The organism is Bacillus cereus group sp. BfR-BA-01523 (assembly GCF_022662615.1).
Lineage (GTDB): Bacteria > Bacillota > Bacilli > Bacillales > Bacillaceae_G > Bacillus_A > Bacillus_A mycoides.
Genome location: NZ_JAKUDX010000014.1, coordinates 1 through 87,504 on the forward strand (window position 1 = coordinate 1; position 87,504 = coordinate 87,504).

Consider the following 87,504-nt stretch of genomic DNA (forward strand, 5'->3'; position numbering starts at 1 on the left):
CATCATATTTGGCATTTGGTTGTTATCCATTATTGGCATCATATTTGGCATTTGGTTGTTATCCATTATTGGCATCATATTTGGCATTTGGTTGTTATCCATTATTGGCATCATATTTGGCATTTGGTTGTTATCCATTATTGGCATCATATTTGGCATTTGGTTGTTATCCATTATTGGCATCATATTTGGCATTTGGTTGTTATCCATTATTGGCATCATATTTGGCATTTGGTTGTTATCCATTATTGGCATCATATTTGGCATTTGGTTGTTATCCATTATTGGCATCATATTTGGCATTTGGTTGTTATCCATTATTGGCATTATATTTGGTGGTTGATTGTTATCCATTATTGGCATTATATTCGGCACTTGAATATTAGGCGGTATTACTTGCGGGATAATAACACTTTCTTTTGATACGTTTGGTGAGACTATGCTTCCTATATTTTCTTTCTTCACTTGTGGCGAGACTATGCTTCCTACATTTTCTTTTTTCACTTGCGGCGACACTATATTCCCTACATTTTCTTTTTTCACTTGCGGCGACACTATATTCCCTACATTCTCTTTCTTCACTTGCGGCGACACTATATTCCCTACATTTTCTTTCTTCACTTGCGGCGACACTATATTCCCTACATTCTCTTTCTTCACTTGCGGTGACACTATGTTTCCTATATTGTCTTTTTTCACTTGCGGTGACACTATGTTTCCTATATTGTCTTTTTTCGTTTGCGGAGAAATGACATTGTTAGGTTTCATTTTATTAATTTGAGGAGCAATTAACTCGCTTCCCTTTTTTATTACGTCTGAAATTTTATATTCTTTTTTCGCTTTAATTGGTGGTTGCGGCGGCTGCGGTAATACATTGATAGAAAATTTAGTGTTTTCTTTCGTAGTAGGTTTTAGTTTTTCTACTTTCTCTACAACAGGTGGTTTTTGAATGACAGGTGGCTTTTCAACTGGCTTCTCTTTTTGAATCGGAATTTCTTTTTGCACTTCTTTTTGTGGCTTCACTTGCACTTCCTTTTGCGGCTTCACCTGTATTTCTTTTTGCGGTTTTATCTGCATTTCTTTTTGCGTTTGTTGCATAGCTGGTTGTTGTGTAATAGGTGTTGATTGATACGTGATCTCATCTTCATCTTCTATTGCAAGTGGCGTTGGTGTTGATGCAAACTCTTTTTGCTGCACCTCTTTTACATATTGTTTCGGGGGCGCTGAACCCGATCCAGTTTGTTGTTTCACATGAACGCTATGCGATGGCACTTTAATTTTCATCCCTGGCATAATTAGGTCTGGATTGCTAAGCTGTGTATTTGTTTTTTTTAGCGTTTCAAAATCCACTCCGTACTTTTTTGCAATTTTCCAAAGGGTCTCCCCTTTTTGCACGATATGAATTTTCAAATTTTCCCCCTCCTGTATAACTTATCTATAAGTAAAAACACTTTGAAGTAACACTTTCTAAACAACATTAACTTCTTTTACTTTTATCACTTCTTCTATTTTCAATATGATTCGAAGTGGAATAAGCATAGAAAAACCGCAATGATTTCCTCAACACAATGTATGCCTATTTCATCCTTGTTATGATTATATGTACGAAAAAAAGCAACGGAAATCCCGCTGCTTTAAACGCGCTCTAACATACGATTTAATGCAAGAACTGCCTCTTCTGTTACTTGTTTCTCTACACGAATAACGTTAATTTGTTCTCCTCTTTCTATGTTCTCAAGTGCCCATAACAGGTGAGGTAAGTCAATTCGGTTCATCGTTAAGCAAGGACACATAAACGGATTTAGCGAAATAATTTCTTTATCTGGATGTTGCTGAATAATTCGGTTCACTAAATTCATTTCTGTACCAATCGCCCACTTACTTCCCGCCGGAGCTGCTTCAATCATATCAATAATATATTTCGTTGATCCTGCATAATCAGAAGCAGCAACCACTTCATAACAACATTCAGGGTGAACAATAATATTCATATCCGGATGATTTTTTCGCACATTTTCAATATTTTTCACAGTGAAGTTTTGATGAACAGAACAATGGCCTTTCCATAAAATCACTTGAATTTCTTCTATATCTCCATCGTACTCTAATGAATCTGTATGCGGGTTCCACACTGCCATTTTTTCTAACGGAATACCTAAATCATACGCTGTATTTCTTCCTAAATGTTGGTCTGGTAAAAAGACGAGACGCTCTTTTTGTGTAAACGCCCAAGACACCATTTGTTTTGCATTAGAAGAGGTTACTGTTGCCCCTCCATTACGACCACAAAACGCTTTGATCGCAGCTGTTGAATTTACATACGTTAATGGAATCATCGTATCCCCAAATAATTTCGCGAGCTCTTTCCACGCTCTTTCTGTTTGTTCAATATCTGCCATATCTGCCATAGAACAGCCGGCACGCATATCTGGTAAGATGACAATTTGATCATCTGTCGTTAACATATCTGCCGTTTCTGCCATAAAGTGCACACCACAAAACACAATATATTTTGCCTCTTTATTACTCGCTGCAACTTGCGCGAGTTGCAGTGAGTCCCCCGCTGCATCTGAAAATTGCACCACTTCATCTTTTTGATAATGATGTCCTGGAATAAATAGTAATGCCCCCATTTTTTCTTTAATTTCACGGACACGCTCTTCCATCTCTAATGTAGACATCGTTTGATAACGCTCTGGTAACATTACTTCGATTGGCTGAACTTTCTCTAAAATACCCATTTATGATTCTCCCCCTCTAAACCACTCTCATTAGGCCTCAATATTAAAACTAATATCAAGTGCTTTCACTGAATGTGTTAACGCTCCAAGTGAAATATAATCTACCCCTGTTTTTCCGTATTTTGATAAATCTTCAATTGTAATACCACCTGAAGCCTCCGTAACGATGGCACTTGGTACAATTTTTGAAAACTCACGAATCTCTTCTGGCGTACGATTATCGAACATAATAACATCTGCGCCGGCCTCTACTGCTTCTCTTACTTGCGCCTCTGTCTCTGTTTCGACTTCTACTTTCACCATATGTCCCAATCTTTCTTTCACCGATGTAACAGCTTTTGTAATCGAGCCAGCAAAAGCAATATGATTGTCTTTAATCATGACACCATCATATAAACCGAATCTGTGGTTAAATCCGCCCCCGCATACTACAGCATATTTATCAAACATACGTAGTCCTGGCATCGTTTTTCTCGTATCACAAATGCGTGTATGACTGCTATCTAAAGCAAAAAACGCCTTACGTGTCATCGTCGCTATCCCGCTCATACGCTGAATAACGTTTAATATAACGCGCTCTGCCGTTAATAATGATGCGATTGGGCCTTGCACGGTTGCAATTATTTCGCCTTTTTCTACAAGATCCCCATCTTTTTTATGAAGTTCAACTTCAATTCTCTGATCAATTAATTTAAATCCTTCTTCAATTACTAAGCACCCTGCAAATACCCCTGTATCCTTTACAAGAAACGTTCCTTTCGCAAGTGCATTATCGGGAAAGATAAGCTGAGATGTTACATCTCTTTCTCCTATATCTTCTAGAAAAAATCGATTTAATGCTTCCTTAACTTTTAACGTATTCATAAAATCCCTCTTCCCCTTATTAAACAAGTTGTAGTTTTCTTCTCACTCGGATAATCTCTTTTTTCACGCTATTTCTTTCTGGATAATCAATGCGATAATGACCACCAACACTGTCTTCTCTTTGCAAAGCTGATACTGTTATAAGCTCACAAACTGTTAACATATTAATAAGCGTTATCTCTTCATTTGTAAGTGCACCATATTGTAAGATCATATTTCGCACACCGTACCTACTAAACCATCTCTGAGCATATGATAAATTTTTCTCAGTTCGCACAATCCCAACATATTTCATCATGCATTCTTGTATTTCTTCTTTCAACGGTAAATCATTAAGAGCTATAAAACTTTTCCCTCTCTCTTCCGGCACATTTTTTCTTTTCTCTGCTGGCTTAGCTAAAATGTGTTTTCCTATTCGTCTTCCAAACACAAGACCTTCTAATAATGAATTACTCGCCAATCTATTCGCACCATGAACTCCATTACAAGCCACTTCACCGACCGCATATAAGTTTGAAATGGACGTCTCTCCGTCACAATTCGTCTTCACGCCGCCCATATGAAAATGAGCGCCCGGTACGACCGGAATAGAATTTTCTTTTAAATCAATACCATTCTTTTTACATAATGATGAGACGGTCGGAAAACGTTGTTCAAAGTTTTGAATGGTTTCGATGTTTAAGTACACTTTTTCACCTGCAAGAAGTTGTTCATGAATTGCCCTTGCCACTACATCACGCGGTGCGAGATCTTTCCCGGGATGTATATCCATCATAAAACGCTGTCCTTTTCCATTTATAAGGACAGCTCCTTCACCACGGACTGCTTCAGAAACGAGACCACAACATCGCCCGTCCACGTATAACATCGTCGGATGAAATTGTACAAATTCTAAATCAACAAGTTCCCCCCCAGCTCGATATATCATCGCAAGTCCATCGCCTGTAATTGTCTCATCATTCGATGTAAAGGCGTACAAACCACCTATTCCTCCTGATGCTAACACCGTATTATCAGCATAGTAACGCTTCAGCTTCCCTTCACTATTTCGCGTTAAAGCTCCTATGCATTTATTATTTTCTATAATAAAATCGAGCACCATTTCATGCTCAACGACAGTAACGTTCGGAACTACTTCTTGTATTAAATGCTCTAACAGATTTTTACCAGTTGCATCTCCTCCGGCATGTAAAATGCGCCGTTTTCGATGCGCCCCTTCTTTACCAAGGTGGATCCCTTTTTCATCCCCATCAAATTTCATTCCATTCGTAATAAGCTTACTTATTTCTTTCGGTCCCTCTTCAACTAAATAACGAACTGCTTCTTCGTTGTTATAATGGCAACCTGCCACTAATGTATCTTCAAAATGCCCACTCGGATCGTCATATGTAGCAACTGCTGCTGCAATTCCTCCTTGAGCTAAATGTGTATTATTATTACGTCCTGTTTTTTTTGTGATAATTATCACATTCTTTTCGTGACAAAGCTCTTTCGCAACACGAAGCGCCGCAACGCCACTTCCAATAATCAAGACATCTGCACTTGGCATAATTGTTGCCTCCCACTTTACACTTTCCAACTGTCTTGACACCTATATTTACATAGTTTTAAAATAATGACAAGAGTTTTTTTACAATTCTTATTTTCACTACCATTCTAAAAACGAAAACAAATGTCACTCTTACTGAAGAGAGGAAATTACATGATGATATATCTAGATTATGCAGCGACAACACCTATGAGCGAAGAAGCTTTAGAAACATATGTAGAAGCAGCAAAGAAATATTTCGGAAATGAACAAAGTTTACACGATATCGGCGGAAGCGCATCATCTTTATTGCAAGTTTGTAGAGAAACATTTGCAGAAATGATTGGCGGTAAGGAACAAGGTGTATTCTTTACAAGCGGCGGTTCAGAATCTAACTACCTTGCGATTCAATCCCTTCTAAATGCTAGAAATGGAAAGCACATTATTACGACACCTATGGAACACGCATCGATTCGAAGTTATTTTCAATCCTTACAATCGCAAGGTTATACTATTACTGAGATTCCTGTTGATAAAAGTGGGATAATTCATTTAGTAGATTTAGAAGCAGCTATTACAGAAGATACTGCTCTAGCAAGTATACAGCACGGAAACTCTGAAATCGGGACCGTTCAAAACATTGCAGAGATCGGAGCACTTTTAAAAAAATATAATGTTTTATTTCATTCGGATTGTGTTCAAACGTTTGGTAAACTTCCAATAGACGTTAAAGCGATGGAGATTGATAGCCTCTCTGTTTCAGCCCATAAAATATACGGACCAAAAGGAGTTGGAGCTTGCTATATAAATCCCCAAGTTCGCTGGGAACAAGTATTTCCGGGAACTTCTCATGAAAAAGGCTTTCGCCCTGGTACAGTGAACGTTCCTGGAATCGCTGCTTTTTTAACAGCCGCAGAGCATATATTAAAGAATCAAAAGGAAGAGAGCTTTCGTTTTAAACAATTACGATCTTATTTTTTAGAGCAATTACAAACACTTCCTCTAGAAATTGAAGTGAAAGGACATTCTACTTCTTGTTTACCACATATTATTGGGGTTACAATAAAAGGAATAGAAGGTCAGTATACAATGTTAGAATGTAACCGTCATGGTATAGCCATTTCAACTGGAAGTGCTTGCCAAGTCGGTAAACAAGACCCTTCAAAAACAATGCTTGCAATTGGAAAAACGTATGAAGAGGCAAAACAATATGTCCGCTTTTCTTTCGGACATCACACAACGAAAGAACAAATTGATACAACTATTCATGCACTACACACAATTGGAAATCAATTTTATAGAGGTGTTAAATCATAATGAAACAAAATGATCAAAAAAAGATTTTAGGCGAAGAAAGACGACAACTCATCCTCGAGTGGCTTCTTGCTGCAAATGAACCGTTATCGGGGAATGAGCTATCTAAAAAGACAAACGTAAGTAGGCAAGTTATCGTTCAAGACATTTCCTTACTAAAAGCACGAAATGAACCAATTATTGCGACTGCACAAGGGTATTTATATTTAAAGCCACAAACAAGACAACAAGCTTTTGAACGCGTAATCGTATGCCAACATAAACCGGCAGAAGTACGTCAAGAACTTACTATGTTAGTTGACCACGGCGTTACAATTAAAGACGTAAAAGTTGAGCATCCTGTATATGGCGACTTAACAGCATCGATTATGGTAAGTAATCGCTTCGATGTAGAGCAATATTTACAAAAAATCGAAAACACAAACGCTTCCTATCTTTCGCAACTAACAGATGGTATTCACTTACATACAATTGAAGCAGATTCTAAAGAGAAATTAGATGCCGCTTGCGAGGCACTAGACCGCGCTGGATTTCTCGTTTATTAATGTAAAGCACAGAGTTTTTTATCATTCTCTGTGCTTTTTTAGTGATATAATATTGTAATCAATTGTAAAGGGGGTCAAATATGGGAATTGAACTCGTTCACTTTAGCACCGGTAAACCGAAACAAATGAAATATGGCGAAGATAAAGAAATGATAACAGGTATATGTAAAGATCCTACAGAAGAGGCCTTCCTCTCAAAAGACGGATTCCGTGGTGATGATGTAGCGGATTTAAAACACCACGGGGGACCTGATCGCGCAGTTTGCGTGTACCCGCACGAGCATTACGCACTATGGGAAGAGGAATTTCAAACTACACTTCCGGCTTCCACATTTGGCGAAAACATTACCGTAACAAATATGTTAGAGCGTGATGTATGCATCGGAGATACATATCAACTAGGCGAAGCAATCATTCAAGTTACACAAGCGAGAGTACCTTGTAGCACAATTTCAAAACGTCTCGGTATTCCTGGCATTTTGCCACGCATTGTAGCAACTGGATATACTGGCTACTTATGCCGCGTTCTTCAAGAAGGTACTGTGCGTAAAGATTCTAAAATTACATTACTAGAGCGTCCATCAAACAATGTATCTGTTTTGTTCTCTAACGAAATTTATTTTCATAATAGGAAAGATAAAGATGGCATTGAGAAGGTTCTTGCTGTTCCAGAACTAGCCGAGATTTGGCGTGGTCAGTTAGAGGATCGTCTTGCGAAGTTAAAATAAATAGAATCCCACCATTTATAGGTGGGATTCTATTTATCTATCATACGGTATACTAGTGACCGAAATTATATCGACTTAACTACAAAATACGACAAACACTCCCCTTACAACCAATAAGAAGAATAACTCCCCAGCACTGTAACAGAAAAACCGAGTGCTTCAAGTTCCATCATTACGCCTGGCAATAATACGTCATCATATGCTTTATCTACGTCGATTAAGAAAAAGTAATTTCCAAGACCTGTTTTCATCGGGCGCGATTCAATTTTTGATAAGTTTAATTTTCTCCATGCGAAAGCTGATAACACTTGATATAGTGCCCCTGCGTAATCAGCGGGTAACGTTATCATAAGCGTCGTTTTCTCTCCTCGGTTTTCTCCGTTATTTGGGAGTACTGCTTTCTTTTTCTTATGGAGAACAAGGAAACGTGTATGATTGTTTTTATGCGTATGAATATCACGCCTTACAATTGTTAATCCGTATTTTTCTGCCGCTGCTTCATTTGCAATAGCTGCAATTTTTTCTTCAGGATGTTCTTTCACATATTGTGCAGCAGCGCTTGTTGATGTCATATCGCGAACGGTTACCCCTTTTAATTCCTCATTTAAAAATTTATGGCACTGTGCAATGGCATGCGGATGAGAATGTACGGCGTATACTTCTTTCCACACTCCTTCGTACTGCGGGTGTACGAGTAAATGTTGCTGAATTGGCACTGTAATTTCTCCTACAATGGAAAGTGGCTGCTCATGTACGAGATAATCAACCGTTATATTAACTGAACCTTCTATGGCGTTCTCTAACGGTACAACTGCGAAATCTACGTTTTCATTTGCGGCTGCATCAATACAATCTGGAATCGTTCGATACGGTACATGCTCTGCTTCCGGAAAAAAACGACTCACCGCCATATTTGTAAATGTTGCCTCTGGTCCTAAATATCCTACTCGAATCATCGTCTTTTCCCTCTCTTTTTCGTTTTCTTACTGTTATACCATACTTTTTTATATTCTTCTATGTAAATTTCGAATATTTAAAAAAGACTAGCATTCGCTAGTCTAAATGTTTCTTGTATTCTCTTTGAGCGAAGAAGAAATAAATGATACATGCAGCGATATAAAACAGAATAAACAAACCTACTTTTCTTAATGAACCGTCCATAAAGAGAGTATTATGAAACGTATATAACGCAACTGCACTATGCATACTTCCTACTATAATTGGCGCAAAAAATAGCATACACAATTGCCAACGGGAAATCTTCCAAACTTCTTCCTTCGTCATCCCAAGTTTAGAGAGTGCCCCGTACTGCTTACGATCCGATGCAATATTATGAAACCATTTAAAATATACGATACTACATGAAGTAAGGAAGAATAATATACTAATGAATGAGCCTACAAATAGAGTAATATCGCCGCCTTCTTTCATATTCACATATAACTCCATATTACTTCGAAATGCATCATTTGCATCTTGTTTCATATGTTTCCGTAAAGCTTCGTTTAATTCTTTCGTATTTTCGATATTTGGTAATGTGTAACCTCTATATATCATTTTTTCAGAATCCGGAATTGTATTTGCTATACTGTTAAAATCTTCATCATTCATGACAAAAAACAGACCATTAATGTATGAACGGTGATAGTTAAATTGTATCCCTTCTTTCTGACCGTTAAATGCGAATGGATACGCTTGATTCATTACTTGCAATTGAATCTCTTTTTGATTATATACATTTGGATAATTGCGTTTATTATAATAGACAAGTGTAACTGTTCCTTTTTTAGGATAATACATTTTCTGTTTTTGTTTTCTTGCCTCTTGATTGTATTCACTTTCCTTTATAAGCGGTGCTACCTCTGTTTCTCCCTTATTGGACTGAAAGGATGCATACACTCCAACAAAACTCATATATTGAAAATTATCATATCCATATTGATGTAATAAGTTTTCAACCTTGTCTTTCTCGAAAACCTCATGAGCAGAAGTACCTTTTTCTATGTATGAAAATGAGTGTACTCCTCCGCCACGCCACATATCTTGCATGCTAGAAAAATATAAGAACACCGTACCTGTCGCCGTAACGACAAACGTTGTTGCCATAGACAACAGAAAGAAAAAGCGACTATTTTCCTTCATTCGATGTGACAATTGATTCACTATAAATAAATACGGATATGTATACATAATCTTTTTATTTCGTTTTATCACTTCTAACAATTGGCTAACACCATGTGTAAAAGAAAAATACGTTCCAAAAAAAATAAGTATAGACACAGGGAAAAAGTATAATGCTATCGTTGGCATCGTCACTTGTAGCGCTAGCGCATATCCCGTTCCTAAACAAACAAAGCCGAATAAACAAAGCCACTTTGATGTTTTCCTCTCTCGTTTATCTGTTCGAAATTCTTTTAATAACCGTATGATTTTTATATTCCATATACGTAAAGCACTTATAAAAGATAACAGAACAAAGACGAGCATATATATAACAAACGTTACACCAATCGCTCTCATGTCAAATATGACAGGGAGTTCTTTAGGAAGGCGAAGTAACATGCTAAACACCATAAAAAAGAGTTTTAAAAAAATCATGCCAAGCCCAATACCGAAAATATTAGCGAAAATTCCGATCAATATTTGCTCGGTCATAATCACTCCTATTACGTTAGACTTCGTCGCTCCCATTAACATATATAACCCTAATTCTTTCTTACGTGCTTCTATGAAAATAGAAGTAGAGTACAAAATAAATATGACGAAAAAAGAAATAATTATAACGTTACATATGATAAGTCCCCAGCGTACATTTTGATACCACATCGTCTCTTGCATATACGGATGTACAATGACAGACATGTATGCATAAGAAGCAAATATGGCAAAACAACTACTTAAGAAAAACACTTTATAATTACGCCAATTTCCCTTTATATTTTGTAGCGCCAGTTGCCGAATGTTCATCTATCGTCCTCCTGTACCTTACTACATAGGCAAAAAGCTAGAGGTTTCCCTAGCTTTTCACGTGTTTTAAATATCCTCTTTGCGCGATCATAAAGTAAATGGCAGAAGCTAAAATATAAGCCCCTATTACAATCGCACCTGATTTCCATAAATCGATATAAAGCATTTTCCCTAACGTATGAAGAGCAAACCCACTATGAATTGTACCGATTAAAATTGGGATAAAGAAGATAACACCCATTTGTCGAATTGCAATTTTACGAATTTCTTTATCTGTCATACCGATTCTCTTTAACGATTTAAATTGAATACGATCTTGTTCTTTATCGTTAAACCATTTAAAGTATGTCATACTACAAGCGAAGAAGAAGAACAGTACAGCTACAAAGAAACCGATAAACATCGTAATTGCTCCTGATTCTCTTATATTTTTATAAGCGAGCACCGAGTTATTTAATTCCTCTTGCTTATCTGGTGCAACTTCCTTTTTCAAATCTAACACAAGGTCTTCCGTACTTTTCCAGTCTTCTATATAATAACCGTAATATTTCGTCTTTTCTTCATCTGGTACGAGCTTTGCGTATTTCTCAAAATCTTGATCATTCACAATGAGATATTCACTATCATTAAAAACAGAAAATGGAGTTGGCTCATTTAATTGAACAGACTGCGTTTGTCCGTTAATTTTAAATTCATATGGTTTTGCAAGATCTATCTTCATCATATCTTTCGCCATATCCATTATGACCATCGTTGCACTACCTGGTGCATTATGAACTTCTCTAACTTGCTCCCTCTTTTGTTTACGTGCTTCAGCATTATATTCTTTTTCTGAAACAATCGCCATCGGTACTTCATGTTCACTGTTAAACATCGTGATTTTTTGAGTTCCAGGAAGTTTTACATACGTTACTTCTCGCGCTTCTTCAAATCCGTGTTTTTTTATTAATTCTTTTGTTTTCCCTTCTTTTATGACATTATGCGTATGAATGCCTTTTTCCTCATACGAAATAGCATGCGGGGTACTAGTTACTGCCTTATAACTCATATCCTCAAAAAATACGTACAGTGTACCAACTGCCGAAGATACAACCGCCGTAATGATAGAAATTACAAATAGAAAACGAGCATTATCTTTCATTTTATAAATAAGATTGCTAAGTACGAACATGTTTGGATATGTATAAAAAGATTGTTTTCTTTTTTGCAGTGCTTTTAATACGACTGTACTACCTTGTGTAAACAGTAAATACGTTCCGCCTATCGTCAGCCCTACAATCGGTAAAAACAGTATGATAAAATTCATAAATGTCACTTGGAAGCTAAGTACATATGCAACAATAATACATCCTATACCAACTACACCTAACCATGTAAATGCAAAAGGTTCTACTTTTTGTTTTCTTGCTTCTCTTAATAAATCAATAATTTGCAAGCGCCCTACTGTCCAAACACTAAACAATGATAGGATTAAAAATAGAATAAAGTATACACCAGCTGTAATAAGAATTGCTTTACTATTCCATACGAGTGGAAGTGTTTTATCTATTTTCAATATTACGCTTAATGCTTGGAAAAATAATTTTGAACAAAGCATGCCAAGCCCAATACCTACTACAATTGCAATACTACCTAACATAAGCTGTTCTAATATAATCATTCGGCCAAGTTGAGATTTTGTTCCGCCTATTAATGTTAATAGACCAAACTCTTTTTTTCTTGCTCGTAAAAATGTTGAATTCGCATATAAAATAAAGAGTGCTGAGAAGATGACTACAATATAATTCATCGATTCTAGCCCTTTTGAGATCATATCCCTCATACTAATATTACCGCTTACGACATCTGGATGATAAATGAAGGAAGCATACATGAAAAATACGACAATCGATAAACAGCTACTAATAAGAAACGCTTTATAATTACGCCAATTTCCTTTTACGTTATTAAGCGCGAGCTGGCGAAAGTTCATGATATTCTCCTCCTAGCATCGCAAGTACATCCAGAATTTCTTGGAAAAAGGCTTGTTTCGTTCTTCCCTTATGTATTTCTGAGAAAATTTCTCCGTCGCGAATGAAAAGAATACGTTCGCAATAACTCGCCGCTACTGGATCATGCGTTACCATCGCAATTGTCACTTTCTTTTGTTCATGTAAATCTTGCAACGCGCTCATTAATGATTTTGCTGACTTCGAATCTAAGTTTCCAGTTGGCTCATCCGCTAAAATTAGCGTAGGTTCATGAATGATTGCTCTCGCTGCTGCTGCACGTTGTTGTTGTCCGCCTGACACTTCATATACTTTTTTATTTAAAATTTCTTCGATGTTTAAAAACTTTGCAATCTCAAGCACTTTCGCATCGATTTCATTTACAGATTTCTTCGCCATTACAAGTGGTAAAATGATATTTTCTTTAATCGATAACGTATCAAGTAAGTTAAAATCCTGGAAGATGAATCCTAAATGTGTACGACGAAACTCCGCTAATTTTGCAGCACGCATTTGATTAATCTCTTCACCATTTACAAGCACATGGCCTGAAGTTTGCTTATCAATTGTTGCTAATAAATTTAAAAGCGTTGTTTTCCCGCTCCCTGAAGGCCCCATAATCCCTACAAACTCGCCTTCTTCAATTTTAAAATTTATATCATTTAAAGCAGTCGTCGCTACTGAACCTTTTGATTGGTACACCTTTGTTAACCCTTTTACTTCAAGAACACTCATTTCTAATCCCCCTACGTGTTTTCTTCTTACATTTACTATAAGAAAAATAAGAAAAAGAAACGAGTGATTTCCCTTACAAAACGTTTTGTTATCTTACAGTTTTGTCATTTTTCTCATTAATGTATGATATTCTTCATCTTTTGCAAATTGGAACGTAACTGTTGTTCCTTCCCCTTCAGTTGATTGTACATACACTCCATGATGTAAATTACCGCAGATTTCCTTCGTAATATATAAACCCATACCTGTCGCTTCCCTTGTTTTACGGCCGTTTATTCCCGTAAAGAACGGATCAAATATACGCTTTACATCTTGCTCTGGAATACCGATTCCATTGTCCTTAATATGTAATAGCACCTTTTGATCTTTCTCTTCAATTTGAAATTGAATTTCTTTTTTCTCTGCTTCTGAAATTTTTGTATACTTAATTGCATTCACAACAATTTGGCTCATCGCGATACTAAGCCACTTTCTATCAGACGCAATCATACAAGTCTCTTCTTCAAACATCATTTTCGGAAATACAGAAGATTGAATGAACGACTTTCGATTTTCATTAATAATATCTCGAATGACCTCTATAACATTTACTACTTCTACTTTATAATCTTTCGAAAACTGATCTAACCTTGCCATATGTAACGCTAAATCTAACCCATTTAAAATACGGTTATTTTCTTCACGAATACTTTCAATCGTTCCCCTTGCTTCACGGTGTTCCTTACCATATTTCTGTAACAATAATTCAATAACGGATACTGGTGTTTTCATTTGATGGATCCATTGATTCATGAAAATCATTTGCTGTTGCTCTTTTGCATGTTGTTTATGAACTTCATTCATATATTGCTGCCTTAATAGCGTAAACGCTTCAACAACCAGTTCTTGCTCTGACGTATAAGAAGTATCGATAAGTAAAGAGTCATGTAATGTATGTCCACCGGCAATATACTGTTCTATTCTCTTTAAAAACACACTTCGTTTTCGGTAATCGTAAATAAGGTATACACTAAACACAACTGTCCCTAATAACAGTCCGTATAGCCATGTACTCCAGTCCAGCGAACGCTTTTCTAAAAGGCTTTGCAACTGCAATACGAGCCCAAATAAACAAAGGCTAATAATATAAGAAAGAAGTAAAGAAAAACGGTCCATGAGGTAATTTTTAACCTTCATGCCCTTCGCCCCACTCTGTAAGAAGTGCATAACCATATCCGCGTTTCGTTACAATTGCATTTTTAATGCCTAACTCCTCAAGTTTCTTCCTTACACGCTTTACATTCACGGTTAATGTATTATCATCAACAAAAGCTACTTCATCCCATAAAGCCTCTAACAGCTCTTCACGTGTCACGTATTGATTTGCTTGTTTCATTAAACATTCTAATAAATAAAACTCATTTTTTGTAAGTTCCGTTTGTTGACCTTTCCACTCTACTGTGTGCTGTGATGGGAATAATAACAATCCATTAACACCTAAGCAGTCACTTTCCGCGGCCAAAGCATACTCACCATACCCGCGGCGGAGTGCACTTTTCACCTTTGCCATTACGATATCTAAATGGAATGGCTTTGTAATGTAATCATCTCCGCCATTTTCAATCGCCATTACTTGATCCATTTCCCCTGTTCTTGCAGAAACAAAAATAATCGGCGCATTCGATACAGTGCGGATTTGGCGGCACCAGTAGAAGCCATCAAAGTATGGTAAATTAATATCAAGTAACACAAGATGAGGACTTACTTTTACAAACTCATCTTTTATATGCCGTAAATCGCTCACTCTGAAAGATTGATATCCATACCTTTCTAAATGCTCCTCTAATATCTCTGCAATTTTTTCATCATCTTCTACAATTAATATTTTATACATATTCCTTTTCTCCCCATAAAATATTCTTCTAAAATCACTCCTTTTTCTATTATAAATTGAAACTTTAATCAATGGGGTTTTTTTCCTATATCGACTTATAGTTCACCTATATGAATTGGGTTTTCACTGGACTCAAATAACGAAAAAAAAGACCGCCATATTTCGGCAGTCTTAATCGATAAATTCAAATTGATATTCAAGAATTTTCACAATATCTCCGTCTGTTGCACCACGTGCACGAAGGGCTTCATCAATACCCATTCCACGCATTTGACGAGCAAATCGGCGTACAGATTCATCACGTGAGAAGTCTGTCATCTTGAATGTTTTCTCAATGTCATAACCAGAAATAACAAATGTGCCATCACTTTCGCGTGTAATTTCAAAATTAGATTCAGATTCAAATTTGTACATTACACTTGCTTCAGATTCTTCTACATCATCGTACATTGGGAATTCTGGTGTTGTTTCTAATAAGTTCGCTACTTCAAATAGTAAGTCACGAACACCTTGTTTCGTTACAGCTGAGATTGGGAAAATTTTCACTTCGTCTCCCAATTTCTCTTTAAATGCTTGTAAGTTTTCTTCTGCATCTGGCATATCCATTTTGTTTGCAACAACAACTTGTGGACGCTCAGTTAAACGCATATTGTATTCTTTTAGTTCATTATTGATTGTGACATAATCTTCATATGGCTCACGTCCTTCTAGACCAGACATATCGATAACGTGTACAATTACACGTGTACGTTCGATATGACGTAAGAATTGGTGTCCAAGTCCAACGCCGGAGTGTGCGCCTTCAATTAGTCCAGGAAGGTCAGCCATAACGAAGCTGCGGTTATCACCAGTTTCAACAACACCAAGATTCGGAACGATTGTTGTAAAGTGATATTCTGCAATTTTCGGACGCGCTGATGATACAACAGATAATAATGTAGATTTACCTACACTTGGGAAGCCAACAAGTCCAACATCTGCTAGCACTTTAAGTTCTAGCGTGACATCACGTTCTTGACCTGGTTCCCCGTTCTCAGCGATTTCTGGCGCTGGGTTCGTCGCTGTTGCGAAACGTGAATTACCACGGCCACCACGGCCACCTCTTGCGATTACAGCTGTTTGTTCATGCGTTACTAAATCGGCAAGAATTTCACCTGTTTTTTCATCTTTCACTATTGTTCCTGGTGGAACCTTTACGATTAAATCTTCAGATTTACGACCGTGCTGACCTTTACTCATTCCGTGCTGACCGCGATCAGCTTTGAAATGACGTTGGTAGCGGAAGTCCATTAATGTACGTAAGCCTTCCTCAACAACAAAAACAACATCTGCACCTTTACCACCGTCGCCACCTGCTGGGCCACCTTTAGGTACATACTTCTCACGACGATACGCAACCATTCCGTTACCACCGTCGCCGCCTTTTACATATATCTTGACCTGATCTACAAACATTATTTCACCACACTTTTTTCGATTAGTTGTAATATAACTGAGACTTCTTCGTCTCGTACTGTATAAGAAATGGAATACCATTTATTGTTTTCGTTCGCAAGCCACGTTTGTAGTTCTTCTACATTCGTTAGCTTTCCACGAAAATCAAAAAAGAAACGAGCATTCTCCGCGTCACTTTCAATTGTGATACAAACATAATTTTCAACATATACGTCTAAACTATGCTGAAGCATTAAGAAAAACTGATTCGTCCATGTACATACAGTCTCATCTAGATGAGATAAGTTATGTAATTTCCCTAATACTTCGTACTCCAATAAGCACGGTTGCTGTTTCCAATTATATGTTAAAATCCACTCTGAAAATAAAGGCATTGATAGCCCCATCAGATTGGATTCTTGTCTCGCTTCTTGGACAAAACGATCGATGAGCCTATGAATCTCTTCCACTTTTCCAAGGGAAAGATTTCCTTTAACCATCTGCAAACGATTGAGCCAATCATGTCTCGAGTGGCTCAACGCATCTATAATTGTCCATTTTTCATTCATTTAGATACCCCTTAATATAGAAAAACTCTAACCTGCACTCAGGTTAGAGTTTTCCGTGAGTTCTTATGCTTCTTGAGCAACAGGATATACGCTCACTTGTTTGCGGTCACGACCAAGACGCTCAAAGCGTACTACGCCGTCAACTTTCGCGTATAAAGTGTCATCGCCACCACGACCAACGTTAACACCTGGATAAATTTTTGTACCGCGTTGACGGTAAAGAATTGAACCACCTGAAACCGTTTGACCATCTGCGCGTTTAGCACCAAGACGTTTTGACTGAGAGTCACGACCGTTCTTTGTACTACCTACACCTTTCTTAGATGCGAAAAACTGAAGATCTAATCTTAACATACGTTACACCTCCTGCACTTTTTCTATTAAACGGATATACTTTCCGTAATCAAGTTCAATCGTCTTAAGTGAAACAACCAATCCTTCTAAAAGTATTTGTGCTTTTTCTGCTGTATGAACGTCTAAATCATTAGGCAATTCATACGTCAAGAATCCGCCATCACTTCCGAGTTCAATAGTTGCCTGCACATTACAAAGTTCTTCCACTGCATTTATAGAACCAAACACAACCGCTGTAGTTCCAGCACAAACAAGATCTTGTCCATGTGGCGCATAATTGGCATGTCCAGTCATTTTAAATGATCGGATACTTCCTAATTTCGTGCGACTTATCGTAATCTTAATCATCTTAACCAGAATTAAGCGTTGATAGCTTCAACTACTAGCTTAGTGTAAGGTTGACGATGACCTTGTTTCTTACGATTGTTCTTTTTCGCTTTGTATTTGAAAACGATGATTTTCTTAGCGCGACCTTGTTTTTCAACTTTCGCAGTAACTGTTGCACCCTCTACAACTGGGCTACCAACTTTCACGTTTTCGCCACCAACGAAAAGAACTTTGTCAAAAGTAACAGTTTCACCAGCTTCAACATCTAATTTTTCAATGTAGATTGCTTGACCAGCTTCAACTTTAATTTGTTTTCCACCTGTTTCGATAATTGCGTACATACTTGCACCTCCTCTTAATTACTAAGACTCGCCAAAAACGAGGTAGACATAAAATGTCTTTAGGGAACCTGTCTTGTGCGGTTGTAGCATATAGCAGTTTAGGTGCTATAAACTATAACATAAAAATATTACCATGACTCATTGACTGTTGTCAATGAATGTTCTGCTAACTATTTTTTCCGTTCTACAATTTCTTTCTTACTTCCAAAACGGATAATAGCGTACTTTTCGATAATATCATCTTTGAAATAAATTTCAAATGGAATATTTTTTTGTAATTCTTTTTGTGAAAAATGTTTTTGTACTTTTTTTGAAGCACCAATCAATACAGCTTCATCCTCTATATTACCATAAGTAATAAGCTCTCTCTCTAGCTCATACGCAATTGTTTCATTAGATATAACGTAACCTGTCGCTTTACAAGGCGCACACTCTTCTAATAATACGTCACGTAACGAATGTTTCTTGCGCTTACGCGTCATCTCTAAAATACCTAACTCTGTAAACCCAAGCACTCTTGTATATGTGCGATCATCTTGTAAAGCTATCATTAAACGCTCTCTTACCTTCTCTTTATCTTCCCGTCTTTTCATATTAATAAAATCAATTAATATCATCCCGCCAATATCACGAAGTCTTAATTGACGAGCAATCTCTTCAGCAGCCATTTCATTTGTGTGAAATACGGTATCTTGTAAATTTTGTTTTCCAGTAAATTTACCTGTATTCACATCAATTACAGTCATCGTCTCCATTTGTTCTACAATTAGATAGGCACCATTTGGTAGCCACACAATTTTTTGAAGTGCTTTCTCGATTTCACGATCTATTCCAAAATGGTTAAACATCGAAGATTTTTCATTATAAAAGGATACTCTTTCTTTCCCTACTTTTTCTTCTAATTCTTTTACTATACTTCTCGTATCTACAACTATTTTTTCAATTGTTTCAATTGGGTTCTCCTGAAATACACGATCTAAAAACGTCGCTGGTTGATGAAGTAGTAAGGGCGCCTTCCCTTGATCTTCTTTTCTTTTTAACTCTTCATATAACTGCTGCAACCCTTGCATTTCAGCTTGTATTTCATCGATTGTTCCTTTTTCAGAAGCAGAACGGAAAATGTATCCACCTGTTCCTTCTACTTCAATTCCCAGTAACTGTTGTCTTCTTTTATTATTTTTTATTTTTCGAGAAACAGCGCGCATGTCATCATAGGGCATGTAAACGACATATTTTCCGGTAAATTCTATCTTCGCCGTTAATTTTGGCCCCTTCGTATCAATTGCCTCTTTCACAACTTGTACAAGTATCGCCTGTCCTTCATGTATGCGATATGAAGATGGTACATCATCAAATGAAAGATATGCATGTTTTTCTAATCCGATATTTACAAAGGCTGCGTTCATTCCAGCAATTGTTCTTACGATACGCCCAACATAAATATGTCCGACAATCTCCTGCTCTTCATTCCGTTTCCATAAAAGCTCGACAACTTTTTGCTTCTCTTCTATCGCAACACGCTTTTCCGAACCAGTGTAGTTAATATATAACGTCTTCAAAATTCTTTCCTCACTTTTCATTTCTTTTCCTTACAATATAAAAGGTTAGTGTCGTCGTCAACACTAACCAATTAATTCTTCAACAGATGAGGTTGTTCGTTTTTCAGCAAAATACGCATACAACAATTCATTTTCGTCCAATGTATAATGCTCTTTATATTTTCCATGGACGATAATAGAGTGTTTATATCCTCTGCGAAATTTTGTGAAAATCGTATATAAATGATCTTCCGTTTTCACCTCAATAGGTGCTATTTTTTCAATATCTCTTTTATTCCCATAATAACGCTCTAATAAAAAACGCATAAATGCGTACCGTCTTTGTTTCCATTCTTGATATAAAGAAATCGCTAGAAAAACGAGTAATACCCACATCATAATGTTATTACTATTCCAAAGTAACTGCCATCCTAATATTACACTAAAAAAAACACATGACAATTTCATCATCTTTTCATGTGCTTGTAAATAGGGAAAACGATATGATAATACATTAAATAATACTTTTCCACCATCAAGTGGCCAAATAGGCAATAAATTAAACCCTAAAATAATGACATTATTCCATACAAAGAAATGGTACAAATCGTCAGTTACCCAGCCCGCTTTATACAAAATGTAAGCGACCGCAATCATCCATATATGCTGAATTGGCCCCGCCATAACGACAATTAATTCTTCTTTTAACGATTTGTTCCCATGTTCTTCTATCTCAACTACGCCACCAAACGGCAAAAGCTGAATTTGTTTAATACGCCAATTATAATATGCTGCGGCAAATGCATGCCCAAGTTCATGAACTAAAACGATACAAAATAGTAATAGTAACTCTTTAAAACGTGCTGTAAAAATACCAATGACAATAATAACCCAAAACAACGGATGCACAGAAATTTTCGTGAAAACATCCCTATATTTAATCAAATGAAATCACCTGAATTGGATCAATAAATTTTTCATTCTTTTTTATTGCAAAATAAAATTTTCCATTTTTATTATTTTCATCATTACTCACTATTCCAATTTTTTGTTTCTTTGAAACGTAATCATATAATTTTACTGACATATCATTTAAATTTGCATACCATGACTCCGTGCCATCAGCGTGCTGAATTTGAACTGTATTTCCAAGTTCCTCTTTCTTGCCCGCAAAAACAACTATACCTTCATTTACTGACTCCACCGTTGCATTTGTAGCCGTTTGAACAAATACACCCTGGCCGTTTTTTTGAAATCCTTGCATCACCTTTCCAGAGGCAGGAATCGCATAATCCTTTTGCTGAATAGCCTCTTCTTTTTTCTCATTTGGAGAAAAGAACACGAGAGGTTTTCCAAACTGATTTTCATACCATTTCGATATAGTAGCAAATTGAAATTCTTCTTGCATAACTTTTTCTGTAACAGCTCTAGTACCATCAAAAGAAGAAGGTGCGTTCTTAAATAAAATAGCAACCGAAAGAACTAATATTGCTGATAGCAAAACTTTGAAGAGAAAAACTTCTTTTCGAAATAGAGGATGAATTTCCTTCTCCCCCTCTTCAATAAAGACCGTTTCGCTATCAAAATCTCCCCCCGCAAAATACCGCTCTTCTTCTAGCAATTCTTGCTCTGCTTTCCTTTTCGCAATCCGCTTTTTAATTTCTTCCACACGTCTATTCTTCATACTGTCTCCTTTCTTTCGTTAGCCTTATTCAAATAGAAACAGTTATATACAGTTTGTACATATGTATGAGTTATAGAAGGAAGATATTCATGCGAAGAAAAAAGAAAGCACTCCGCATTTATGCGAAGTGCTTTTAACGGATTCCAAAGAAATTTTTCATCTTTGTAAATACCGATACTTTTTCTTGTTCAAATGCTTGTAATGGTACATTCTCACCTAACAAGCGTCTTGCAATATTACGATAAGCTATTGCTGCTTTCCCACTAGGTTGCAGCGCTACAGGTTCACCTGTATTCGTAGCACGAATAACTTCATCATCATCCTCGACAACTCCAAGAAGCTCGATTGACAGTGTACGTACGATTTCATCAACGTCTAACATATCCTGTTCATGAAGCATATGACTACGCACACGGTTAATGACAAGTTTCGGTGGTTCAATATCCTCTTTCTCTAAAAGCCCGATAATACGATCCGCATCACGCATTGAGGATACTTCTGGTGTTGTTACAACGATTGCTTTATCCGCACCTGCTACTGCATTTTTAAACCCCTGCTCAATCCCCGCAGGACAATCAATTAATATGTAATCATAATCTTGACGTAATACTTGTATTAATTCATCCATTTGTTCAGGTGTTACCGCCGATTTATCGCTCGTTTGTGCTGCAGGTAATAAATAAAGATCATCAAAACGCTTATCTTTAATAAGAGCCTGAGGTAAACGACAACGCCCTTCAACGACATCAACAAGATCAAATACAATACGATTTTCTAGCCCCATTACTACGTCTAAATTGCGTAAACCGATATCTGTATCAATTAAACACACTTTTTTTCCAGATAACGCAAGGGCTGTACCAATGTTCGCAGACGTTGTAGTTTTACCTACTCCGCCTTTTCCAGATGTAATTACTATTGCCTCTCCCACAGCTATACAATTCCCCTTTCTAACTTTGTTAAATTAGGTCTAAGATGAGTGAGAAGTTGCAGGCGATCGACAACAATGTGATTATTCTCATTAATGTACGCACATTCTGCCGCCTCTGCTCCGTCTTCTTTCTCTTCCGGAGCCCGCATTGTCACATCACTAATTCGGAGTTGCATAGGGTTCATAATAGATGCAGCAATAACAGCTTCTGAATCTCCATCATACCCCGCATGTGCAATTCCTCTTAATGATCCCAAGACAAAAATATTCCCCCCAGCGATAACCGTTCCGCCTGGATTAACATCTCCAATTAATAATAAATTGCCTTTTACATGTAACACTTGTCCAGAGCGAACAATTTTGGAAATAGGGACAATTTCTGTTTCTTCTTTCCAAGCTATTGCTTCTGCTTTTGTTATAACATCACTTTCGATTGATTCTACAACAAGGTTCTTCTTATTGCGAATTAACGTACGAATCTCTTCTTGTTGTACTTCTGTTAAATAGCGATTTCCTACTTTAACACGCACTTCAATTAAAGAACGTCCGTCACTCTCATAGTAATGTGTAGAAAGCTTTTCATCCAATTCTTTTAGTAGCTCAGAGAATGAACAGCAATCATCTAAATGAAGTGTTATTCCATCTTTTGTCCCTTTTATCGTTACATTTTGTTGCTTTTTTTCTTCCACTAAAGTTCACCCCACCGATTCAATTCGACATAAAATTAGAAAATCCTTTTTTCTTTTTCTTCTATCGCTTTTGAAAGACGCACTAAATATCGTCTCAGTGGGAAACAAACTATTAATAAGAAAATTCCATTTAGCAATAAAGTAGCAAGGAGACGATCTGTGAAAAAGACAGATGCTGACATGTGAGTACGTCCTAACAAAGTTAAAAATCCATACACATAATACTCTAATGCTGCAATGCCAGCCAGTACGATAGAAGCGACAATAAATAAATTCAATTGTAATACTTTCATCACACTATAAACTAAATAAGCTAAAATCGGATAAGCAAATATATATATACCGACAAGTTCCGTGTATACGGTATCAAATAAGAAACCAAATAATAGTCCGTAGTAAATCCCTTGAACCGGACTATAGTACACTGTAATAAAACATAACACAATTATAAAGAAATGCGGTGCTGCTATACTGCCTTTCCAAAAGACGTCTGTTGGAACAACAGTAGAGAACATATTTTCAAATAAAAAAACAAAAAGGAGCAAAAGAGGAAGAGCTGCTCTTTTTAAAATCGTCATCATCTCTTCTCTCCCTCCTATTCTAACGGCGCTGTAGGCATATCACGTTTTGCAACTATAATATGCTCTACATCATTCAAATCAGCGGATGGTTTTACATAAGCTGTTTTTGTTAAACCGTATGGATCTGGCTGAACATCAACAATTTTCCCAATCGCAAGACCTTTTGGGAAGATATCACCAAGTCCAGATGTTACAACTAGTTGATCTTTTTCTACTTTTGCATCAGAGCTAATCTTTGTGAAAAGAAGTAGTTGTTTTTCTTTATCGTAACCTTCAATTAATCCAAAGATATTTTCTTGTCCTTGTACAATAGCAGAAACACGGTTTGTTCGGCTCATCGAACTTAACAACTCTACTGAAGATGTAAACTGAGATACACTTTTTACGCGTCCAACTAAACCTTTCGGAGTTACAACAGCCATATCTTTTTTGATCCCTTGCTGTGCTCCTTTATCAATTCCAACTAAATCGTACCATTTATCGGGATTACGAGAAACCACACTAGCTTGTACTTCCGTATAATCACCACGGGACTTTTCTTTACCAGTTAATTCTCGTAGTTTTTTATTCTCATCGTCTAAATTTTTCACTACTGCAGATAAATCTGCGGTAGAATCTAATTTTGCTTTCAGCTTTTTATTCTCTTCATACGTGCGCTTTACATCTTCTACGTTCTCGAAGAATCCGGCAACATAATTCGCTGGCTTTTGGAATACACGTTCTACAACACCGACAGTATCTTTTATAAACTGCTCTGGCCATGATAAACTGTTCCGTTCTTTCAATGAGATTCCAATCAATGCCACGAGAAGAATAATACTAACTAACAAAACAATTAATCTTTTGTTTAAGAAAAACTGTGGCACGTTCACACCCTCTTAATTTCATTGATTTTTATTTTGCAATATTATCGAGCAGCAGTTTTGAAAAGGTCGATATTGTCTAATGCTTTACCCGTTCCAATTGCTACGCAATCTAATGGATCCTCTGCAACAAGAACTGGCATATTTGTTTCTTCACTAATAACTTTATCTAAGTTACGTAGTAATGCCCCGCCACCCGTTAATACGATACCGCGGTCCATAATATCCGCTGCTAATTCAGGTGGAGTTTTTTCTAACGTATTTTTAACTGATTCTACAATTGCATCTACTGTATCTTTTAATGCATCTGCAATTTCTTCTGGTTGAATTAGTACTGTTTTAGGTAAACCACTTACTAAATCACGACCGCGAATTTCCATAGGCTCAATACCTTCTGGCTCGCCTGCAGAACCGATTTCTAATTTTAGTGCTTCTGCTGTTCTTTCACCAATCATTAAGTTGTAGCTTTTCTTAATGTACTGAATGATTGAATCGTCCATATCATCACCAGCAACACGAACTGATTGACTTGTTACGATACCACCTAAAGAAATAATTGCAACTTCTGTTGTACCACCACCGATATCAACAACCATACTACCAGTCGGCTCCCAAACAGGTAAGTTTGCGCCAATTGCTGCTGCAAATGGCTCTTCGATTGGATAAGCATCACGAGCACCAGCTTGACGAGTCGCATCGATTACTGCACGTCTTTCTACAGCTGTAATACCAGATGGTACACATACCATTACATATGGTTTACGTGAGAAGAATCCATTTGATTTTTGAGCTTGTTGAATGTAGTATTTCATCATTATTGCTGTTGTTTCGTAATCAGCAATTACACCATCTTTCATAGGGCGAAGTGCCACTACATTTCCTGGTGTACGACCAATCATTTGTTTTGCATCGCTACCTACCGCAACGATTTGTTTCGTATCAGTTTGTAATGCTACTACTGAAGGTTCACGTAAAACTACACCTTTCCCTTTCACATATACAAGCGTGTTCGCCGTTCCTAAGTCTATTCCAAGATCGCGAGTAAATCCACCAAATCCAAACATATCATTTATCTTCCCTTCTTATTTTCACGGACTCATTTTTCTTACTTTATATTTATAAAAACAGTACGTTTTTTTATATCTGCATCCTTTTTGTAGATAATTTTCTACAAAAAACTCATAAATCACATTATAAAACAAAATAAGTAAAAAGAATAGTCTTAAATATGACCTTTTTCCTTTAAACTCACGAATTTATGGTCACCTATTATGATATGATCAAGTACTTCAATTCCGATAATTCGACCACATTCTACTAATCGTTTTGTAACTTCAATATCTTCACGGCTCGGCGCCGGATCTCCTGAGGGATGGTTATGAAGACATATAATAGAGGCTGCTGCCCGACGGAACGCTTCTTTAAAAACTTCCCTTGGGTGCACAATCGACGTATTTAAACTTCCAATAAAAATAGTTTGCCTATGTATAACTTGATTTTTCGTATTCAAATATAAACAAACAAAATGCTCCTGTTGCAAAAAACGCATCTCTTCCATCATATAACTCGCACAATCTTCTGGACTTCGAATACTATATCTATTTTGATATTCTAAACGTACCATTCTTCTACCTAATTCAAAAGCAGCCATAAGCTGCGACGCCTTTGCAATCCCAACACCATAAATGCTCATCATCTCTTCTAACGTTGCATCCTTTAACATTCGTAAGCCGTCAAAATGATGTAGAATATTATCTGATAACGTTAACACCGTTTCTTCTTTAGAACCCGTTCTGAGTAAAACTGCAAGAAGTTCTCGATTCGATAAACTTCCTGCTCCTTCTAACAATAAACGCTCCCGTGGCTGTTCTTCTCTCACAACATCACGAATACCGTTCATCTCTCCACCCCTTTTTTTACGATTTCTCCTAAAGAAAACCCCATGCAATTTTACACATGGGTTACATCGCTATCAAACTGTTTTAATTCACGGACAAGACGTGCAATTGGCAAGCCAACTACACTGTAGTAGTCCCCTTGAATATGTTGAACAAAAATAGACCCTTTACCTTGAATTCCATAGCTTCCTGCCTTATCAAGTGGTTCCTTCGATGCAACGTATACGTCTATTTCTTCTTCTGTTAATCCCCAAAATGTTACTTCTGTACGTTCATAAAAAGTTACAGTTTTTTCTTTCGATATAATTGCAACACCTGTGTATACTTCGTGTGTTTTCCCTGATAATAATTGTAGCATTTCTTTCGCCTCAGCCCCATTAGACGGCTTTCCAAGAATACGCGAATCATATGTAACAATTGTATCTGCACCTAGTACAACTTGATTACTATGGTTTTCTGCCACAGCAGATGCTTTTTGCAAAGCAAGCGACATGACAATATCAGAAGGTGATGAATATGCACCAATCTTCTCTTCTACTTCACTAACAACGATGTCAAATGGCACATCTGCTAATTCAAGCAGTTCCTTCCTCCTAGGTGACCCTGAAGCTAAAATAATTTTCCTCATATTTTCTCCTTCCCTTCTCACATGAAGCAGAATAATTCAAATCAATCGTATCAAAGGAATAGTTTCCCCACAAATTCTAGAAATATCATTTTCTCTAAACAAAATAATAGTTCTTTTTAAATACGATTATATGCTGCCCATACAGAAAGCACTTTGTTCTAAATTCAAAAGAAAAGAAAGAAGTATATGTACTTCTTTCTTCGTCATTTCATTATCCTATTATTTCACTTTTTGTGAAACCATTTTTTCATACGAAAGTATACCATCAATAATAACTTGATTTAATTTAGCTACAGATTCCTTATCGCTCTTCCCTTCCTTAATCGTTTGCACCGCTATTGACGTATACGTATAAAGCTTCTTCGCATCTTCACGCTTCATACTCTTCCCTTCCTTTTCCATAGCTTTCCACTCTTTTTGAATCGCTTCTATATCTTTTGGATTACTTTTCCCACTAGTTTGTACGCTGGACACATATTTTGCTAAATGAGTATATAATGGCTGCACTTTCGCTAAAAACATTCCTACTTCTTTATCATTTTTGAGCAATGCTTTATCTGTAATATCCCAATTTTTTTTCAAAACTGAAACACCATCTTGCTTATACTGATCTATTAATTGATTAACAGCCTGTTCATCGCTCGTAATAGCAACAACTAACGCATACTTATCACCACTCGGTTTCAAAGTAGCCACGCCCCCATTACTTTTCCACTCTTCAATAGCAGCCTGTCCTTTTTCTTCAGAGGAATAAAGCCCTCCTTGAACGAAAAATAGTTTCATTGGTTCTAATGACGTTCCTACCTGTTCTTTTGGTTTTTCCTCTTTCGGTGTTGGTGTTTGTTCTGCCGTTCCACCCACCTTTTGTTCCTCATTACCTGTCTGCTTCGAAGCCGTTACCTTACCTTCTCCTGTCGTCCCTTGTCCAGTTAATAAATGAATCATACCCATCCCAAATGCAGTACCGATAATTATTGCAGTTGCAACGATTGCGATTATTGTATTGCTCCACTTCTTTCGATATTTTTCCATAGATACTGATTTCGCTTTTTGAAACGGAACGACATTTTTCGGTCTCTCACTTTCTGCTATCATCCAGTCAAACTCATCCTTCTTTTTTTCCTCATACTTCGCTTCTGTTCCATTTACTTTCACCGAGATCGTTCGTGATTGCTTGTCCATACACTCACACCTCACCTCTTGTCATTGTCCGCATCATATCATATTCATTCCACAAAAAAACGAGATATTTGTCAGAGGAATTCGTCAAATAACCCTATATTATTATCTTATATGTATGCATTTGACTTCATTTGTAGAACAAAAAACTAGATAGCAAAGACTATCTAGTTTTTCTCGCGAATATATTTTCTAACTTCGGAAATGAAATACAAAGAACCTGTTATGATAAAAACATCATGTTCTCCTATCATGTCAGCCTTTGTATCAATTGCCTCTTTCCAATCTTCAAAAACTAATTTTGACTCTTGTTGCGAATACGATGCAAGCTTGTCAGCAGAAATGGCACGATCAAAGGCAAACGTCGTAAATATTATTTCATCAGCAACTTTTTCTAATTGCCCTACCATGTTATGTAACTGTTTGTCACCAAGAGCAGTAAATAAAACTATTACATTCTTCTTTTTATAATGTGCCTCTACTGTTTTTACAAGACTTTCAATGCCTTCTGGATTATGAGCACCATCTATTATAATATCTGGATTACTTTGTAACTTTTCAAATCGACCAATCCAGTAGGCTTCTTGTAAGCCAGCTTTCATCTCCTCTTCATTAATTAAAAATGATAAATATGTTTTTAAATACATTACTGCCATAAGCGCTAGCGCTGCATTGCCTACTTGATGAATACCTTTCATTGAAATTCGAACATTTTCAAACGAGGCAAATGGACAATCAAAATCAAAATGTTCCCCATCTTTATTAGAATGTTTATGTAGTATTGTAAACTGTTTTCCAAGTTCATATAAGCTTGCATGGTTTTCCTTAGCAACCTTTTGAATTACTTGCAATGCTTCTTCATTTTTCACACCAGTAATAACTGGAACACCAGACTTAATAATCCCTGCCTTTTCATATGCAATTTCTCCTAGTGTATTGCCTAAAATATGCATATGATCGTGGCCGATATTCGTAATAATCGTGAGAACCGGATGAATAACATTTGTAGAATCAAATCTTCCCCCAAGCCCCGTTTCAAATAAAACAACATCACAGAAATTAACTTTACCGAAATAATAAATTGCCATTACTGTAATGATTTCAAACTCAGTCGCTTCTCCTAAGTCCGTCTCATCTAATTTTTCAACGACTGGCTTTACCCTATTTACAAGTTCCGCAATCTCTTCATCTGCAATCGGTATTCCGTTTACACTAATACGTTCATTGAATGTTTCTATGTAAGGCGATGTAAACGATCCTACTTTATATTTCGCACCTTCTAACATGTAGCGCATGTATGTTAAAGTTGAACCTTTTCCATTTGTGCCGGCTAGATGAACACATTTTATATGACGCTCTGGATTTCCGAGTTCTTCTAACATCCATTGCATTCTTTCTAGCCCTGGTTTTATCCCAAATTTCAATCGGCTATGAATCCAGTTTATCGCTTCTTCGTATGTATGTATCACGTGTGTTATTCCCCTTTCAAAAGACAACCTTCATACTCCTATTATACGCAAAGAAAAGAGACTCACCAATATAGTGAGTCTCTGAAAAACATTTTTATTTCTCAAGATCAGCTAGACGTTGACGAACCGCTTCGCGTTTTTCTAGATAATCTTGCTCTTTCGCACGCTCTCCGTCAATAACTTCTGCAGGAGCTTTCGCTACGAATCCTTGGTTTGAAAGTTTCTTCTGTACACGTTCTACTTCTTTACCAAACTTCTCAAGTTCTTTTTCAAGACGCGCTTTCTCTTCATCAAGATTGATAAGATCAGCTAACGGTAAGAATAACTCTGCACCTGATACGATTGCAGTCATCGCTTTTTCTGGCGCTTGTAAATCAATCTTAATTGTTAGTTCACTTGGGTTACAGAAACGCTCAATGTAAGAGCTGTTTTTCGTAAGCTGGGCTAGTACTGCCTCGTCTTTTGCTTTAATTTGCATTTGAACTTTTTTGCTCATTGGCGTATTTACTTCCGCACGGATGTTACGAACAGAGCGAATGATATCAACTAGAAGGTGCATTTCTGCTGCCGCTTCTTTATCTTGTAAATCTTCGCGAACTGTTGGCCATGCTGCTACTGTAATAGACTCGCCTTCATGCGGTAAATGCTGCCAAATTTTCTCTGTTACAAATGGCATGAATGGATGTAATAGACGCATTGTTTGGTCTAATACGTAAGCTAAAATCGAACGAGTTGTTTTCTTAGCTGCTTCATCTTCACCGTATAGTGGAAGTTTCGCCATCTCAATGTACCAGTCACAGAAATCATCCCAAATGAAGTTGTATAATGAACGACCAGCTTCACCGAACTCATATTTATCCATGTTACGTGTTACACTTTCGATTGTTTCGTTTAAGCGAGTTAAAATCCACTTATCTGCAACTGATTTTTCACCAGTTAAATCGATTTCTTCATACTTCATGTCATCCATGTTCATTAATACGAAACGTGATGCGTTCCAAATTTTATTAATGAAGTTCCAAGTAGATTCTACTTTTTCCATGCTGAAACGTAAATCTTGACCTGGTGCACTTCCTGTTGATAAGAAGTAACGCATCGCATCTGCACCGTACTTCTCGATAACATCCATCGGATCAATACCGTTACCAAGAGATTTACTCATTTTACGTCCTTGCTCATCACGAACTAAACCGTGAATTAATACATCTTTAAATGGACGCTCTCCTGTAAACTCTAAACCTTGGAAAATCATACGAGATACCCAGAAAAAGATGATGTCATAACCAGTTACTAAAGCATCTGTTGAATAGAACTTTTTAAAGTCTGCTGCATCTTCATTCGGCCAGCCAAGTGTTGAGAATGGCCATAATGCTGAACTGAACCATGTATCAAGCACGTCATTATCTTGATTCCAGTTTTCAAGATCTGCTGGCGCTTCTGTACCTACGTATACTTCACCAGTTTCTTTATGATACCAAGCTGGAATGCGGTGTCCCCACCATAATTGACGAGAAATACACCAGTCATGAATGTTTTCCATCCAGCGTAAGTATGTGTTTTCAAAACGCTCTGGTACGAACGTTACTTTTTCTTCTTCTTTTTGTTGAAGTTCTACCGCTTTTTCTGCAAGTGGAGCCATTTTTACGAACCATTGTGTTGATAAATAAGGCTCAACAACTGCACCGCTACGCTCACTATGACCTACTGAGTGCATATGAGGCTCGATTTCTACTAATACGCCAGCTTCTTGTAAGTCTTTCACTAACTCTTTACGGCATTCGAAACGATCCATACCGTTATACTTACCAGCTTTTTCGTTCATCGTTCCATCTTCGTTCATTACTAAAATACGTGGTAAGTCATGACGGTTACCTACTTCAAAGTCATTCGGGTCATGAGCTGGTGTAATTTTCACAACGCCTGTTCCGAAGTCTTTTTCTACGTATTCATCAGCAATAATCGGAATCTCTCGGCCTACGATTGGAAGTGTAACTGTTTTTCCGATTAAATGTTTGTAGCGATCATCTTCTGGATGAACTGCTACCGCTGTATCACCAAGCATTGTTTCTGGACGAGTAGTTGCAAGGCGAATGTGACCAGAACCGTCTGTTAACGGATAGTTCATATGGTAGAATGCACCTTGAACTTCTTTATGAATTACTTCAATATCAGAAAGAGCTGTGCGTGTTGCTGGATCCCAGTTGATGATATACTCACCGCGGTAAATTAAGCCTTTTTCATATAATTGAACGAATACTTTATTAACAGCGTTAGATAAACCTTCGTCTAATGTGAAGCGTTCACGAGAATAGTCTAGTCCTAAACCAACTTTCCCCCATTGTTGACGAATGTGAGAAGCGTATTCTTCTTTCCATTCCCAAGCTTTTTCAAGGAATTTCTCACGACCAAGATCGTAACGTGAAATACCTTCTTCACGAAGTTTCCCTTCTACTTTCGCTTGCGTTGCGATACCAGCATGGTCCATTCCTGGAAGCCATAATACATCGTAACCTTGCATACGCTTTGTACGAGTTAAAATATCTTGAAGCGTCGTATCCCAAGCGTGACCTAAGTGTAACTTACCAGTTACGTTCGGAGGTGGAATTACAATTGTATATGGTTGTTTCTTCTCATCTCCTGTTGCTTCGAAATATTTGCCTTCAAGCCACCACTTGTAAAGGCCTTCTTCAACGGACATATGATCATATTTAGTTGGTAAATTATTTTCCGTGTTTGACATTATTTTCCCTCCTTAAAATAAAAAATGCCCCTCATCCAAAAAAGGACGAGGGACATCGCGGTACCACCTTTATTTACAAACAAATTCAGAATTTGCTTATACTCTTAATTTGATAACGGACAAATCCGTCTTTTCCTAATAAGAATCATTCCGTTCAGAAAAGATGCTCCAGGGCTACCTTCTAACATAACTATCTAGAGAACCTCCCAGCCAATGGTTCCCCTCTCTGAAGACGTTTCATGTTATACTCTTCCCCTTCAATGCATTTATGTGATTGTTAATTATTATATACAATAGTGTAAAAAACGAAACCTTATTCGTCAAGATAAATTTGAAACTACGGCTTTTATCTCTTTATGGAACTAATAAAAAAAAGATAAGCAGGGTTCTCCCTACTTATTTTCTTTATCCGTTCCCTTGCTGGGCAGCTTGTAATTGCGAAAGGAAATATTCTGTATTACTAATCAGCCAATGCGATTGCTGCAGAATTTTCACCCCGCGAAGCTCATTTTCTTCATTACGACTCTTTCTTCTTTTCGTATACGACTGAATTTGCCGAATAAAATGCGACGGGTACGTCATATACGCAAACATAAGAAGCTGCTCCTCTTTCGTAAATGGGAAATTTTTTTGATACATTTGATACCATTCAAAGCGGTCGCTCCGCGCAATTGGATATGTGTTCAAAGACCTTGAATAAAAGCCGACGATATCCTGTACCGGTGTAGCAAACTGAGACTTTTCTAAACTAATAAAATAACCGTTTCGTTCATAATCAAATAAAAAGTGATTAAGTGATACATTTCCATGAACGAAAGTAGTACGTGTTTTTTCCTTTTCTTTCATTGCATCATGCCATTCACTTAATTGTTTCGTTGCGAACTCACGTGCTCTCATAACGTGGTGATAATACGTACAATATTGTAATTCAAATGGAGACATATACCACTTCGCTTCAGATTCTATGAGAAACTCTTCTAATATCTCGCCATCATTTTCCCAACGGTCGGATATATTTGTATAATGTTTTTCTAAATCTTCTTCTGTATAAGTCTCCTCTTTCACCGTTTTTTGATGCAACGTCCCGAGCGTTTGAAACATCTTATGGTATTGATCATTATCTTCGCCGTTTCCTTCCGCACGTTCTAACCAAGGCATTAAATAATAGCTATACGCCCCATCACTTAAAACATAATTCCCGTCCGTCGTGTGATAGATAGGTACATAATTCGAAAAACCTTTCTCCTTCAAATATTGAATATGGTGTAAAAAATTATTCCGCTCTAATTTTCTATCTTGTATTTTCTTTAACGCATACGGACCTTGATTCGTATAAATTTTCATTACACTTCCGTGCTCTTCCATATGCTGAGTGTCCAATCTATATTGCCTCACAATGGGTTCATAGCGATTTCGTAATTCAATATCCATACGAATAACCCTTTCTTATTCAAAACATAGCTTCTAGGAAAAGAAAAGAGGTGAGTGAAAAAACTCACTCACTTATTTCACTGTTGCTTTTGAAACAGGAATATATATAATTTGCCCTGTAGTTAAATATATATCTTCTGATTGATTTACACGATATAAGCTTTGTACAGTCGTTTCATAACGTTCTGCAACCGATTCAATTGTATCTCCTTCTTGTACGAAGTACATTCTTAACTTCGTAAATTCTTCTTCTGGTTCTTTCGTAAATAATTTCGTTAAATAAAGTGCATTTTCATCTCGCTGTGAATATGCTTCTTCCTCTGGCTCTTCCTGCTTTTTCGCTTTTTCTTTCTTGAAATTTTTCCGCCCGAATAATTCAAATTGTGGCGTCTTTTCTTGCTCCTCTTCACGCTCCACAAGTTCATGTTCTTCTAATTCCTCTTCTTCTATTTCTTGCTCTTTTCTTTCTTCTAACTGAAACGGCTCAAATGCATAATCTTCCCATCCATCTGATTCTTTATAGGCTGGTACCTCTTCGTGCGGCGCAGGTCTACTTTCATCCTCTTCAGCTGAATCAGCTTCCAACTCGGCATACACCGTCTCTTCCTCTTCATCCTCGGTTCTTTCTTCGTCACATAAACCTGTAATAGATATATCCGCTAATAGTTGTAAGCAACCATTTTCCTTTAATTCATAATCAAATTCCTCGATTGATACATATAATTCTTCAATTACTTTCACTCGATTTCTTGGAATTGATATTTCGAGCGGAAAGGAATGGACAAGCTCATTAACCCCGTCTGCCCTTGTTTCTACATAATCAATTGCCTTTGCTGGTGATAGCTCTCTTAATGAATAAGCTGAATCATCTTGCCTTGCAACGTACTCTCCCGTTAAATCTAATTGCCCCCTCACGATAACTTCATGATCGAGCTCCTCTATCTCAACGTCTGGATCTAACGAAATTGACAAAAGTTCTTCGACTTCCTGTCCCTTCTGGAACCAAACAGATTCTTTTAATGAAAATCGTAATGAATGATCTGTTGCCACTTCTTTTCCCCCTCCCAAACTATATGTCATTACAGATTTATGTTCCCTAAGGCTACTTTATGAATAAAAAAAATCGCTCCCCTAATGGAAAGCGATTTTCTCTAAGAAATTATGCTTTTAATTTTGACATTGCAATTTCGGCCGCCGCAATTGTCGCCTCAATATCTGCATCACTATGTGCTGTCGATAAGAATAAACCTTCAAATTGAGAAGGTGGTAAAAATACACCTTGTTCTACCATTTCACGATAGTAAGCTGCAAAGAATTCTAAGTTTGAAGATTTTGCTGCATCATAATTAATAACGTGCTCATCTGTAAAGAAAATACCAATCATAGAACCTGCACGATTAATATGATGCGGTATATTATGCTTTTCAGCTGCCTTACGTAGTCCAGCCTCTAACATTTCTGCTTTACGCTCAAATTCCAAATATGATTCTGGCGTTAACTGCACTAACGTTTCATAACCTGCTGTCATTGCAAGTGGATTACCCGATAATGTTCCAGCTTGGTAAATCGGTCCGCTTGGCGCAACTTGACGCATAATCTCTGCCTTCCCACCGTATGCTCCTACCGGCAAGCCACCACCGATTACTTTACCTAAACAAGTTAAGTCAGGAGTTACACCGTAGTAACCTTGTCCACAATTATAAGCAACACGGAATCCTGTCATTACTTCATCAAAAATAAGTAGTGCACCGTTTTGCTCTGTCACTTCACGAAGTCCTTCTAAAAACCCTGGTTGAGGGGGAACAACACCCATATTCCCTGCCACTGGTTCTACAATTATACAAGCGATGTCATCACCGAATTGTTCGAAAGCATATTTTACACTTTCTAAATCGTTATACGCTACTGTAATCGTATTTTTCGCTACACCTTCTGGTACACCAGGGCTATCTGGTAAACCTAGCGTTGCTACACCCGAACCTGCTTTAATCAATAAAGAATCACCATGACCGTGATAACAACCAATGAATTTCAAAATTTTGTTACGTCCAGTGTAACCACGAGCTAAACGTAGTGCACTCATTGTCGCCTCTGTTCCAGAGTTAACCATACGCACAACCTCAATTGATGGTACACGCTCGATAACAAGCTGCGCTAATTTATTTTCAATTTCTGTTGGTGCACCAAAGCTTGTTCCTTTTTCAGCAACAGCTTTTAAAGCCTCAACAACACGATCATTCGCATGACCATGAATTAAAGGTCCCCACGATAATACGTAATCGATGTATTCATTCCCATCGATATCATATACTTTAGAGCCTTTTCCGCGCTCCATAAACAGCGGATTCATACCAACAGACTTAAAAGCACGAACAGGGCTGTTTACGCCTCCAGGCATTAAATTTTGAGCCTCTTCAAACGCCGCAATCGACTTATCAAATTTTTTCATTATTTAGCGCCTCCTTCTTGTAACCATCTTGCTGCATCTTTTGCATGATACGTAATAATCAAGTCTGCTCCTGCGCGTTTCATGCTAATTAATTTCTCAAGTACAACTTCTTTTTCATTAATCCAACCATTTTGTGCTGCTGCTTTAATCATCGAATATTCACCACTTACGTTATAAGCAACGACTGGTAAGTTAAAGTTATTTTTCACATCACGAACGATATCTAGATAAGAAAGAGCTGGCTTTACAATTAAGAAGTCGGCCCCTTCCATTACATCTGATTCTGCTTCACGGAATGCTTCCATACGGTTCGCTGGGTCCATTTGATATGTTTTACGGTCACCAAACTGCGGTGCACCATGTGCTGCATCACGGAACGGTCCGTAAAATGCTGATGAATATTTCACAGCGTACGACATAACTGGTACGTGCGCGAAACCATTTTCATCTAATGCATGGCGAATTGCTGTTACAAATCCGTCCATCATGTTAGATGGTGCAATAATGTCTGCCCCTGCTTTCGCTTGACTTACAGCTGTTTTTGCAAGAGCTGCAAGAGACTCATCATTTAAAATAACGCCATCTTCAATAACACCGCAATGACCATGGCTTGTGAATTGACATAAACATGTATCTGCAACTACTACTAGCTCTGGGAACTCATCTTTAATTTGCTTAATTGCACGCTGTACAATTCCATGCTCACAATATGCCGATGATCCAACTTCGTCCTTTTCAGCAGGTAAACCAAATACAATAACAGAACGAATACCTAAATCAACGACCTCTTGCATTTCAGCTTGCAATAAATCTAAAGACATTTGATATACGCCTGGCATAGAAGGAACTTCATTACGAGTATTTTCTCCTTCTAATACAAAAATAGGGTAAATAAAATCTTCTGTATGTAAAAATGTTTCACGTACAAGCGCACGCATGCCCCCGCTTTGTCTTAAACGACGATGACGATTAAATTGTAAAGAATTCATAGATTTCTATCCCCATTCTTTTATTTTATAGATTCACAAATGCATTGTAGTAATGCTTCTACAGTGTACTCTTTTGGCACAATAACATGTGGAAAATAGAGGTTCGCCTCTTTTTCCGTAATAGGCCCTATACAAGCAATTGTACATTTTTTCGTCCATTCTCTCCAGTTTGTACCCTCAAGTAAACGAACAAAACTATCAACAGTTGAAGGGCTCGTAAATGTAATAATATTTACTTCCCCTAATTTCAATGCTGTTATAAGTTCTTGTTTTTTCTCTACATTCACCTTCGTACCATATACAATTAACTCATCTAGAAAAACACCAAACTCCCTAAGTTTAACCGGGATTACATCTCTTGCTAAATTCCCTTTCGGAAATAAAATACGCTCGTTTCCACTTAATTCTTTTAGAAACTCTTCGGCAAATGTTTCTGCAACAAATGCAGTGGGAACAAACTCTACTTGATAGCCCCTTTTTTCTAACTCTAACTTTGTTTTCACGCCTACTGCAGCAATTTTAATCGGTCCGGGGAGCTTCTTTCTCAAACTATCTAGAAAGAAAGCTACACCATTTTTACTCGTAAAAATAACCCAGTCATACGAATGTAGCTGCCCTGCTATATGTTGAATTTGCCTATGAGACGTACCTTCCATACGCAAAAGCGGAATTTCCAATGGAATTCCGCTCCTTTCTTTCACTGCTACACTCATTTGTTTCGCTTGGTGCTGGGCACGTGTAATCAATACTGTTTTGCCAGCGAGAGCGTTCATATTTATTGTTGCTCCTTATTTGCAGCAAGGATGAGCTCTTTTGCTCCTTGTTTAATTAAACGGTCCGCAGCCTCTAATCCAACTTGCTTCGGATCATTACCTACTACTATCTCTTTCAATAAAACAGAACCGTCCATAGAACCGACAAGCGCTGTTAATTCGATTGCATCATTTTCTTTAAGAGTTGCATATCCAGCGATTGGAACTTGGCATCCACCTTCAAGTTTATGAAGAAATACTCGTTCAGCAGCCACTGTTCTTTCTGTTACTGCATCATTAATATGCGCTAACAACTGAAGTAAATCCGTATCATCCTCACGACATTCAATCGCTAATGCACCTTGTCCTACGGCTGGTACACATAACGTTTCATCTAAATGTTCTGTAATAACTTCTCCGTCCCAGCCCATTCTCTGTAATCCAGCTGTCGCTAAAATAATTGCATCGTAATCTTCATCTTTTAACTTACGTAAGCGTGTATCGATATTCCCGCGAATCCATTTCACTTGTAAATCTGGTCTCGCAGCTAGTAGTTGTGCACTGCGTCTCAAACTACTCGTTCCTAAGATCGCGCCTTCTGCTAAGTCTTTAAACGATTCTCCGTTTTTAGAAATAAAAGCATCACGAGGGTCAACGCGCTTTGGCGTACAACCAATCGTTAATCCATCTGGAAGTACAGCTGGCATATCTTTCATACTATGTACAGCCATATCAATTTCTTTCGTAAGTAACGCATGTTCAATTTCCTTTACAAATAAACCTTTTCCGCCTACTTTTGAAAGAGTAACATCTAAAATAACATCACCTTTTGTGACGATTTCTTTCACTTCAAATTCATATGGTAAACCAAGCGCTTTTAATTGATCAATAAACCAATTAGTTTGTGTTAATGCTAGTTTACTCTTTCGTGAACCTACAATAATTTTGCGCATAATTCTCTCTCCTCATTATAAATACCAAAAGTGGAAATTAGATAAACTGCTTAATAGAAAAATGTTAACTAGCATTACGAGAAATGCCCCGATATTCCACTGCACAATTTTCTTACCTTGCAACACATCTGCTGCTCGTAAATATAAGCCCACGCAATATACAAATAGAACGACAAAAGACCCAATTACTTTCGTATCATACCAATGGAAATTATCCAATTTTGTATATCCCCATATGCATCCTAATATAATTGCTAATAAGAAAAACGGAACAGAAAATAAATTTAATCCGTAAGACATAGATTCAAGCTTCGGCAAATTTCCTAATCTTCTTAATCTCGCATTCCACTTTTTCTTTTTTAATAGTCGGTATTGCAATAAATACATAATAGAAAAAATAAACGATACAGTAAACGTTGCATAAGAAATAATCGCCATACCGACATGCACGTATACAAGTTCTGAAACTAATTGCTCTGCAAGTACTGGCGACATCTTCCCGAGCGGTGTAAAAATAGAAAAAGCGCTTACGCCAAATGCTACAACATTTGTAAAAAAGACTAAAAAGTCAATACGCATAAATCGATTAATGACTAATGACATCGTAATCAATAACCAAACATAAAAATAAATCCCTGATAATAAAGTTAAAATAGGATTCGTTTCTGAATCTGTAGCCCTAAGCAACATAAAGATAGACTGCAGAACCCATACAATCGAAAGTAACCAAAAAGCAAAGCGGTTCGCCTTTCGGTTACTTTGGAAATAATCTATAAAATATAAACTAATGCTACAAGCATATAAAATAATTGCAATATGATAAATAATACTGTTATTTAAAAAACTCATCCGATCATCCTTCCAAGTTATAAAGATGGAACGGATGGTGTCCACGCTCTTTTATGTTCTACTTCTTCCGTATTTCCCGCTTCTTCCACTTCTAAATCAAAAATCTTCGCAAATAAAGCTAATTTTTCGCCAGCTCCCTCTTCAACAGCTAATTCTTTAGCTACTAAAATTGGGTCTTTTAACAATTGGTTAATAATACTTTTCGTATGTTTACTAATTACTTTTTTCTCACGATCACTAAGGTTTGGTATTTTTCGCTCAAGACTTTCCATCGTATCACTTTGAATTGCTAGCGCTTTATCACGAAGAGCTGATATTAACGGTACAACACCTAGCGTACTTAACCACGTTTTAAATAAAACCATTTCTTCTTCAATCATAAATTGAATTTTCTCTGCTTCTTTTAAACGTTCAGCACGGTTTGCTTCAACTACACCTTGCAGATCGTCGATATCATATAAGAAAGAGCCTTCTAATTCATCAATCGCCGGATCAATATCACGTGGTACTGCAATATCAACCATAAATAACGGACGACCAGAGCGCATTCTCTCTACTTTTGTCATCATTTCTTTCGTAATGACATATTCTGATGCACCCGTTGAACTAATTAAAATATCCGCTTCTAATAATGCACATTGCAATTCACTTAAAGGCTTTGCATGTCCCATATATTTCTCAGCCATCACTTCCGCTTTCGTAAGCGTCCTATTCATAACCGTTACTTTACGAGCTCCACTTCCGTATAAGTTTTGCAGTGCAAGTTCACCCATCTTACCCGCACCAAGAATAAGTACATGACAATCTGTTAAATCGCCAAATATTTTCTTTCCGAGCTCAACAGCAGCATAACTAACAGACATCGCACTTTCACCAATCGTTGTTTCTGAGTGCGCACGTTTTGCTAACGTAACCACTTGCTTAAACAACTCATTAAAAATTGTACCTGTCGCTTTTACTTGTTGTGCTTCTAAAAAGCTATCTTTTATTTGACCTAAAATTTGCGTCTCTCCAACAACCATAGAATCCAAACCGCATGTTACGCGGAATAAATGATCTATTGCGCCATCTTGTTCAAAAATAGACAAGTATGGTGCGACTTCTTCTATTTCAAGCTGAAACCAATCAGCTAAAAACTTCTTAATGTAATACCGTCCCGTGTGTAATTGATCGACAACAGCGTAAATCTCAGTGCGATTACAAGTTGATACAATGACATTTTCTAGCACGCTCTTTTGGTTTTGTAATATAGTCATTGCTTGCTCTAGCTCTGCTGCCTGAAATGTGAGTTTCTCACGAAATTCTACAGGGGCTGTTCGATAATTTACACTAACAACAAGAATATGCACGCAGCATGTCCCCCTTCACCCGTTTTATCACTTTATATACTATCATAATACAACTTTCCTCTTATGAATCTGACAATCGTGTGAACAACTGATTATTTTTTATTTATTCTCCATATGTAATAAAGGAGCTTCAGTAAGATTAATAAAGAACTTTCTACTTTATAATAATTATAAAATAATAACTCTATTTGTACGTTACCAAAAAAAGTCCTCATAATCAAGTGATGGAAACTATTCCATATTAATTATAACATCATCTTTTCTATCTTCTTTCATCATGAAGGAAAATATGTATGATTGTTCCAAAATATAGTACTCACTTTCTCGATGCAATGCATTTGACATTGTATTTCTTTTTCGTTATATTGATTTTACAAAATTAAATTGTGCACAATTTAAAAATACAAGGAGTTGCCTATGAAAGAAAATCCTTTGCATCTAGATAACCAACTTTGTTTTTCTATTTACGCTTGTTCTAGAGAGGTTACCCGTTTTTACCGCCCCTATTTAGAAGAAATGGGCATTACGTATCCCCAGTACATTACTTTACTCGTACTCTGGGAACAAGACGGACTAACAGTAAAAGAAATTGGAGAACGTCTATTTTTAGATTCTGGTACTTTAACACCTATGTTAAAACGTATGGAATCATTAAAACTTGTACAACGTGTTCGTTCAAAAGAAGACGAGCGAAAAGTTTGTATTGAATTAACAAAACAAGGTAAAGATTTAAAAGAAATAGCTTGTTCATTACCAACAACGATGGCTACAAATTTAGGCATTACAGAGCAAGAATATCATTCTTTATTAATCCAATTAAACACATTAATTGAAACAATGAAAAAAATTAATGACAGAAAAGGGGAATAAACATGGATAAATTATATACTGCTTTAGTAACAGCAACAGGTGGAAGAAACGGTAAGGTAGTTTCAGATGATGGCATATTAAATCTTGATGTAAAAATGCCAAAAGCACTAGGTGGCGCAGGCGGAGAAGCAACAAATCCAGAACAATTATTTGCAGCTGGTTATGCAGCTTGCTTTGATAGTGCATTACAACTTGTAATTCGTACAAAACGTATGAAGGTGGAAAGTACAGAAGTGACTGCACACGTTTCTATCGGTAAAGATACAGATGGTGGTTTCGGACTATCTGCTGTACTTGACGTACATGTTGCTGGTGTTTCTCATGCCGAAGCACAAGAACTTGTAGAAGCCGCTCACGGTGTATGTCCTTACTCTAAAGCAACAAGAGGAAATATTGAAGTTACATTAAACGTACGCTAAAAGTTTAGTAAATAAAAAAAAACGCGCGACATTCGTCACGCGTTTTTTGTTTTTGTCATTTTATGAATTGCTTTCCATGCTTCTTCTTTTCCAAGTCCTGTTTCAGAAGAGAATAGAACGATTTCATCGCCAATTTCAACAGCAAGCGTTTCTTTTACAACTTTTAAATGCTTTTGCCATTTCCCTTTCGGAATTTTATCGGCTTTCGTTGCAATAATAATTGTTGGGATTTCATAATGCTTTAAGAAATCATACATCATAATGTCATCTTTTGTTGGTTGGTGACGTAAATCAACTACTAATACAGCTGCGTCTAATTGCGTACGTGTTGTAAAGTAAGTCTCAATCATTCTGCCCCATGCCGCGCGCTCTGTTTTAGATACTTTCGCATATCCATAACCTGGAACGTCAACAAAATGCATCATTTCATTGATTAAGAAAAAGTTCAGCGTTTGCGTTTTTCCTGGTTTAGAAGAAATACGTACTAACTTTTTACGATTTAAAATTTTATTAATAAAGGAAGACTTCCCGACATTAGAACGACCTGCTAAGGCAATTTCTGGTAAATCACTGTCTGGATATTGTTCCGGTTTAACGGCACTAATTACAATATCTGCTTTTGTTACTTTCATTGTTTCACTCCTACTAATGCGTGCTCCAATACTTCGTCTAAATGAGATGCAAGCACAAACGTAAGGTTTTCTTTTACGCTCTCTGGAATATCATCTAAATCTTTCTCATTTTCCGCCGGTAAAATAATTTTTGTTAATCCCGCGCGGTGAGCACTTAATGTTTTTTCTTTCAAACCACCAATCGGTAATACACGACCACGAAGTGTAATTTCACCTGTCATACCAACTTCTTTACTTACAGGAATACCTGTTAGTGCAGAAATAAGTGCCGTTGCCATCGTAATACCTGCTGACGGTCCATCTTTTGGAACTGCTCCTTCTGGAACATGAATATGAATATCGTTTTTCTCATGGAAATCCGGATCAATATGAAGTTCTTCTGCACGAGAACGAATATAGCTAAACGCGGCTTGTGCGGATTCTTTCATAACATCCCCAAGTTTCCCTGTTAAAATTAATTTCCCTTTTCCTGGCGCTACAGACACTTCAATTGCAAGTGTATCGCCGCCCGCTGCTGTGTAAGCTAAACCTGTTGCCATACCAACTTGGTCTGTTTTTTCAGCTTGACCATAACGGAATATATGCTTACCAAGTAAATCAACAATATTTTTCTCTGTTACAACAATGCGCTTGCGTTCTGCTGTAACGATAATTTTTGCTGCTTTACGGCAAACTTTTGCAATTTGACGCTCTAACGTACGAACACCAGCCTCGCGTGTATAATAACGAATAATTTCAAGAAGCGCTTCATCACGTACTTGCAAATTACCTTTTCGCAAACCGTGCTCTTTTAATTGTTTCAGCAATAAATGCTCACGAGCAATGTGCACCTTTTCAAGTTCTGTATAACCAGCAATTGAAATGATTTCCATACGGTCAAGCAATGGGCCCGGAACACTTGCAAGTGTATTAGCAGTTGCAACGAACATAACTTTCGATAAATCATATGGCTCTTCAATGTAATGATCACTGAAGTTATGGTTTTGTTCTGGATCTAACACTTCAAGTAACGCCGCTGATGGGTCTCCCCTGAAATCGTTAGACATTTTATCAATCTCATCTAATAAGAAGACTGGATTAACTGTTTTCGCCTTTTTCATACCTTGAATAATACGTCCTGGCATCGCTCCTACATATGTACGACGGTGACCACGAATTTCAGATTCATCACGCACACCACCAAGAGAAACACGTACAAAATTACGGTTTAACGATGTTGCGATAGAACGTGCTAACGAAGTTTTCCCAACCCCAGGAGGTCCTACTAGACAAAGAATTGGGCCTTTTAATGAATTCGTTAACTTCTGTACAGCTAAATATTCAAGTACTCGCTCTTTCACTTTTTCAAGACCGTAATGATCTTTATTTAAAATTTCTTCCGAATGAGTGAGGTCAATCATATCCTCTGTTGCTGTTGTCCATGGGAGAGCTAATAACCAATCAATATAATTATGAATGACACCACTCTCAGCAGAACTTACAGGTAATTTTTCATAACGATCTAATTCTTTCAGTGCAGCCTTCATTGTTTCTTCAGGCATTCCCGACTGTTCAATTTTCTCACGAAGTTCTTCAACTTCCCCGCCCTTGCCTTCTTTATCACCAAGTTCAGTTTGAATCGCCTTCATTTGCTCACGTAAGAAATATTCTTTTTGCGTGCGCTCCATTGAACGTTTCACTTTTTGTCCAATTTTCTTTTCTAGGCTAAGTAACTCTTGTTCATCTTGAATAATTGAAATAAGTGTATGTAGTCGCTCTTTCACAGATACAATCTCTAAAATCTCTTGTTTCTGCTTCGTTTTAATCGGTAAGTGAGAAGCAATTAAATCAGCTAGTCTTCCCGGTTCTTCTACATCAGCTACCGTTGCAAATGTTTCATTTGAAACTTTTTTCGAAACTTTAATATATTGTTCGAAATGCTCCAGTAACGTACGCATAAGAGCCTTCTCTTCTAAATCATCTTCTACTTCTTCCGTTACCGTTTTAATAGAAACTTGCACTATATTTTCTTCTTCGATAAACTCTACTACTTCTGCTCTATGTAAACCTTCTACAAGGACACGAAGCGTACCGTTCGGCAATTTTAACATTTGCTTCACTTTCGCCACTGTACCTACACTATATATGTCATCTTCTTTCGGATCGTCGATATTCATTTCTTTTTGCATTGCTAAAAAGATGATATTTTCATCCATTGCCGCCTGCTCTAGTGCTTGTATCGATTTATCACGTCCTACATCAAGATGCAGAACCATCGTTGGATATACGAGAATGCCTCTTAATGGTAGGAGGGGCACAATTCTTTCATTCGTATTCATACTAGACATAGCACCTCCATAATAAATTAAACTCCTGTTCAACTATTTTATATTACAATACATCTAGATGCAATTGCAGAGATTCTTCGCAATTGTTAATCCCCTGTTTTTTGTGCCTCACGAAAAGAAAAAAGACTCCGCTTAAGCATACAAACTTAAACGAAGTCTGGCAAATTTTTATTATTGTATATTCTCACATTGATTGTGCATCTGTTTCGTCCAAATCATTATGTGCATCAAGCTCACGATGCATATTTTCCTGCATAAATGTTAATTCAAATACTTCTTTTAATTTGCGAACAGGAATGATCTCAATTCCCTTTATTGTATACAAAAATGGTTGCATGTTTTCAGCCGGAATGATGACTTTCTTAGCTCCCGCTTTTTTCGCAGCTTTTATTTTTGCGTACACACCACCAATAGGCTTCACTTCTCCGTGGATACTTATCTCACCTGTCATCGCTACTTCATTATTCACATACGTACGATGCACTGCTGAATAGACACCTGTTGCCATAGCAATACCTGCTGAAGGACCATCAATCGGGATACCACCAGGAAAATTAATATGTATATCATACCCTTCTGGCAACACATCTAGAGAACGAAGTACTGTTAACACATTATCAACAGAACCTTTCGCCATACTTTTACGGCGGATTGATTTCGTTTGATTTCCAATACTTTCCTCTTCTACAATTCCAGTGACATTTACTGATCCTTTATCTTTCGCAGGAATAGCTGTTACCTCAATTTCTAATAACGCACCTGTATTCGGCCCATATACAGCAAGCCCGTTCACAAGACCGATTCTCGGAATTGGATAAATACGTTTTTCGTACTTTGGTGTAAGCTGACTAGAATGAACAACCCATTCAATATCTTCATCTTTAATGAAAGGTCGTTCTTCATTTATCGCCATACCAGCAGAAATTTGCACGAGATTAATTGCTTCTCGCCCATTTCTTGCATACATTCCAATCATTTCGATACCGTTCTCACCTACTTGCATCTCCACTTTGTCAGCTGCATTTTTCGCTACTTTTTGAATTTCTTCTGTATCTAACTCACGGAAGAACACTTCTAAACAACGCGACCTAATTGCAGGAGGAATTTCCTCTGGTGAACGTGTCGTTGCACCAACTAAGCGAAAATCTGCAGGTAAACCTTTTTGAAAAATATCATGTATATACGTTGGAATCATCGAATTTTCTTCACTATAATACGCACTTTCCAAAAACACTTTCCGATCTTCTAACACCTTTAGCATTTTATTCATTTGAATTGGATGTAATTCACCAATCTCATCAATGAACAAAATACCACCATGCGCATCTGTTACAGCCCCTTTTTTCGGTTGCGGGATACCCGCTTGTCCCATTGCACCTGCTCCTTGATAAATAGGATCATGCACTGAACCAATTAATGGATCCGCAATACCACGCTCATCAAACCTAGCTGTCGTCGCATCAAGTTCGATAAATGTTGCATTTGTACGAAATGGAGATTTCGGATTTCGTTTCGCTTCTTCTAATACAAGGCGTGCTGCCGCTGTCTTTCCGACACCTGGCGGACCGTATATGATCACATGTTGCGGATTAGGACCACAAAGAGCCGCTTTTAACGACTTAATCCCGTCTTCTTGCCCTACAATGTCTATAAAGGATGTAGGACGTACCTTTTCCGCAAGCGGCTCTGTTAAAGAAACCTCACGCATTTTACGAAGCTGCTCTAATTCTTTTTTCGATTCTCGATCAATTGAAACTTTTTGTGTTCGCTGATTTCGAAGTAAATGCCAAAAATACAATCCGACAATTACGCCAAAAACAAGTTGAACAAGTAAAAATATATTTGTCCAGCTCATAATTCATTTCCTCCCGCTATGTTTTACCTTTTAGTATTTCCTGGGAGGAATAGTGCTAAACATAAAGAAAAACAGCAATTATAAAAATTGCTGTTTCTTCTTCGCATTATGCAGATGTTTTTGTATCAAGTACAGTACCGTCTTGTAACACCAATTTCGGCGGTTCATTATCAGCTACTGTTTCTTTCGTAAGAATACACTTCTCGATATCTTTGCGAGATGGAAGTTCGAACATTACATCAAGCATCAAGCCTTCAATAATAGAACGAAGTCCACGAGCACCTGTTTTACGTTCAATTGCTTTTTTCGCAATCTCAACTAGTGCACCTTCTTCAAACTCTAACTCAACATCGTCAAGCTCCAATAATTTTTGGAATTGCTTAACAAGTGCATTTTTCGGTTTAGTTAAAATATCTACAAGAGCATCTTCATCAAGCGGCTCTAGGTTCGCAATAACTGGAAGACGACCGATAAACTCCGGAATTAAACCGAATCTTAAAAGATCCTCTGGTAAAACGTGAGATAAAACATGCTTCTCATTTACATCAGCATTTTTCTTCTCAGCACCAAATCCAATTACTTTCTCACCAAGGCGACGTTTAATAATAGGCTCGATGCCATCAAACGCTCCACCACAAATGAATAGGATGTTCGTTGTATCAATTTGAATAAACTCTTGATGCGGGTGCTTACGACCACCTTGAGGTGGAACGCTCGCTACAGTACCTTCTAAAATTTTCAGAAGTGCCTGCTGTACACCTTCACCAGATACATCACGTGTAATTGATGGATTTTCGGACTTACGTGCCACTTTATCAATCTCATCAATATAAATAATTCCTTTTTCCGCTTTTTCTACATCGTAATCAGCCGCTTGAATTAGTTTTAGTAAGATGTTTTCTACATCTTCCCCAACGTATCCAGCTTCTGTTAAAGATGTTGCGTCCGCGATTGCAAATGGAACATTTAAAATACGCGCTAATGTTTGTGCCAATAATGTTTTACCACTACCAGTTGGCCCAATAAGTGAAATATTACTCTTCGCTAATTCTACATCATCAATTTTGCTGTTAGAATTAATGCGTTTGTAATGGTTATATACCGCTACCGCTAGTGCTTTTTTCGCGTTATCTTGTCCGATGACATACTCATCTAAGATTTCACGAATTTCTACCGGTTTCGGTACATCTTTGAATTCTACTTCTTCGTCCTTCGCAAGCTCCTCTTGTACAATTTCAGTACAAAGCTCGATACACTCGTCACAAATGTAAACACCTGGACCTGCAACTAACTTTCGAACTTGCGTTTGTGTTTTACCACAGAAAGAACATTTTAATTGACCTTTTTCATCATTAAATTTAAACATATTTTCACACCCCTTACAAAGTGCTAACCTCTTGCCTTCGTATGTACACGATAAATGTATCGTATGTAAATACATATTATGTCACTACGTAGCGAGAAATACAAATAATATGACTAGTTATGTACAAATAAAAAAATTTTAAAACTTTTGAAATATGTATATTCGACTTACAAAGGCACTTTTCCTTCTTCATCGAAAAGTTTTATAAATATATTTCTATATTTATAAAACAAGGCACGATTAAAATCGCGCCTTGTTATTTTATTATGCAGCGTTGTCTACTAAGAAGTCTACAGCTTTACGCACTTTAAGATCTTCAGATAAAGCGTCTACGCTTCCAAGAGCTTGCTTGATAGCGTCTACTGGCATACCGTACATTTCAGCCATTTTTTCAACTTCTGCAGTTACTTCTTCTTCAGTAACTTCGATGTTTTCAGCTTCAATGATAGCTTCAAGAACAAGATTGATTCTTACACGTTTTTGTGCATCCTCTTTCATTTGCTCTTTTAATTTGTCAGCGTCAGTACCTGTGAATTGGTAGTAAAGCTCAAGGTTCATACCTTGTTGGCTTAAACGTTGCTCGAATTCACGAACCATACGATCTAACTCAGTGTCGATCATAGCTTCTGGAATGTCGATTTCAGCGTTAGCAGCAGCTAATTCTACTACTTCGTCACGTACTTTGTGCTCAGCTTCGTGCTTTTTGCCTTCTTCTAAGTTTGTACGAAGTTTTGTTTTTAATTCATCAAGAGTTGCAACTTCTTCGTCAGCATCTTTAGCGAACTCGTCGTTTAACTCAGGAAGTTCTTTTGTTTTGATTTCGTGAATTGTTACTTTGAATGTTGCTGGTTTACCAGCTAATTCAGCAGCATGGTACTCTTCTGGGAATGATACTTCAACTTCTTTAGAATCACCAGATTTAAGACCAATTACTTGCTCTTCGAAACCTGGGATGAAAGTACCAGAACCGATTGCAAGAGAATAGTTTTCGCCTTTTCCGCCTTCAAATGCTTCGCCATCAACGAAACCTTCGAAGTCGATTACAGCTGTATCACCATCTGCAGCAGTTCCTTCTTCTTTAACAACTAGTTCAGCTTGACGCTCTTGTAAAGCTTTTACTTCGTTCTCTACATCCTCGTCAGTTACAGTTGTTTCAACTTTTTCTACTGCTAAACCTTTGTAATCACCTAATTTAACTTCAGGTTTTACAGTAACTTTTGCAGTGAAAATTAAGTTTTGGCCTTTTTCGAATTTCTCGATGTCAATCTCAGGATGAGCAACTGGGAAGATACCAGCTTCATCGATTGCTTCACCGTATGCTTTTGGTAAGATGATATCTAAAGCATCTTGGTATAAAGATTCAATACCAAAGCGTTGTTCGAATAATGGACGAGGCATTTTTCCTTTACGGAAACCTGGTACATTAATTGTTTTTACTACTTTTTTGAATGCAGCGTCGATAGAGTTATTTACTTCTTTAGCATCAACTTCGATTGTTAAAACGCCAACGTTACCTTCTAATTTTTCCCATTTTGTAGACATTTATTCTTTCCCTCCAACTATAATAATGTATGCACATACCTCTATAGATCAAAATTTTTATTATCTCTTTCTTGAAATAACAAATGTACAAATAACCCTCTAGCAAAAAGCTTTCAGATACAATGTTCCAATCTACTAATTGTCTAAAAGACAACTACGGTATATTTTGTTCGAGACTAATATGAAACATATTAAGTAAGAGAATTATACTCCTCTTCTCTTACAAACAGGCAGATTTCTGCCTTTTGCAACCCTTACATTATAACATAGAATGTGCTCGTTTCAATAACTGAACGATTCTTTTTCATAATTATACGGGCAAATACCCTTCTCTTTCAATGCGCAGTAACCATTGATAGGCAATATGAAATTCCTCAAACTCAATATTGTATGCTGTCATAAGTTCTTCTTCATCAATAGCCAATCCGAAACGCTTTCTTCCAATTCTCTCTAAGACAGCAGCCCAAATTTCTACTTTATCCATTAATAGAGGGAACGGAAAAATGCTAATTTGTAATTCTTTCCAGTATGTAACCATCGTACTAAATATATCTGGATAATTTTGCTCTAATCGGTTTGAGAATTTATGTATAATTTTATCGGATTGCTCCTCATTATGACCTGTAAATGCTGGAATCACCTTTATCGTATTTCCAAACTTCTCTACTTCTATCTCTTCTTCTATTTGATTTTCTACCATTTTATACAAAATAGAAGTTTTTAAATACGGGTGCTGATCTTCGTCTATTAAAAATTTCTTTAAAGTAGGAAGTGCGAGATCCAGGTCTTTTAACGCAAGTTTCTGGATCACTCTTAGCTTTTGACCAAAGTTTTCTCCAAAAAGCCCATCGGTAAATTCTTCTAATTCAAAATTCGAATCCACTAGCGGTTTATCTTCTTCATTCAGCATCCCTTGCGCAAACAAAGCAAGCTGCGCCAATTTTTCCTTTTGCTCAGGAATTATATCTTTCGTTTGCAAAACTTCCTCAACAGTTTCAATGACACCTTCATAATCATTTGTTTGAACTAAAATAGTTACATACGTTTCAAGAATATCACCAAATAATACAGCTCCTGTTTCAAGCAACTGCTCACATTTTTCTTTCGCTTCTTCCATACGTTTTAATTCTAGCAAACAAATAACGGAAGCTAATTCTGTTTGTTCCGTTTCTGCATTATACTGACGTAATATTTCAAAGCAGCGCAATGCATCTTCGAATTCCCGCTCTTTCAACGCTAAAAAACCTTTATCAATATAGCGTTCTGATAGTTGCGGAAACAATACGACCGTATTTTCTTTTTTATCCATACGTCCGCCTCTTTTTCTAGATTTTAATGATCTTCAAAGTAAATATATCAAATGCGTAATGAGAACACAACATTCCAAAATTATTTATTTGAAATATAGGAATATTCTATTTTCATAACAAAAAAGCAACAAACTTCTAAATGAAATTCATTTTTCACAAACAAAAACCCTCAGCAACAGACGGCAGAGGGTTCATCATTAATGGAAAGCTTTTATAATTGTGGGGTATATAACAAGGGTAATAATTTGGAGAACAATAATTGCCATAACAATCATGCTAAAATAGAAGATTGGTTTACTTCGCTTCATTAAAAACATAATAATAAGCATCGTACAAGCAAACAAACTTAAAAAGAACAAACTCGTTGTCGAACTAAGTATACCACTCGGGACAAAGAACAATAAAACTACACTACAAGTACCTATAATTCCAAATAACCATTCCATTCATTCACTCATTCCCTTTCCCTCTCATGGCAGTTTTTTCTACGCTACTAAATGTTTTACAACATCAATTACATATGTTAACTTTTCATACGCCACAAACCCAAAAGCTACTGTTAAACCCGTTACGATTAATCCTTTCATCATCTCTTCCTCCTCATTTATCGTTGTTATCTTCATTATATAGGATTAGTAATTTGTTACCATCGAACTTCCTTACACTTACCTTACAGAGTTGTAAGATTTCAAAAATAGATTTAAAATCATGTTAATATATTTTTGTACAATTAAGAATTTAATTTACAAGGGGGATTATATATGTTCAAAAAAATGGCAGCTGACGTTTTAGGATTAAGCGATGTAGGTTCCGTTATCACACCAAAAGATTACGATAAGGTCGATGCTGATGATTACGTAATGCATGAAGATGGGGAGAAAATTTACTTTCTTATTAAATCAAAATCAGATGAATATTGTTTCACAAACAAAGGATTAATTCACCTAGATGGTACAAGTGCCACAAGCAAAAAACGTACATTACGCCGCTTTAGCTATAGTAAATATCAAATTAAAAACGTAGCACTTGAAACTGCAGGAACGATTGATTTAGATGTAGAAATTAAATTTCAAATGGGAGATGAGCATTACTCAATTGATATTCATAAAAAACATATTGAAGAATTAAAAGATTTATATAAGGCTCTTCTTAAAATCGAAGAAATTTCATACGACAACGACATTACATTGCAATATGCACATAAAAGTTTAGATATGGCATCTAACGCTTTCAGCCGTATTTCAAATGCACAAGTAAATTTAGCAGAACAGTTTAAAGAGATGAACGAGATCGCCTTTAACTGGCTCGTTGATACGAAAAAGCAATATAACGTGAAAGATTACGGTTTTGTCTTTGAAAAATTTATTAATAACTAATTTAAAACAAACAAAAAACCTTGTTATCAAAAGATAACAAGGTTTTGTTAGCGTCCCAGGAGAGATTCGAACTCCCGACCGTACGCTTAGAAGGCGTATGCTCTATCCGGCTGAGCTACTGGGACATGGAGCGGGTGAAGAGAATCGAACTCTCGACCAGAGCTTGGAAGGCTCTTGTTTTACCACTAAACTACACCCGCATATGTTATTTTATTTTTCTTCGTTAGCGCTGTTGCCCTATCGACAATATTTATTATATTCATAACTACTTATAAAGTCAATACTTTTTTAAAAGAGGATAATTTTCCTTATCCTCTTTTAAAAATTGCTTGTTCCACCAGCTGTCCATCTAATGTTTCAAAACGAACTTCTATATGATTTTCATCCATTCCTAATAAAGCGAATGTTTTTTCCACACGAGAGCGTGGGAGCAAAATACTTCCTGGATTAATAAATAAAATCCCATCAATTAATTCTGCCCCTAATATATGAGAATGTCCAAAGCATGCTACTTGTGCTCCTACTTCTTCTGCATGATACGCTAACGTTTGTAACGTCATTTTCACATTATGACGATGACCGTGTACAACTAAGAAACGAATTCCATCTACATCAGTTACAATTTCATCTTGAAAGTTAGCATAATCACAATTCCCTTTTACAACTTGGAAACCTTGTAGCTCTTCGTGAGCAGGCGTTAGCTCTGAATCACCACAATGAATCATGACATCTACTTTCCCTTCGTAATTCTCTTTTAACTGCTGTAATTCCTTCACAGAGCTATGACTATCGCTTACGATTAAAGCTTTCATCAATCTCTCTCCCTTATTCTTCTAAAAACCATTCTGGGATTTTTTTTTCTAATTTACGAAGAGCGCGTCCGCGGTGACTAATCGCATTTTTCTCATCCGAATTTAGCTCAGCCATCGCTTTTTTATATTCTTCTACATAAAAAATCGGATCGTATCCGAAACCATTTTCCCCGCGACGCTGTTCTAGAATTTTCCCTTCGCACGTTCCGTTTACAATAACCGGCTCTTTATCCACTTCAGGGAAAGCAACTGCTAGCGCACAGTAAAAACGAGCTGTACGTTTTTCTAAATCGACGTCAGTTAACCCTTGTAACACCTTATCTATATTCGCCTGATCATCTTTCGGCTCTCCAGCAAAACGAGCTGAATACACACCTGGTTTCCCGTTTAAGGCATCTACAATAAGACCAGAGTCATCCGCAATTACGATGGAATTCAACTGTCTACTAAGACTGTCCGCCTTTAAAATTGCATTTTCTTCAAATGTTTCACCAGTTTCTTCGACTTCTTCAATATGAGGAAAATCGTGTAAAGATTTCACTTCTAAGTCAAATCTCTCAAATAACTCAGCAAACTCACATACTTTCCCAAGATTTTTCGTCGCTACAACAACTTGCTTCATATTTTCCACCTCTACTCTATATGAGATACGATGTCACCTAACGCTTCTTTTTGCTTTTCAACAAGTTGGAAAATCCCTTGTTCAGCAGCATCAAGTAATTCATTTAATTCAGCTCTGCTAAACGTCGCTTCTTCTCCAGTTCCTTGCACTTCAACAAACTGACCTTTTCCAGTCATAATAACGTTCATATCAACGTCTGCTTTAGAATCTTCAGCATAATTTAAATCTAAAACAACACCTTGTTCTTCAACAACACCTACTGACGTTGCCGCTAAATAATCTTTCACCGGAATTTTAGATACTTTTTCTGCTCGCAATAATTTTTCAAAAGCTAATACCATCGCTACATAAGCACCTGTAATAGAAGCTGTTCTCGTTCCGCCATCCGCTTGAATTACATCACAGTCAATCCAAACCGTTCTTTCGCCAAGCGCTTCTAGATCAACAACCGCACGTAATGCTCGTCCAATTAAACGCTGGATTTCCATTGTGCGCCCTGTTACTTTCCCTTTACTTGACTCTCTGATTGTACGTTGCTCTGTCGCACGTGGAATCATTGAGTATTCTGCTGTTACCCAGCCTTTTCCTTCTCCGCGCATAAACGGCGGTACACGCTCTTCAATTGTCGCTGAACAAATTACCTTTGTATCTCCAACTTCAATTAGTACTGATCCCTCTGGATGTTTTAAATAATTTGTATGAATATGTATATGGCGTAGCTCTGCTTTTCCTCTACCATCTACTCGCATAAAAATAACCCCCTCATAAATACTCTCATTAGTATAGCCAAATTTAAATGTACGCTATGTATAACAATAAAAGAAGGGGAACTCAAAAAGCAATTCCCCTTTCTTACATAAGTATATCAAATTATTCGCGATTAAAAACTACCTGTATTCACGTTTTGTGGACGATCAACAGGTTTTATTAACTTTTCACCTTTCTCATCCATAAGATTTGCTTTCCCATTCACTTCAATAGAAACATTTTTCACACCTTGTTTTTCCGTTAAAGATAAGACTAACGATTTCAACACATAATTTGAAATCATGTTTTTGTCTGGGTTCACAAATATATTTTCATTAAAGTTTAATGTAATATTTCCGTTCTCCACTTTTGGATTCGTAATAAGCTTAGCTCCTGGATTAAAATCATTTAGTAGCGATCCTTGAATCGGACCTTTTACAAGCTCATCCACAATTGCCGAGTAATCATTTTCTTTTCCTTCTGCAACGCGCCTTGTTACCGGTACGTAATATTGCTGCTTATTATTATTTTGCGCCATAAAGTAAAGTGTAACCGGTTTTGTATGCGTCACATCTGCTACTTGTTCATCATCAAAGTTAATTCCATTCGCACGACTTACACCTTCACCAAGCGGTGTACCCGCAACAGGCATCTTCGCTAATTTTTCACCATTTATTTGGAACTGCACTTGTTTTATTTCTGTAAATTGAGTCAAAGTCCACGCTACTGATTCAACAATTTGACGTTCTTCTTCTTTTGAATAATTTTTCATTTCTTTAGAGAAATCAATTACTGCCGTCCCGCCTTTTTTCAAATTCAAGGTCATCGTCGTATTCGCTGGAAGGACTGCTCGAAATCCATTTGGCAATAAATTTGTGACTGGTCCATCTTTCACAAGATACTCTAACGTTTGCTGTACAACTTCATTCGCTTTCGGAGTAGGCATTGCAATAGTTTGCGGTACGACATATCCATTTTTATCAACGAGGTATAACTCTCTATTTACTGTTTGCCCTTGTTTATCTTTTTTAGCAGTTTCTTTCTTTTCACCTTCTGTATACGTAACTTTTTTTGGCGGATCAATTTGTTCTGTCGCTTTCTCTTGATTTAACAAGCCACACCCTGATAATAAAATCGCACTCACAGTAGCACCAACAACCCATTTAAAAGTGGATTTAGGCATGCCATTCCCCCCTAAAATCTAAGTTTGTACTATTATGTATACGAGCTGTTTCATGTTTTAGAACAAGCTATGGCTACTTATACAGAAAAAACCCCTGATTTCTCAGGAGTTCTCTTATATGAATCTACTATTATTCTGTTTCTAAATTGATATGCTTCACATTTTCAATCGGCTGACCGAACCACTTTGATGCAATTTCTTTAAACAAGCCTATTTTACCAGTCGTTAAGAAGAGATGATCACTTTGTTCTTCTCCCTCATTTAGCATCTTACTATGGTATAAAATCGTGCTTACCTCACGCGCTGTTTCATCACCCGAACTAATTAATTGTACTTGATCCCCCATTACCTTTTTAATAACAGGACCTAAAATCGGATAATGTGTACATCCTAGAATAAGCGTATCAATGTCAGTACTTTTCAACGGTTGCAATGTTTCTCTTACAACTTCATACGCCATTTCACTTTCGAAATTCCCACTCTCTACAAGCTCAACGAAAGGTGGGCACGCTAAACTTTCTACCATAACACGGTTATTAATAGACTTTAGCGCCTCTTCATAGGCGCCACTTTTTACTGTTCCAATCGTTCCAATAATCCCAACATGATACGTATTTGTCACTTTTAAAGCTGTACGTGATCCTGGATGAATAACTCCAACTACTGGAATTGGTAATTGTTTCTGCATTTCTTCTAATACAACCGCAGTTGCTGTATTACACGCAATAACTAACATTTTGATATTTAAATCTAATAAATGCTCCGTCATTTCCCACGTAAATTGACGCACTTCTTCACGAGAACGCGGACCATAAGGGCAACGTGCTGTATCCCCTAAATATATAATACGCTCTTTCGGCAACTGACGAATTAATTCCTTCGCTACTGTTAAACCGCCCACTCCTGAATCAATAACACCGATCGCTCTATTCAACTTAATCACCCGTTTTCTCATTCATCATCTTTTATGTTTATCAGTATATTTTACACACTTTAAGTTCGCTAACTTAAAGTGCCCCTGTATAAAAATTTTCATTTGTACCTATATAGATCAGGACATTTTTTATTTTGCTCCTTTTTTTCATAATTTGCAAGACAGAAAAATAACCGACCTTCTATATGAAAGTCGGTTTCTTCTATATAAAATACGCATTTACCCCTCTCTTTGCCGGACAGTAAGACCCCCACCTCAAAATTCAGCGAAAGCAAAGAAGTTATATCGGGGATCGGGCTGCCCGTAAAAGCCCGAATGGTGGGGGCTAATAATTAGCAGGGGATGCCCCCCCCACTAATTAAAGTTTCACTTTATTGCTCCATCTTTTTTTGGAAAGAAGACATTCCTATTAATAAGAAGAAATGAGCAGAAATTAAAATGATGATTAAAATAAAATTCAAACGATAACTATTTGTAGATTCCATAACCTTGCTCGCTACAGCTGGCCCAAATGCCATACCGAAAAAGTTAATTAAATTATATAAACCAAGACCGACTCCAACTTTAGCTGGATGTAATGTTTTCGGTATAAATGTGTTTAATGATACTTGAATAGCTGAATAACTCATAAATGTTAAAATAACCGCCACTAAAATAATGATTAAGTTCCCGTTCGGAATAAGCCCTAAAATTAAAAAGCCAACGATCATAACTACAGACGCTACATAAATCATATTCACATTTCCAAACGAAGGGACAATCTTTCCCGTAATAAAACTAGATACAATACCAAAGAGTGATGCAACAAACAATGCAATTCCGATAACGAATGGCGACAATCCGTGCACTCTTCCTAGCAGTGATGGCAATAATAATAGACTAGCACATAACGCCACATTAATTATAAACCCGACCGCTATTAAACGAAGAAATGGCTTGTTCGAAAATAACTCAATATCAATAAAGGGATGCTCCGCGTTCTTCATACGAACCGTGAATAAAAATAAGAAAGCTACCGATAACACAAATAGCCAACTATTAATATTGACACCTAATAAAACAGTCGTAATGAATGCAAATAATAACACCGCTCCAATGTAATCAAAATGAAACGCTTCATCCGTATGCTGCGCTTCTTCTGGCATAAATTTTATAAGCAAGAAAATCCCAACTACTGAAATAACCATAAATAAAAATAAATATGGCCACCCTAATGTATTTGTAATAGCCCCGCCAACTAAAGGACCAATGCCTATTGCTAATGCAATAGAAGAACTAATCATCGCTAATGCACCAGGCTTCTTAGCAGGAGCAACTAATTTTGCCACTGCAATCATACTAAGCGCAATAAACGCCGCACCCCCACTCGCCTGCACTAATCTTGTAAGAATGGTAATCGCATAAGATTGATTCATAAATCCAATAATAGAACCCGCTACAAATATGATAATTGAAATAATCAATAGTTTTTTTACGCTATAACGATCCGCCAACTTCCCATATATCATCGAACCAATACCGACAACTAAGGAATAACCTACTACAACCCAACTTACTTTCGATTGACTAATAGATAAATCATTAGCAATATCCTCTAACGCTACATTAAATAACACCGCATTCATCGGTCCTAATAAAACGATAAAACACAATGTGAAAACAAACCATTTTGAATGGTTACTTATATCTTTTCCCATGCGTAACACCTCTTCTGATTGTAGTAACTGTAAATGAAAAATAAAGTTGTTTAGCTCCTCTATCACTACTAAACAACTTCATCAAATGTATAAATTTATCGCGCGACAAATTGAATTCGAAACGTAACATTATGTTGTTCGATATTCATGGAACTATCATAGTTTCAGCATTACAGTTTGTCAACGAAAAATATACAAAGTAAACTAATTTAGTGTTTTTAGTTTACTTTGTCCAAAAATTGTTATACACTAATTTCGAATCCGGTATAAGGGGGACTGACATGGTTATTCAAATTTGCAATTTCTAACTTAATACAATCAAGTAAATAAAGAACTTTTATATAGAAGAAACATTACAGGAGGATTATGATGAAGAAAAAAATGTTAGTTGTATTAACGAGCGTAGAAAAATACCCAAATTTAAATAGAGCTACCGGGCTTTGGCTTGGCGAAGCTGTCCATTTCGTTAAAAAAGTAGAAGAAGCTGGTTACGAAGTAGATTATGTCAGTCCACAAGGCGGCTATACACCGATTGATCCGCATAGTTTAGCGATGGCGGAGAGCATTGATTGGGAATGGTATCAAAAGAAAGAATTTATGAATCGTCTCGGTTCTACAATGAAACCGAGTGAAGTGAATCAAGAAGACTACGCTGTTATTTATTACGCGGGTGGTCACGGAGTTATTTGGGACTTCCCAGAAAACAAAGAACTTCAAACTATTAGCCGCAACATTTATGAAAATGGCGGAATTGTTTCCTCTGTTTGTCACGGAGCTGCTGGTTTATTCCATATCACATTAAGTAACGGGGATCGTTTAATTAACGATAAAAAAGTAACAGGATTCTCAAATGAAGAAGAGAAACTAGCTGAATTAGATCAATTCGTTCCATTTTTAACAGAAGATGAACTCGTTAAATATGGGGGACTTTACGAAAAAGCTGCGCAACCTTGGGTAGCTTACGCTGTAGAAGATAATCGTGTAATTACTGGTCAAAACCCTGCTTCAGGTGGTCCAGTAGCTGAATTAGTATTAAAACAGTTGCAAAAATAATATGTACTAAAAAAGCAGATTTCCCTCTAGTAAGGGAAATCTGCTTTTTTTACGAAATCATTTGTAAATTAGCTATAATTTCTTTTTCAATTTCAGAATCATCAACTACATCTAAAAATTCCGGTTTAAACAGTTGGTATTTCTTCAAATTGTAGAAATCAAGTATCGCTTGCTTTAACGTAATATCGTACTGAATGCAAAAAGTATGATCTATAATGCGTCTTAACATCACATCATCTTGCACCATAAATAGTTGCGCATTCATTTTATTAAAGTACCCTTGTTCCATACCCGACTCAAAAAACATTTGCAAATTACGATTGCGATTTTGTTGTGCAGCGACTAATTGATCCGACAAATGCGGATACGCTTCTTTCAAATCTTGTAAAAAGACATCCGAAATATACGTCACACATTTTAAAGAATGGATAAACGTCTTTTGGAAACGTTCTGCAAACGACATACTTTCATCTTGATTATCCGCATCTCCTTCAAGAAGATAGTTTATAAAATCCTCTACTACTGCCTCAATAATCTCATCTTTCGAAGAAAAACGTTTATATAAAGTAGCTTTACTAATATCCATATATTTCGCAATTTCATCTATTTTTAATTGGCTAAAACTCGTCTTTCGAATAACGGGCTTTATTTTATTAATATAAGTATTTGCACACGCTACTTTTCTCATTTAAAAGAGCCTCCCCTTTTGTTCATACAAAATAGTATAGCAAATTCATGAATGTTTATAAATGAAGTTATTATACTCATTACGTCTTTTTAGTTTATTACAATTTCAATCTACGCTATACATAAAAAGTACCCGCTACCTTTGTTAGTAGCGGGCACCTTTTCTATAATTTATTTACAACTCTTTTTATAGCCTTACCTATTCCCACACTAGACTGCGGATTCTGCCCTGTAATCAAACGCCCATCTACTACAACATGCGGCGTGAAATTAGGTGCTACATAAAATAATGCCCCTTCTTCTTTCAACTTACTTTCTAGCAAAAACGGAACTCGATTTTCTAAATGTACAGCTTTTTCTTCATCGTTTGTATAACCTGTTATACGCTTACCGGCAACAAAAAACGAGCCATCTTTATTTTTCACACCAACTAAAGAACTTACCCCGTGACAAACAGCCGCTACGATCCGGTTATTATTGTACATATTCTCAATTAAATTTGCGACATATGGATTACCTGGAAAATCTACAATCGCCCCGTGCCCACCACCAAATAATACCGCATCATACTCTGAAGAATGAACAGTTGAAATCGCCCTCGTATTTTGCAATAAAGAAGCGACATGCTTAAATTCACGAGGTATGCCATTCGGAATAGACACTCTATCAATTGGTACTCTCCCACCTTTTATCGACACAATATCAACATCGAACTTAGCTTTTTTAAATAAATGATAAGGAGCTGCGAGCTCTTCCAGCCACAAACCAGTCGGGTGTCCATTTAAATCATGAGCGCTTGTTGAAACTAATAATACCCTTTTCAACATATCCCCTCCTTACTACCTATTTATGTATGAAACATTCTTATCATTCACATGGAGCATGAAACAAACAGAAAAATAGCCGACCTTTTGTATAAAAGTCGGCTGCTTTCTTATAGTTCTAGCTCTCCCATACGAAGAAGCTCAACAACTGCTTGTGAACGTCCTTTAACCCCTAGCTTTTGCATTGCGTTTGAGATGTGATTACGTACTGTTTTTTCACTTATAAACAGTTCACCTGCAATTTCCTTCGTCGTTTTATCTTGAACCAGTAATTCAAATACTTCTCTTTCTCTCTTTGTGAGTAACGGTTTAGATTGATACGCTTTTTCCTTCAACTGGTATAACCCTCCTTGCTTAAGCCAGAGCTGTATATGTGTAAGTTGGGTGTTTATTTAGTCAAGATATTGTATGAACGAAATGTGCAGGTGGTGAATGAAAATGGGCTTTATTTCTTATGTTATTTTAGACTTTTATACAGTGCGTACACTCTTTTTATCCACTTACTTTTCAGTACGCCATATTTGTTCTAGTAATATGCTGACAACTGTACCTACGAACAAACCATTTCCGAATATATATTGCATCACAGACGGCAAGGATTGGAGTGCTCCAGACGGTAAAAACATAACACCACTTCCAAATAATATAGCAACTCCTAAAATCGTTACATTCCTTTCGCTAAGTGGTACTTGTTTTATATTATGAAATCCAATTCCAATAAGCTGCACGAACGAAGCCATTAAAACCGCAGATGCGACCGCGGATGGCAGAGAGGCTAAGTAGCGGATAATACTTGGAAACAGCGACATACCGACTAATAGTACACATGCAAATAAGAATGAACGCATGTACTTTTGATTTGTTAAACGTATGAAACCTGCCGTTGCTGGTAGTGGAACGACACCTACAGTTGAAAATACAGAGGAAATGATATGTGAAATCCCTCCAACCCACGTTCCATCCTCCAACTGTTTTTGTTCAATAGTCGCTTTATGAATGGTAGCTTGATTGATTGCTATAATAGCTGCCACTGTATTTGAAACTAAAATACATACCATAACGAAACTTGATACAGCCATACCTGTATTCCATTTTGGAATTCCCCACGCGAATATATGTGGAAGTTGCACAAAATGAGTTACTTGAGATGGGATCGTCACTTTTCCTGCAATGAGAAAAATAATCCAGCCACTAATTAACCCTATTAAAACCGCATAACTTTTAACAAACCCTTTTCCGAAGTTGGAGAGTATGACTACGAATAAAAATATGCCAAAAGCAATTAATGCTGTAAATCCATCAATTTGAGAAACAGTAGCTGTAATTCCTAGCATTCCTTTTAAAAATACACCACTTAATTGTAAACATAATAAAAGTAAGAACGTCCCTGTCACGAGCGGCGTAAATAAAAATAAAATACGCCCGATAACTCCCGTTACTCCTAGCCCTATTAAAACAACTCCCGCAACCATCATTCCTAATTCTAAAATTTGCAACGTACTATGTAATTGATCCTGCCCTACAGTTGCATAAGCAAGCACGGTAAATACACCAACCCAAGATCCAGCTGGTCCATCCGCAATCGGAAGCTTATGTCCAAGCCATCCTTGTAAAAAAGAAGATATACCAACTACGAAAAACGTACGCTGCATTAAATAAAATACTTCTTCCGTCGTAAGATGAAATAATCCGCCAACGACAATTGGTAGCGCGATTGAGTTTGCTAATAAAAAAATAAACCATTGCAAAGTTCCCATAATATGATTTTGATTATGTTGATTGTCCAAACTTTTCATCCCTTCTTGCTTCCTTATAAGGAAGTATAGTACTTCCCTGTTTCTACTAAATAAAAAAGAAGGGTTCTATTTTCACAATTAGAACCCTTCTCAAAACATCTAAACGATTCCTCTATACAAGATTATCAGATTTCACTTGATCTAAATCCCCTATAACAACATTCCCTTTATACATAACTACACGCTTCTCTGTTTGACGAGCCACTGCTTCCGCGGCGCATGTTGCATTCGTCAAGACAAAACTTGCCTCATCTCCTACATTTGGCCATAATCTCTTGCCTTCATCATTTAGCGTAGCTTTCCCTCCTGTAATAAAACGAAGAGCTTTTCCTAAAGATTTTTCATCACTCCAACCAAATCGTTCTGCCAATCGATTTGCCTTTTGAAGCATATCACCTGTGCCAAACGGAGACCAATGATCTGTAATACTATCATTTCCTAATGAAACTTTAACTCCTTTTCGATCTAGTAACGGAATTGGGATTACTTGTTTACCGATTGGAACGGTTGAAGTGATATCAATCTTTAATGCTGCTAGTCTTTCTGCCACTTCTTCAGCTTCTTTATTAGTAACACCACCAAGTCCAAGCGCATGACTAATTGTTACACGACCTTGCCATCCTGCTTCTTCCGTTAGACTTGCCAATCTCTTCATTGTAAACGTTCCAAGGTTATTCGCATCGTGCAAATGAATATCAACATCCGCATTAAACTCTACCGCAATGTCCATAATCGTATGTAATGATTTTTCAATATCATTATCTACTGTAGCTGGGTCCACTCCGCCAACTAATTGTGCGCCCATACGCATCGCATCTTTCACAAGTTGCATAGAATTACTTCGCAATAATCCATGTTGCGGAAATGCAACTATTCTACCAGACAACCGATCTTTATATGTTCCTAAAGCCGCTAACGTTGCCTCTAAATTACGAAGTCCAATAACCGGATCCACATTACAATGCGTTCTAATATTTGTTGCGCCATTTCGAAGCAATAACTCTAGCATATTTTCCGCCCTGTCTTGAGCAGTTGCTAATTGCTTTGGTAAAATCGTTTTTTCTTCATTAAAACGTGTAAAAATATTTTCTGCTGGCATACAAGCTTTCCAAGGCCCACTATAATATGTTTTATCAATATGAATATGCATCTCTTCAAAAGCTGGTAAAACTAATAAACGATTAGCATCAAAAGTTAACGTTCCTTCCTCTTGGGCGATTCCCGATATAATTCTTTTAATTCGCCCATCTTCAATAAGAAGACTGCATATCTCAGTTTCCGTTTGTGAAATTTTCGCTTCTTCATATGTATAACCTGTTTCAAGCTTTACATTAGTCAACCAATATAATGTCATTACCATTTCCCCACCTTATATTAGAAAATACGTCACACCCTCATTTTCATTTTAATACCAACTGAAAATTAAGACAATTAATCCACTGTATTGTCCTTTCACAAAAAAATGTAATATAACCTAATGGTCTTCTCATAAAGTGAAACTATAATCAGTGGGGGTTCATCCCCCACTGATTATTAGTTGAACCAATCGGGCGTTTACGGGCAGTTGATCTCCCACCTAACTTCTTTGCTTCAGCCGAATTTTGAGGTGGGAGTTTTACTGCCCGTTAATGCGGGATAAATTTCCATATAGAATAAAAGTACACTGTATCACTCATACATAACAGCAGTGATATAAAAAGGAGAGGATCATAATATGTCGAAGAGGTTATATAAATCCGAAACTGATAAAATGTTATTTGGTATATGCGGTGGTTTAGGAGAATATTTTGATATTAGCTCTACTCTCATTCGCATACTTTGGGTCATTGCTATTTTATGTTTTGGGACGGGGTTTTTAGTTTATTTTATTTGTTTATTACTTATGCCACGCTCTTACTAATAACATTCTTTCATATATTTGAGCATAGCGTATAAAAAATCCCCTATAGATTTTTCTATAGGGGATTTTTTCATGAAGAATATTTCATCGTTAAATGTAATACCGCTACTTCATCCTCTTCATTTTTATAACTATGTTTCTTATTAGCTTCAAACTGAATGGAGTCAAACTCATTTAGCACATATACGTCATTCTCAACTTGAATAGAAACTTTCCCTTTCATTACTGTTACAAGCTCAATTGCTCCTTCATGATGAGCTTCCGGTTCATATATACTATTCGCTCTTAAACAAGCACGGTGCATTTCCATCCCTGTTTCTTTCGTGTAACGGAACATCGTTTCTAAATGCCATGCTTGTCCTACATCTACTGCAAATCCTTCTCCGCAGCGCGCAACAGCTACAGGTTCTCCAACAACCATTAATCTCGATAAAGGAATCGATAACCCTTTCGTTATTTTCCAAATGACAGCTAACGTTGGATTCGTTTCGCCTCTCTCAATTTTCCCTAATGTTAATTTACTAACCCCTGTTTTTTGGGCTAATTCTTCTAAACTTAATTTTTGTTCATTTCGAATTTGTCTTAATAGCTGACCTACTTGCTGAATTACTTCTTTCGTTTGCATATCTTCATTTTCTTTCATATATAAAAACCACCTTAAAATATAAAATAGTTTACTTTTATTATCTTTAAGTATATTATACTATACATAAATACTCAATTCCGAAAGGAGTGCCATACTTCATGCGCGCAATATTACTAGGTCTTTTATCATCGGCCTTTTTTTCTGCAACCTTTATTATTAACAGAGCAATGAATGTATCTGGAACAAGCTGGGCTTGGACTGCTTCCTTCCGTTTTCTATTTGCTCTCCCTATTTTATTCCTTATCGTTTTATTTCGCAAAAACTTAGGAGCTTTATGGGCAGAATTAAAAAAACATCCATTTGTATGGATCGGGTGGGGTTCGGTCGCTGGCATCGGCTTCTATTCTTTATTAAGTTTCGCAGCTGTTTTTTCTCCAGCTTGGCTCGTTGCTGGAACTTGGCAAGTTACGATATTAGCAGGGTTACTACTATCACCATTATTTTTCGTTAAAATAGAAACAAAATCAGGTACAAAACTTGTACGTGGAAAAATTCCACTTCGCAGTTTATATGTAGCATTATTTATTTTACTTGGTGTAATTTGTATGCAAGCGACTGCAGCGGGTCATATTACAATGACTCAGTTCATCTCGGGATTTTTACCTGTCGTATTAGCGGCTTTCTTATATCCGTTCGGTAACCGAAAAATGATGGAACTTGTTGGCGGGCGTCTTGATACATTCCAACGTGTATTAGGAATGGCAATCGGAAGTCTCCCTATTACAATCCTACTTGGTATATACGGATTTTCCACTACCGGTATTCCATCATCAAGTCAAATGATGCAAGGATTTTTGTTAGCATTATGTTCCGGAGTTATTGCGACGATGACATTTTTCTTTGCTACTGACTTAGCAAAAGACAATCTTGCTTTACTTGGAGCTGTTGAAGCAACACAAGCTGGAACGATGGTCTTCACTGTGCTTGGTGAGATTATTTTCTTAAATGGTTCATTCCCTAGCGGGCTGTCACTGATTGGGATGATTATTATCATGCTAGGAATGATCGTAAATAGTGTTTTAAACCGTTCTGTTCCAGTCATTAAACAAAAAAAATCAGCATAAAAATAGATATGGTTCTTCTTCATAGAACCATATCTATTTTTATTATCTCCCTATTTCGCCTTATCAGAATAGTATTTTATTAGCTGTTTATACTAAAACCTATGTTATAATACGTTTCATGTGCATTAATAGGAGGTAAATTATGTTAAAAAAAGCAATTGCTGAATTTATTGGTACATTTGTACTTGTATTATTCGGAACTGGAGTAGCTGTCATTGGTGGCGGAATTGAAGGAATTGGAACATTAAGTATCGCTATGGCTTTCGGATTATCTATCGTGGCTATGGCATATAGCATTGGAACAATTTCTGGATGTCATATTAACCCAGCAGTATCAATCGCTATGTTCATCAACAAAAGAATGAACGCTATGGAACTTAGCTATTATTTATTAGCTCAAATTTTAGGTGGTTTATTAGGAACTGCAACGTTAGTAACAATTTTACGATCTGCTAAATTACCTTTAGATAATTTAGGACAAAATAGTTTTGGAACTCTTGGTTTATCTGGAGCATTTTTAGTTGAATTCATTTTAACTTTCGTATTTGTTTTAGTTATCGTTGCTGTAACAGGTAAAAAGGGAAGTTCTTCTTTAGCTGGACTAGTAATTGGTTTCACATTAGTATTAATTCACTTATTAGGTATTCCATTAACTGGAACATCTGTTAACCCAGCTCGTAGTATCGCACCAGCTCTATTCGCTGGCGGAGAAGCAATTTCTCAACTATGGGTGTTCATCGTTGCCCCAATTTTTGGTGGTATCGTAGCAGCTGTTGTAGGAAAGTTTATTTTAAATACGGAAAAATAGAACTTCCAATATTTCCGAATAAAAAAAAGCGAGCCCTCATCATGAGGAAGCTCGCTTTTTTTTATTCTTTAATTTTCGACTTTAAATTTGTAACTAATTGCTGCACCGTTACATTTGCAAGTACGTTTTCCATCGCTTCTTGCGATTGTATTAAAATAATCTCTAATACCGATTGAATATTAGCTCCTACTGGACATTCAATGTTGGGATTTTCATGGAAAGAAAATAGATGTCCTTCTTCTACAACTTCCACAGCTTTATATACATCAAGTAATGTAATTTCATCTAAATCACGAGCAAGTGTCGTACCACCTTTACCAGCTTGTACATCAACAAGTCCTGCTCTCTTCAACATTCCTGTAATGCGACGAATCACAACTGGATTTGTATTCACACTACCAGCAATCCATTCAGAGGTACAGCGAGAGTTTCGATCTATTGCAAGTAACGTTAACATATGAACACCTACTGTAAAACGACTACTAATTCCCATCTGCACACCCTCCTTTTTATTCATTCTATTAAAAGACAACTCTTATCATTATATACTATTTTTAATTTATACATAAAGTGAAACTTTAATCAGTGGGGGTTTTGTTCATCCCCCACTGATTATTTGCCTTCACCAATCGGGCGTTTACGGGCAGCCCGACTCCCATCTAACTTCTTTGCTCCAGCTGAATTTTGAGATGGGAGTTTTACTGCCCACAAATAGCGGGGTAAAGAAAAAGCATGATTCCATTAGAAAATCATGCTTTCCCTCTATTATTGACGCTTTATAAATTTCGCCAAATCTTTAAACTTCACTTTATCAGAGTAATTCATTACACCGTTTACATAGATACGGCTTGTAATCGCATTTAATATACCAATCGTCGCCAATAAAACTACTAATGTTATCGTAATCTCTAACATACCTGCTTCACCAGCTACAATCCGCGAGAAGGTAACCATTGGTGTGAAAAACGGAACATACGAACTTACAACAACAATAGTACTATTTGGATCACTTAATGATTTAATACTAATGAAGAATGCAGCCATGATCAAAATCATTATCGGGAAAGATACAGCTTGTAAATCCTCTGTCTTAGACACAACAGCTCCAGCCGCAGCGTACATCATCGCATAAAGTAAATACCCCGTAATGAAATAAACAAGAAACATACTTATAACCTTTGCATCTAATTTTGTAAAGTCAATTGGAACACCAAGTAATGAAGCACTTTCTAAATCGACCCAACCTAACAAATAAGGAATAAGATAACCACACGCCAATATTACAAGTTGTAATAACGCCGTTGAAACAACCGCCAAAATTTTCGCATACATCATCGTAAGAGGCTTTACTTTCGGAAGCATTACTTCCATTACACGTGACGCCTTTTCAGATGCAATATTCATTGCGATTGTATTTCCGAAAGCTACAATAAACATATACAAAGCAAATGTAAAGAAATATGCAATTCCGAAAGAAGATGTACGATCTTTTATCGCTTCTTGCTTCACTTGAATTTCTGCTTGTAATTGCTGCGCAATTTCTGGTGAAACATTATTTTTTACAATCGTCACCTTCGTATATTGTTGTTTTAAATAACCCGCCATAATCGCAGAAGTTGCTTGGCTTGGAAATCCATTATACATATATGTAACTGCTGGAGTCCCATCCTTTTCCGTCACATGGAATAGACCATCTAAATCGCCTTCTTCTACTTGCTTATGCAGTTTATCAAAATCATCCTTTGAACCAACCGTTATTTTTGCTGATGGCAATAGCTTATTTAGCTCTTCTTTTTGTACTTTGTATGTGGAGCTCTCTACTACAACTGCAATTTTATCTTTATCCTTATTTTTATCATCGCCTGAAGTAAAATGATTAAATGCAAAAATCCCAAACACAACCAAAAATAAAATCGCACTCGTAATTAATGATTTTTTAGATAAAAATGCTTCTTTAAAATAAAATGAAAATACATGAGAAAATTTACGCATCTTTATTTCGCCCTCTCTACAAAGATTTCGTTTAACGTCGGCTCTAACATTTTAAATTGTCGTAAACCAACACCTTGTTCTTGCAATTGTTGCAAAATCTTTAGAGCTTCTGCATCATCTTGTACTTTCACATAAAGAAGGCCTTGTTGTTTTTCATATGAAACATGTATAGCTTCTAATCCTTTTTCATTCTCTTTTGTATCTTCGATTGTTAAATTACGAAAACCGTATTCTTTCTTAATATCACTTAATTGTCCTTCTACGACTGCTTCACCTTTTTTCAAAATACATACATGTTGGCAAAAAGCCTCCACTTGCTCCATACGGTGACTAGATAAAATAATTGTCTTTCCGCTCTGTACTTGTTCTCCAATAATACTAGCCAACATTCCAGCATTAACTGGATCAAGTCCGCTAAATGGTTCATCCAAAATAAGAAGTTCTGGATCATGAAGAAGAGCAGCAATCAATTGAATTTTTTGCTGGTTCCCTTTCGAAAGTTCTCCTGCTGTTTTGAATTTATATTCTGGGATTGCTAAGCGCTCTAACCAGTAATCAATTGCAAGATCCACTTCTTTTTTCGTCATTCCTTCTAATCTGCCAAAATATCGCAACTGATCTATTACTCTACTTTTTGTATATAATCCTCTTTCTTCTGGTAAATATCCAATTGTTACCCCGCTATCACCAAATGATTTTCCATCCCACGTAATAGAACCTTCATTTGGCGTTAATAAACCTAGTAACATTTTAATTGTCGTTGTTTTCCCTGCACCATTTCGGCCAAGTAACCCTAACACTTCACCTTTCGGTAACGAGATTTGCAAATCATTAACCGCTTTAGATTCTCCGAATATTTTTGTTAAGTTTTGAATTTGTAAACTCAATGTATAAAGCCTCCCCTTTAGTATCATTCGTACTCTCTATTAAAGACTATGATTGTTCGAAATAAAATATAGTACTATATTTCAATCTTTTATACGTATCATGATCCCCCATCCACCATTTGTTTTATTTAGTTAAAATTGTAAATAACAAAGATATATTTGTCAATTATAATTGTCATTTCGACAATAAAACACGTCAAATCACTTTTTGTTATTTTTCCCATCTTTCTAATATAGGACATACTACTATATATACAAAAGACAATATGCAAATGTTCATAAAAAAAATTTTATATTTTAATATATAATATAAGATGATTTTCTAACATCAAGGAGGATACATATGAAGATGAAAAGGGGCATTACCACTTTATTATCTGTGGCCGTTCTTTCCACATCGCTTGTAGCATGTTCAGGAACAGCTGAGAAAACAGTGGCAAAAGAAGAGAAAGTACAATTAACAGACCAGCAATTGATGGCCGATTTATGGTATCAAACAGCTGGTGAAACGAAAGCACTTTACTACCAAGGCTACAATATTGGTCAATTAAAGCTTGATGCAGCTCTTGCAAAAGGGACAGAAAAAAAACCTGCTATCGTACTTGATCTAGATGAAACTGTTTTAGATAACAGTCCCCATCAAGCAATGAGCGTAAAAACAGGAAAAGGCTATCCTTATAAATGGGACGATTGGATTAATAAGGCTGAAGCTGAAGCTCTTCCAGGCGCTATTGATTTCTTAAAATATACAGAGTCCAAAGGTGTAGATATTTACTACATCTCAAATCGTAAAACAAATCAACTAGATGCAACAATTAAAAACCTTGAGCGCGTAGGTGCTCCTCAAGCGACGAAAGAACATATATTACTACAGGACCCGAAAGAAAAAGGGAAAGAAAAGCGTCGTGAACTTGTTTCTCAAACACATGACATCGTCCTATTCTTCGGTGACAACTTATCTGATTTCACTGGTTTTGATGGAAAATCTGTAAAAGATCGCAATGAAACAGTAGCAGAATCAAAAGCACAATTTGGTGAGAAATTCATCATTTTCCCTAATCCAATGTACGGTGATTGGGAAGGTGCTCTATATGACTATAATTTCAAAAAATCAGATGCAGAAAAAGACAAAATCCGTCGTGACAATTTAAAATCATTTGATGCAAAATAACAAAGAGGATGGCCTTCGCCATCCTCTTTTATTGCATATTTCTTGTTAAAGGTAAAATAAATACTTCTACACGTCTATTTTTCGCTTTTCCTTCTGGCGTATCATTTGGTGCAATTGAACGGTATTCTCCATAACCAACTGCACTAAATTTTTCTGGTTGCAATTCTTTATTTTGGAGTAACACCTGCATAAAATTAACTGCACGCTGTGTACTTAACTCCCAGTTTGATGCAAACTGAGCATTTGCGATAGGAACCGTATCTGTATGACCCGACACTGTAATTTCACGAGGTGATGCTGAAACAAGTAGGTTAGACATCTCTTTTGCAATCCCTAACGATTCCAACTTCACATCTGCTTTCCCTGAATCAAATAGTACATTTTCTAATATCGTTAACATTAATCCTTTTTCAGTTAACTTAGTTTGAAAAGAAGAGGATAGTTGTTTCTCATTAATATATTGATCAATCTTTTTTTGTAATGCTTTCAACTCATCCATTTCTTTTTTTTCTTTAGCTCTATCTTCCGCTTGTTTTTTTGCTTGTTCTGCCTCAAGGCTATTTGCTGATAATTCTTTTTCCTCATTTGGTTTTTGATCGCTTAAAAATTCTTTATTTCCTGTTCCACCGGCTAACTCACTTCGAAAAGCAACTGCCATCTGTTTAAACTTCGCAGCATCTATACTACTCATTGCGAATAATACGATGAACAATGCAAATAACAACGTTAACATATCAGAATATGGAATTAACCAAGTTTCATCGATATGCTCATCATGTTTTTTCTTTTTACCTCTTCTATTTTTCTTACTCCGCATTTTTTTCTGCTCCTTTTTCTAGCTTTTTACGCTCAGTTGCAGAAAGTGCACCTAAAATGCGGTTCTTCATAATAAACGGATATGTACCTTCTTGTAACATTAATAAACAATCAATAATTAAACGTTTCTTCTCTAATTCAGCAGCAGACTTTTGCTTTAATTTATTTGCAAACGGATGCCATAATACGTAACCTGAAAAAATACCGAAAATCGTTGCAATAAACGCACCTGAAATAGCATGCCCTAGCTTTTCAATATCAGTTAAATTTCCAAGTGCAGCTACAAGACCAATAACAGCACCTAAAACCCCTAGTGTAGGTGCATATGTACCAGCTTGCGAGAAAATAGCAGCCCCTTTTGCATGTCTCTCTTCAATCGCTTCTAATTCGGCTTCTAAAATTTGTTCTAAATCCTCTGCAGATACACCATCAATAACAAATTTCATACCACGCAAAAGAAATTCATCTTCAATTTCATCTAATTGTTGCTCTAAAGACAAAATACCGTATTTTCTACTCTCAGATGTCCAATGAACAAATAATTCTAGCAATTGTTCATAACTTAAATCTTTTTTATTTGAACCAAAAAGAACTTTAAATAATTTTGGAACTTTTTTTAGTTGATTCATCGGAAAGGCAATACACACTGCAGCAAATGTACCGACGAAAATAATTAGTGCTGCGGCAGGATTTAGTAAGGCTGTTATGTCAGCGCCCTTGACGACCATCCCTACGACTACCGCTAATACTCCTAAAATGATTCCAATAATTGTTGCAAAATCCATTCCCATTCACTCCTAGTCTATACCAGAGATCTTTTATTCTCGATAATCGCTACATCTTCTTATATACATATATTACATAAAAAATGAACTTCATGAAAGATAAGAAATGAATTATATGAAAAAATACTACAATTTCACACATTTTCTGACATTTTCTTTGCGTTTTTATTACGTTATGACTCTTATATTTCTTTCTCAATAAACTAGACTTATAATAAAAGCGATACATATTTTATTAAGAAAGGACAGTGATTACAAGGTATCATGAAAAAGATAATAATTATTTCTGCCATTACTATTGTAATCGGTATCACATCTTTCGCTTACTTTGCTTCTAAATCACCACTGCAAAATGAGGCGAAAGCTGTCGAAAGTCAAAAACATAGTAACCATCCAAAAGAAGAGATTCCTGCTTTTCCAAAAGCTGATCATAACGCAAAGAAACTAGATAATAATTTTTCCGTTGTAACAAATCCAGATTCTGCTCTTGTATTAGTCAATAAACATCGTAAATTACCAGATGGATACATTCCAGAAGATTTAACGAAACCGAACGTACCATTTACTAGTCCAAAAGATAAAGAGAAAACATTACTTCGCAAAGATGCTGCAGACGCTCTTGAAAAAATGTTCCAAGCAGCGAAAGAAGAAGGTTTAGAACTTACAGCAGTTTCAGGTTACCGTTCTTACAAACGCCAACAGTCATTACATAATACATATATTAAACGCCAAGGAAAAGCTGAGGCTGATTCGGTAAGTGCAATTCCTGGAACAAGTGAGCATCAAACTGGTCTAGCAATGGATATTAGCTCAAAATCTGCCAAATTCCAATTAGAACCAATTTTCGGAGAGACAGCAGAAGGAAAATGGGTTGCAGAACATGCCCATGAGTTTGGTTTTGTCATTCGTTATTTAGAGGATAAAACAGAGACAACAGAATATTCATATGAACCGTGGCACTTACGCTACGTTGGCAATCCATATGCCGCATACATATATAAGCACCACCTAACATTAGAGGAGGCAACGAAGGACAAAAAATAAGAGAGCGAATCGCTCTCTTATTTTTCTTTTATTCTATTATTGTAATAATTCCTTCCATTCCTCAGTCCACGGTTCGCCTCTTCCAGTTTTTTTCGATGCTTGGACCATCATACCGCGTCCAACTAAACAAACTTCTCCTTCTGCATTTTTGACCATATAGTGTAAATCTAAAGAGGAATTCCCAACCGCTCCCGCCTTTACATATACTTTCAACTGCTCATCAAAATAAATTTGTTTAATAAAATTGCATTGTAGATCTGCGACGACTATCATCGTTTCTGATGATTCATGTGTCCATTCTTGCATAAATCCGAGTTCTTTAAACAATGCGATACGCGCTTCTTCAAAATATGTAAAAGCAACGACATTATTTACATGTCCAAACATATCTACTTCACCAAAACGAACTTTGACAGGATTATAAAATGAAAAACCACTTTCCCATTGCTCAAAGTCTTCAATATAAGAAATTCTCTTCATCGTTCCCTCTCCTTTTCGCCCTTAAAATAAAGTGAAATTTTAATCAGTGGGGGTTTTGTTCATCCCCCACTGATTTTTACGGGCAGTTGATCTCCCACCTAGCTTCTTTGCTCCACCTGAATTTTGAGGTGGGAGTTTTACTGCCCGTTAATGCGGGATAAACAGAATAAACAGAAATATAAAGTTATAAATATTGCCTCTTCAACATGAAGAGGCAATATTTATTAATAGTTATTATCGCTACCAAAGAAATCTTTGAACGATTGAATTGTTGTATCACGGTTTAATGCTGCAATTGAAGTTGTTAATGGAATACCTTTCGGACATGATTGCACACAGTTTTGAGAGTTACCACAGTTTGCAAGTCCTCCATCACCCATAATTGCACGTAAGCGATCTGCTTTATGCATTTCACCAGTTGGATGCGAGTTAAATAAACGCGCTTGTGAAAGCGGTGCTGGTCCAATAAAGTCAGACTTACTGTTTACGTTCGGACATGACTCTAAGCAAACACCACATGTCATACATTTCGAAAGTTCATATGTCCATTGACGCTTTTTCTCTGGCATTCTTGGACCTGGCCCTAGGTCGTACGTACCGTCGATTGGAATCCAAGCTTTAACCCGTTTTAACGCGTTAAACATACGGCTACGGTCAACTTGTAAATCACGTACAATCGGGAATGTCTTCATCGGCTTTAAGCGAATTGGTTGCTCTAACTGGTCAATAAGAGCTGTACATGATTGACGTGGTTTTCCGTTAATCACCATCGAACAAGCACCACATACTTCTTCTAAACAGTTCATATCCCATGCAATCGGAGTCGTCTGGTTTCCTTTTGAATCAACAGGATTACGACGAATTTCCATCAGTGCCGAAATAATGTTCATATTTGGACGATATGGAATTTCAAACTCTTGATCAAACTCTTGTGCATCTGGTCCATCTTGTCTCGTAATGATGAGGCGGATTGTTTTCTCAGACATGTTGCTTATCCCCCTTCTCTTCACCCTTAGCAGCTACATCATGTTTTGAGGAATAGTCACGTTTACGTGGTTTAATTAATGAAACATCCACTTCTTCGTAATGGAATGCTGGTGCCTTTCCTTCTCCCTCAAATTTCGCCATCGTAGTTTTTAAGAAGTTTGCATCATCACGATTTGGGAATTCTGGTTTGTAATGCGCTCCGCGGCTTTCATTACGGTTATATGCGCCGATTGTAATAACACGTGCTAACTCGAACATATTTGCAAGTTGGCGTGTAAATGAAGCACCCTGGTTACTCCATCTTGCTGTATCGTTAATGTTAATGCGTTTGTAACGCGCCATTAACTCTTCAATTTTCGCATCAGTTTCTAGTAACTTTTTATTTTCACGAACTACTGTAACGTTATCTGTCATCCATTCTCCAAGCTCTTTATGAAGAACATATGCATTTTCGTTACCATCAAGCATTAAAATATTGTTAAATTTCTCTGTTTCGATTAATTCATTTTGCTCATATACAGTAGATGAAACAGCATCAGATGATTTAGAAAGACCTTTCATATACTCAATTGCGTTCGGTCCTGCTACCATACCACCGTAAATTGCTGATAATAATGAGTTCGCACCAAGGCGGTTACCACCGTGCATAGAATAATCACACTCACCTGCTGCAAATAAACCTGGAATACTTGTCATTTGCTTATAATCAACCCATAATCCGCCCATTGAATAGTGAACTGCTGGGAAGATTTTCATTGGTAGTTTACGAGGATCATCACCTGTAAATTTCTCATAGATTTCAATAATTCCACCAAGTTTAATATCTAGTTCTTTCGGATCTTTATGAGAAAGATCTAAGTACACCATGTTTTCACCGTTAATACCTAGTTTTTGCTCTACGCAAACATCAAAGATTTCACGCGTTGCAATATCACGAGGTACAAGGTTTCCGTAAGCTGGATATTTTTCTTCTAAGAAGTACCATGGCTTACCATCTTTATACGTCCAAACACGTCCACCTTCACCACGTGCAGATTCACTCATAAGACGTAACTTATCGTCTCCAGGAATTGCCGTTGGATGAATTTGAATGAACTCACCGTTCGCATAAGATGCACCTTGTTGATATACAGCAGACGCTGCTGTACCTGTATTAATAATAGAGTTTGTTGATTTTCCAAAGATGATACCAGGGCCCCCTGTTGCCATAATCACGGCATCAGCTTGGAAACTTTTTATCTCCATAGTTTGTAAGTCTTGCGCGACGATTCCTCGGCACACACCTTCATCATCTACAACAGCTCGTAAGAAATCCCAACCTTCATATTTCGTTACAAGTCCTGCTACTTCATGACGACGTACTTGCTCATCTAATGCATATAGTAATTGTTGACCAGTTGTTGCGCCAGCAAATGCTGTACGGTGATGTTGTGTTCCACCGAAACGACGGAAATCCAGAAGTCCTTCTTCCGTACGGTTGAACATAACACCCATGCGATCCATTAAATGAATAATACCAGGTGCTGCATCACACATCGCTTTAACTGGTGGTTGGTTCGCTAAGAAGTCCCCACCATAAATTGTATCGTCAAAGTGGATCCATGGAGAATCCCCTTCACCTTTTGTATTTACGGCACCGTTAATTCCACCTTGGGCACATACAGAATGTGAACGTTTTACTGGTACTAAAGAAAATAGTTCAACATTTACTCCTGCTTCTGCCGCTTTAATCGTTGCCATTAAGCCGGCCAAGCCACCGCCGACTACTATAAGTTTCCCTTTCATGCTCTCCCACTCCTTACTGGTTTGCTAGCTGTGGATCGATGAACGCTAATAATGCACTCACACCTACATAAGATAGACCTAAGAAAATAGCTAATGTTACATAAGTAGAGATTCTTTGTGAACGTGGAGATACTGTAATTCCCCAGCTTATACAGAATGTCCATAGTCCATTTGCAAAGTGGAAAATTGTTGAAACAACACCAACTAAATAGAAACCAAACATAAATGGGTTGTTTAAAATATCTGCCATCATATCATAGTTTACCTCTTTACCTAACAATGCTTGAATACGAGTTTCCCAGACGTGCCAAGAAATGAAGATCAGCGTAACGATACCTGAAATTCGTTGGAAGACGAACATCCAGTTACGGAAATAGCCGTAAGATACCGCATTGTTCTTAGCTGTAAATGCAATATATAAGCCATATATAGCATGGTACAGTATAGGTAAAAAGATGATGAAAATTTCTAGCGCATACCGGAATGGAAGGAGCTCCATAAAGCCTGCAGCTTTGTTAAAAGCCTCTGCTCCCCTTGTTGCAAAGTTGTTTACAATTAAATGTTGCGTCAAAAAGACACCAACCGGAATGACCCCCATTAATGAGTGCCACTTACGAAACGTATACTCGCGGCCTTTCATGTCCCCATTACCCCCTTGAATGTTTGACTGCTGTTTTCAGATTAATTTACAACAATAATGTTTTTTCACTATTGGCATAAGAAAAACTGAAAAAATTATTCGAAATATTTCAGCATAATTTGATAACAAGTTCATTTTACCCCTATTTTTGTCGAAGCGTCAAGAAAACGTATACATAATTTGTACATAATTTGCATATAATTTGCCAATTCTTTTTTTTTCTTATATATTCAGATTTCCCCAAAGAAAAATCTATTTTTATAAATGAAAAATGTTATATAATAATCCCTATAGAAAGAGGGGAATATTGTGAGCAAAAATACAATCGATATAACATCTTTAGAAGATGTTTCATTGAACGCCTTCGCTTATGAATTGCTACGTGAAGAATTACTACCTGATTTAATTGGTAACGATTTAGATGGTATTTTATACTGGGCTGGTAGAAACCTTGCGAGAAAATATCCGCTAGAAACAATTGAAGAAGTCATTCAGTTTTTTGAAAAAGCTGGTTGGGGCACTTTAAGTATCATTGAACATAAACGTCGTGAAATGCAGTTTCAACTTAAAGGTACACTTATTACTGAGCGTCAAAAACAAAAAAGACATTCATCTTATCAATTAGAAGCTGGATTTATCGCCGAGCAAGTTCAAAGACAAAGAAACGTCGTTGCAGAGTCCTATGAGGAACAGAAAAAGCGTTCAGACTCTATTACATTTCTTGTTAAATGGGATATAAAAGATCTCATTGAAGTGTAGCATCTACTTACAGTCAACTAGACATATAAGTTTAGTTGACTTTTTTGTATATTCATTTAGGTGTGTTTATTTTAAATCTTCAGAAATTATACCAAAAAACAGAAGACGTTGTAAACTACAACGTCTTCTTATCTGTTAAATAAGTATAAATCATCTCTGCAACATTTTTCGGCATACCTGCTTCGACAAATTCCGATATGGAAGCTTCTTTCATCTTTTTTAATGAACCAAAATGTTTTAGCAATACCTTTTTTCGTTTATCGCCGATTCCTGGAATATCATCCAATGCTGATTGAATGACCGATTTCCCGTGCAACTGGCGATGGAATGTAATTGCAAATCTATGCACTTCATCTTGAATGCGTTGCAATAAATAAAATTCTTGGCTATTCCTCTCAAGCATCACAGGTTCAGGCGGAGCTCCAATAATTAAATGTGATGTTTTATGTTTGTCATCTTTTACAAGCCCTGCCATCGGAATATATAATCCGAGTTCATTCTCCAGAACATCACTTGTAGCGGCCAGATGGCCTTTTCCACCATCAATAATGATTAAATCTGGTAAAGGTAAATTCTCTTTAAGCGCCCTCGTATAACGGCGTCTTACAACTTCCCTCATAGATTCGTAATCATCAGGACCTTGAACCGTTTTAATTTTATATTTCCGATATTCTTTCTTCGCTGGTTTCCCATCGATAAAAGCAATCATTGCTGAAACAGGATTTGTTCCTTGAATATTTGAATTATCAAACGCTTCAATACGATATGGTGTTTCAATCCCTAGTTGCTTCCCTAGATTATCAACAGCTTTAATCGTCCGTTCTTCATCACGTTCAATTAAGTGAAATTTCTCTTCTAGTGCAATTTTCGCATTTTTATTTGCTAATTCCACAAGATCTTTTTTCTTCCCACGCTTCGGCTGTGTCGCTTCAACTTCTAAAAAGCGCTCTACTAATTCTGAATCTATACTTCCTGGAACAACAATTTCCTTCGGCTTGAAATGACTACTGTTTTCATAAAATTGACCGATAAAAGTTAAAAATCCCTCTTCTGGTTCATCATAAATCGGAAACATAGAAACATCACGTTCAATTAGCTTTCCTTTTCGAACGAAGAAAACTTGAACACACATCCACCCTTTATCAACTGCATATCCAAACACATCGCGATCCACTAAATCACTCATAATCATCTTTTGCTTTTCCATAATTGCATCAATATGAGCAATTTGATCTCGCAACTCTTTCGCCCGTTCAAATTCTAGCTTTTCTGAAGCCTCATACATCTTCGTTTCTAATTCTGAACGAATTTCTTTATGCCCACCGTTTAAGAATTTAATAATTTCATCAACAATTTCTTTGTTTTGCTCATCCGTTACTTCTTTCACACAAGGTGCTAAACATTGGCCCATATGATAATACAAGCAAACTTTATCTGGCATATTTGAACATTTACGAAGTGGATACATACGATCTAATAATTTCTTTGTTTCATGTGCCGATTGCGCATTTGGATAAGGCCCAAAGTACTTTCCTTTATCCTTTTTTACATTCCGCGTAATGAGTAAGCGCGGCTGTTTTTCAGCTGTAATTTTAATGAAAGGATATGTTTTATCATCTTTTAATTGAATATTATATTTTGGATCATATTTTTTTATTAAATTTAACTCTAAAATAAGAGCCTCCAAATTTGAGGAAGTCACAATATATTCAAAATCAACAATTTCTCCAACAAGCCGCAGTGTTTTCCCATCATGCGAACCAGTAAAGTACGAGCGCACACGATTTTTGAGTACCTTTGCTTTTCCGACATATATAACCGTTCCCTGCTTATCCTTCATTAAATAACAACCAGGTTGATCGGGCAAAATTGCTAACTTCTCTTTTAAATGCTCGTGCACTCGTCTCCCTCCATTTCTACATGCTTATCATTTTTATTTTCACATAAAAACATACTATGCCAAAACACCCAACATACGTTCTTTTATTGTAACGGAAAGGTTGTAAAAAAGAAAATAAAAAAAGCTACCAAATGGTAGCTTCTTTATTTTAGAAGTGTTTAGAAACTAATTCTACTAACGCTTCTTTCGGTTTATATCCTAACGCTTGATCAACCACTTTACCGTCTTTTAATACGAAAAGAGCTGGAATGCTCATTACTTCGAATTGACGAGCAGTTTCTTGGTTTTCATCAACGTCCACTTTTACTACTTTTACTTTCTCGCCTAACTCTGAATCGATTTCCTCTAATACAGGAGCGATCATTTTACAAGGTCCGCACCAAGGCGCCCAGAAATCTAATAGTACAACACCTTCGCTAGTTTCAGCTGCGAAGCTTTGGTCATTTGCATTTATAATTGCCATTTTATTTCCTCCTTCAAGTATATTCTACCAAGAGTATATCATTAACTTTTATACGTGGCGAATATTATGTATCGTTATGTATTGTAACAAAAAAATGTTCCTTTATACTATATAAAAATATGGATGAAATACTAAAAAGATGAGAGACAGGGGATCTCTCACCTTTTTCTATATATAGGGGTACTTCACTTGGAACTCAAGGGTACTCAAATCATGAATGTACTTTTAACTTTTTAAACTCTTCTGTTAAAAGAGGTAATACTTCAAACAGATCACCGACAATACCATAGTCAGCTACTTTGAAGATACTAGCTTCTGGATCTTTATTAATCGCAACGATTATTTTTGAATTAGACATACCAGCTAAATGCTGAATTGCACCAGAAATCCCGCATGCAATGTATAGGTCTGGTGTAACAACTTTACCTGTTTGACCAATTTGTAATGAATAATCACAGTACTCAGCATCACAAGCACCACGAGATGCTCCAACAGCGCCGCCTAGTACGTCAGCTAATTCTTTTAAAGGTTTAAATCCTTCTTCACTCTTCACACCACGTCCACCAGCTATAATAACTTTCGCTTCAGAAAGATCAACACCTTCTGCAGTTTTACGGACAACATCTTGAATGATTGTACGTAAATCTTTCACATCAACTGTAATAGAAGACACGTCAGCTGTGCGAGACTCGTCTTTTTCAAGAGTTGCAATGTTATTTGGACGCACTGTCGCAAATAATATACCATCTGTTACGATCTTCTTCTCAAATGCTTTACCAGAGTAAATCGGACGAGTGAAGATAACATTTCCACCTTCAACTTCTAAAGCCGTTACGTCAGAAATTAAACCAGCTTCTAATTTCGCTGCTAATTTTGGTGATAAATCTTTACCAAGTGCCGTATGTCCAAATACAATGCCTTCTGGCTTTTCTTCAGCATATACAGCTAAAAACGCTTGTGCATATCCATCAGATGTATATGATTTTAATTTATCATTTTCAACTGTCACAACGCGATCTGCACCGTAATGAATCAATTCATTTGCAAAAGAGGCAACGCTGTCTCCAACTAGAAGACCTACCACTTCACCGCCTTCTGCAATTGTTTTTGCTGCTGCTACCGCTTCAAACGAAACGTTACGTAGCGATCCATCACGAACTTCACCCATTACTAATACTTTACGAGCCATAGATTTTCCCTCCTGCATATATAATTTCGTATTTTATTAGATTACTTTCGCTTCTGTATGGAGCAACGATACAAGTTCTTTTACTTGATCTTGCAGCTCGCCTTGTAACACTTTTCCTGCATCTTTCTTAGGAGGCAAATAGATTTCAATTGTTTTTGTTTTTGCTTCCACATCATCTTCTTCTAAATCTAAATCATCTAATTCTACTTCTTCTAGTGGCTTCTTCTTCGCTTTCATAATACCTGGAAGTGATGGATAACGCGGTTCATTTAAACCTTGTTGCGCTGTTACTAGAAGAGGTAATGATGATTCAATTACTTCTGTATCCCCTTCAACATCACGCTCAATCTTCACATTTGTACCATCAATTTCAAGCTTCGTAATCGTCGTTACGTATGGGATATTTAACGCTTCAGCTACTCGTGGACCAACTTGTCCAGATGCACCGTCAATCGCAACGTTCCCGCCTAAAATTAAATCGATTTCTTTATCTTTTAAATATTCAGCGAGCACTTTTGCTGTTGTAAATTGGTCACCATTCTCAACATCATCTTCAATGTTAATTAGTACCGCTTTATCGCAGCCCATCGCTAATGCTGTGCGAAGCTCTTTTTCACTATCCTCGCCACCAACTGTTATAACAGTAACTTCTCCACCTTGTGCATCTCTTACTTGAATCGCTTCTTCAATCGCATATTCATCGTAAGGGTTGATGATGAATTCCGCTTCGCCATCGTAAATTGCACCGTTTTTAATTACGATTTTTTCTTCTGTGTCAAATGTTCGTTTCATGAGTACGTAGATGTTCATTCCATTTACCCCCTTATTTTTCAGAAAGATTCTATCAATTTTAAAATTCTGTTAATTTTTATAAAAAAAAATAATTGGACTACCTACCACTAAATGAAGGCTTACGTTTTTCTAAAAACGCTGCTACGCCTTCTCTTCCATCTTCACTCGTAAATACTTCACCAAAAATCTGTGATTCACGCTGTACACCTTCATAATAATGAGACGATTTTGTCGTTTGTAATAACTCTAGCACAGCACGAGTTGTTGCTGGGCTTTTTCCAGCAATCTGTTTTGCAATTTTAAGCGTATCTTCTAAAATGGATTCTTCAGAAAACACTCCGTTAACAAGTCCCCATTGTAATGCTTCTGCACCAGTAATTGGTGTACTTGTTAACATCATTTCACAAGCTTTCGCTTTACCAACATAACGTGGTAAGCGCTGTGTACCTGCAAAACCAGGAATTAATCCAAGTGTTAATTCAGGTAAACCAAGCTTTGTACTTTCAGTTACAAAGCGCATGTGGCAAGACATAGCAAACTCAAGGCCGCCGCCAAGTGCCGCTCCATGAATTGCCGCAATAACTGGTTTTGAGCATTTTTCAACACGCTCAAACGTAACTTGTCCAAGCTGTGCTAACTCTGTTGCTTGCTTCGCTTCAGTAACAGATGTAAATTCTTTAATATCTGCCCCTGCTGAGAAGAAGCGTCCTTCACCATGTAAAACAACAACACGAATGTTATCATCCTTTTCCACTTGATCGATTAATTCAGTAACGTCATGCATAACTTGTGAAGACATCGCATTAGCTGGCGCATGATTTAACGTCGCCACCGCGATATGATCTTCAACTTTTACAGATAGGAATTTCAACATGATCCCTCCCATTATTGACGATAACCACAAGCTGCAATAAGTAGCCCATGTACCGTTTTTGAAAGTGCGACCAGATCATACTTATGATCGCTCATTACCCAATTGGTCACAACTTCATCTACTGTTCCAAAGATCATTTGTCTTGCCACGCGAACGTTTAAATCCGCCTGAAATTCACCTTGCTTTATACCTGTCTCTAAAATCTCATCCATAACTTGTAAGTAGCCTTTTAATACTTCATTTATTTTAAGGCGCAAGTCTTGATTGGACTGCCTTAGCTCTAATTGCGTAACGATAGCAAGAGGATCATTTTGTGACAACAGCAAGAAGTGCGTTTCTACCAACATGAATAACTTCGCTACAGCGCTTTCAATTCCTGCTATTTTTTGACGAATTGTTTCAACAAATTCTCCCATCTTCTCTTGGAATAAGGATATTAATATATCTTCTTTATTTTTAAAATATAAATAAATCGTGCCATCAGCTACCCCAGCTTGCTTTGCAATTTTAGAAACTTGCGCTTGATGGTATCCATTCTCCGCAATCACAATGACTGCAGCATCAATAATCTGATTGTATTTCGGTCTATTTTTCTTCACTTTACTGTCCCCTTCAAGAAGATGACTGAATGAATAGTCATTCATATTCTTATAATACTGACTATTTAGAAAAGTGTCAATCCTATTTTTTCAAAAAGAAAGGGCCTTAGCCCGTTTGCTCATCCTCATTCTTTCTCTTCTCTTCATCTATTAGGACACGACGTAAAATTTTTCCGACTGTCGTCTTCGGCAACTCACTTCTAAACTCATATACCTTCGGAACTTTGTAAGCTGCTAAATATTTACGTGCAAACTGATCTAATTCTTCTTCAGAACACTCAGCGCCTTCTTTCAAAACAACAAACGCTTTTACAGTTTCCCCTCGATACGGATCAGGAACACCGATTGTTACCACTTCTTGCACCTTTTCGTGTTCATATAACACTTCTTCTACTTCCCGAGGATATACGTTAAAACCGCTAGCAACAATCATATCTTTCTTACGATCTTTCACATAGAAAAAGCCATCCTCATCCATGTATCCTACATCACCTGTATGAAGCCAGCCATCTTGCAATACAGCCGCCGTTTCTTCTGGCTTATTCCAATACCCTTTCATAATTTGTGGGCCCTTTACAACAATTTCACCAATTTCACCTGGAGGTAATGACTCTCCTGTTTCAAGTGACATGATGATTGCCTCTGTATCCGGCCACGGTACCCCAATACTTCCCGGCACACGCTTTTCCCACAAAAAATTCCCATGTGTAACTGGTGATGACTCCGTTAATCCATAACCCTCTACTAATTTACCACCTGTAACTCTCTCAAACTCCTCCTGCACTTCTACAGGAAGCGGTGCAGAACCACTAATACAAGCCTGAATTGAAGAAATATCATATTCTTTTAAAAGAGGACTATTTAATAGAGCAATATAAATGGTTGGTGCTCCTGGAAATAGTGTAACTTTATGTTTTTTAATTGCTTCAAAAACCATTTTCATATCAAACTTCGGAATAAGCACCATTTTATACCCTTGCATAATACTTAAATTCATTACAGCTGTCATTCCGTACACATGAAAAAATGGAAGGACACCAAGGATTACTTCTTCTCCTTCTTTGCAATTATATAACCAATGCGCTCCCATTAAAGTGTTCGAAACGAGGTTTTTATGCGTTAACATAACCCCTTTCGGAAACCCTGTCGTTCCCCCTGTATACTGCAAAAGGGCTAGATCATTTTCGGGATCACATGGAACTTCAACATCAGCATTACTTTCTCTTTCTACCGATTTCCAAAGATGAATCGTTTCGCTTTCCGACACATTCACAACAAGATTTGCCTGCTTTTTTTGTACAAATGGATAAAGTAAATTTTTAGGGAATGGTAAAAAATCTGCAATACGGGTTACGATAATATGCTCAAGCTTTGTGGCAGTTTGAACATTAGTAACTCTCGGAAACACTAAATCCAGGCAAAGAATAGCTTTTGCCCCTGAGTCATGAAGTTGGTACTCAAGCTCTCTTTCTGTATAAAGAGGATTCGTTTGTACAACAATCCCCCCCGCAAGCAAAGTACCATAATAACCAATTACAGATTGCGGACAATTCGGTAACATAATCGCAACTCTATCGCCTTTTTCAATACCAAGCCTTTGAAGGTAATTCGCAAATTTCTTTACCTTGTCATGGAAATCTGAAAATGTAACATCTTTACCTAAAAAGTGAAGCGCTTTCTTTTCTGGATAACGAGCAGCCATTTTCTCTAAATATCCATGAAGTGGCTGAATATCATATGAAATCGTACCTGGGATTTCCTCTGGATAACTCTGCAACCAAGGTTTTTCCACTCTCATTCCCCCTTCCAATACTTGTGAAAATAAATGAATGTTCATTCATGATGGTTGTTTTCATTATATTATAGTCGTAACATCGTTACAATCATAATATTCTGACTTTTTTATAACTATGCTTTACTTCCTTAACTTCTTATTATATGTAGAAACTCTCCTAATTTTAAAAGAATAAGAGAGTTCACGTTACTTAGCTTAATCTTATAATCGTTAAAACTGCACCAGGTGTAGTCGTTGATAACGTGGCAACAGCTAACAATCCAAACAACTGCAAACTAATTGCACTCCCCGCTGCAAGAGTCGTAATAATTGTCGCACTAAATGAAGTCGTTGCTAATGCAGGGGAATTGATAGTTCCAGCAAGCGGTGCACCATTAATTGTAATTCGCGAACTAACTAATAATGAAGCCGTTATATTAATTGTATATGAAATATAATAATTCCCCGCATTTGCGGCCGTAAATACTGTGTTCCCCCCCGACACTGTAATTCCGGGACCGATATTCTGATTATTTGGAAGTGGGACATTTGTCCCACCAAGTAATACTGATATTGCCGTACCCGATGTATTATTCGCAAATGCATACGTCGCAGTTATACTTGTACCTGTTACTCCCGTTGCTCCTGTATCTCCTGTCGCTCCTGTTGCTCCCGTTGCTCCCGTTACTCCCGTTGCTCCTGTTGCTCCCGTTGCTCCTGTTGCTCCCGTTGCTCCTGTTGCTCCCGTTGCTCCCGTTGCTCCTGTTTCTCCCGTTGCTCCTGTTACTCCTGTTACTCCCGTTGCTCCCGTTGAACC

85 protein-coding genes, 2 tRNA genes and 2 other annotated features are annotated in these 87,504 nt (G+C 36.9%); of the genes, 13 read left to right on the plus strand and 74 right to left on the minus strand.

Annotated elements, in window-relative coordinates; translation table 11 throughout:
* The 4 genes from exsA to nadB all read right to left on the minus strand — a co-directional run.
* Positions 1–1,410 (minus strand): spore coat assembly protein ExsA (exsA, locus tag MR066_RS23285; protein ID WP_242248668.1); only part of this gene is annotated, 1,410 nt, incomplete at its 3' end.
* A gap of 224 nt (positions 1,411–1,634) precedes the next feature.
* Positions 1,635–2,741, minus strand: a complete 1,107-nt coding sequence (gene nadA / locus MR066_RS23290) for a quinolinate synthase NadA (RefSeq protein ID WP_242248670.1) — start codon at positions 2,739–2,741, stop codon at positions 1,635–1,637.
* 30 nt (positions 2,742–2,771) lie between these two features.
* Complete coding sequence (nadC, locus tag MR066_RS23295; protein WP_242248673.1) at positions 2,772–3,605, minus strand: carboxylating nicotinate-nucleotide diphosphorylase; 834 nt, start codon at positions 3,603–3,605, stop codon at positions 2,772–2,774.
* 19 nt (positions 3,606–3,624) lie between these two features.
* Positions 3,625–5,154 carry an L-aspartate oxidase gene (gene nadB / locus MR066_RS23300; protein ID WP_242248676.1) on the minus strand — a complete coding sequence of 510 codons (1,530 nt, stop codon included), beginning with the start codon at positions 5,152–5,154 and terminating at the stop codon, positions 3,625–3,627.
* Positions 5,155–5,307: 153 nt separating this feature from the next.
* Here nadB and MR066_RS23305 point away from each other — a divergent pair, with 153 nt between their 5' ends.
* The 3 genes from MR066_RS23305 (at position 5,308) to MR066_RS23315 (ending at position 7,720) form a co-directional block, all read left to right on the plus strand.
* Positions 5,308–6,450, plus strand: a complete 1,143-nt coding sequence (locus MR066_RS23305; RefSeq protein WP_002190770.1) for an IscS subfamily cysteine desulfurase — start codon at positions 5,308–5,310, stop codon at positions 6,448–6,450.
* Entirely contained in the window at positions 6,450–6,992 is a 543-nt protein-coding gene (locus MR066_RS23310) for a transcription repressor NadR (RefSeq protein ID WP_002034157.1), read from the plus strand. The genes MR066_RS23305 and MR066_RS23310 overlap by 1 nt, the downstream gene beginning before the upstream one ends.
* A gap of 80 nt (positions 6,993–7,072) precedes the next feature.
* Entirely contained in the window at positions 7,073–7,720 is a 648-nt protein-coding gene (locus MR066_RS23315) for an MOSC domain-containing protein (protein WP_215551648.1), read from the plus strand.
* A 104-nt stretch (positions 7,721–7,824) separates the two neighbouring features.
* Here MR066_RS23315 and pheA read toward each other — a convergent pair whose 3' ends face one another.
* The 32 genes from pheA to hemA all read right to left on the minus strand — a co-directional run bounded on the left by pheA (position 7,825) and on the right by hemA (position 41,280).
* Positions 7,825–8,676 (minus strand): prephenate dehydratase, encoded by an 852-nt coding sequence (pheA, locus tag MR066_RS23320; protein WP_002192473.1) that lies wholly within the window; start codon positions 8,674–8,676, stop codon positions 7,825–7,827.
* 97 nt (positions 8,677–8,773) lie between these two features.
* A complete protein-coding gene (locus MR066_RS23325; protein ID WP_215590215.1) occupies positions 8,774–10,687 on the minus strand; it encodes an ABC transporter permease in 1,914 nt (637 codons plus the stop codon).
* Positions 10,688–10,736: 49 nt separating this feature from the next.
* Positions 10,737–12,659, minus strand: a complete 1,923-nt coding sequence (locus tag MR066_RS23330) for an ABC transporter permease (protein ID WP_012261758.1) — start codon at positions 12,657–12,659, stop codon at positions 10,737–10,739.
* Positions 12,634–13,410: an ABC transporter ATP-binding protein gene (locus MR066_RS23335; RefSeq protein ID WP_000114530.1), complete on the minus strand. Its 777-nt coding sequence runs from the start codon at positions 13,408–13,410 to the stop codon at positions 12,634–12,636. The genes MR066_RS23330 and MR066_RS23335 overlap by 26 nt, the downstream gene beginning before the upstream one ends.
* A 93-nt stretch (positions 13,411–13,503) precedes the next feature.
* Positions 13,504–14,586 (minus strand): HAMP domain-containing histidine kinase, encoded by a 1,083-nt coding sequence (locus tag MR066_RS23340; RefSeq protein WP_242248679.1) that lies wholly within the window; start codon positions 14,584–14,586, stop codon positions 13,504–13,506.
* A complete protein-coding gene (locus MR066_RS23345; protein ID WP_002034150.1) occupies positions 14,576–15,283 on the minus strand; it encodes a response regulator transcription factor in 708 nt (235 codons plus the stop codon). Before MR066_RS23345 ends, MR066_RS23340 begins: the two co-directional genes overlap by 11 nt.
* 171 nt (positions 15,284–15,454) lie before the next feature.
* On the minus strand, positions 15,455–16,738 hold the full coding sequence (gene obgE, locus MR066_RS23350; RefSeq protein WP_002015378.1) for a GTPase ObgE: 1,284 nt from the start codon (positions 16,736–16,738) through the stop codon (positions 15,455–15,457).
* A complete protein-coding gene (locus tag MR066_RS23355) occupies positions 16,738–17,286 on the minus strand; it encodes a sporulation initiation phosphotransferase B (protein WP_002015377.1) in 549 nt (182 codons plus the stop codon). The genes obgE and MR066_RS23355 overlap by 1 nt, the downstream gene beginning before the upstream one ends.
* Before the next feature lie 63 nt (positions 17,287–17,349).
* Positions 17,350–17,640 (minus strand): 50S ribosomal protein L27, encoded by a 291-nt coding sequence (gene rpmA / locus MR066_RS23360; RefSeq protein ID WP_000944957.1) that lies wholly within the window; start codon positions 17,638–17,640, stop codon positions 17,350–17,352.
* A gap of 3 nt (positions 17,641–17,643) precedes the next feature.
* A complete protein-coding gene (locus tag MR066_RS23365) occupies positions 17,644–17,988 on the minus strand; it encodes a ribosomal-processing cysteine protease Prp (RefSeq protein ID WP_002138477.1) in 345 nt (114 codons plus the stop codon).
* Positions 17,989–17,999: 11 nt separating this feature from the next.
* Complete coding sequence (gene rplU / locus MR066_RS23370; protein WP_000270907.1) at positions 18,000–18,308, minus strand: 50S ribosomal protein L21; 309 nt, start codon at positions 18,306–18,308, stop codon at positions 18,000–18,002.
* Positions 18,309–18,322: 14 nt separating this feature from the next.
* Positions 18,323–18,401: a sequence feature (ribosomal protein L21 leader region), on the minus strand.
* A 77-nt stretch (positions 18,402–18,478) separates the two neighbouring features.
* A complete protein-coding gene (locus MR066_RS23375; RefSeq protein ID WP_242248681.1) occupies positions 18,479–19,888 on the minus strand; it encodes an Rne/Rng family ribonuclease in 1,410 nt (469 codons plus the stop codon).
* A gap of 42 nt (positions 19,889–19,930) precedes the next feature.
* Positions 19,931–20,791: a M50 family metallopeptidase gene (locus MR066_RS23380; protein WP_242248683.1), complete on the minus strand. Its 861-nt coding sequence runs from the start codon at positions 20,789–20,791 to the stop codon at positions 19,931–19,933.
* Positions 20,784–21,530 carry a M23 family metallopeptidase gene (locus tag MR066_RS23385; protein WP_002143261.1) on the minus strand — a complete coding sequence of 249 codons (747 nt, stop codon included), beginning with the start codon at positions 21,528–21,530 and terminating at the stop codon, positions 20,784–20,786. Before MR066_RS23385 ends, MR066_RS23380 begins: the two co-directional genes overlap by 8 nt.
* 133 nt (positions 21,531–21,663) lie before the next feature.
* Positions 21,664–22,461, minus strand: a complete 798-nt coding sequence (minD, locus tag MR066_RS23390; protein ID WP_000503308.1) for a septum site-determining protein MinD — start codon at positions 22,459–22,461, stop codon at positions 21,664–21,666.
* A gap of 2 nt (positions 22,462–22,463) precedes the next feature.
* Positions 22,464–23,150, minus strand: a complete 687-nt coding sequence (gene minC, locus MR066_RS23395; RefSeq protein ID WP_002015372.1) for a septum site-determining protein MinC — start codon at positions 23,148–23,150, stop codon at positions 22,464–22,466.
* Positions 23,151–23,185: 35 nt separating this feature from the next.
* Positions 23,186–23,731, minus strand: a complete 546-nt coding sequence (mreD, locus tag MR066_RS23400; RefSeq protein WP_002015371.1) for a rod shape-determining protein MreD — start codon at positions 23,729–23,731, stop codon at positions 23,186–23,188.
* A 14-nt stretch (positions 23,732–23,745) separates the two neighbouring features.
* Entirely contained in the window at positions 23,746–24,597 is an 852-nt protein-coding gene (mreC, locus tag MR066_RS23405) for a rod shape-determining protein MreC (protein WP_002138478.1), read from the minus strand.
* Positions 24,598–24,638: 41 nt separating this feature from the next.
* Positions 24,639–25,658, minus strand: coding sequence for a cell shape-determining protein MreB (gene mreB, locus MR066_RS23410; protein WP_002015369.1), 1,020 nt, complete (start codon positions 25,656–25,658; stop codon positions 24,639–24,641).
* 158 nt (positions 25,659–25,816) lie between these two features.
* The gene (gene radC / locus MR066_RS23415) at positions 25,817–26,494 is read right to left on the minus strand and encodes a DNA repair protein RadC (protein WP_242248685.1); all 678 of its coding nucleotides are present in this window, start codon (positions 26,492–26,494) and stop codon (positions 25,817–25,819) included.
* A gap of 50 nt (positions 26,495–26,544) precedes the next feature.
* A complete protein-coding gene (locus MR066_RS23420) occupies positions 26,545–27,120 on the minus strand; it encodes a Maf family protein (RefSeq protein ID WP_002143262.1) in 576 nt (191 codons plus the stop codon).
* Between the two features lie 219 nt (positions 27,121–27,339).
* Complete coding sequence (locus MR066_RS23425; protein ID WP_242248686.1) at positions 27,340–28,302, minus strand: stage II sporulation protein B; 963 nt, start codon at positions 28,300–28,302, stop codon at positions 27,340–27,342.
* A 164-nt stretch (positions 28,303–28,466) separates the two neighbouring features.
* A complete protein-coding gene (locus MR066_RS23430; protein ID WP_242248688.1) occupies positions 28,467–29,768 on the minus strand; it encodes a bifunctional folylpolyglutamate synthase/dihydrofolate synthase in 1,302 nt (433 codons plus the stop codon).
* Positions 29,769–29,862: 94 nt separating this feature from the next.
* Positions 29,863–32,508 carry a valine--tRNA ligase gene (locus tag MR066_RS23435; protein WP_002143265.1) on the minus strand — a complete coding sequence of 882 codons (2,646 nt, stop codon included), beginning with the start codon at positions 32,506–32,508 and terminating at the stop codon, positions 29,863–29,865.
* Between the two features lie 38 nt (positions 32,509–32,546).
* Positions 32,547–32,778 (minus strand) — a binding site (T-box leader).
* Between the two features lie 135 nt (positions 32,779–32,913).
* Positions 32,914–33,939, minus strand: a complete 1,026-nt coding sequence (ysxE, locus tag MR066_RS23440) for a spore coat protein YsxE (RefSeq protein WP_219303597.1) — start codon at positions 33,937–33,939, stop codon at positions 32,914–32,916.
* 72 nt (positions 33,940–34,011) lie between these two features.
* Complete coding sequence (spoVID, locus tag MR066_RS23445; protein ID WP_002015360.1) at positions 34,012–35,019, minus strand: stage VI sporulation protein D; 1,008 nt, start codon at positions 35,017–35,019, stop codon at positions 34,012–34,014.
* Between the two features lie 79 nt (positions 35,020–35,098).
* On the minus strand, positions 35,099–36,388 hold the full coding sequence (gene hemL / locus MR066_RS23450; protein WP_242248690.1) for a glutamate-1-semialdehyde 2,1-aminomutase: 1,290 nt from the start codon (positions 36,386–36,388) through the stop codon (positions 35,099–35,101).
* On the minus strand, positions 36,388–37,377 hold the full coding sequence (gene hemB / locus MR066_RS23455) for a porphobilinogen synthase (RefSeq protein WP_002015358.1): 990 nt from the start codon (positions 37,375–37,377) through the stop codon (positions 36,388–36,390). Before hemB ends, hemL begins: the two co-directional genes overlap by 1 nt.
* A 20-nt stretch (positions 37,378–37,397) precedes the next feature.
* Positions 37,398–38,150, minus strand: coding sequence for a uroporphyrinogen-III synthase (gene hemD / locus MR066_RS23460; RefSeq protein ID WP_002015357.1), 753 nt, complete (start codon positions 38,148–38,150; stop codon positions 37,398–37,400).
* A 2-nt stretch (positions 38,151–38,152) separates the two neighbouring features.
* Positions 38,153–39,082 carry a hydroxymethylbilane synthase gene (gene hemC / locus MR066_RS23465; RefSeq protein WP_002034194.1) on the minus strand — a complete coding sequence of 310 codons (930 nt, stop codon included), beginning with the start codon at positions 39,080–39,082 and terminating at the stop codon, positions 38,153–38,155.
* 15 nt (positions 39,083–39,097) lie between these two features.
* Positions 39,098–39,931, minus strand: coding sequence for a cytochrome c biogenesis protein (locus tag MR066_RS23470; RefSeq protein ID WP_002015354.1), 834 nt, complete (start codon positions 39,929–39,931; stop codon positions 39,098–39,100).
* A 17-nt stretch (positions 39,932–39,948) separates the two neighbouring features.
* Positions 39,949–41,280, minus strand: coding sequence for a glutamyl-tRNA reductase (hemA, locus tag MR066_RS23475; protein ID WP_002015353.1), 1,332 nt, complete (start codon positions 41,278–41,280; stop codon positions 39,949–39,951).
* A 417-nt stretch (positions 41,281–41,697) separates the two neighbouring features.
* Here hemA and MR066_RS23480 point away from each other — a divergent pair, with 417 nt between their 5' ends.
* Together MR066_RS23480 and MR066_RS23485 are read left to right on the plus strand one after the other, a co-directional pair.
* Positions 41,698–42,150, plus strand: coding sequence for a MarR family winged helix-turn-helix transcriptional regulator (locus tag MR066_RS23480; protein WP_002034199.1), 453 nt, complete (start codon positions 41,698–41,700; stop codon positions 42,148–42,150).
* A gap of 2 nt (positions 42,151–42,152) precedes the next feature.
* Positions 42,153–42,569, plus strand: a complete 417-nt coding sequence (locus MR066_RS23485) for an organic hydroperoxide resistance protein (protein ID WP_219303601.1) — start codon at positions 42,153–42,155, stop codon at positions 42,567–42,569.
* Between the two features lie 35 nt (positions 42,570–42,604).
* Here the strand turns inward: MR066_RS23485 and yihA are convergent, their stop codons facing one another.
* The 7 genes from yihA to MR066_RS23520 form a co-directional block, all read right to left on the minus strand.
* The gene (gene yihA, locus MR066_RS23490; protein WP_002088829.1) at positions 42,605–43,201 is read right to left on the minus strand and encodes a ribosome biogenesis GTP-binding protein YihA/YsxC; all 597 of its coding nucleotides are present in this window, start codon (positions 43,199–43,201) and stop codon (positions 42,605–42,607) included.
* Positions 43,198–45,528 carry an endopeptidase La gene (gene lon / locus MR066_RS23495; RefSeq protein WP_242248691.1) on the minus strand — a complete coding sequence of 777 codons (2,331 nt, stop codon included), beginning with the start codon at positions 45,526–45,528 and terminating at the stop codon, positions 43,198–43,200. The genes yihA and lon overlap by 4 nt, the downstream gene beginning before the upstream one ends.
* A 184-nt stretch (positions 45,529–45,712) precedes the next feature.
* Entirely contained in the window at positions 45,713–47,383 is a 1,671-nt protein-coding gene (gene lonB, locus MR066_RS23500) for an ATP-dependent protease LonB (RefSeq protein ID WP_002034202.1), read from the minus strand.
* 106 nt (positions 47,384–47,489) lie between these two features.
* Complete coding sequence (gene clpX / locus MR066_RS23505; RefSeq protein WP_000472285.1) at positions 47,490–48,749, minus strand: ATP-dependent protease ATP-binding subunit ClpX; 1,260 nt, start codon at positions 48,747–48,749, stop codon at positions 47,490–47,492.
* Positions 48,750–49,013: 264 nt separating this feature from the next.
* A complete protein-coding gene (gene tig / locus MR066_RS23510) occupies positions 49,014–50,291 on the minus strand; it encodes a trigger factor (protein ID WP_002034203.1) in 1,278 nt (425 codons plus the stop codon).
* Between the two features lie 310 nt (positions 50,292–50,601).
* Positions 50,602–51,600, minus strand: coding sequence for a hypothetical protein (locus MR066_RS23515; protein WP_242248693.1), 999 nt, complete (start codon positions 51,598–51,600; stop codon positions 50,602–50,604).
* A 198-nt stretch (positions 51,601–51,798) separates the two neighbouring features.
* Positions 51,799–52,047: a hypothetical protein gene (locus MR066_RS23520; protein ID WP_001983650.1), complete on the minus strand. Its 249-nt coding sequence runs from the start codon at positions 52,045–52,047 to the stop codon at positions 51,799–51,801.
* 315 nt (positions 52,048–52,362) lie between these two features.
* Between MR066_RS23520 and MR066_RS23525 the strand changes: the two genes are divergently transcribed.
* Positions 52,363–52,977, plus strand: coding sequence for a PH domain-containing protein (locus MR066_RS23525; protein ID WP_242248695.1), 615 nt, complete (start codon positions 52,363–52,365; stop codon positions 52,975–52,977).
* Between the two features lie 51 nt (positions 52,978–53,028).
* Here MR066_RS23525 and MR066_RS23530 read toward each other — a convergent pair.
* The 8 genes from MR066_RS23530 to MR066_RS23565 all read right to left on the minus strand — a co-directional run bounded on the left by MR066_RS23530 (position 53,029) and on the right by MR066_RS23565 (position 58,972).
* Positions 53,029–53,102: transfer RNA gene (locus MR066_RS23530), tRNA-Arg, on the minus strand.
* A 1-nt stretch (position 53,103) separates the two neighbouring features.
* Positions 53,104–53,177, minus strand: a tRNA-Gly gene (locus MR066_RS23535).
* A 108-nt stretch (positions 53,178–53,285) separates the two neighbouring features.
* Entirely contained in the window at positions 53,286–53,789 is a 504-nt protein-coding gene (locus MR066_RS23540) for a metallophosphoesterase (protein ID WP_242248698.1), read from the minus strand.
* Between the two features lie 13 nt (positions 53,790–53,802).
* A complete protein-coding gene (locus MR066_RS23545) occupies positions 53,803–54,411 on the minus strand; it encodes an XTP/dITP diphosphatase (protein WP_242248700.1) in 609 nt (202 codons plus the stop codon).
* A gap of 11 nt (positions 54,412–54,422) precedes the next feature.
* Positions 54,423–55,160 carry a ribonuclease PH gene (gene rph / locus MR066_RS23550; RefSeq protein WP_061674626.1) on the minus strand — a complete coding sequence of 246 codons (738 nt, stop codon included), beginning with the start codon at positions 55,158–55,160 and terminating at the stop codon, positions 54,423–54,425.
* Positions 55,161–55,291: 131 nt separating this feature from the next.
* A complete protein-coding gene (locus MR066_RS23555; RefSeq protein WP_002015339.1) occupies positions 55,292–56,341 on the minus strand; it encodes a GerMN domain-containing protein in 1,050 nt (349 codons plus the stop codon).
* Positions 56,342–56,471: 130 nt separating this feature from the next.
* Positions 56,472–57,284, minus strand: a complete 813-nt coding sequence (gene racE / locus MR066_RS23560; protein WP_002015338.1) for a glutamate racemase — start codon at positions 57,282–57,284, stop codon at positions 56,472–56,474.
* Between the two features lie 362 nt (positions 57,285–57,646).
* Positions 57,647–58,972: an MFS transporter gene (locus MR066_RS23565; RefSeq protein ID WP_242248702.1), complete on the minus strand. Its 1,326-nt coding sequence runs from the start codon at positions 58,970–58,972 to the stop codon at positions 57,647–57,649.
* Positions 58,973–59,341: 369 nt separating this feature from the next.
* Here MR066_RS23565 and MR066_RS23570 point away from each other — a divergent pair, with 369 nt between their 5' ends.
* The gene (locus MR066_RS23570; RefSeq protein WP_242248704.1) at positions 59,342–60,025 is read left to right on the plus strand and encodes a type 1 glutamine amidotransferase domain-containing protein; all 684 of its coding nucleotides are present in this window, start codon (positions 59,342–59,344) and stop codon (positions 60,023–60,025) included.
* Positions 60,026–60,074: 49 nt separating this feature from the next.
* Here the strand turns inward: MR066_RS23570 and MR066_RS23575 are convergent, their stop codons facing one another.
* The 5 genes from MR066_RS23575 to MR066_RS23595 form a co-directional block, all read right to left on the minus strand.
* A complete protein-coding gene (locus MR066_RS23575; RefSeq protein ID WP_002192450.1) occupies positions 60,075–60,713 on the minus strand; it encodes a TetR/AcrR family transcriptional regulator in 639 nt (212 codons plus the stop codon).
* 163 nt (positions 60,714–60,876) lie between these two features.
* Positions 60,877–61,539: a type 1 glutamine amidotransferase domain-containing protein gene (locus MR066_RS23580; RefSeq protein WP_193662576.1), complete on the minus strand. Its 663-nt coding sequence runs from the start codon at positions 61,537–61,539 to the stop codon at positions 60,877–60,879.
* A gap of 107 nt (positions 61,540–61,646) precedes the next feature.
* Complete coding sequence (gerE, locus tag MR066_RS23585) at positions 61,647–61,871, minus strand: spore germination transcription factor GerE (RefSeq protein ID WP_000659484.1); 225 nt, start codon at positions 61,869–61,871, stop codon at positions 61,647–61,649.
* A gap of 165 nt (positions 61,872–62,036) precedes the next feature.
* On the minus strand, positions 62,037–63,332 hold the full coding sequence (locus MR066_RS23590; protein WP_215600731.1) for a purine/pyrimidine permease: 1,296 nt from the start codon (positions 63,330–63,332) through the stop codon (positions 62,037–62,039).
* Between the two features lie 112 nt (positions 63,333–63,444).
* Entirely contained in the window at positions 63,445–64,686 is a 1,242-nt protein-coding gene (locus MR066_RS23595) for an amidohydrolase family protein (RefSeq protein ID WP_242248706.1), read from the minus strand.
* A 360-nt stretch (positions 64,687–65,046) separates the two neighbouring features.
* Here MR066_RS23595 and MR066_RS23600 point away from each other — a divergent pair, with 360 nt between their 5' ends.
* Positions 65,047–65,232 carry a PspC domain-containing protein gene (locus tag MR066_RS23600; RefSeq protein ID WP_002129290.1) on the plus strand — a complete coding sequence of 62 codons (186 nt, stop codon included), beginning with the start codon at positions 65,047–65,049 and terminating at the stop codon, positions 65,230–65,232.
* A gap of 70 nt (positions 65,233–65,302) precedes the next feature.
* Here the strand turns inward: MR066_RS23600 and MR066_RS23605 are convergent, their stop codons facing one another.
* Positions 65,303–65,875: a helix-turn-helix domain-containing protein gene (locus MR066_RS23605; RefSeq protein WP_002034214.1), complete on the minus strand. Its 573-nt coding sequence runs from the start codon at positions 65,873–65,875 to the stop codon at positions 65,303–65,305.
* A 101-nt stretch (positions 65,876–65,976) separates the two neighbouring features.
* Here MR066_RS23605 and MR066_RS23610 point away from each other — a divergent pair, with 101 nt between their 5' ends.
* Positions 65,977–66,942, plus strand: coding sequence for a DMT family transporter (locus MR066_RS23610; protein WP_002129291.1), 966 nt, complete (start codon positions 65,977–65,979; stop codon positions 66,940–66,942).
* 142 nt (positions 66,943–67,084) lie between these two features.
* Positions 67,085–67,750, plus strand: coding sequence for an MIP/aquaporin family protein (locus tag MR066_RS23615; RefSeq protein ID WP_242248707.1), 666 nt, complete (start codon positions 67,085–67,087; stop codon positions 67,748–67,750).
* 61 nt (positions 67,751–67,811) lie between these two features.
* On the opposite strand, the gene MR066_RS23620 is transcribed toward MR066_RS23615, so the two are convergent.
* The 3 genes from MR066_RS23620 to MR066_RS23630 form a co-directional block, all read right to left on the minus strand.
* On the minus strand, positions 67,812–68,243 hold the full coding sequence (locus tag MR066_RS23620; RefSeq protein ID WP_002088848.1) for an Rrf2 family transcriptional regulator: 432 nt from the start codon (positions 68,241–68,243) through the stop codon (positions 67,812–67,814).
* A 272-nt stretch (positions 68,244–68,515) separates the two neighbouring features.
* Positions 68,516–69,742, minus strand: a complete 1,227-nt coding sequence (locus MR066_RS23625; RefSeq protein WP_061688751.1) for an ABC transporter permease — start codon at positions 69,740–69,742, stop codon at positions 68,516–68,518.
* Between the two features lie 2 nt (positions 69,743–69,744).
* Positions 69,745–70,629 carry an ABC transporter ATP-binding protein gene (locus MR066_RS23630; RefSeq protein WP_061688750.1) on the minus strand — a complete coding sequence of 295 codons (885 nt, stop codon included), beginning with the start codon at positions 70,627–70,629 and terminating at the stop codon, positions 69,745–69,747.
* A 343-nt stretch (positions 70,630–70,972) separates the two neighbouring features.
* Between MR066_RS23630 and MR066_RS23635 the strand changes: the two genes are divergently transcribed.
* Positions 70,973–71,800 (plus strand): 5'-nucleotidase, lipoprotein e(P4) family, encoded by an 828-nt coding sequence (locus MR066_RS23635; protein ID WP_002190803.1) that lies wholly within the window; start codon positions 70,973–70,975, stop codon positions 71,798–71,800.
* A 28-nt stretch (positions 71,801–71,828) separates the two neighbouring features.
* Here MR066_RS23635 and motB read toward each other — a convergent pair whose 3' ends face one another.
* Complete coding sequence (gene motB / locus MR066_RS23640; protein ID WP_002184884.1) at positions 71,829–72,617, minus strand: flagellar motor protein MotB; 789 nt, start codon at positions 72,615–72,617, stop codon at positions 71,829–71,831.
* Positions 72,607–73,401 carry a flagellar motor stator protein MotA gene (gene motA, locus MR066_RS23645; protein ID WP_002088856.1) on the minus strand — a complete coding sequence of 265 codons (795 nt, stop codon included), beginning with the start codon at positions 73,399–73,401 and terminating at the stop codon, positions 72,607–72,609. Before motA ends, motB begins: the two co-directional genes overlap by 11 nt.
* A 264-nt stretch (positions 73,402–73,665) precedes the next feature.
* Between motA and MR066_RS23650 the strand changes: the two genes are divergently transcribed.
* The gene (locus MR066_RS23650; protein ID WP_061688748.1) at positions 73,666–74,445 is read left to right on the plus strand and encodes a M15 family metallopeptidase; all 780 of its coding nucleotides are present in this window, start codon (positions 73,666–73,668) and stop codon (positions 74,443–74,445) included.
* Positions 74,446–74,481: 36 nt separating this feature from the next.
* On the opposite strand, the gene MR066_RS23655 is transcribed toward MR066_RS23650, so the two are convergent.
* The 4 genes from MR066_RS23655 to sdhC form a co-directional block, all read right to left on the minus strand.
* Positions 74,482–74,925 (minus strand): acyl-CoA thioesterase, encoded by a 444-nt coding sequence (locus tag MR066_RS23655; RefSeq protein ID WP_002034215.1) that lies wholly within the window; start codon positions 74,923–74,925, stop codon positions 74,482–74,484.
* A 224-nt stretch (positions 74,926–75,149) separates the two neighbouring features.
* Entirely contained in the window at positions 75,150–75,911 is a 762-nt protein-coding gene (gene sdhB / locus MR066_RS23660) for a succinate dehydrogenase iron-sulfur subunit (RefSeq protein WP_242248708.1), read from the minus strand.
* Positions 75,904–77,697: a succinate dehydrogenase flavoprotein subunit gene (gene sdhA, locus MR066_RS23665; RefSeq protein ID WP_242248709.1), complete on the minus strand. Its 1,794-nt coding sequence runs from the start codon at positions 77,695–77,697 to the stop codon at positions 75,904–75,906. Before sdhA ends, sdhB begins: the two co-directional genes overlap by 8 nt.
* 13 nt (positions 77,698–77,710) lie before the next feature.
* Positions 77,711–78,337 carry a succinate dehydrogenase cytochrome B558 gene (gene sdhC, locus MR066_RS23670; protein WP_002015407.1) on the minus strand — a complete coding sequence of 209 codons (627 nt, stop codon included), beginning with the start codon at positions 78,335–78,337 and terminating at the stop codon, positions 77,711–77,713.
* A 309-nt stretch (positions 78,338–78,646) separates the two neighbouring features.
* On the opposite strand from sdhC, the gene MR066_RS23675 reads away from it, so the two are divergent.
* Positions 78,647–79,096, plus strand: coding sequence for a YslB family protein (locus MR066_RS23675; RefSeq protein WP_242248711.1), 450 nt, complete (start codon positions 78,647–78,649; stop codon positions 79,094–79,096).
* A gap of 115 nt (positions 79,097–79,211) precedes the next feature.
* Here MR066_RS23675 and uvrC read toward each other — a convergent pair whose 3' ends face one another.
* From uvrC to MR066_RS23715, 8 genes are all read right to left on the minus strand, one after another.
* Complete coding sequence (gene uvrC, locus MR066_RS23680) at positions 79,212–80,996, minus strand: excinuclease ABC subunit C (protein ID WP_063219801.1); 1,785 nt, start codon at positions 80,994–80,996, stop codon at positions 79,212–79,214.
* A 148-nt stretch (positions 80,997–81,144) separates the two neighbouring features.
* A complete protein-coding gene (gene trxA / locus MR066_RS23685) occupies positions 81,145–81,459 on the minus strand; it encodes a thioredoxin (RefSeq protein WP_000974757.1) in 315 nt (104 codons plus the stop codon).
* A 211-nt stretch (positions 81,460–81,670) separates the two neighbouring features.
* On the minus strand, positions 81,671–82,648 hold the full coding sequence (etfA, locus tag MR066_RS23690) for an electron transfer flavoprotein subunit alpha (protein WP_002015402.1): 978 nt from the start codon (positions 82,646–82,648) through the stop codon (positions 81,671–81,673).
* A 36-nt stretch (positions 82,649–82,684) separates the two neighbouring features.
* Positions 82,685–83,458 carry an electron transfer flavoprotein subunit beta gene (etfB, locus tag MR066_RS23695; protein ID WP_002088867.1) on the minus strand — a complete coding sequence of 258 codons (774 nt, stop codon included), beginning with the start codon at positions 83,456–83,458 and terminating at the stop codon, positions 82,685–82,687.
* Positions 83,459–83,537: 79 nt separating this feature from the next.
* The gene (locus tag MR066_RS23700; protein ID WP_002088868.1) at positions 83,538–84,314 is read right to left on the minus strand and encodes an enoyl-CoA hydratase; all 777 of its coding nucleotides are present in this window, start codon (positions 84,312–84,314) and stop codon (positions 83,538–83,540) included.
* Positions 84,315–84,325: 11 nt separating this feature from the next.
* Positions 84,326–84,913: a TetR/AcrR family transcriptional regulator gene (locus MR066_RS23705; protein WP_012261773.1), complete on the minus strand. Its 588-nt coding sequence runs from the start codon at positions 84,911–84,913 to the stop codon at positions 84,326–84,328.
* 106 nt (positions 84,914–85,019) lie between these two features.
* A complete protein-coding gene (locus MR066_RS23710) occupies positions 85,020–86,705 on the minus strand; it encodes a long-chain-fatty-acid--CoA ligase (RefSeq protein ID WP_113734146.1) in 1,686 nt (561 codons plus the stop codon).
* A 193-nt stretch (positions 86,706–86,898) separates the two neighbouring features.
* Positions 86,899–87,504: BclA C-terminal domain-containing protein (locus tag MR066_RS23715; RefSeq protein ID WP_242248713.1), on the minus strand; the 606-nt coding region annotated here is incomplete at its 5' end.

Coding starts and splice junctions, on each gene's coding strand:
- nadA (WP_242248670.1), bottom strand. CDS start 2,741: ATGGGTATTTTAGAGAAAGTTCAGCCAATCGAAGTAATGTTACCAGAG.
- nadC (WP_242248673.1), bottom strand. CDS start 3,605: ATGAATACGTTAAAAGTTAAGGAAGCATTAAATCGATTTTTTCTAGAA.
- nadB (WP_242248676.1), bottom strand. CDS start 5,154: ATGCCAAGTGCAGATGTCTTGATTATTGGAAGTGGCGTTGCGGCGCTT.
- MR066_RS23305 (WP_002190770.1), top strand. CDS start 5,308: ATGATGATATATCTAGATTATGCAGCGACAACACCTATGAGCGAAGAA.
- MR066_RS23310 (WP_002034157.1), top strand. CDS start 6,450: ATGAAACAAAATGATCAAAAAAAGATTTTAGGCGAAGAAAGACGACAA.
- MR066_RS23315 (WP_215551648.1), top strand. CDS start 7,073: ATGGGAATTGAACTCGTTCACTTTAGCACCGGTAAACCGAAACAAATG.
- pheA (WP_002192473.1), bottom strand. CDS start 8,676: ATGATTCGAGTAGGATATTTAGGACCAGAGGCAACATTTACAAATATG.
- MR066_RS23325 (WP_215590215.1), bottom strand. CDS start 10,687: ATGAACATTCGGCAACTGGCGCTACAAAATATAAAGGGAAATTGGCGT.
- MR066_RS23330 (WP_012261758.1), bottom strand. CDS start 12,659: ATGAACTTTCGCCAGCTCGCGCTTAATAACGTAAAAGGAAATTGGCGT.
- MR066_RS23335 (WP_000114530.1), bottom strand. CDS start 13,410: ATGAGTGTTCTTGAAGTAAAAGGGTTAACAAAGGTGTACCAATCAAAA.
- MR066_RS23340 (WP_242248679.1), bottom strand. CDS start 14,586: ATGAAGGTTAAAAATTACCTCATGGACCGTTTTTCTTTACTTCTTTCT.
- MR066_RS23345 (WP_002034150.1), bottom strand. CDS start 15,283: ATGTATAAAATATTAATTGTAGAAGATGATGAAAAAATTGCAGAGATA.
- obgE (WP_002015378.1), bottom strand. CDS start 16,738: ATGTTTGTAGATCAGGTCAAGATATATGTAAAAGGCGGCGACGGTGGT.
- MR066_RS23355 (WP_002015377.1), bottom strand. CDS start 17,286: ATGAATGAAAAATGGACAATTATAGATGCGTTGAGCCACTCGAGACAT.
- rpmA (WP_000944957.1), bottom strand. CDS start 17,640: ATGTTAAGATTAGATCTTCAGTTTTTCGCATCTAAGAAAGGTGTAGGT.
- MR066_RS23365 (WP_002138477.1), bottom strand. CDS start 17,988: ATGATTAAGATTACGATAAGTCGCACGAAATTAGGAAGTATCCGATCA.
- rplU (WP_000270907.1), bottom strand. CDS start 18,308: ATGTACGCAATTATCGAAACAGGTGGAAAACAAATTAAAGTTGAAGCT.
- MR066_RS23375 (WP_242248681.1), bottom strand. CDS start 19,888: ATGAAAAGTGAGGAAAGAATTTTGAAGACGTTATATATTAACTACACT.
- MR066_RS23385 (WP_002143261.1), bottom strand. CDS start 21,530: ATGAAGAATAGACGTGTGGAAGAAATTAAAAAGCGGATTGCGAAAAGG.
- mreD (WP_002015371.1), bottom strand. CDS start 23,731: ATGATGACGATTTTAAAAAGAGCAGCTCTTCCTCTTTTGCTCCTTTTT.
- mreB (WP_002015369.1), bottom strand. CDS start 25,658: ATGTTTGGATTTGGTGGATTTACTCGCGATCTTGGAATAGACTTAGGA.
- radC (WP_242248685.1), bottom strand. CDS start 26,494: ATGAACGGTATTCGTGATGTTGTGAGAGAAGAACAGCCACGGGAGCGT.
- MR066_RS23420 (WP_002143262.1), bottom strand. CDS start 27,120: ATGAGGAAAATTATTTTAGCTTCAGGGTCACCTAGGAGGAAGGAACTG.
- MR066_RS23425 (WP_242248686.1), bottom strand. CDS start 28,302: ATGGACAAGCAATCACGAACGATCTCGGTGAAAGTAAATGGAACAGAA.
- MR066_RS23435 (WP_002143265.1), bottom strand. CDS start 32,508: ATGTCAAACACGGAAAATAATTTACCAACTAAATATGATCATATGTCC.
- ysxE (WP_219303597.1), bottom strand. CDS start 33,939: ATGGATATTGAATTACGAAATCGCTATGAACCCATTGTGAGGCAATAT.
- spoVID (WP_002015360.1), bottom strand. CDS start 35,019: ATGACATATAGTTTGGGAGGGGGAAAAGAAGTGGCAACAGATCATTCA.
- hemL (WP_242248690.1), bottom strand. CDS start 36,388: ATGAAAAAATTTGATAAGTCGATTGCGGCGTTTGAAGAGGCTCAAAAT.
- hemB (WP_002015358.1), bottom strand. CDS start 37,377: ATGAATTCTTTACAATTTAATCGTCATCGTCGTTTAAGACAAAGCGGG.
- hemD (WP_002015357.1), bottom strand. CDS start 38,150: ATGAACGCTCTCGCTGGCAAAACAGTATTGATTACACGTGCCCAGCAC.
- hemC (WP_002034194.1), bottom strand. CDS start 39,082: ATGCGCAAAATTATTGTAGGTTCACGAAAGAGTAAACTAGCATTAACA.
- MR066_RS23470 (WP_002015354.1), bottom strand. CDS start 39,931: ATGAGTTTTTTAAATAACAGTATTATTTATCATATTGCAATTATTTTA.
- MR066_RS23480 (WP_002034199.1), top strand. CDS start 41,698: ATGAAAGAAAATCCTTTGCATCTAGATAACCAACTTTGTTTTTCTATT.
- MR066_RS23485 (WP_219303601.1), top strand. CDS start 42,153: ATGGATAAATTATATACTGCTTTAGTAACAGCAACAGGTGGAAGAAAC.
- yihA (WP_002088829.1), bottom strand. CDS start 43,201: ATGAAAGTAACAAAAGCAGATATTGTAATTAGTGCCGTTAAACCGGAA.
- lon (WP_242248691.1), bottom strand. CDS start 45,528: ATGTCTAGTATGAATACGAATGAAAGAATTGTGCCCCTCCTACCATTA.
- lonB (WP_002034202.1), bottom strand. CDS start 47,383: ATGAGCTGGACAAATATATTTTTACTTGTTCAACTTGTTTTTGGCGTA.
- clpX (WP_000472285.1), bottom strand. CDS start 48,749: ATGTTTAAATTTAATGATGAAAAAGGTCAATTAAAATGTTCTTTCTGT.
- tig (WP_002034203.1), bottom strand. CDS start 50,291: ATGTCTACAAAATGGGAAAAATTAGAAGGTAACGTTGGCGTTTTAACA.
- MR066_RS23515 (WP_242248693.1), bottom strand. CDS start 51,600: ATGGATAAAAAAGAAAATACGGTCGTATTGTTTCCGCAACTATCAGAA.
- MR066_RS23520 (WP_001983650.1), bottom strand. CDS start 52,047: ATGGAATGGTTATTTGGAATTATAGGTACTTGTAGTGTAGTTTTATTG.
- MR066_RS23525 (WP_242248695.1), top strand. CDS start 52,363: ATGTTCAAAAAAATGGCAGCTGACGTTTTAGGATTAAGCGATGTAGGT.
- MR066_RS23540 (WP_242248698.1), bottom strand. CDS start 53,789: ATGAAAGCTTTAATCGTAAGCGATAGTCATAGCTCTGTGAAGGAATTA.
- MR066_RS23545 (WP_242248700.1), bottom strand. CDS start 54,411: ATGAAGCAAGTTGTTGTAGCGACGAAAAATCTTGGGAAAGTATGTGAG.
- rph (WP_061674626.1), bottom strand. CDS start 55,160: ATGCGAGTAGATGGTAGAGGAAAAGCAGAGCTACGCCATATACATATT.
- MR066_RS23555 (WP_002015339.1), bottom strand. CDS start 56,341: ATGCCTAAATCCACTTTTAAATGGGTTGTTGGTGCTACTGTGAGTGCG.
- MR066_RS23565 (WP_242248702.1), bottom strand. CDS start 58,972: ATGGGAAAAGATATAAGTAACCATTCAAAATGGTTTGTTTTCACATTG.
- MR066_RS23570 (WP_242248704.1), top strand. CDS start 59,342: ATGAAGAAAAAAATGTTAGTTGTATTAACGAGCGTAGAAAAATACCCA.
- MR066_RS23575 (WP_002192450.1), bottom strand. CDS start 60,713: ATGAGAAAAGTAGCGTGTGCAAATACTTATATTAATAAAATAAAGCCC.
- MR066_RS23580 (WP_193662576.1), bottom strand. CDS start 61,539: ATGTTGAAAAGGGTATTATTAGTTTCAACAAGCGCTCATGATTTAAAT.
- MR066_RS23590 (WP_215600731.1), bottom strand. CDS start 63,332: ATGAAAAGTTTGGACAATCAACATAATCAAAATCATATTATGGGAACT.
- MR066_RS23595 (WP_242248706.1), bottom strand. CDS start 64,686: ATGACATTATATTGGTTGACTAATGTAAAGCTTGAAACAGGTTATACA.
- MR066_RS23600 (WP_002129290.1), top strand. CDS start 65,047: ATGTCGAAGAGGTTATATAAATCCGAAACTGATAAAATGTTATTTGGT.
- MR066_RS23605 (WP_002034214.1), bottom strand. CDS start 65,875: ATGAAAGAAAATGAAGATATGCAAACGAAAGAAGTAATTCAGCAAGTA.
- MR066_RS23610 (WP_002129291.1), top strand. CDS start 65,977: ATGCGCGCAATATTACTAGGTCTTTTATCATCGGCCTTTTTTTCTGCA.
- MR066_RS23615 (WP_242248707.1), top strand. CDS start 67,085: ATGTTAAAAAAAGCAATTGCTGAATTTATTGGTACATTTGTACTTGTA.
- MR066_RS23620 (WP_002088848.1), bottom strand. CDS start 68,243: ATGGGAATTAGTAGTCGTTTTACAGTAGGTGTTCATATGTTAACGTTA.
- MR066_RS23625 (WP_061688751.1), bottom strand. CDS start 69,742: ATGCGTAAATTTTCTCATGTATTTTCATTTTATTTTAAAGAAGCATTT.
- MR066_RS23635 (WP_002190803.1), top strand. CDS start 70,973: ATGAAGATGAAAAGGGGCATTACCACTTTATTATCTGTGGCCGTTCTT.
- motB (WP_002184884.1), bottom strand. CDS start 72,617: ATGCGGAGTAAGAAAAATAGAAGAGGTAAAAAGAAAAAACATGATGAG.
- motA (WP_002088856.1), bottom strand. CDS start 73,401: ATGGATTTTGCAACAATTATTGGAATCATTTTAGGAGTATTAGCGGTA.
- MR066_RS23650 (WP_061688748.1), top strand. CDS start 73,666: ATGAAAAAGATAATAATTATTTCTGCCATTACTATTGTAATCGGTATC.
- MR066_RS23655 (WP_002034215.1), bottom strand. CDS start 74,925: ATGAAGAGAATTTCTTATATTGAAGACTTTGAGCAATGGGAAAGTGGT.
- sdhB (WP_242248708.1), bottom strand. CDS start 75,911: ATGTCTGAGAAAACAATCCGCCTCATCATTACGAGACAAGATGGACCA.
- sdhA (WP_242248709.1), bottom strand. CDS start 77,697: ATGAAAGGGAAACTTATAGTAGTCGGCGGTGGCTTGGCCGGCTTAATG.
- sdhC (WP_002015407.1), bottom strand. CDS start 78,337: ATGAAAGGCCGCGAGTATACGTTTCGTAAGTGGCACTCATTAATGGGG.
- trxA (WP_000974757.1), bottom strand. CDS start 81,459: ATGGCAATTATAAATGCAAATGACCAAAGCTTCGCAGCTGAAACTAGC.
- etfA (WP_002015402.1), bottom strand. CDS start 82,648: ATGGCTCGTAAAGTATTAGTAATGGGTGAAGTTCGTGATGGATCGCTA.
- etfB (WP_002088867.1), bottom strand. CDS start 83,458: ATGAACATCTACGTACTCATGAAACGAACATTTGACACAGAAGAAAAA.
- MR066_RS23700 (WP_002088868.1), bottom strand. CDS start 84,314: ATGTTGAAATTCCTATCTGTAAAAGTTGAAGATCATATCGCGGTGGCG.